Source organism: Rhodanobacter sp. C05 (genome assembly GCF_002001165.1).
Taxonomy (GTDB): domain Bacteria; phylum Pseudomonadota; class Gammaproteobacteria; order Xanthomonadales; family Rhodanobacteraceae; genus Rhodanobacter.
The window spans coordinates 57,672-173,014 of record NZ_MUNQ01000020.1 but is presented as its reverse complement, the minus strand read 5'-3'; the positions used below and the strand labels follow the sequence as shown (position 1 = coordinate 173,014).

Annotated in this window: 96 protein-coding genes and 1 tRNA gene (2 of these 97 cut by a window edge); 53 read left to right on the top strand and 44 right to left on the bottom strand. The window is 61.8% G+C overall.

Going from position 1 to position 115,343, the window contains the following annotated elements; translation table 11 throughout:
- On the bottom strand, positions 1–625 hold the 5' portion of the coding sequence (locus tag B0E51_RS16705) for a ferredoxin--NADP reductase (protein WP_077446017.1). It extends 152 nt beyond the left edge of the window; 625 of the gene's 777 nt are visible here — the first part of the coding sequence; it begins with the start codon at positions 623–625; its stop codon lies beyond the left edge, outside the window.
- Positions 626–857: 232 nt separating this feature from the next.
- Here B0E51_RS16705 and B0E51_RS16700 point away from each other — a divergent pair, with 232 nt between their 5' ends.
- The 5 genes from B0E51_RS16700 (at position 858) to B0E51_RS16680 (ending at position 5,050) form a co-directional block, all read left to right on the top strand.
- Positions 858–1,547, top strand: coding sequence for a TMEM175 family protein (locus tag B0E51_RS16700; protein ID WP_077446016.1), 690 nt, complete (start codon positions 858–860; stop codon positions 1,545–1,547).
- Positions 1,548–1,554: 7 nt separating this feature from the next.
- Complete coding sequence (dusA, locus tag B0E51_RS16695; protein WP_077446015.1) at positions 1,555–2,568, top strand: tRNA dihydrouridine(20/20a) synthase DusA; 1,014 nt, start codon at positions 1,555–1,557, stop codon at positions 2,566–2,568.
- Between the two features lie 82 nt (positions 2,569–2,650).
- The gene (locus B0E51_RS16690; RefSeq protein ID WP_077446014.1) at positions 2,651–2,971 is read left to right on the top strand and encodes a hypothetical protein; all 321 of its coding nucleotides are present in this window, start codon (positions 2,651–2,653) and stop codon (positions 2,969–2,971) included.
- Entirely contained in the window at positions 2,971–3,663 is a 693-nt protein-coding gene (locus B0E51_RS16685) for a response regulator transcription factor (RefSeq protein WP_077439428.1), read from the top strand. The genes B0E51_RS16690 and B0E51_RS16685 overlap by 1 nt, the downstream gene beginning before the upstream one ends.
- Positions 3,629–5,050 carry an ATP-binding protein gene (locus B0E51_RS16680; protein ID WP_077446013.1) on the top strand — a complete coding sequence of 474 codons (1,422 nt, stop codon included), beginning with the start codon at positions 3,629–3,631 and terminating at the stop codon, positions 5,048–5,050. Before B0E51_RS16685 ends, B0E51_RS16680 begins: the two co-directional genes overlap by 35 nt.
- Positions 5,051–5,067: 17 nt before the next feature.
- Here the strand turns inward: B0E51_RS16680 and B0E51_RS16675 are convergent, their stop codons facing one another.
- Positions 5,068–5,862 carry a M90 family metallopeptidase gene (locus B0E51_RS16675; protein ID WP_077446012.1) on the bottom strand — a complete coding sequence of 265 codons (795 nt, stop codon included), beginning with the start codon at positions 5,860–5,862 and terminating at the stop codon, positions 5,068–5,070.
- A gap of 11 nt (positions 5,863–5,873) precedes the next feature.
- Entirely contained in the window at positions 5,874–6,194 is a 321-nt protein-coding gene (locus tag B0E51_RS16670) for a hypothetical protein (RefSeq protein ID WP_077446011.1), read from the bottom strand.
- A gap of 214 nt (positions 6,195–6,408) precedes the next feature.
- On the opposite strand from B0E51_RS16670, the gene B0E51_RS16665 reads away from it, so the two are divergent.
- From B0E51_RS16665 to B0E51_RS16615, 11 genes are all read left to right on the top strand, one after another.
- Entirely contained in the window at positions 6,409–7,398 is a 990-nt protein-coding gene (locus B0E51_RS16665; protein ID WP_077446010.1) for a biotin--[acetyl-CoA-carboxylase] ligase, read from the top strand.
- A complete protein-coding gene (locus B0E51_RS16660) occupies positions 7,395–8,156 on the top strand; it encodes a type III pantothenate kinase (RefSeq protein WP_077446009.1) in 762 nt (253 codons plus the stop codon). Before B0E51_RS16665 ends, B0E51_RS16660 begins: the two co-directional genes overlap by 4 nt.
- A gap of 31 nt (positions 8,157–8,187) precedes the next feature.
- Positions 8,188–8,853 carry an SPOR domain-containing protein gene (locus tag B0E51_RS16655; RefSeq protein ID WP_077446084.1) on the top strand — a complete coding sequence of 222 codons (666 nt, stop codon included), beginning with the start codon at positions 8,188–8,190 and terminating at the stop codon, positions 8,851–8,853.
- A gap of 37 nt (positions 8,854–8,890) precedes the next feature.
- Positions 8,891–8,966, top strand: a tRNA-Thr gene (locus B0E51_RS16650).
- Positions 8,967–9,712: 746 nt separating this feature from the next.
- Entirely contained in the window at positions 9,713–9,964 is a 252-nt protein-coding gene (locus B0E51_RS16645) for a hypothetical protein (RefSeq protein WP_077446083.1), read from the top strand.
- Between the two features lie 287 nt (positions 9,965–10,251).
- Complete coding sequence (locus B0E51_RS16640) at positions 10,252–10,494, top strand: hypothetical protein (protein WP_077446082.1); 243 nt, start codon at positions 10,252–10,254, stop codon at positions 10,492–10,494.
- Positions 10,495–11,302: 808 nt separating this feature from the next.
- Positions 11,303–12,217 carry an arginase gene (rocF, locus tag B0E51_RS16635; RefSeq protein ID WP_077446081.1) on the top strand — a complete coding sequence of 305 codons (915 nt, stop codon included), beginning with the start codon at positions 11,303–11,305 and terminating at the stop codon, positions 12,215–12,217.
- A gap of 34 nt (positions 12,218–12,251) precedes the next feature.
- Complete coding sequence (locus B0E51_RS16630; protein ID WP_077446008.1) at positions 12,252–13,616, top strand: tryptophan--tRNA ligase; 1,365 nt, start codon at positions 12,252–12,254, stop codon at positions 13,614–13,616.
- A 35-nt stretch (positions 13,617–13,651) separates the two neighbouring features.
- Positions 13,652–13,975 (top strand): hypothetical protein, encoded by a 324-nt coding sequence (locus tag B0E51_RS16625; RefSeq protein ID WP_077446007.1) that lies wholly within the window; start codon positions 13,652–13,654, stop codon positions 13,973–13,975.
- Positions 13,976–14,083: 108 nt separating this feature from the next.
- On the top strand, positions 14,084–14,602 hold the full coding sequence (locus tag B0E51_RS16620; protein WP_077446006.1) for a M48 family metallopeptidase: 519 nt from the start codon (positions 14,084–14,086) through the stop codon (positions 14,600–14,602).
- Between the two features lie 2 nt (positions 14,603–14,604).
- On the top strand, positions 14,605–15,258 hold the full coding sequence (locus B0E51_RS16615) for a DUF6348 family protein (protein WP_077446005.1): 654 nt from the start codon (positions 14,605–14,607) through the stop codon (positions 15,256–15,258).
- A gap of 65 nt (positions 15,259–15,323) precedes the next feature.
- On the opposite strand, the gene B0E51_RS16610 is transcribed toward B0E51_RS16615, so the two are convergent.
- Complete coding sequence (locus tag B0E51_RS16610; RefSeq protein ID WP_077446004.1) at positions 15,324–16,712, bottom strand: dihydrolipoamide acetyltransferase family protein; 1,389 nt, start codon at positions 16,710–16,712, stop codon at positions 15,324–15,326.
- Between B0E51_RS16610 and B0E51_RS19825 the strand changes: the two genes are divergently transcribed.
- Positions 16,711–16,842: a hypothetical protein gene (locus B0E51_RS19825; RefSeq protein WP_256364110.1), complete on the top strand. Its 132-nt coding sequence runs from the start codon at positions 16,711–16,713 to the stop codon at positions 16,840–16,842. The two genes, B0E51_RS16610 and B0E51_RS19825, sit on opposite strands and share 2 nt — an antisense overlap.
- 25 nt (positions 16,843–16,867) lie before the next feature.
- On the opposite strand, the gene B0E51_RS16605 is transcribed toward B0E51_RS19825, so the two are convergent.
- Both B0E51_RS16605 and pdhA read right to left on the bottom strand, forming a co-directional pair.
- Positions 16,868–17,848, bottom strand: coding sequence for an alpha-ketoacid dehydrogenase subunit beta (locus tag B0E51_RS16605; RefSeq protein ID WP_077446003.1), 981 nt, complete (start codon positions 17,846–17,848; stop codon positions 16,868–16,870).
- A 3-nt stretch (positions 17,849–17,851) separates the two neighbouring features.
- Positions 17,852–18,937: a pyruvate dehydrogenase (acetyl-transferring) E1 component subunit alpha gene (gene pdhA, locus B0E51_RS16600; RefSeq protein ID WP_077446002.1), complete on the bottom strand. Its 1,086-nt coding sequence runs from the start codon at positions 18,935–18,937 to the stop codon at positions 17,852–17,854.
- A 206-nt stretch (positions 18,938–19,143) separates the two neighbouring features.
- On the opposite strand from pdhA, the gene B0E51_RS16595 reads away from it, so the two are divergent.
- Together B0E51_RS16595 and B0E51_RS16590 are read left to right on the top strand one after the other, a co-directional pair.
- Complete coding sequence (locus B0E51_RS16595) at positions 19,144–19,992, top strand: tryptophan 2,3-dioxygenase family protein (protein ID WP_077446001.1); 849 nt, start codon at positions 19,144–19,146, stop codon at positions 19,990–19,992.
- 112 nt (positions 19,993–20,104) lie between these two features.
- Entirely contained in the window at positions 20,105–21,604 is a 1,500-nt protein-coding gene (locus B0E51_RS16590) for a peptide MFS transporter (protein WP_077446000.1), read from the top strand.
- A gap of 59 nt (positions 21,605–21,663) precedes the next feature.
- Here the strand turns inward: B0E51_RS16590 and B0E51_RS16585 are convergent, their stop codons facing one another.
- Positions 21,664–22,134, bottom strand: coding sequence for a MarR family winged helix-turn-helix transcriptional regulator (locus B0E51_RS16585; RefSeq protein WP_077445999.1), 471 nt, complete (start codon positions 22,132–22,134; stop codon positions 21,664–21,666).
- Positions 22,135–22,272: 138 nt separating this feature from the next.
- Between B0E51_RS16585 and hppD the strand changes: the two genes are divergently transcribed.
- The 4 genes from hppD (at position 22,273) to tpx (ending at position 26,316) form a co-directional block, all read left to right on the top strand.
- Positions 22,273–23,367: a 4-hydroxyphenylpyruvate dioxygenase gene (gene hppD / locus B0E51_RS16580; protein ID WP_077445998.1), complete on the top strand. Its 1,095-nt coding sequence runs from the start codon at positions 22,273–22,275 to the stop codon at positions 23,365–23,367.
- A 12-nt stretch (positions 23,368–23,379) separates the two neighbouring features.
- Entirely contained in the window at positions 23,380–24,687 is a 1,308-nt protein-coding gene (hmgA, locus tag B0E51_RS16575; RefSeq protein ID WP_077445997.1) for a homogentisate 1,2-dioxygenase, read from the top strand.
- A 30-nt stretch (positions 24,688–24,717) separates the two neighbouring features.
- Entirely contained in the window at positions 24,718–25,704 is a 987-nt protein-coding gene (locus tag B0E51_RS16570; RefSeq protein ID WP_077445996.1) for a fumarylacetoacetate hydrolase family protein, read from the top strand.
- Between the two features lie 111 nt (positions 25,705–25,815).
- The gene (gene tpx, locus B0E51_RS16565) at positions 25,816–26,316 is read left to right on the top strand and encodes a thiol peroxidase (protein WP_077445995.1); all 501 of its coding nucleotides are present in this window, start codon (positions 25,816–25,818) and stop codon (positions 26,314–26,316) included.
- 162 nt (positions 26,317–26,478) lie between these two features.
- On the opposite strand, the gene gap is transcribed toward tpx, so the two are convergent.
- The gene (gene gap / locus B0E51_RS16560) at positions 26,479–27,483 is read right to left on the bottom strand and encodes a type I glyceraldehyde-3-phosphate dehydrogenase (protein ID WP_077446080.1); all 1,005 of its coding nucleotides are present in this window, start codon (positions 27,481–27,483) and stop codon (positions 26,479–26,481) included.
- A gap of 159 nt (positions 27,484–27,642) precedes the next feature.
- Here gap and B0E51_RS16555 point away from each other — a divergent pair, with 159 nt between their 5' ends.
- On the top strand, positions 27,643–28,458 hold the full coding sequence (locus tag B0E51_RS16555; RefSeq protein WP_077445994.1) for a S1/P1 nuclease: 816 nt from the start codon (positions 27,643–27,645) through the stop codon (positions 28,456–28,458).
- 27 nt (positions 28,459–28,485) lie between these two features.
- Here B0E51_RS16555 and B0E51_RS16550 read toward each other — a convergent pair whose 3' ends face one another.
- Positions 28,486–30,315 carry a prolyl oligopeptidase family serine peptidase gene (locus tag B0E51_RS16550; RefSeq protein WP_143525971.1) on the bottom strand — a complete coding sequence of 610 codons (1,830 nt, stop codon included), beginning with the start codon at positions 30,313–30,315 and terminating at the stop codon, positions 28,486–28,488.
- Positions 30,316–30,693: 378 nt separating this feature from the next.
- On the opposite strand from B0E51_RS16550, the gene pyk reads away from it, so the two are divergent.
- The 3 genes from pyk to B0E51_RS16535 all read left to right on the top strand — a co-directional run bounded on the left by pyk (position 30,694) and on the right by B0E51_RS16535 (position 33,849).
- Complete coding sequence (pyk, locus tag B0E51_RS16545; RefSeq protein WP_077445992.1) at positions 30,694–32,166, top strand: pyruvate kinase; 1,473 nt, start codon at positions 30,694–30,696, stop codon at positions 32,164–32,166.
- 92 nt (positions 32,167–32,258) lie between these two features.
- Positions 32,259–32,702, top strand: a complete 444-nt coding sequence (locus B0E51_RS16540; RefSeq protein ID WP_077445991.1) for an energy transducer TonB — start codon at positions 32,259–32,261, stop codon at positions 32,700–32,702.
- Between the two features lie 142 nt (positions 32,703–32,844).
- A complete protein-coding gene (locus tag B0E51_RS16535; protein ID WP_077445990.1) occupies positions 32,845–33,849 on the top strand; it encodes a class I fructose-bisphosphate aldolase in 1,005 nt (334 codons plus the stop codon).
- A gap of 98 nt (positions 33,850–33,947) precedes the next feature.
- Here B0E51_RS16535 and B0E51_RS16530 read toward each other — a convergent pair whose 3' ends face one another.
- Both B0E51_RS16530 and B0E51_RS16525 read right to left on the bottom strand, forming a co-directional pair.
- Entirely contained in the window at positions 33,948–34,550 is a 603-nt protein-coding gene (locus B0E51_RS16530; protein ID WP_077445989.1) for a porin family protein, read from the bottom strand.
- A 212-nt stretch (positions 34,551–34,762) separates the two neighbouring features.
- A complete protein-coding gene (locus B0E51_RS16525) occupies positions 34,763–35,422 on the bottom strand; it encodes an outer membrane beta-barrel protein (protein WP_077445988.1) in 660 nt (219 codons plus the stop codon).
- Between the two features lie 267 nt (positions 35,423–35,689).
- Between B0E51_RS16525 and tkt the strand changes: the two genes are divergently transcribed.
- Positions 35,690–37,699 (top strand): transketolase, encoded by a 2,010-nt coding sequence (gene tkt, locus B0E51_RS16520; RefSeq protein WP_077445987.1) that lies wholly within the window; start codon positions 35,690–35,692, stop codon positions 37,697–37,699.
- Positions 37,700–37,943: 244 nt separating this feature from the next.
- On the opposite strand, the gene B0E51_RS16515 is transcribed toward tkt, so the two are convergent.
- Both B0E51_RS16515 and B0E51_RS16510 read right to left on the bottom strand, forming a co-directional pair.
- Positions 37,944–38,582, bottom strand: a complete 639-nt coding sequence (locus B0E51_RS16515) for an HAD hydrolase-like protein (RefSeq protein ID WP_077445986.1) — start codon at positions 38,580–38,582, stop codon at positions 37,944–37,946.
- The gene (locus tag B0E51_RS16510; protein ID WP_077445985.1) at positions 38,582–39,763 is read right to left on the bottom strand and encodes a phosphoglycerate kinase; all 1,182 of its coding nucleotides are present in this window, start codon (positions 39,761–39,763) and stop codon (positions 38,582–38,584) included. Before B0E51_RS16510 ends, B0E51_RS16515 begins: the two co-directional genes overlap by 1 nt.
- A 173-nt stretch (positions 39,764–39,936) precedes the next feature.
- Between B0E51_RS16510 and maiA the strand changes: the two genes are divergently transcribed.
- Positions 39,937–40,599: a maleylacetoacetate isomerase gene (maiA, locus tag B0E51_RS16505; RefSeq protein ID WP_077445984.1), complete on the top strand. Its 663-nt coding sequence runs from the start codon at positions 39,937–39,939 to the stop codon at positions 40,597–40,599.
- A 63-nt stretch (positions 40,600–40,662) separates the two neighbouring features.
- Here maiA and B0E51_RS16500 read toward each other — a convergent pair whose 3' ends face one another.
- Positions 40,663–41,748 carry a PilT/PilU family type 4a pilus ATPase gene (locus B0E51_RS16500; RefSeq protein ID WP_139350396.1) on the bottom strand — a complete coding sequence of 362 codons (1,086 nt, stop codon included), beginning with the start codon at positions 41,746–41,748 and terminating at the stop codon, positions 40,663–40,665.
- 114 nt (positions 41,749–41,862) lie between these two features.
- On the opposite strand from B0E51_RS16500, the gene B0E51_RS16495 reads away from it, so the two are divergent.
- From B0E51_RS16495 to B0E51_RS16470, 6 genes are all read left to right on the top strand, one after another.
- Positions 41,863–42,450, top strand: coding sequence for a DUF4398 domain-containing protein (locus tag B0E51_RS16495; RefSeq protein ID WP_077446079.1), 588 nt, complete (start codon positions 41,863–41,865; stop codon positions 42,448–42,450).
- Positions 42,447–43,106: a hypothetical protein gene (locus B0E51_RS16490; protein ID WP_077445982.1), complete on the top strand. Its 660-nt coding sequence runs from the start codon at positions 42,447–42,449 to the stop codon at positions 43,104–43,106. The genes B0E51_RS16495 and B0E51_RS16490 overlap by 4 nt, the downstream gene beginning before the upstream one ends.
- A gap of 366 nt (positions 43,107–43,472) precedes the next feature.
- Positions 43,473–43,700, top strand: coding sequence for a YdcH family protein (locus tag B0E51_RS16485; protein WP_077445981.1), 228 nt, complete (start codon positions 43,473–43,475; stop codon positions 43,698–43,700).
- Positions 43,701–43,866: 166 nt separating this feature from the next.
- A complete protein-coding gene (locus B0E51_RS16480) occupies positions 43,867–45,237 on the top strand; it encodes a pyridoxal-phosphate dependent enzyme (RefSeq protein WP_077445980.1) in 1,371 nt (456 codons plus the stop codon).
- A 133-nt stretch (positions 45,238–45,370) separates the two neighbouring features.
- Positions 45,371–47,200, top strand: coding sequence for a glutamine--fructose-6-phosphate transaminase (isomerizing) (glmS, locus tag B0E51_RS16475; protein WP_077445979.1), 1,830 nt, complete (start codon positions 45,371–45,373; stop codon positions 47,198–47,200).
- A 511-nt stretch (positions 47,201–47,711) separates the two neighbouring features.
- Positions 47,712–49,091 (top strand): sigma-54-dependent Fis family transcriptional regulator, encoded by a 1,380-nt coding sequence (locus tag B0E51_RS16470; protein ID WP_077445978.1) that lies wholly within the window; start codon positions 47,712–47,714, stop codon positions 49,089–49,091.
- A gap of 8 nt (positions 49,092–49,099) precedes the next feature.
- Here the strand turns inward: B0E51_RS16470 and B0E51_RS16465 are convergent, their stop codons facing one another.
- The 27 genes from B0E51_RS16465 to rfbB all read right to left on the bottom strand — a co-directional run bounded on the left by B0E51_RS16465 (position 49,100) and on the right by rfbB (position 84,395).
- Positions 49,100–49,726 carry a hypothetical protein gene (locus tag B0E51_RS16465; protein WP_077445977.1) on the bottom strand — a complete coding sequence of 209 codons (627 nt, stop codon included), beginning with the start codon at positions 49,724–49,726 and terminating at the stop codon, positions 49,100–49,102.
- A gap of 2 nt (positions 49,727–49,728) precedes the next feature.
- Entirely contained in the window at positions 49,729–54,657 is a 4,929-nt protein-coding gene (locus B0E51_RS16460; RefSeq protein ID WP_168172665.1) for a DUF4157 domain-containing protein, read from the bottom strand.
- Between the two features lie 85 nt (positions 54,658–54,742).
- Positions 54,743–56,119, bottom strand: a complete 1,377-nt coding sequence (locus B0E51_RS16455) for a DUF4157 domain-containing protein (protein WP_217333117.1) — start codon at positions 56,117–56,119, stop codon at positions 54,743–54,745.
- A gap of 88 nt (positions 56,120–56,207) precedes the next feature.
- The gene (locus B0E51_RS16450; protein ID WP_077445974.1) at positions 56,208–57,113 is read right to left on the bottom strand and encodes a DUF6734 family protein; all 906 of its coding nucleotides are present in this window, start codon (positions 57,111–57,113) and stop codon (positions 56,208–56,210) included.
- A 3-nt stretch (positions 57,114–57,116) separates the two neighbouring features.
- On the bottom strand, positions 57,117–59,852 hold the full coding sequence (locus tag B0E51_RS16445; RefSeq protein ID WP_077445973.1) for a DUF6519 domain-containing protein: 2,736 nt from the start codon (positions 59,850–59,852) through the stop codon (positions 57,117–57,119).
- A gap of 67 nt (positions 59,853–59,919) precedes the next feature.
- The gene (locus tag B0E51_RS16440) at positions 59,920–62,214 is read right to left on the bottom strand and encodes a hypothetical protein (RefSeq protein ID WP_143525968.1); all 2,295 of its coding nucleotides are present in this window, start codon (positions 62,212–62,214) and stop codon (positions 59,920–59,922) included.
- Positions 62,211–65,000: a hypothetical protein gene (locus B0E51_RS16435; protein WP_143525967.1), complete on the bottom strand. Its 2,790-nt coding sequence runs from the start codon at positions 64,998–65,000 to the stop codon at positions 62,211–62,213. Before B0E51_RS16435 ends, B0E51_RS16440 begins: the two co-directional genes overlap by 4 nt.
- Entirely contained in the window at positions 64,997–67,456 is a 2,460-nt protein-coding gene (locus tag B0E51_RS16430; protein ID WP_077445970.1) for a baseplate J/gp47 family protein, read from the bottom strand. Before B0E51_RS16430 ends, B0E51_RS16435 begins: the two co-directional genes overlap by 4 nt.
- Positions 67,453–67,830, bottom strand: coding sequence for a GPW/gp25 family protein (locus tag B0E51_RS16425; RefSeq protein WP_077445969.1), 378 nt, complete (start codon positions 67,828–67,830; stop codon positions 67,453–67,455). Before B0E51_RS16425 ends, B0E51_RS16430 begins: the two co-directional genes overlap by 4 nt.
- A 7-nt stretch (positions 67,831–67,837) precedes the next feature.
- On the bottom strand, positions 67,838–68,155 hold the full coding sequence (locus B0E51_RS16420) for a hypothetical protein (protein ID WP_077445968.1): 318 nt from the start codon (positions 68,153–68,155) through the stop codon (positions 67,838–67,840).
- Complete coding sequence (locus B0E51_RS16415) at positions 68,155–68,661, bottom strand: phage baseplate assembly protein V (RefSeq protein WP_174570691.1); 507 nt, start codon at positions 68,659–68,661, stop codon at positions 68,155–68,157. Before B0E51_RS16415 ends, B0E51_RS16420 begins: the two co-directional genes overlap by 1 nt.
- 26 nt (positions 68,662–68,687) lie before the next feature.
- Positions 68,688–69,824 carry a hypothetical protein gene (locus tag B0E51_RS16410; protein WP_077445966.1) on the bottom strand — a complete coding sequence of 379 codons (1,137 nt, stop codon included), beginning with the start codon at positions 69,822–69,824 and terminating at the stop codon, positions 68,688–68,690.
- Positions 69,817–70,182 carry a hypothetical protein gene (locus tag B0E51_RS16405; protein WP_077445964.1) on the bottom strand — a complete coding sequence of 122 codons (366 nt, stop codon included), beginning with the start codon at positions 70,180–70,182 and terminating at the stop codon, positions 69,817–69,819. The genes B0E51_RS16410 and B0E51_RS16405 overlap by 8 nt, the downstream gene beginning before the upstream one ends.
- Positions 70,183–70,192: 10 nt before the next feature.
- Entirely contained in the window at positions 70,193–70,795 is a 603-nt protein-coding gene (locus B0E51_RS16400) for a hypothetical protein (RefSeq protein WP_077445962.1), read from the bottom strand.
- Positions 70,788–71,132 carry a hypothetical protein gene (locus B0E51_RS16395; RefSeq protein WP_077445960.1) on the bottom strand — a complete coding sequence of 115 codons (345 nt, stop codon included), beginning with the start codon at positions 71,130–71,132 and terminating at the stop codon, positions 70,788–70,790. Before B0E51_RS16395 ends, B0E51_RS16400 begins: the two co-directional genes overlap by 8 nt.
- Complete coding sequence (locus tag B0E51_RS16390) at positions 71,129–73,087, bottom strand: AAA family ATPase (protein ID WP_077445959.1); 1,959 nt, start codon at positions 73,085–73,087, stop codon at positions 71,129–71,131. The genes B0E51_RS16395 and B0E51_RS16390 overlap by 4 nt, the downstream gene beginning before the upstream one ends.
- Positions 73,084–74,334, bottom strand: coding sequence for a DUF4255 domain-containing protein (locus B0E51_RS16385; RefSeq protein ID WP_077445958.1), 1,251 nt, complete (start codon positions 74,332–74,334; stop codon positions 73,084–73,086). The genes B0E51_RS16390 and B0E51_RS16385 overlap by 4 nt, the downstream gene beginning before the upstream one ends.
- Positions 74,331–75,029 carry a hypothetical protein gene (locus B0E51_RS16380; RefSeq protein ID WP_077445957.1) on the bottom strand — a complete coding sequence of 233 codons (699 nt, stop codon included), beginning with the start codon at positions 75,027–75,029 and terminating at the stop codon, positions 74,331–74,333. The genes B0E51_RS16385 and B0E51_RS16380 overlap by 4 nt, the downstream gene beginning before the upstream one ends.
- The gene (locus B0E51_RS16375; RefSeq protein ID WP_077445956.1) at positions 75,026–75,781 is read right to left on the bottom strand and encodes a hypothetical protein; all 756 of its coding nucleotides are present in this window, start codon (positions 75,779–75,781) and stop codon (positions 75,026–75,028) included. The genes B0E51_RS16380 and B0E51_RS16375 overlap by 4 nt, the downstream gene beginning before the upstream one ends.
- A 7-nt stretch (positions 75,782–75,788) precedes the next feature.
- On the bottom strand, positions 75,789–76,316 hold the full coding sequence (locus B0E51_RS16370) for a phage tail protein (RefSeq protein ID WP_077445954.1): 528 nt from the start codon (positions 76,314–76,316) through the stop codon (positions 75,789–75,791).
- A gap of 42 nt (positions 76,317–76,358) precedes the next feature.
- The gene (locus B0E51_RS19795) at positions 76,359–78,656 is read right to left on the bottom strand and encodes a phage tail sheath C-terminal domain-containing protein (RefSeq protein WP_077445952.1); all 2,298 of its coding nucleotides are present in this window, start codon (positions 78,654–78,656) and stop codon (positions 76,359–76,361) included.
- A gap of 138 nt (positions 78,657–78,794) precedes the next feature.
- The gene (locus B0E51_RS16360) at positions 78,795–79,067 is read right to left on the bottom strand and encodes a hypothetical protein (RefSeq protein WP_143525966.1); all 273 of its coding nucleotides are present in this window, start codon (positions 79,065–79,067) and stop codon (positions 78,795–78,797) included.
- Between the two features lie 429 nt (positions 79,068–79,496).
- Positions 79,497–80,909: a mannose-1-phosphate guanylyltransferase/mannose-6-phosphate isomerase gene (locus B0E51_RS16355; protein WP_077445949.1), complete on the bottom strand. Its 1,413-nt coding sequence runs from the start codon at positions 80,907–80,909 to the stop codon at positions 79,497–79,499.
- An 18-nt stretch (positions 80,910–80,927) separates the two neighbouring features.
- The gene (gene rfbD, locus B0E51_RS16350; protein ID WP_077445948.1) at positions 80,928–81,863 is read right to left on the bottom strand and encodes a dTDP-4-dehydrorhamnose reductase; all 936 of its coding nucleotides are present in this window, start codon (positions 81,861–81,863) and stop codon (positions 80,928–80,930) included.
- Positions 81,860–82,417 carry a dTDP-4-dehydrorhamnose 3,5-epimerase gene (rfbC, locus tag B0E51_RS16345; RefSeq protein WP_077445946.1) on the bottom strand — a complete coding sequence of 186 codons (558 nt, stop codon included), beginning with the start codon at positions 82,415–82,417 and terminating at the stop codon, positions 81,860–81,862. Before rfbC ends, rfbD begins: the two co-directional genes overlap by 4 nt.
- Entirely contained in the window at positions 82,414–83,298 is an 885-nt protein-coding gene (rfbA, locus tag B0E51_RS16340) for a glucose-1-phosphate thymidylyltransferase RfbA (protein WP_077445944.1), read from the bottom strand. The genes rfbC and rfbA overlap by 4 nt, the downstream gene beginning before the upstream one ends.
- 26 nt (positions 83,299–83,324) lie before the next feature.
- Positions 83,325–84,395 carry a dTDP-glucose 4,6-dehydratase gene (gene rfbB / locus B0E51_RS16335; protein WP_077446077.1) on the bottom strand — a complete coding sequence of 357 codons (1,071 nt, stop codon included), beginning with the start codon at positions 84,393–84,395 and terminating at the stop codon, positions 83,325–83,327.
- A gap of 218 nt (positions 84,396–84,613) precedes the next feature.
- Here rfbB and B0E51_RS16330 point away from each other — a divergent pair, with 218 nt between their 5' ends.
- Genes B0E51_RS16330 through B0E51_RS16300 form a run of 7 tightly spaced genes read left to right on the top strand, consistent with a single transcriptional unit; the run spans position 84,614 to position 93,501 of the window.
- Positions 84,614–85,420 carry an ABC transporter permease gene (locus B0E51_RS16330; RefSeq protein WP_077445942.1) on the top strand — a complete coding sequence of 269 codons (807 nt, stop codon included), beginning with the start codon at positions 84,614–84,616 and terminating at the stop codon, positions 85,418–85,420.
- Entirely contained in the window at positions 85,410–86,783 is a 1,374-nt protein-coding gene (locus B0E51_RS16325; protein WP_077446076.1) for an ABC transporter ATP-binding protein, read from the top strand. Before B0E51_RS16330 ends, B0E51_RS16325 begins: the two co-directional genes overlap by 11 nt.
- Complete coding sequence (locus B0E51_RS16320) at positions 86,773–88,275, top strand: class I SAM-dependent methyltransferase (RefSeq protein ID WP_077445941.1); 1,503 nt, start codon at positions 86,773–86,775, stop codon at positions 88,273–88,275. The genes B0E51_RS16325 and B0E51_RS16320 overlap by 11 nt, the downstream gene beginning before the upstream one ends.
- A gap of 28 nt (positions 88,276–88,303) precedes the next feature.
- Positions 88,304–90,649, top strand: a complete 2,346-nt coding sequence (locus B0E51_RS16315; protein WP_168172664.1) for a glycosyltransferase family 2 protein — start codon at positions 88,304–88,306, stop codon at positions 90,647–90,649.
- Positions 90,646–91,383, top strand: a complete 738-nt coding sequence (locus tag B0E51_RS16310) for a hypothetical protein (RefSeq protein ID WP_077445940.1) — start codon at positions 90,646–90,648, stop codon at positions 91,381–91,383. The genes B0E51_RS16315 and B0E51_RS16310 overlap by 4 nt, the downstream gene beginning before the upstream one ends.
- Positions 91,380–92,474, top strand: coding sequence for a GSCFA domain-containing protein (locus B0E51_RS16305; protein ID WP_077445939.1), 1,095 nt, complete (start codon positions 91,380–91,382; stop codon positions 92,472–92,474). The genes B0E51_RS16310 and B0E51_RS16305 overlap by 4 nt, the downstream gene beginning before the upstream one ends.
- The gene (locus B0E51_RS16300) at positions 92,464–93,501 is read left to right on the top strand and encodes a phytanoyl-CoA dioxygenase family protein (RefSeq protein ID WP_143525964.1); all 1,038 of its coding nucleotides are present in this window, start codon (positions 92,464–92,466) and stop codon (positions 93,499–93,501) included. The genes B0E51_RS16305 and B0E51_RS16300 overlap by 11 nt, the downstream gene beginning before the upstream one ends.
- Before the next feature lie 43 nt (positions 93,502–93,544).
- Here the strand turns inward: B0E51_RS16300 and B0E51_RS16295 are convergent, their stop codons facing one another.
- Both B0E51_RS16295 and B0E51_RS16290 read right to left on the bottom strand, forming a co-directional pair.
- Entirely contained in the window at positions 93,545–94,435 is an 891-nt protein-coding gene (locus tag B0E51_RS16295; protein ID WP_077445936.1) for a class I SAM-dependent methyltransferase, read from the bottom strand.
- The gene (locus tag B0E51_RS16290) at positions 94,432–96,843 is read right to left on the bottom strand and encodes a CmcI family methyltransferase (RefSeq protein WP_077445934.1); all 2,412 of its coding nucleotides are present in this window, start codon (positions 96,841–96,843) and stop codon (positions 94,432–94,434) included. The genes B0E51_RS16295 and B0E51_RS16290 overlap by 4 nt, the downstream gene beginning before the upstream one ends.
- Positions 96,844–97,074: 231 nt before the next feature.
- Here B0E51_RS16290 and B0E51_RS16285 point away from each other — a divergent pair, with 231 nt between their 5' ends.
- The 11 genes from B0E51_RS16285 to B0E51_RS16235 all read left to right on the top strand — a co-directional run bounded on the left by B0E51_RS16285 (position 97,075) and on the right by B0E51_RS16235 (position 114,923).
- Positions 97,075–98,241 (top strand): PLP-dependent aspartate aminotransferase family protein, encoded by a 1,167-nt coding sequence (locus tag B0E51_RS16285; RefSeq protein WP_077445933.1) that lies wholly within the window; start codon positions 97,075–97,077, stop codon positions 98,239–98,241.
- Between the two features lie 40 nt (positions 98,242–98,281).
- Complete coding sequence (locus tag B0E51_RS16280) at positions 98,282–99,100, top strand: ABC transporter permease (RefSeq protein ID WP_077445932.1); 819 nt, start codon at positions 98,282–98,284, stop codon at positions 99,098–99,100.
- Entirely contained in the window at positions 99,090–100,445 is a 1,356-nt protein-coding gene (locus B0E51_RS16275) for an ABC transporter ATP-binding protein (RefSeq protein ID WP_168172663.1), read from the top strand. The genes B0E51_RS16280 and B0E51_RS16275 overlap by 11 nt, the downstream gene beginning before the upstream one ends.
- Before the next feature lie 58 nt (positions 100,446–100,503).
- Positions 100,504–103,701: a glycosyltransferase gene (locus B0E51_RS16270; protein WP_077445929.1), complete on the top strand. Its 3,198-nt coding sequence runs from the start codon at positions 100,504–100,506 to the stop codon at positions 103,699–103,701.
- A gap of 169 nt (positions 103,702–103,870) precedes the next feature.
- Entirely contained in the window at positions 103,871–106,255 is a 2,385-nt protein-coding gene (locus B0E51_RS16265) for a hypothetical protein (RefSeq protein WP_143525963.1), read from the top strand.
- Complete coding sequence (locus B0E51_RS16260) at positions 106,252–106,635, top strand: GtrA family protein (protein ID WP_077446074.1); 384 nt, start codon at positions 106,252–106,254, stop codon at positions 106,633–106,635. The genes B0E51_RS16265 and B0E51_RS16260 overlap by 4 nt, the downstream gene beginning before the upstream one ends.
- Before the next feature lie 2 nt (positions 106,636–106,637).
- Positions 106,638–107,624 (top strand): glycosyltransferase family 2 protein, encoded by a 987-nt coding sequence (locus B0E51_RS16255; RefSeq protein ID WP_077445926.1) that lies wholly within the window; start codon positions 106,638–106,640, stop codon positions 107,622–107,624.
- 58 nt (positions 107,625–107,682) lie between these two features.
- Entirely contained in the window at positions 107,683–108,819 is a 1,137-nt protein-coding gene (gene wecB / locus B0E51_RS16250; protein ID WP_077445925.1) for a UDP-N-acetylglucosamine 2-epimerase (non-hydrolyzing), read from the top strand.
- A gap of 76 nt (positions 108,820–108,895) precedes the next feature.
- Entirely contained in the window at positions 108,896–111,001 is a 2,106-nt protein-coding gene (locus B0E51_RS16245) for a glycosyltransferase (protein WP_077445924.1), read from the top strand.
- Between the two features lie 299 nt (positions 111,002–111,300).
- Positions 111,301–113,109: an LTA synthase family protein gene (locus B0E51_RS16240; protein ID WP_168172662.1), complete on the top strand. Its 1,809-nt coding sequence runs from the start codon at positions 111,301–111,303 to the stop codon at positions 113,107–113,109.
- Between the two features lie 113 nt (positions 113,110–113,222).
- Entirely contained in the window at positions 113,223–114,923 is a 1,701-nt protein-coding gene (locus B0E51_RS16235) for a methyltransferase domain-containing protein (protein WP_077445922.1), read from the top strand.
- Between the two features lie 165 nt (positions 114,924–115,088).
- Here B0E51_RS16235 and B0E51_RS16230 read toward each other — a convergent pair whose 3' ends face one another.
- Positions 115,089–115,343 carry the end of an FAD-binding protein gene (locus B0E51_RS16230; protein ID WP_077445921.1) on the bottom strand. The gene runs 693 nt beyond the window's last position, so 255 of the gene's 948 nt are visible here — the last part of the coding sequence; its start codon lies off the right edge, out of view — the gene reads right to left on this strand; the stop codon is at positions 115,089–115,091.

Here is a 115,343-nt window from a genome sequence, read left to right as displayed (position 1 = left end):
GCGGTGGCAGGCCGGTGACCTCGCTCATCACGCCATCGACAATCGCGTCGGTGATGCGGCCACGGTTGCGGAACGGTTCGCGCGTCACGGTGGGGTAGTAGATCAGTTTCTCGCGTACTAGTTCGCCGAGGTATTCATGCTGCGGCAACTCGTGTTCGAGATAGTCGGCGTAGGCGAGGTCGTTGATATGGCGTACGCCGTGCGCCAGCACGATCCTGTCGAAGCGCTCGTAGGTGTCCGGGTCGCGGATGATGCTCATGAACGGTGCCAGCCCGGTGCCGGTGCCGAGCAGATACAGATGTCGGCCGGGCTTCAGATCATTCAACACCAGCGTGCCGGTGGGCTTGCGCGTGACGATCAGCGGGTCGCCGGGCTTGAGATGCTGCAGGCGCGAGGTGAGCGGACCGTTGGCGACCTTGATCGAGAAAAATTCGAGGTGTTCTTCCCAGCTTGCGCTGGCGATCGAATACGCGCGCATCAGCGGCCGCCCGTTCGTCTCCAGCCCGATCATCACGAACTGCCCGCTGTCGAAACGGAAGCCGGGGTCGCGTGTGGTGCGGAAGCTGAAGAGCGTGTCGTTCCAGTGCTGCACATCGATCACGTGCTCGGTCGCGAATGCCACCATGGTTATCGTCTCAACGATTGCGGATCATGCGGATTAGGGCGGGTTCGTCATTCATCATGACGGCGAACCGCATGGTGACGAGGTACTGGTGCAGTGCGTCGCTGATGCCGCACGCTGCTCCTACTCGGGGCATTTTACGCGATCCATGATGCGCTCGTCCGTGCGCAGTGTCTTGAAGACCGCTGCAGCATTCTGAGGCATCATGCGGACAGCCGACTTAGGGGAGTGTGGTATGGAATCAGGCACGTCAATGCCGGTGAAGGGGCATCACGTCCATCAGCGTCATTTCGACCGGCTGGTGATGTTGTCCGACGGCGTGTTCGCCATTGCGATGACGCTGTCGGCCGTGGAGCTGAAGACTGAGGCGCAGCCCGGTGAGAGTCTGCTTCATGCATGGATCGGCCCGCTGCTGACCTATTTCGTCAGCTTCGCCATCATCAGCAGTGTGTGGGTCAGGCATCGACGCACGCTGGCACATTTGCGTTATGTCGATATGCCGATGACGCTGATCAGCCTGCTCTTGCTGAGTCTGGTGGCGCTGATGCCGGTCGTGATACGGGTGTTGCTCAGCGGTGCGATGGGCTCGGGCTCCATCGGCATGCTCGTCTATTCGATAGCGCTGATGGCCAACTATGCCTGCCTCGCCGCCGGCTGGGGTTATGCCGCTTTCATCGCACAGCTGGCGCCGGATGTTCCGCGATCACGTGCATGGGGATGGCTGCTGCAGGAATTGTTCGTGGCGATGGTGTTTGGCGCAGTGGCGCTTTATAGCGCGCAGCTGAAACTGGCGGCTGTGCTGGTCATGCTGGTGGGCGTGGGCTTGCGTATCGCGTCGGTGCGGCTGGAGCGCTCAGCCAAAGTGGGCTCAGCCAGCGCCGATGAAGCGAATGCTCCCCACGAGGGCGTCAATCCGGGACAATAGCGGCGAAATGACCGCCCCTGTTACCAGTCCCGCCATTGTCGGCACCGAATCCACGATCGCGCCTTGGCGTGTATGCGTGGCCCCGATGATGGACTGGACCGATCGTCACTGCCGCTACTTCCATCGCCTGCTGTCGCCACGGGCGCGGCTGTATACCGAGATGGTGACCAGCGCGGCGCTGGTGCGTGGCAGGCAGCTGCGCCTGCTCGAGCACAGCCAGCAGGAGCAACCGGTCGCCTTGCAGCTGGGCGGCAGCGATCCGCACGAGTTGGCGCAGGCGGCGCGCTTCGGTGCCGAGGCGGGTTATGACGAGATCAACCTCAACGTGGGTTGCCCATCCGATCGGGTGCAGTCGGGCCGTTTCGGCGCCTGCCTGATGCGTGAACCGGCATTGGTCGGTGACTGCATGAAGGCAATGCGCGATGCGGTCAGCGTGCCGGTGACGGTGAAATGTCGCATCGGCGTTGATGACCAGGACGACTACGCCGGGCTGCAGCACTTCACCGAGACGATGCTGGAAGCCAGCGTCGAAGTACTGGTGGTGCACGCGCGCAAGGCGTGGCTGCAGGGCTTGTCGCCGAAGGAGAATCGCGAGATTCCGCCGCTGGACTACGAGCGGGTCTACCGGCTCAAGCGCGAGTTCCCCGGGCTGGTCGTGGTGATCAATGGCGGAATCACCACGGTCGAGCAAGTGCAGGCGCACCTGGCCCAGCTGGATGGCGTGATGCTGGGTCGCGCCGCGTATCACGATCCCTACCTGCTGGCACAGGTCGAGGCTTCGCTATACGGCGAACCGCTGCCGTCGCGCGCGGGCGTGTTGCAGCACATGCAGCCATACATCGAGGCCGAGCTGGCACGCGGCACCGCGTTCAAGCACATCAGCCGGCATTTGCTGGGGTTGTACCAAGGCGAACCGGGCGCGCGGGCGTTCCGGCGTACCCTCAGCGAGGGCGCGCACCTGCCGGGCGCGGGCTGGGCTCTGCTCGAGCAGGCGCTGGCGCCGTGCTCGGTGGCGGCGTGACAGCTGGCGGCCGGCCGGTCAGTATTCAGCCCGGATTGCCTACGCTGAGCGCTACGGCCTTTGCCGGGCGGGATTTTCACGCATGACTACGCACAAAAACTTCATTCCCGTTCTGCTGATATGCCTGCTGGGTGCCGCTGCGACAGTGTCGGCGCAGTCGACGGAGCCGGGGATCACGCTGGATCAGGCGGTGCTCAGGGCGCAGCAGGAAACCGGAGGCAAGGTGTTGTCGGCCGAGCAGCATCGCGTGGGTCGTGGGGTAAAGTATTTCATCAAGGTGCTCACGCCGGATGGGCATGTGCAGAAGTTGGTGGTTTCCTCCGAGGCGAGCAAGAATTCAGTCCCGGCACAGTCAACCAAGAACCCGCCCGTCAAGAACGCGGGCAGCAAGGAGAAACACTGATGCGCATCCTGTTGGTGGAGGACGAGGCGCCGTTGCGCGAGACGCTGGCGGCACGCCTGAAGCGGGACGGTTTTGCGGTCGATGCAGCGCAGGATGGCGAGGAAGGTATCTACCTCGGCCGCGAAGTACCGTTCGATCTGGCGATCATTGACCTGGGCCTGCCCAAGATGTCCGGCATGGATCTGGTCAAGGCGCTGCGCGAGGCTGGCCAGCGCTATCCGATCCTGATCCTGACTGCGCGTGGCAGCTGGCAGGACAAGGTCGAGGGACTGAAGTACGGCGCCGACGACTATCTGGTGAAACCCTTCCACGTGGAGGAACTGCTGGCGCGCATCAACGCGCTGGTGCGTCGCGCCAGCGGCTGGTCGAAGCCGATCCTGGCCTGCGGCATGATCAAGCTGGACACGACTGCGCAGACGGTGACGGTGGAAGGCAAGCTGGTCGACCTGACCAGCTACGAATACAAAGTGCTGGAATATCTGATGCTGCACGCTGGCGAGCTGGTTTCCAAGGCCGACCTCACCGAGCACATTTACCAGCAGGATTTCGACCGCGACTCCAACGTGCTCGAAGTGTTCATCGGCCGGTTGCGGCGCAAGCTCGATCCGGAAGGTACCCTCAAACCCATCGAGACGGTACGTGGACGCGGATACCGCTTTGCCATCCCGCGCACTGACGGCGACGACGAATGAACCGGAATCGCCGCGCCGGCCGCTGTCACTGGCGGCCCGCGCGGCGATTGCCACCGGATTCGTGCTGGCCGGCTTTCTCGGTCTGGTCGGGCTGACCCTGTCGCAGGCGAACAAGGAGCGTGCGCTGACCGCCATGCACGACCGGTTGCAGAACTTTGCCATCGCCTATATCACCAATACCGACGTCAACCGCAATGGCAAGCTGTTGCCGCCGAACGACACGCTGCCCGATCCGAAATTCTCGCAACCCGGCTCCGGACTCTATGCGGTGGCCGTGGGTGATCGCGGATTCCATTGGGAGTCGTCCTCGGCGATTGGGCGTGATTTCAGCTTCCTGAAGCTGCTGGATCCGGGCGAGGACCAGTTCGTCGGTCCCATCGATACGCGCATGGGCCGCTTGTACTACTACAGCTATGGCGTGGCGCTGGATACCGAGGAGAGGAAATCGGTGCGGCTCACCTTGACGGTGGCGCAGACCGAGGCGCAGTTCGAGGGTGACAACGCGGTATTCCGGCGCACGCTGGTGGTCTGGCTGTCGATCCTCGGCGTGATGCTGATCGTGCTGCAGCTGCTGCTGCTGCGCTGGAGCCTGACCCCGCTGCGCAAAGTGGCCAGCGACATGAGCCGGGTCGAACACGGCGACAGCGAACAACTGGACAGCCAGTACCCGCTGGAGCTGACCGGGCTGACCGAGCGCATCAATGCTTTCATCACCAATGAGCGCGAGCAACGTACCCGTTACCGGCACACGCTGGCCGACCTCGCGCACAGCCTGAAGACTCCGCTGGCGGTGATCCGTTCGCAGCTTGAATCGGCCACTGGCGACGAATCGTCGCGGCGCAACGGTGTGCTGGTGCAGGTGCGGCGAATGGATGAGCTGGTCGCCTACCAGCTGTCGCGCGCCGCCACGTCCGGCCGGCAGACCTTTGCCAGTGCAGTGCTGATCGCCAGTCATGCCGAGGATCTGGTGCAGAGCCTGGAGAAGGTTCATGCCGCCAAGAATGTGCTCTGCGAGTTCGATATCGAGGATGGCGCGGTGTTCTACGGCGAGCAGGGTGATCTGCTGGAGCTGATGGGCAATCTGCTGGAGAACGCCTTCAAATGGGCGGGGCATCGCGTACTGCTGGAAGTGAAGATGCAGCAGCAGCCGGGTCGGCAACGGCCTGGCCTGCGTTTGAGTGTGGAAGACGATGGCCCAGGCATCGCCGAAGACAAGATCGAGAAAGTTCTGCAGCGTGGCGTGCGTGGTGACGAGCGTGTGCAGGGCCATGGCATCGGCCTGTCGATCGTGCAGGACATCGTGCATGCCTATCAGGGCGAGCTGGTAGTCGATCGCTCGCCGGAGTTCGGTGGCGCACGTTTCAGCGTAACCTTGGCGGCGAGCTGACGAGGCATCGGCCGAGTTCAGCGTGTGCGGCCGAATCCGGGTGGATCGCAACCCTCTGCCGGTGAACGACCGTAAAACGCCTCGAGCAATCCGGCGATTGCCGGCTCCGCCTGGCGCAGCAGCGCAGGTTGCGAGTAGTGCAGCTCGCTGACGACGGCGAAGTATTCACCGGCGCTTTCCGCCGCGTAGTGAGCGATCGGGCTGTCGTGATTCTGCGCAGAAGCCTGGCTGAGGCGGCCATAGGCCAGCTGAAACTGCTCGATCCAGCGCCGTCGTGGAATTTCCACCAGTGGTGGCACGCCATCGAGCGGGCCGTCGAGAATGTCCAGCTTGTGTGCCATCTCGTGCACGACCACGTTGTAGCCGTCCCACGGCTGTTCCAGATCCAACTGCACGTCAGCCAGCGACAGCACCAGCGGACCGCGTTCCCAGCCCTCGCCGGTCAGTGTCTTGTCGATTCCGGTAGCGGCATCGGTGCGATCATCGTGATGGCTGCGGCGCACCTTGAACTCACCGGGATAGATCAGCACTTCGTGCCAACCGCGCAGGCTGCCAGCCCCCTGCTGCAGCGCCGGCAGACAGGCTTGCATCGCAATCAGCAAGCGCCAGTAGTCGTCCAGCACGGTGCCAGCCAATGCATGGAATTGTTTGCGGGCGAGGAATAGCGTGGCGAGTCGACGCAGCTGAACCTGCCGTACGGGATCCAGTCGGCGCGCCAGTGGACACGCAGCCAATGCACGCCGCCATAGCGCATCGGCAATTGGAGCAGGTTCGAAACGTGCCCGCAGTGATTGCCACCAACGTCCGGGCATGGTGCCTGGTGCTACTGGATGGATCCGGGCAGCAGCGATTGCCAGCCTAGGTGCGGCTGGCGAGAGGGCGCTGGTGCCGAAGAGGCGCCGCTGGAGCGATCGCTGCTGTTGCCGGAGGTGCTGCCTGAACTTTCGCTGCCGGTAGCACGCGGGGTGTCGTGAGTCAGCCCCAGCGCATCGCCACCACTGCTGTTGCCATCCCGCGAACTGGCACTGTCGGCAGTCGCGTGCTGGGCATTGTCCTGCTCCTGGGTGTCCAGACTCGTTGCGGCGGCACTGCCGATGCCGGCAATGCACAGGGTGCAACCGATAAGCCAGTGTGTGACACGCATGGTGATCGAACTCCCTGACCCGCAAGCGAAGGCTTGGATCGTCTCAGAAACATCGTTGCGGTGCCAGTGCTCCGGCTGGGTCGTCATTCACGAGGCGACAGCACCGATGCCGCGCGCTAGGTCGGCCGGGCTAGAATCAGTGCATGCCGATCTTGCCCTATCCCGCCGTCAATCGCCGCTGGCCAGTTGTCGCTCCCGCAGGAGCGGCAGGCTGATGCAGCCAGCGCAATTGCTGGCCATGCTTGCCGCGGGTGAACCGATCTCCGGCACCAGTCTGGCCGATCAGGGGGGCGTGACCCGCGCAGCGATCTGGAAGCAGATTGAGGCTCTGCGCGCCCGTGGCGTACCGATCGAGGCGCGTGCAGCGGCTGGTTACCGGCTGCCGTGGCCGTTGCAGATGCTGGATGCGAAGCAGATCCGCACGGCCCTGCCAGCCGTACTGCTACGCAGACTGGGTGCACTTGAAGTGCACTGGGAGCTGGATTCGACGTCCAGCGAATTGCAGCGGCGGGGCGCTGTTGCGAAGGATCTCAGTATTCTTCTGGCCGAGACGCAGACCGCCGGACGTGGTCGGCGTGGACGCACGTGGCTGTCGCCGCCGGGCTTGAACCTCTATATGTCGTGCCTCAAACGCTTCGAATCGGGATTTGCCGCGTTGAGCGGCCTGTCCCTGGCGATCGGGGTGATCGTACTGCGCGCACTGGAATCGCTGGGTATCGCCGGAGCCGGTCTGAAATGGCCGAATGATCTGCTGGCCATCGAGGATGGTCGCCCTGGTGGCAAGCTGGGCGGCATCCTGGTTGAGTTGAGCGGTGAATACCAGGGACCGTGTGCTGCAATCATCGGAATCGGCCTCAACCTGCGGTTGACCCCGGCACTACAAGCACAGGCTGGGCAGCCGGCATGTGACCTGGCTATGCTGGCTGGCGGCACGCCACCGGACCGCAATCGCGTGGCTGCGGCGCTGATCGCTGGCTTGATAGAAGGTCTGAGCCAATTCGAACGCGATGGCTTTGCCGGTTTCGTCGCCGACTATGCACGCTACGATCTGCTGCGTGACCAGCCGCTGCAGTTGAGTGGTGCACTCGGCATGTTCGGTGGCATCGGGGCCGGCGTGGATGGGCGTGGTGCACTGCAGGTGCGTTTGGCGGATGGAAGCCTGTGTCCGATCGACAGCGGGGATGTCACGGTGCGCCGCGCATGAAGCTGCTGCTCGATCTGGGTAATACCCGACTGAAATGGGCGCTGCAGGCGCAGCCTGACGCCTGGTTGGCGCATGGTGCCGTTGATTGGCACGAAAACGTCGCCGCGGCTCTGCAACTGGCTTGGTCATCGTTGCCGCGCCCCGATCAGGTCGTCGGCGCTTCGGTGGTCGACAGCGTGCGCGAGTCGGCCGTGGCGGCCAGCGTGGCGACGCAGTTCGAGCGTGAGCCGTACTGGCTGCGGACACCGGCCAGCGCCTGTGGCGTGCGCAATGCCTATGCCGAGCCACAGCGCCTGGGTGTGGATCGTTTCCTGGCCATGGTGGCAGCGCATGCCGAAGGGGCTGCCCCATACGTCGTGGCAGGCGTCGGGACGGCGCTCACACTGGATGCGCTGGCTGCGGACGGCCAGCACCTGGGTGGCTTGATCGCCCCCGGGCCGCAGCTGATGCAGCAGTCCTTGCGGGATGCGACGGTGCGGGTACGCCCGGAACGCCCCGGCGAGATTCTGGAACTGGCCGACAACACGGCTGATGCAGTGACTTCCGGTTGCTGGCAGGCGGCGGCGGCTCTGATTGAACGTTTCGCCACACGTATGGCGCACCGACTGGGTGGCCCGGCAACACTGGTGCTGGGTGGTGGCGATGCGGCGGTCCTGCTGCCGCTGCTGTCGTTGCCGGTGCAGCTGAGTCACGATGGTGTGCTGCGCGGCCTGGCGTTGTGGGCCAATGCGCAGGTGCCGGCGCCGTCGCCCGGATAGAATGCTGGTTGCTGCCGGTGATGGGGGTTCGATGTTTCTGCGTCTGCTGTTTGTCCTCTTGAGTGCCCTCAATATTGCGGTAGGTGCCTGGCTGTTGCTGGGACAGCCATATGCCCGCGGCGGCAATCCGACCGACCCCGGAGTGACCGAATTGCGCCTGTTGTCGGAGCTGCCGGCAGCGGCCGATACGGCTGCAGCGCCTTCTTCCGGGCTTAGTGCGGCTGGCGCACAACAGGCCATCAGCTACAGCTGCCTTGCGCTGGGTCCGTTCTCCACGCCGCAGGATCTGCGCAATGCGCGACAGGCGTTGTCCGCCCAGGTCACCCGCATGCGTTCACGCCAGGAGCAGGCCAGCCAGACCAGCGGTTGGTGGGTGTACCTGCCAGCTGCCGCGAGCCGTGCGCAGGCACTGGAACAGGCTCGCCAGCTCGGTGCGCACAATCTCGATGACTATTTTGTGGTCAGTTCCGGCGATCAGCCCAACACGATTTCACTGGGCGTCTTCAAGGATCCGGCCAATGCGCGCAATCGTCGCGACCAGGTGATCGCCGCCGGTTTTCCGGCCCGCATGAGCGAACGCAGCGAAAGCGTGCCCGAATACTGGCTCGACCTGGTGGTACCTGACGGCAGCCACTTCGATTGGCGCAACCGTATCGGCGTCAGCGGGATTGGTTCGCACACCACAGGCTGTTTTTGAGCACTCAGGACAGAGCCTGCTAGAATCTCCGACCTTCGCCGGCATAGCTCAGTTGGTAGAGCAACTGATTTGTAATCAGTAGGTCGCGGGTTCGATTCCTGCTGCCGGCACCATGTCCCTCCCATCGCGTGTTGCCCTGCTCCGCGATCTGCTCTTATTTCACTGTGGGTCGATATTGCACGGGGATTGCAGGGCCGTGTGTCTGAGGCCGCGCCTGTTGTGCACTGACTCACACTGCAGTGTTGGGAGTGGCCAGGTGATACGGACAAAAAGACGTGGTGATTGGTGTGTCTGTCTTTGCGGCTCGCCAACTTGCACGGCAGGCTTCGAGGTTTCGGACAGGGCACGCACTTCAGGCAAAAAGTAAGCCCGCCGAAGCGGGCTTGATCCGTCTATAGGGCTGGGGGAATGGGACAGTGATCGCCTCACGGCGGCAGTGGTTAGCTACATAGGTGATACAGATCACATTTACCCACGTTACCAGGCGAAAATTTGTGATGTTCGTCACAAATTGATTTCGGCGCGCCATGGACTTCATTGCGGACAAGGCAGTTGGTGCGGAGCGATAGTGCGTGTCTTTGCGTTCGTCTTGAAGAATTATCAAGAACCGACATGAACTTACATGGATTTTCGATGGAGCGGCCTATCGCCAGGCTCGCAGCGGGGCGATGGCAGCGGTGCGAGGTCATGTCCCGCTGAAGCCTTGAGCGAGATTCATGGTCACTGAGCGCGGTACCTGCGTCGGATTGGTTGGAGGTGCCTTGGCTGAACGAAGAACCAGCGCTTAACACCATCGTCGCGACTCATGCACTTCGATGCCGGCACGCTTGATGAGCTAGTCAGATACGAGGACAGGATCATGGAAACGCTCTATGTAGTGCAGGGCTTTCACGAAGTGGATGGCGCCGTCTTGCCCGAGAAGCCTGTGCTGCACGGCATGGAGGAGTTCGCACGCCGCTGCGGCGAGCAGTTGGCCAGACAATGCGAAGGTGTGCTCGTGTATGCGCAGGGCGCAGACACGGATCGCGGCATGTATTCGGATCCGATCATTCTTGCGAAATATGGACGCGTGCCGGATCCCCGGCAGCTCAGCCTGTCCGGTTATCCCTGAGCGGGAGACGCAGCACTTTCACCATGGGATGCGTGTCGGCGCGCGATTCGTTCAGGTGCCTGGCAGGGATCGCTGACTCCAGTGCTGCTGGCTGATCTTCGGCATCTATTAAAATGGGTTGTGACACAACAAATAGCTGCTTCGACGGCACTCCCGGACGCCCGCTGTAGGACATCGCCGACATACGTCGCGCGTACTGGCGGCGAAGCTGGAACGATCCCGGAAACTCATGAACGTCTTGGGGAGGCGTTGCATATCTGGGCATTCCCTTGCTGGAGGGTGCAACGATGAGTGTCGTTTTGACCATCAAGGAAAGCAGCCATGGCTTGTGGGCCATCTGCAGTGGTTCGGCCGTGCTGTTTGACGGCCTGGGTTTTGCTCATGCCATTCGCCTGGCTCGTGGATTGGGGCGTGAGGAACATGCCAATTCAGGCCGCACGGTTTATGTCGAAATGGCTTGCACGGAGTTCACCATCGACCTTGTGCAGTACGCGGACGCGGATATGTCAGCGCCCGCTGTAGCGGCGTAGTCCTTGGACATGAATGGCTTGGTTCCAGCCTGAGTCCAGGTGGGCGAGTGAATTCTTCCGATTCGGCGTCCTCAATCTAGTCATCGAACTGGTAGCAATGGCCGCAGCGGGTATGCGGCATGCTCCGAGCGGGTCTGTTCCGGATCAGCGTAAATGGTGTGAATCAACCCCGCTCCTTTGGACTTGAGTCCAAAGGCCGTGCGAAGGCGACTCAACTGCGGAATTGTCGCGGTGTCGCTTGAGATAGTAAAAATGCGCGCGTGACGTAATTTTTTGCTAAAGTCAGTTCAGCCGTTGCACAGGGGCAGCGGGGGGACAAATCAAATGCAAACGCTTCTTGCGCATTCCGCCTTTTGGCGCGGAGTGTGGTTGTTTGCAGGGATGCTGATGGGGAAAATTGCTCGGGATGCAAGGGCTGAGAATGTTGCCACTTGCCGTGAGCTTGTGTCCTGGAGTTCTGCTGCGCGCTCGCGCCGTGAAGATGAGTTGGCACGAAGTCGTCAGCTTGAATCGAGTTGAGGCGTGCTGTGCTTGCTTCCGCTCGTGGTGTCCGACAGGGCATCGAGGTCGAGCGATAACATGAGTGTCCTGCGCATGGTTCTTGATGACGCAGGTGCGCTTGATGGCATCGTGGCTCCGGACACTGCCTGTTCCAGTAGAGAACGTACGGCGTGGACTAGCCCATTCCGGTAAACTCCGGCCAGCTCGCGCCGGCTCGTGTCGTGGGTCGTCGCCATCACAACGATGCCGGCTGTGCGCTATGGCGTCGGCCTGCGCCGGCTGGATGCCACAGGCAGGTACTCATCTCATGAACAAGCAGACCGTTTCACTGATCGGCGTGCCGACCGACATCGGCGCCGGACATCGTGGTGCCGCAATGGGGCCGGAAGCGCTGAGGGTGGCCAACCTGGCGGCCAGGCTGGAGCGTCGCGGACTGACCGTGATCGATCGCGGCAATTTGCAGGGGCCGCTCAATCCATGGCAACCGCCCACGCATGGCTACCGTCATCTGGACGAGGTGGTGGCCTGGAATACGGCCGTCTATACGGCTGTTCATCAAGAGCTCCAGGCAGGGCGTTTGCCGATCATGCTGGGCGGCGATCACTGCCTGGCGATCGGTTCGATCTCGGCCGTGGCGCGCCATTGCCACGACGCAGGCAAGCAGCTTCGCGTGCTGTGGCTGGATGCGCATACCGACTTCAATACTGCGCAGGCCACTCCGTCGGGCAATATCCACGGCATGCCGGTGGCCTGTCTGTGCGGCAATGGGCCGGCCGAACTCACCGGGCTCAGTGGTAGTACGCCGGCCACCACGCCTGATGTTTTCCGCTATATCGGCATCCGCTCGGTGGACGAAGGCGAAAAGCAGCTGGTGCGCGAGGCGTGCATAAGCGTGTTCGACATGCGCCGTATCGACGAGATCGGCATGAAGGGCGTAATGGAAGAGGCGCTCGCCGGTGTCGACGGAAATACTCATCTGCACGTGAGCTTCGATGTGGATTTCCTCGATCCAAGCATCGCACCGGGCGTCGGCACCACGGTGCGTGGCGGTCCGGATTACCGCGAGGCGCAGCTGTGCATGGAGATGATCGCCGACACCGGTTGCATGGCGTCGCTGGACATCGTCGAGCTGAATCCGGCGTATGACAAGCGCAACCAGACCGCCAAACTGGCGGTGGACCTGGTCGAATCGCTGTTTGGCAAATCCACGCTGCTGCGCTGATTGCGCCGGCCCGAAGACATTCCAAGCGAACCCTATGCAAACTCGAGTCCTCACCGGCATCACCACTACCGGTACACCGCATCTGGGCAATTACGTGGGTGCGATCCGCCCGGCCGTTGAAGCCAGCCGGCGCGCTGACGTCGATGCGTTCTATTTCATGGCCGACTATCACGCCCTGATCAAGAGCGACGATGCAGCGCGAATCGAACGTTCACGGCTGGAGATCGCCGCGACCTGGCTGGCCGCCGGCCTCGATCCGCAGCGCGTCACGTTCTACCGGCAGTCGGACATTCCGGAAATTCCTGAGCTGACCTGGTTTCTCACCTGCGTCGCCGCTAAGGGTATGTTGAACCGTGCACACGCCTACAAGGCGGCGGTGGATCGGAATACGGAGACGGGCGAGGATGCCGATGCCGGTATCACCGCCGGCTTGTACATGTATCCGGTGCTGATGGCAGCCGACATCCTCGCGTTCGACGCGCACAAAGTGCCGGTGGGGCGCGACCAGATCCAGCATATCGAGATGGCGCGCGATCTCGGCCAGCGCTTCAACCATATCCATGGCCACGAGTTCTTCGTGTTGCCCGAAGCGCTGATCGAGGAGCAGGTGGCTACGCTGCCTGGCCTGGACGGCCGCAAGATGTCCAAGAGTTACGACAACACGATTCCGTTGTTCGCTGGTGGCAAGAAGCAGTTGCGCGAGGCGATCATGCGCATCGTCACCGACTCGCGCCTGCCGGGTGAGCCGAAGGATCCGGACAACTCGGCGCTGTTCACCATCTTCCGCGCATTTGCCAGTGAGACCGAGACGGCGGTATTCCGCCAGACCCTGCTGGACGGCCTCGGCTGGGGTGATGCGAAGCAGGTGTTGTACGAACGCATCGAGACTGATGTGGCGCCGATGCGTGAGCGCTACGAGGCGTTCATGGCCGATCCGGCGGCGATCGAGACGATCCTGCAGCAGGGCGCCCAGAAGGCGCGTGCGATTGCCACGCCGAAGATCGCTGCGTTGCGCGATGCGCTGGGGCTGCGTTCGGCCAACACATCGGCGGCCATCACGGCCTCGCCTAAGACGGTCGCGAAGCAGGACAAAATGCCGCGCTTCGCCAGTTTCCGCGATGCGGATGGTAACTTCCGTTTTCGCCTGTTCTCTGCGGAAGGCGAGGAGCTGTTGCTGTCGATCTCGTTCGCCGATCCGAAGGCGGCCGGCGCGCTGCAGAAGCACCTCAAGACGCTGGGTGCGGCCGGTACCGTGCTGCAGATCAAGCCGCAGGGCGTGACCCTTGAGCTGGATGGCAAGCAGGTCGCCAGCACACCCGATTACCGCGATGAGCAGTCTCGTGACGAAGCCCTGCTGCGGCTGCGCGAAGCGCTGGATCAGCTCGCTGCGCAGGATTGATGCGCGGCGATTCAAGCCGAGGGAGTGATTGATCGATGCGTTACCTGGCCATCCTGCTGCTGGCACCGTGGTTGCTGATCCTGTGCTGGGCTTACTGGGCCTATCCGAAGAGCCTGCCACGGACCTCGGCCCGGCGTGTTTTCGATTTTGTGATGTTGCTGCTGGCAGCAATCACGGCAGTGCAGGGTGCGCTGCTTGGTTTCGACATGGTTGAGCTGCCACCGGTCGACCAGTTTGGTCGTGCGAGCGGAGGTATCTGGCAACAGGTATTGCCTGCGCTGTATGGCTATGGTGCGTTTGCCGTGGTGCTGGTGCTGGCGATGCTGCTGCGTCACGCCTGCTGGGGACGGCGTCGCTGATTCTGGCTGTCGGCTGGTGTCAGTCTCTTCGAACGCGACACCCTGTGAACGCGGTTTTACAGATGCCACCATCACGAGTGAACTCGATGGGGTGCGAGAATATCGTCCATGATGCCGCTCAAATATCTCCAGGCGTACCCAGCTGCCTTGCAGGACAAGGTGCGGCAGCTGATCGCGCAGCAGCGCCTGGGCGAGCATCTGGCCAAACACTATCCGGATCGGCACCCGGTGCAGAGCGACAAGGCGCTCTACGCCTACACCATGGATCTGAAACAGCAGCACCTGAAAAACGCACCGGGTATCGACAAGGTGCTGTACGACAGCAAGCTCGACGTGGTGCGAAACGCACTCGGGCTGCATACCGCGATCTCGCGCGTACAGGGCAGCAAGCTCAAGGCGAAGAAGGAAATCCGCGTGGCCGCCTTGTTCAAGGCGGCCGCACCGGAATTCCTGCAGATGATCGTGGTACACGAGCTGGCGCACCTGAAAGAGCAGGATCACAACAAGGCGTTCTACCAGCTGTGCACCTACATGCTGCCGGACTACCATCAGCGGGAGTTCGATCTGCGCGTGTATCTGACCTGGCGTGAACTGCCGTCGCCGGCCAATGCAGACAATCGAGAATGACGATGGATAGTGCGGCGCTACAGAAATATCTGCTGCGGTTGTTCGAACGGAATGATGTCGAACTGGAAGCGGACGAAGATGGCTGGCTGGTCACCGACGATGATTTTCCTGCGATCCGTGCCGAGTGGCATGAGGGTAGCCCTGGCGAACCGGGTCGCCTCGATGTCGACGTGGTGTTGAGCGAGGAACGGCGCATCGAGGAGAGCTTCGCCGGGATCGGCAGTGGTGACGCCGGTTGCCGTGATGCCTTGCATGCATTCGAACAGAATGCGTTTCACCTGCTGCTGGCCGCCTGCTGGTACGTCACCGACGACCGCAAGATGCAGATCACCGCGTGGGACATCGGTGTGCGTACGTGGGATGTGTTCGTCGGCCCGTTCAACGTGCGTGGAACGACCGCAGATGCCGTGACCATTCCGGTCGACGCGCTGGCGGCGATCGAAGTCGCACTGAAGCGCGAAGCACTGACACCCGAGTTGCACTGGGTGCGGCTGGTACACAGCCATGTCGCAGAGGACGATTCACGCAGCGAGGCCTCGCTCGACAACGAGCCGTGGACGGCGGGAACCCTGGCGCTGACGGCTGTCGCGTGGCCGCGTGGTGGACATGACTACACCGCGCGTTGCTTCATGTTGCTGGACGTGCGCGACTACTGATGGATGACCGCTGAAACAGACAGGGCGCCCGAAAGCGCACTGTCGGTTTCACGTGTGCAGCAAGGTCAGTTCGGCAGCGCCAGATCGTCCAGCATCGCCTTGAGGAAGCGCGCAGCCTCACCGCCGGTGGCGGCGCGGTGATCGAAGGTCAGCGACAGCGGCATGCGGCGATGCACTTCGATGCCGCCGATCACGGCGACTACGTCGTGGCTGAGCTTGCCGGCGCCGACGATGGCGACAGTTGGCGGTACCACCACTGGCGTGGCATAGCGGCCGGCGAACATGCCGAAGTTCGACAGGCTGATGGTGTAGCCGGACAACTCCGAGGCCGGGATCGAGCGATCCTCGACTTGGGTGCGCAGGCGCTTGATCGCGGCGCGAATGCCGGCACCGTCGAGCACGTCGGCGTTGCGCAGCGCCGGTACGAACAGGCCGTCGTCGGTATCCACCGCGATGCCGATGTCGACATGCGGATGCAGGGTGCGGGTGAGGTTCTTGCCATCGAACCACGCGTTCAAGCCAGGCACCGTCTTGCACGCGAACACGATCGCGCGGATCAGGCGGGCGGTGATGTCCTGCTTGCCGATCCAGGCGTGCAGGTCGGCGTCGTCGACCAGAGTGGTTGGCACGACCTGGGCGTGGGCGTCAGCCATCACGCGGGCCATGTTGCGGCGTACACCCTTCAACTGCTCCGGTTGGCCGCTGGCCTGCTGCGACGGCGGCGCGGTACGCACCGGCTTGCCTGCGAGTGACACCGGTGTGCGTGCGGCTTCAGGCTGCGGCAGTTCGGGCGCCAGGTGGCGGCCGGCCGAGGCAGGTACGCCACGTGCCGGCGCAGTGCCGAGTGCGGCCGAACCGTTGGCGGCGGCGTCCTTGACGTCCTTCATGGTCACGACGCCGTCGGCACCGCTCGGGCGCACGCGGGTCAGGTCGACCTTGAGCTTCTTCGCCAGTGCACGCACGGCGGGCACGGCCTTCACACCGCCGATGCTGGCGGCCTGTTCGACGTGCACGTGATTGCCACTGACCATCGCGCCGACCACGGTGCCTTCGTCTTCGCGATCGGCCTTCTTGCCATCGCTTTCGATCTCGCCACCGTCATCGGAGGCGACCACCTTGTGGCTGTCGTCGGCGGCCGTGCTGCCGACGCTCTTCTTCGGGCCGTGATGATGGCCGGTCGATTCGGCCTCGGCACGCTGCTTGGCGTTCGGGTCGGGCTCGAACTCGGCCAGTGCGGAACCAGTCTCGATGATGTCGCCGGCGGCACCGTGCAGCTTGGTGACCTTGCCGGTGTATGGCGAGGGCACGTCGACGACCGCCTTGGCGGTCTCCATCGAGCACAGCGGCGCGTCGAGCTTGATGCTGTCGCCCACCTTCACGTGCCACTCGACGATCGTCGCGTCGGGCAGGCCTTCGCCGAGGTCGGGCAGGTAGAACGTCTTGATATCAGCCATGAGCAGATTTCCGTTGTCTGGTGTGACCGGCCTTGCCGGTGCTGATTTTTCTGGCGTCATTCCCGCGAAAGCGGGAATCCATTTATGTGTGGCGAAAGATCAAGTTGGGTTCCCGCTTTCGCGGGAATGACGCCGTGCAATGTTGGAGTTCCAGGTCAGCTTGCCGCCAGAGTACGCTTCGCCGCGTCGACGACGCGCTCCACGCTCGGCATGTATTTCATTTCCAGGCGGAACAGCGGGATGTGCGTGTCGAAACCGGTGACGCGCTCGACCGGCGCGAGCAGGTCGTACATGCACTCCTCGGCCAGGCGGGCCGCGATCTCCGCGCCGAAGCCGGCGGTCTTCGGTGCTTCGTGCACGATCACGCAGCGGCCCGTTTTTTGTACGGATTCAGCGATCGTGTCGAAGTCCAGCGGGGTCAGCGTGGCGACGTCGATCACCTCGGCGCTGATGCCTTGCGCAGCCAGTTCATCGGCCGCCTCCAGCGCTTCCTTCACCTGCGCGCCCCAGGTCACCAGGGTCACATCGGTACCGTCACGCAGCACGAAGCACACGTCCAGCGGCAATGCCTCGCCATCGTCCGGCACCTCTTCCTTGTACTGGCGATAGATGCGCTTTGGCTCGAAGAACATCACCGGATCCGGATCGCGGATCGCCGCCAGCAGCAGGCCGTAGGCGCGCGCCGGCGAGGACGGCATCACCACGCGCAGGCCAGGGATATTGGTGAACAGGTGCTCGTTCGCTTCCGAGTGATGCTCCGGTGCGCGGATGCCGCCGCCCCACGGCGCGCGGAACACCGCCGGTACGGTGAGACGACCGCGGGTGCGGTTGCGCATGCGGGCGGCGTGGCAGGCGATCTGCTCCATCATCGGATAGATGAAGCCTTCGAACTGTGCCTCGGCGACCGGCTTCATGCCCTGCACCGCGAGACCAACCGTCACACCGGCAATCGTGGTTTCGTCCAGCGGCGTGTCGAGCACACGCAGCTCGCCGAATTTTTCCTGCAGGCCCTGGGTGGCGCGGAATACGCCGCCGTTGAGGCCGACGTCCTCGCCCAGCACCATGACGCTGTCGTCGTGGGCCATCTCATAGGCGAGTGCCTGGGTAACTGCTTCGATGAGAGTGATTTGTGCCATGACTCAATGACCCTTGGTTTCAAGCGAGAGGACGTAATCGCGCTGCTTGGCGAGATCGGCGGGGACTTCGGCGAAGATGTAGTCGAACATCGCCGAGACCGGCTGAGTCTTGGTCTCGAGGTAGGCGTTCACTTCGTTGTCCATCCACTCGTCGCACTCGGCCTTCCAGGCTTCTTCTTTCGCGTCGTCCCACACGCCCTTGGCCACCAGCCAGTTGCGCAGGCGCTTCATCGGCTCCTTTTCCCAGCCGTCCTTCACTTCCTGCTCGCCGCGGTAGCGACGCGCGTCGTCGGCGGTGGTGTGGTCGCCGAGGCGATAGGTCACCGCCTCGATCACGCTGCCGCCCTTGCCGCTGCGGGCGCGCTCCAGCGCATCTTCCATCGCCTTGCGCACCGCGATGATGTCGTTGCCGTCCACCTGGATCGAGAACAGGCCCGCAGCGATGCCTTTCTGCGCCAGCGTGGGTGCACCGGACTGGATCTTGCGCGGTACCGAGATCGCCCACTGGTTGTTGACGATCACTGCCACTAGCGGCAGGTTCTGTGCGCCGGCGATGTTGATCGCGCCGTAGAAGTCGCCCTTGGACGAACCGCCGTCGCCAATCGTGCACACGGCCACGCGCTTCTCGCCGCGGATCTTGAACGCCAGTGCGGAACCTGCCGCATGCAGGCACTGCGTGGCGATCGGCACCGACCAGGCGAAGTCATGTCGTGCCGGTTCCTTCTGGTAGTCGTTGCCGCGCTCGTCGCCGCCCCAGTACATGTAGACCTCGCGCGGCTGTACGCCGCGGTACAGCTGGGCGCCGTATTCGCGATAGCTCGGTGCGTACACGTCTTCGGGCCGCATCGCGCTGCCGATGCCGACATGCGCCGCCTCATGGCCGAGGCAGCTGGCATAGGTGCCCAGCTTGCCGGTGCGCTGCAGGGCGATCGACTTGGCGTCGAACACGCGGGTCGACAACATCAACTTGTACAGCTCGACCATGTGGCCGAGGTCCTTGGCGAACTCGGGCAGATCGTCACGGACCTGTTTGCCCTCGGCATCGAGGTATTGCAGGTATTCGATTTCAAACTTGGCGGCGATGGTCACGACTCGCTCCGGGGTGAGGAAGAGAGGGGTAAGCAGGGAACACGGCATTTTACCGAGGGTCGGTGAAGGCCGTATGTCCGGATAAGACCGCGCTTGATAACAGGCCGGCATGTTGCACTGCAAGGTACGGTGCAGCATGCGCGGGCGTACGGGATGACTTGCGACAACCGCTAAAATGACCAACTTTTGCAGGATGACGAAGCCGAATGAGCGACAACCAGCGTGATATCGAGGCAGGCATCCAGACGGATCTGAATGGGCAGATGACCTACGGCGGTTACCTGCATCTGGATACGCTGCTGTCGGCGCAACAGCCATTGAGTCAGCCGCCGCATCACGACGAGTTGCTGTTCATCGTGCAGCACCAGGTGGCCGAACTGTGGATGAAGCTGTTGATCCACGAGCTGAAGGCGGCGGTAGTGCACCTGCAGGTGGATGACATCGACGCCTGTCTGAAGATCCTTGCGCGGGTGAAACAGGTGCAGCGCCAGCTGTTCGAGCAATGGGCCGTGCTGGAGACACTGACACCCTCGGAGTATCTGGAATTCCGTGGTGTGCTGGGGCCGTCGTCGGGCTTCCAGTCGCTGCAATATCGGCAGATCGAGTTCCTGCTCGGCAACAAGAACACCGGCATGCTCAAGGTGTTCGCGCACGATCCGGCCGCACAGGCCGCGTTGCGCAAAGTGCTGGAAGCCCCCAGCCTGTACGACGAATTCCTGAGCTATCTGAGTCGTCGCGGCCATGCGGTGCCGGCAACCCTGCTGCAACGCGACTGGACTCAGCCTTACCAGAGCAATGAAGCGTTGCTGCCGACATTCAAGCGCATCTACGAGGGCCGCGCGGACTTTTGGCCGGAATACCACATGTGCGAACAGCTGGTGGATGTGGAGGAGAGTTTCCAGCTGTGGCGTTTCCGTCACATGAAAACGGTGGAGCGGATCATCGGCCATCGCCGTGGCACCGGCGGTTCGTCCGGTGTGAGTTTTCTGAAAAAGGCGCTCGACCTGGAGTTCTTCCCCGAGCTGCTGGATGTGCGCACGGTATTGGGCAGCTGATCCATGCTGCGCGGCATTTGACGTCGCGCGCAGCCAGCGGTTACACCTTTCGATGACTTCACGACTTCAGTCCGCACACGAGATGCCGGCCTGAAGCTACCCAGGGGAACCCATGAACCAGGCCATCGAGACGAGTGCCGCGCCGGACTATCCGCAGCTGCTCGGCCATCCGCGTCCACTGTGGATGCTGTTCATGACCGAGTTCTGGGAGCGCTTCGCGTTTTACAGCGTGAGTTGGGCGCTGGCGCTGTACATCGTGGCGCACTTCTACGACGGCGACGCATCCGGCCAGGCCTGGGCCAGCAGCATCTTCGGCTCGTATACCGCGCTGATCTATGCATCCAGCATTTTTGGCGGCTATGTGGCCGACAAGGTGATTGGCTACCAGCGTTCGATCCTGCTCGGTGCACTGGTGATGGCGATGGGATTGTTCGTCGTCATGCTGCCGAGTCGCGAAATTTTTCTGGTTGGCCTCGCGATGGTGATCGTCGGCAATGGCCTGTTCAAGCCGAACATCTCCTCGATGGTCGGGCAGCTCTACAGTCGCGATGACCCGCGGCGCGATCGTGGCTTCACCTTGTTCTACATGGGCATCAATGGCGGTGCGCTGCTGGCGCCGCTGCTGACCGGCTGGATGGCCGGCTACTTCACCGACACGCCGATGCAGCAGAACTACCGGATCGTGTTCGGTGCGGCCGGTGTCGGCATGCTGCTCAGCCTGTTCTGGTTCTGGGTCGGACGGCGTGGCCTGCAGGGCGTGGGTCGTCCCGCCCCGGAGGCCGCCGGCCGGATGCGCGTGGTGTGGGTATTGCTGGGCATGGTGGTTGCAGTGCCCTTGGTGTATCTGCTGCTGGCGTTCGTCACCAAGGGTCTGTCATGGGTGCTGGGCGTGCTGTTCGCCGCGGTCGCGGTGATGCTGCTGGTCGAGGCGGTCAGGCACGGTCGCGTGCAGGTGGATCGCGTGGTGGCGATGCTGATCATCTTCGCCTTCAACATCCTGTTCTGGATGTTCTACTTCCAGCTCGGCACCTCATTCAATTTCCTGGCGGAGAACCTGGTCGACCGGCAGATGTTCGGAGGCTGGGTATTCCCGGTGGGCTGGTTCCAGTCGGTGAGCCCGCTGGCGATCATCGTGCTGGCACCGCTGGTGACGATTGCCTGGACCCTGCTTGCTTCGCGCCATCGCGAGCCGTCGATCCCGCGCAAGTTCGGCTTGGGTCTGGTCTTCAACGGGCTCGGCTTTGCGGTGCTGATGTATGCCTTGTCGCGCCTGCTCGACAGCCATGGGCTGATTCCTTTCTGGCCGTTGGTGCTGTGCTATGTGCTGCAGACGGTGGGCGAGTTGTGCCTGTCACCGATCGGCCTGTCGATGGTGACCAAGCTGGCGCCGCCGCGGCTGGTCGGTCTGGCGATGGGTGGCTGGTTCCTGTCGCTGGCGGTGGGCGGCAACCTGTCGGGTCTGCTCGCCGGCCATATCAGTGGCGACAACGGCATGACTGCCGCTTCGGCATTGAGCGGCTTCACTTTCAGCTTCTGGCTGCTGGCAGGCGCCGGCGTGTTGCTGTTGCTGATCTCGCCGCTGATCAACAAGTTGATGCATGGCGTGCGCTGATCCGCGCGAATGACGCCGCATGAGAGGGCGGTCTGCAAGACGCCCCTTTTGTCGAGGTCTCAGCGTACGGTGAGTTGTAGCTTGTCGAGGATGCGTTCCAGCCACGCCTGCTCTTCGGCATCGAGCTTCGCCAGCACCTCGCGTTCGCGAGCACGTGCCATTGGCGCGACTTCATCGTGCATGGTCCAGCCCGTTTCGGTGAGGCTCAATACCGAACGCCGCTTGTCATCGTCATGGATGCTGCGATGGACTCGTCCGGCCTCGACAAGGCGTGCCAGCGCGCGGCTTACCGCCACCTTGTCCATGGCAGTGCGCTCGGCCACCTCGCGCGCGGACAAGCCGTCGAAGCGCGCCAGCACCGCCATCACCCGCCATTCGGTCACCGAGATGTCGTAGCGGCGCTGGTAGTCGTCGGCGATCGCCTGGCTGATCGTGTTGGACAGGATCGACAGCCGGTACGGCAGGAAATGCTCCAGCTGCAACGGGGCGTGCTCGGCAGTGGCGGGGGCAGGGCGGCGCTTGGCGGGCATTGCGGCGGTGTTCCTTGCAAATGGTTTCACATGTAACTATAACGTGTCTGTATGCGAATCCCTCGCAAGAGCCCGCACATCCTTGTGCGGACTTCCCAATGACACCAGCTTAGCTATAACCCGTAGCAGGAGAGCGCCATGAACGCCCAGCCGAATCTTGGCATGCAGGTCACCACCTTCGACAACCCGATGGGCATCGACGGTTTCGAGTTCGTCGAGTTCGCTGCGCCCGCGGAGCGCGCCGGCGAGTTGCATGACCTGTTCAAGCGCATGGGCTTCACTGCCGTGCTGAAGCACAGGGCGCGGCCGATCACTGTGTACCGGCAGAACGGCGTGAACTTCCTGCTCAATGAAGATCCGGATTCGTTCGCTGCCGATTTCGCCAAGGCGCACGGTCCCAGCGCCTGTGGTTTCGCGATTCGTTTCAAGAAGCCATCCGACGAGGTGCTTGCGACCGTCCTCGGCAATGGCGGTGAGGCGGTGACCGACAAGGCCGACAGCAAGGCGGTCGACGCGCCAGTGGTCAAGGGCATCGGCGACTGCATGCTGTACCTGATCGATCGCTACGGCAGCGCCGGCAGCATCTATGACGCCGATTACGCACCGATCGAAGGCGTGGATCAGAACCCGCAGGGTTTCGGTCTCACCTTCATCGACCATCTGACCCACAATCTCTACTTCGGCAACATGCAGAAGTGGTCGGACTACTACGAGAAGCTGTTCAACTTCCGCGAGATCCGCTACTTCGACATCAAGGGCGTCAAGACCGGTCTGGTGTCGAAGGCGATGACCGCGCCGGACGGCGTCGTGCGCATTCCGCTCAATGAGTCGAACGACCCGAAGAGCCAGATCAACGAGTACCTTGACGCGTATCACGGCGAAGGTATTCAGCACATCGCCTGCTTCACCGATGATATCTATACCACCGTGGAGAAGATGCGCGCGGCGGGTGTGGACTTCCTCGATACGCCGGATGCCTACTTCGAGGTGATCGACGAGCGCGTGCCGAACCATGGCGAAGACGTGCCGCGGCTGGCGAAGAACAAGATCCTGATCGATGCTGACCTGGAGACCAAGCAGCGCAAGCTGCTGCAGATCTTCACCCAGAACGCGATCGGGCCGATCTTCTTCGAGATCATCCAGCGCAAGGGCAACGAAGGTTTCGGCGAAGGCAACTTCCAGGCGCTGTTCGAGTCGATCGAGCGCGACCAGATGAAGCGCGGTTTCCTCTAAGGACCTGTCCTCATGGCGACGATCGTCAGCAACGGTTACCAATCCGGCTTCGGCAACGAGTTGGCCAGCGAAGCGATCGCGGGCGTGTTGCCGCAGGGGCAGAACTCGCCGCAGCGCGTAGCGCATGGACTGTATGCGGAGCAATTGTCCGGCACCGCATTCACCGCGCCGCGGCACAGTAATCGGCGCAGCTGGCTGTACCGGATTCGTCCGGCGGCAGTACATCAGCCGTTCCAGTCGCTGGTCCATGCGACCTTCCACAATCGTTTCGACGAAGCGCCGGCCACGCCGAACCAGCTGCGCTGGAATCCGCCGCCGATGCCATCCCAGCCGACGGATTTCGTCGATGGTCTGGTTACGCTGGCCGGCAACGGCAGTGCCAACGAGCATGCCGGCGTGGGCATCCACGTCTATACGGCGAACCGCTCGATGCAGGGTCGCTTTTTCTACGACGCCGATGGCGAGCTGTTGATCGTGCCGCAGCAAGGTGCCTTGCGACTGGCCACCGAGCTGGGCGTGCTGGATGTCGAACCGCAGGAGATCGCGGTGATTCCGCGCGGTATGCGCTTCCGCGTGGAACTGGTGGATAACGAAGCACGTGGCTATATCTGCGAGAACTTCGGTGCACTGCTGCGCCTGCCTGATCTGGGGCCGATCGGCTCGAACTGCCTGGCCAACGCGCGCGATTTCCTGACACCACATGCGGCGTACGAAGACGTCGAAGGCGCGTTCGAGCTGGTCGCGAAGTTCCAGGGCACGCTGTGGTCGGCGAAGATCGGTCACTCACCGCTGGACGTGGTCGCCTGGCACGGCAACTACGCGCCGTACAAATACGACCTGCGCCGCTTCAACACGATCGGCTCGATAAGTTTCGATCATCCCGATCCGTCGATCTTCACCGTACTGACTTCGCCCAGCGAGCAGGAAGGCACGGCGAACGTGGACCTGGCGATCTTCCCGCCGCGCTGGCTGGTGGCACAGCACACCTTCCGTCCGCCCTGGTTCCACCGCAACGTGGCCAGCGAGTTCATGGGCCTGATCACGGGTGTATACGACGCCAAGGCCGAAGGCTTCCTGCCCGGTGGTGCCTCGCTGCACAACTGCATGAGCGGGCATGGCCCGGATGCGGCCACGTTCGAGAGGGCCTCGGTGGCCGACCTGTCGAAGCCGGACGTGATCGGCGGCACCATGGCCTTCATGTTCGAGACGCGCAAGGTGATCCGGCCCACGCAGCAGGCATTGTCTTCACCGCAGCTGCAGGACAATTATCATGAGTGCTGGCAGGGCATCCGCAAGCATTTCGATCCGTCGCAGGCGTAAGCCGCCGCACTATTCTGTCTGGGGAATTGCATGAAGCTGGGAAGTCTGAAGGAAGGCGGCCGCGACGGTACGCTGATCGTGGTCAGCCGAGATCTGACGAAGGCCGTGAAGGCCAGCGGGATCGCGCCGACCTTGCAGGCCGCGCTGGACGACTGGTCCAACAGTGCGCCGCGGCTGAACGCGTTGTCGGATGAATTGAACGAGGGCAACGCCAGCGGCGCGTTTGCGCTGGACATGACGGCACTCGCCTCGCCGCTGCCGCGCGCCTACGAGTTCGTCGATGGCTCGGCCTATCTGCCGCATGTCGAGCGCGTGCGCCGCGCGCGTGGCGCCGAGGTACCGAAGTCGTTCTATACCGATCCGCTGATGTACCAGGCGACCAGCGCAGGCTTTCTCGGCCCGCGCGACCCGGTGGTGGTGCCGAGCGAGGAGTACGGCATCGACCTGGAAGCCGAAGTGATCGTGGTCACCGACGACGTGCCGATGGCTGTGACGCCGGCACAGGCTTCGGACCACATCCAGCTGGTCGGCCTGGTCAACGACGTCAGCCTGCGCGGATTGATCCCGAACGAACTGGCCAAGGGCTTCGGCTTCCTGCAGTCCAAGCCACGCTCGGCGCTGTCGCCGGTGCTGGTGACGCCGGACGAACTGGGCGAGGCGTGGCAGGGCGACAAGCTGCACCTGCCGATGCGCACCTGGCTGAACGACGCGTGGTTCGGCGAGGCAGAGTGCGGCGTCGACATGCAGTTCAGCTTTGCCGAGCTGGTGGCGCATGTGGCGAAGACGCGGCCGCTGACTGCCGGCACCATCGTCGGCTCAGGCACCATCGCGAACGAGGACACCGGCAAGGGAGCGTCGTGCCTGGCCGAGCAGCGCACGGTGGAAACCTTGCGCGATGGCAAGCCAAGCACACCGTTCCTGAAGTTCGGTGACAGCCTTCGCATCGACATCACCGATGCGGGTGGCCACAGCATTTTCGGAGCGATCGAGCAGCGTATCGCACCACTGCGGTCCTGACCTGTTCGTGCCTCCCTTGGGCGCAGTATCCTGAACGGCCACACGGCGGCGCACCGGGTTCATGCCATGCGTCGCGGTGTTCCTCCCAACCCCATTCGCAAAGGAACTCCCATGTCCCAGGTCACGCTCAAGGGCAATCCCATTACTGTTGATGGCGCATTCCCCGCCGTCGGCAACAAGGCCCCGGATTTCAAGCTGGTTGGCAAGGATCTCGCCGATGTTTCGCTGGCCCACTTCGCGGGCAAGCGCAAGGTGCTGAACATTTTCCCCAGTGTCGACACGCCGACTTGCGCGATGTCGGTACGCCATTTCAACGAGTCGGCCAGTCAGCTCGAGAACACCGTGGTGCTCTGCATCTCGGCCGACCTGCCGTTTGCACAGGCGCGTTTTTGCGGTGCCGAAGGACTGGCCCAGGTGACCAACCTGTCGTTGATGCGTGGGCACCGGTTCCTCAACGATTACGGTGTGGCGATTGCCACTGGTCCGCTGGCCGGTCTTGCCGCACGCGCAGTGGTGGTGCTGGACGAGCACGACAAGGTGCTCCACACCGAGCTGGTGGGCGAGATCGCCGACGAGCCGAACTACGACGCCGCGCTGGCGGCATTGAAGTAAATTCCGCAGACCGGGTGCTATGCGCCCCGTCTTGCTGCGGGACGAATTGTCCGGCGAGTGAAACGGACAGCGCACGAGCGTTTTCAACGCTGCGCTGCTGCTGAAGCACAACCAACAAAAAAGCCCGGGCAAGCCCGGGCTTTTCCTTCCTGTTGAGATGGCTTATTTGGCCGCGACGACCCGCACCATTTCCAGGCACTTGTTCGAGTAGCCCCACTCGTTGTCGTACCAGCTCACCAGCTTGACGAAGGTGTCGTCGAGCGCGATGCCTGCTTCGGCGTCGAAGATCGAGGTGCGTGCATCACCGCGGAAATCGGTGGCGACGACCTTGTCGGTGGTGTAACCGAGGATGCCCTTCAGGGCGCCTTCGCTCTGCGACTTCATCTCGGCGCAGATTTCCGCATAGGTGGCTGGCTTTTCCAGCTCGACGGTGAGGTCGACCACCGATACATCTGACGTCGGCACGCGGAACGACATGCCGGTGAGCTTCTTGTTGAGCTCGGGAATCACCACGCCGACGGCCTTGGCGGCGCCGGTGGACGAGGGAATGATGTTCTCGAGGATGCCGCGACCGCCGCGCCAGTCCTTGTTGCTCGGGCCGTCGACCGTTTTCTGCGTCGCGGTGGCGGCGTGCACGGTGGTCATCAGGCCGCGCTTGATGCCCCACTTGTCATGCAGCACTTTCGCCAGCGGTGCGAGGCAGTTGGTGGTGCAGCTGGCGTTGGAGACGATCGCCTCGCCGTTGTACTTCTTGTCGTTGACGCCGAACACGAACATCGGCGTGTCGTCCTTGGACGGTGCCGACAGGATCACTTTCTTCGCGCCCGCGTCCAGATGCTTCTGTGCTGTCGCCTTGTCCAGGAACAGCCCAGTGGATTCGATCACCACGTCGGCGCCCACGTCGTTCCACTTCAGCGCGGCCGGATCGCGTTCCTGGGTCAGCCGGATGGTCTTGCCGTTGACCACCAGCTGGCCACCTTCCACTTTGATGTCGCCCTTGAAACGGCCATGCACCGAGTCGTAGCTGAGCATGTAGGCAAGATAATCCGGCTCGAGCAGATCGTTGATCGCCACGATCTCGATGTCGTTGCCGAAGTTCTGCACGGCAGCGCGCAGCACGTTGCGGCCAATGCGGCCGAAGCCGTTGATGCCGACCTTGATGGTCATGGGGTTCTCCAATTGCGATGGGCCAATGGCGATGAAAGATGGGCAGCCGCGGCCGCGCACCGGCATTTCAGGCCCGAAATATTACAATGAATGCGTGAGTGCCGCTCGGAAGGGCACAACGCTATGGCAGACTAGCCAGGTCTTTCACGGACCGACGCCATGCCTACATCACGCCGCATCCTTGTCGCTTTGCTGGTTTCACTCGCGGTAGCTCCATGGGCTCGGGCCTGGGGACCGGTTGGTCACAGCGTGGTCGCCGAGCTGGCGCAGCGGCATCTCAGTCCGGCGGCCGAGGCTGAAGTCGAGCGATTGCTGGCCCCCGAGCGCACCACGTCGCTGGCCGACATCGCTAACTGGCCTGATCAAATCCAGGACGATCCGGCGCGCGCGGCCCTGTGGAAGCAGACCCGCAGCCAGCACTACATCAATTTCCATGACGGTGATTGTGATTACGTACCGCCGCGTGACTGCCGCGACGGTCGTTGCGTGGTGGCGGCCCTGCAGTATTACGTCGGCGTTTTGGGTGACCGCAGCCAGCCGGATGCCGCACGTCGCGAGGCGTTGAAGTTCGTGGTGCATTTCGTGGGCGACATCCACCAGCCGCTGCATGCCGGCTATCGCGACGACAAGGGCGGCAACACCTATCAGGTGCAGTTCGACGGCAAGGGCAGCAACCTGCACAAGGTATGGGACTCGGGCATGCTGAGTACCCGCCACCTCGACTGGCAGGCCTATGCGCAGCAGCTGGATTCACCGGTGCCGGTGGCGTTGCCGCAGCCGATCGCACCGCTGGACAATCCCTATGCCCAATGGGCGGAGGAATCCTGCCGAATCACCGCTGAAGCCAGCTTCTATCCCTCCGATCATGCTATCAGCCAGGCGTACGTGAGGGCCGAATTGCCAGTAGCCGAACAGCGATTGCGTGCGGCCGGTCGGCGCTTGGCCGAGGTGCTGAATCTCACGCTGACCCAGTGAGCTGCCAGTCGCCAGCTTGCGGATGGTTTAAGGGCCTTGTCGATCGGCTGCACCTGTTTCCTTGCCCGAAGTGACGCTGCGATCACCTATGTTGCGATCGAGGAAGTCCAGCATTTTTTCGTAGGCTTCCTGCCGGTGCGCTTCGAGAAAGAAGCCGTGACCCTCCATCGGCTTGGTCAATGATTCGTACGGCTTGTGCCGGTCGTCCAGTGCCTTGGTGAATTCGCGGAAGTTCTTGAACGGGACGCGCGGGTCTGCCTCGCCATGCACCAGCAGGATGTTTGCCTTGATCCGGTCAACTCCACCCAGGGGCGAACGGCGCAGCAAATCGTCACGATCATCGCCCAGCACGCGATGCAGGTAGGCATCCCCCATGTCGGTTTCCTGGGTATCGCTTTTGTCCATCTGCACGCGCAGGTCGTATACGCCGGCATAGCCGATCGCGCAGGTGTAAAGCCCCGGCTCGCGCACGGCGCCTTCCATTGCAGCATAGCCGCCGTAGCTGCCACCATAAATGCAGATGCGCCCTGGTCTGGTGTAACCCTGCTGGATCGCCCATTGGGTGGCGTCGGTGAGGTCGTCCTGCATGCTCAGACCCCACTGTTGATAGCCGCGCTGCTGGAACTTCTGGCCGTACCCGCCGGACCCACGGTAGTTGAGCTGCAGTACGGCATAGCCGTGACTGGCAAACATCTGCACTTCGGCGTTGTAACCCCATTCGTCGGCAATGCCGTGCGGGCCGCCATGTGGCAGCACGACAAGTGGATAGGGCTTGCTGCCGGTGGGAATGGTGAGGAAGCCATGCAGGGCGAGCCCGTCGCGTGCAGCGAGTGTGATCGGTTGCATTGGCTGCATCTGTTGCGGATTGATCCAGTGCTCGGCACCGACCACATATTGGGCGTTGTGGGTATCTATGGCGAACAGATAAAAATCGCCTGGATTGCGATCGCTCGCCACATGCACGATGGCGCGCTTGCCATCACGAGTGAAACTGGAGAAGTAGGCGAGTTGGTCGGGGAAGTTGACGGCCAGCCCCTTGCTCAGCAACGCTTCGCGACTGTCTTCGTCAAGATAATGCAGCGTCGGTTTGCCGTCCCGGCTGATGATTGCGTAGTAGTCCTGCTGGTCGGCAGTGGGGAGCAGTTCGCCTGGATCGGCAAACACACCCTGGAAGACCTTCGTGCGTTGCTGGCTTGCCATATCCAGCAACTCGATGGCGTCGGGCTTGTCGCCCTGGGAAACCCGTACATAGAGCTTGCTGTTGTCCCGGTTGAAGCCAATCGGCGAGATTTCCACGCCCGACTTGGCTGCATCGTTGACAAGATTCCATGGCGCATCGTTGGTCTGGCGTAGCCACAGTTTGATGCCGGTGAACTTGTTGTCAGCATAAGCTGCACGAACCTGTCCCGCGTGATCTGAAACCAGTCCGCTGTTGTTCGCCGGCGCGGTACCCACTGATTTCGTGCGGCCATTTTGCACGTCGAGTTTTTCAATCTCGGTCAGGCTGCCGCTGCGACTGCGCGTGAAGTCGCTGACTGCAATCAGGATCTGGTTGTCACTGATCGGCTGTTCCCCGATCGGTGTTGCTGCCGCATAGCGCCGTTCGGTGGTGGCAATCAGTGTTCCAGTAGAGTTGCTGGAGCGGAAGCCGAACAAATCAACCTGATGTGTACCGTCCGGATTGATTGCAAACAGTTCGCCGGTGAGTGTGGGGGTGTCAAGGCCACCGTTCTTGATCGCAAGCGCGGCGATCAGGCGGTTATCGTTGAACCAGAAATAGTTGGCGATAAGTACGCCGTGACCTGAAGGAATCAGGTGCAATACTTTCGCCGTGTGAGCATCAAGAATCGCCAGCACGTTCTCGTGAGGTTTGTCTGGCTGTGGTACCAGTGCGGCCAGATATGTGCCATCCGGCGAGATCGTTATGTTTGAGAAATCAGGCCGGCGGACAAATCGGCGACTCCAAGCTGACCGTTGTTAGCCGGCGCAGCGGGCGCTCCGTTTGCAATGACTGGCGTTGTGCAAATGCTGCAGAAAAAAACCAGCCCCACGACGGCGAGCAGCTGTGCTCGAAGTAGACGTGCCATCCATAGCTCCCTGTGATTTTGCGGTTATAGGTCCAAGATTGATTATGGCCGTATGCAAAAGCAGACGTAAATAAGGAACAGAAACGCTGCCAGGATCGGGAAGGTCAAATGTGATGATTTTAGGTCATCAGTCCGTTAGGCTCGTGGCATGAACAATGATATCCAGATGCGCCGCACCAAGATCGTTGCCACGCTCGGCCCGGCCACCGATGTTCCCGGCATGCTCGAGAAGTTGATCGCCGAAGGCGTCAACGTGGTTCGCCTCAACCTTTCGCATGGCCTGCCGGATGATCACCGCGCGCGCGCCAATGCGGTGCGCGCAGCCTCGGCGGCGGCGGGTCGCGAAGTCGGCATACTGGCCGACCTGCAGGGGCCGAAGATCCGGATCGAGACGTTTGCGAACGGGCCGGTGGAACTGGTCGACGGCGCGCCGTTCGTGCTGGACTGTCGCCCGGATGCTCCGGCCGGCGATGTCACACGGGTCGGTGTCAGCTACTACGAATTGCCACACGACGTGCATGCCGGCGACGTGCTGCTGCTGGACGATGGACTGGTCGCGCTGACTGTGCAGGAGGTGGTCGGAGCCGAGGTGCGTTGCCAGGTGCTGATCGGTGGCAAGCTGTCCAATCGCAAGGGCCTCAATCGGCAGGGCGGCGGCCTTTCGGTGACGGCGTTGTCGGACAAGGACAAGGCCGACATCAAGCTGGCTGCCGAAATCGGTGCAGACTTCCTGGCGGTATCGTTCGTGCGTTCGGCCGAGGACATGCATCAGGCGCGGCGCCTGCTGCTCGAGGCCGGCGGCAACGCGGCACTCGTAGCGAAGATCGAGCGTGCCGACGCAATCCCGGTACTGGGCGAGATCATCGACGCCTCCGATGTGGTGATGGTGGCGCGTGGTGACCTCGGTGTGGAGATTGGTGATGCCGAGTTGCCTGGTCTGCAGAAGAAGATCATCCGTGAAGCGGTGGCACAAAACCGTGCAGTGATCACCGCCACCCAGATGCTGCAGTCGATGGTGCGCTCGCCGATCCCGACGCGCGCCGAGGTGCTCGACGTCGCCAATGCGGTGATCGATGGCACCGATGCGGTGATGTTGTCCGAAGAGACGGCTGCCGGCGCGCATCCGGACAAGGCGGTGGCGGCGATGCGCCGGATCTGCCTCGGTGCCGAACGCCAGTTCGAGCCGAAGGAGGATCTGGCTTCCGCTGGCCACCGCCTGGATCGCACCGATCAGGCGATCGCGCTGGCGGCAATGCTGCTGGCCGGTCAGCTGGGCGTGCGCGCGATCGTTGCACTGACCGAATCCGGTGCTACTGCGCAATGGTTGTCGCGATACCGCACGGCGGTGCCGATCTACGCTCTGTCGCCGCTGGCGGGAGCACGTCGGCGCATGCTGATGCTGCGTGATGTGCAACCCGTCGAGTTTGCCCATGTGGGTCAGAATTCAGCGGCCACCGCACGCGCCGCGGTACAGCAGTTGTTCGCGCAAGGTCGCCTGAGCGAAGGCGACCGCGTGGTGCTCACCCATGGCGACCATATGGGGCAGGGTGGCGGCACCAATACCCTGAAGCTGCTCTCGGTCGGTGCCGACGGCATGGTCGAGAGCCTGCGCGACCTGTAGTTCACTAACGGTAACCAACCCTGACGCGAGCGCCACGCAGGATGGTTAAACTGCTTGCATCAGGGTTTCCCCGCCCTGCACAGGAGGTCACCATGAAAACGACATTTCGCCCGCTCCGCCAGGGTCTTTTGCTGGCTCTGACGCTGGGTTTCGTGGCGCCGGTACTGGCGCAGCAGGTGCGCAAGGTCGATCAGCAGGATCTCTACCGCTACTGGATCCAGCTCAATCCCAAGGTTCAGATGGATGCGCCGAACAGCGGACTGAATCTGGACAAGCCCGGCTGCGTCGCGGTGACCTATACGGTCGGCTCCGACGGCGTGCCGATGAACGTACAGGTGGTCAAGCTGGTACCCAAGAGTGATCTGGGTCCGGCGGCGCGCAGTGCCATATCCAATTTCCGTTACGGTCCGTCGCTGAGCAACCATATTGCCGAGCCGGTCGCCACCTATTACGTGGTGCTGTTCAACGCGCCCGAGGACAAGGCGCAACACCAGCAGCTGGAGGATACGTGCAAGCTGCCAGGCTACGACTCCTGAATTGACGACGGCACCGGCGTGTGCACATACATCCGCTGTCGCCGATCTGGCCTATAATCGACGTTTTGAACCATGCCGCTTCATCATCGAGGCGGCTTCAACCTTGTGCAGGCGCGTGCCGCCCTCGCACCACGGAGTCGTCATGAGTATTGAAGATCTCGAAAGCATCGCCCTGGCGATGGTCGCGCCCGGCAAGGGCATCATCGCCATCGACGAGTCGACCAACACCATCAAGAAGCGTTTCGAGGCCGTCGGCATCGAGAATACCGAGGAAAATCGTCGCGCCTACCGTGAGCTGCTGCTGACCACGCCGGGCCTGAACGAGCACATCTCCGGCGCGATCCTGTACGACGAGACGATCCGCCAGTCGACCAAGGACGGCGTGCCATTCACCCAGCTGATGAAGAAGCTTGGCATCATCCCGGGCATCAAGGTCGACAAGGGCCCGCAGCCGCTGGCCGGTTTCCCCGGTGACGTGGTCACCGAAGGCCTGGATGGCCTGCGCGAGCGCCTGCAGGAATACGCCAAGCTCGGTGCGCAGTTCGCCAAGTGGCGCGCGGTGATCAACATCTCCGAAGACAATCCCAGCTCCACCGCGATCGAGGCGAACTGCCACGTGCTGGCCCGCTACGCCGCGCTGTGCCAGGAAGCGGGCATCGTGCCGATGGTCGAGCCCGAAGTGATCATGGACGGAGACCACAGCATCGAAGTCAGCTACGAGGTGCATGAGGCCGTGTTGCGCAGCCTGTTCAATGCGCTGTACGAGCAGAACGTGATGCTGGAAGGCACCATCCTGAAGGTCAGCATGGTCATCCCGGGCAAGGACTCGGACGAGCAGGTCGACGTCGAGGAAGTCGCTGAAGCCACCGTGCGTGTGCTCAAGACCACCGTGCCGGCCTCGCTGCCGGGTATCGTGTTCCTTTCCGGCGGCCAGACCGACTTGCAGTCCACCGCACATCTGAACGCGATGAACCAGATCGGTCCGCACCCGTGGCCGCTGTCGTTCTCCTACGGTCGCGCCATGCAGCAGGCCGCGTTGAAGCTGTGGGCAAAGGACATGAAGGCGAACTACGTCGAAGCGCAGAAGACCGTGCACACCCGCGCCCGTGACAATGGCCTGGCTGCACTGGGTCAGTGGAAGGGCTGATCGAACAGAAGCGCATCCTGCGCACGATGCGGATGCACTGAAGCAAAAAAACGGGCGCCTCGCGGCGCCCGTTTTCGTTGCAGACCTTGGTCAATCGATCAGAAGCGATATTCCGCGCTGGCCGAGACCATGTCGGTGCTCAGGTCGACGTTATGCTTTTTCGCGTCGAAGTAGTCGTAGTTCAGACCGACGCTGAGGTTGCTGGTGATGTTGTAACCCACGCCGGCGCCACCGTACCAGCTGGTGTTGTCCAGGCCTTCGCGGACCGGATTGGAGTCATTGCTCAAACCGTGGCCGGTCCAGCTGTAAAGGCCGGCGCGACCGCTGAGGTACCAGTTCGGGCTCAGATTCAGATGGGCGTTGGCACCGGCGGTCCAGCCATGCAGCTGGGACTTGCCCGGGGCGATCACCGACTGGCTGTTGAAGACGTTCTTGGCGCGGATGTTGCCCAAGTCGTTGTAGCCCACTTCACCACCCAGGGAGAAGTTCGGCGCCAGTGACCAGCGGTAGCCGCCATTGAGCGCGTAGCCAGTGTCATGGCCGTTGTCGTACGGGCCCTGATTGATGGCGGTGCGCCCGACATTGCCGTTGATGAACCAGCCACCGTTGTCGGCGGGCGCGTTCTGCGCAAACAGGGCGGGAACGGCCAGCAGACCAGCGGTGGTGAGGGCGAGGGCAAGCAGGGTCTTTTTCATTTTCATGGGAGATTCTCCAGTTGTCATGGCAGTCGGCCCAAGGGGGAGTGGCCGCTGCTGCAAATGCGCTGCCCAAGTCAGGCGGCGACACCTGAATGCTTAGATAGGGCATTGCCTGAAAGATTCAATACTGATGAGTTCAGTATTAAGCCGTGGTTAATGCGACACGAAAGGATGGTGCGAAAGCGATCTTCCGCACCATCCGGGCCGCAGGCAGGTCAGAAGCGATATTCGGCCGTCAAGGAGGCGGTATCGGTGGTCAGGTCGATGCCATTCTTGCTGGCGTGGTAGTAGTCGTACGCCAGGCCTAGGCCGAAGTGGTCGTTGAAGTCGTAGCCCAGGCCGGCGCCGCCGTAGTAGTCGACCTTGTTCAGGTCGTGGCGGTTGATGTCCTGATCGCTGTAGCCGTCACCCTTCCAGCCGTACACACCTGCACGGCCACTGATGTACAGGCCCTGCCAGACATTGATGCGGCCGTTCACGCCGGCGGTCCATCCACGCAAGGCTTGGCGCTCCGTGGTCTGGTTGACGTCGTTGCTGTTGAAGACGTTCTTCAGCTTGAAATTGCCCAGGTCGTTGTAGCCGACCTCGACGCCAAGACCCGCATCCGGACCCACTTTCCAGCGATAACCGCCATTGAGGTCATACGCAGTCGGATGATCGTTGTAGGGGCCCTGGTTGATGTGGCTCTGGCCGGCGCTGGCATTGACGAACCAGTTGCCGCTGCCGACAGGCTGGCCGGGCTGGTAGTTGCCGGTGGCCGTCGGGGCACTGTTGGCCGTGTCCGATGCGGGTGCGGCCGGTGCGTCCTGCGCAAAGGCGGGCAGAGCAAGCAGACCGGTAGAGGCGAGTGCAAGGGCAAGTAGGGTCTTTTTCATGGGGATTCTCCTTCTTATTGACAGCGGACCGTCAGGCACTTGGGGACGTGCGCAAACGGTGGCGTGTGGAAACCACGCGCCGGCCATTGAACCCATTCCAGCCTGAAGCCAAGCGGTATTCGCGCCAGAGAAATTAAGGATGAGTTAATTCGAGGGGCACTATTCGCGCGGATTGAAAAGCTGTGTGCAGGTGAAGTGATCAAGGCGACAGCACCTGGCCGGATCGGCGACAATCAGCGTTTTGCCAAGCCTTCCGGAGACTGATCGATGACTACCCGCCGCGAACTCGCCAACGCCGTGCGCGCCCTTGCCATGGACGCCGTGGAAGCGGCCAATTCCGGCCATCCGGGCATGCCGATGGGCATGGCGGATATCGCCGAGGTGCTGTGGAACGATTTCCTGCAGTTCAACCCCGCCAACCCGAAATGGGCCAATCGCGACCGTTTCGTGCTTTCCAACGGCCACGGTTCGATGCTGCAGTACGCCTTGCTGCACCTGACCGGCTTCGACCTTCCGATCGACCAGCTCAAGCGCTTCCGCCAGCTGCACTCGAAAACCGCCGGTCATCCGGAAGCCAGTGAAACACCCGGAGTGGAAACCACCACCGGTCCGTTGGGTCAGGGTTTGGCCAATGCGGTCGGTTTCGCGCTGGCCGAGAAGGTGCTGGCGGCGCACTTCAACCGCCCCGGGCATGACGTGGTCGATCACCACACATATGTATTCCTCGGAGATGGCTGCCTGATGGAAGGCATCTCGCACGAGGTCGCCTCGCTGGCCGGTACCTGGCAGCTGGGCAAGCTGGTCGCGGTCTACGATGACAACGGCATCTCGATCGACGGTGAAGTGCATGGCTGGTTCACCGACGACACCCCGGCGCGCTTCGAGTCCTATGGTTGGAACGTGATCCGCGGCGTGGACGGCCACGACGCCGATGCCGTGAAGAAGGCGATTGCCGCCGCGACCGCTCAGAGCGACAAGCCCACCCTGATCTGCGCCAAGACCATCATCGGTTTCGGCGCGCCGAACAAGCAGGGCAAGGAAGAGAGCCACGGTGCAGCGCTGGGCAAGAACGAGATCGCCGCGGCCCGCGCACAACTTGGCTGGAACTACGCCCCGTTCGAAATCCCGGCCGAGATCTACGCCGGTTGGGATGCCAAGGCTGCCGGCAGCAAGCGCGAGCAGGCATGGAACGACGCGTTTGCAAGGTACGCCGTCGCACATCCGGAGCTTGCCGCGGAGTTCAAGCGTCGTCTCGCTGGCGAGCTGCCGGCCGACTGGGCGGCGAAGTCAGCAGCGTATGTCGCCAAGCTGCAGCTCGAAGGTCCGGAAGTGGCCTCGCGCAAGGCCTCGCAGATGACGCTGGATGCATTCGGTCCGTTGTTGCCGGAACTGATCGGCGGCTCGGCCGATCTGGCTGGCTCCAACCTCACCAAATGGAAAGGCAGCCTCGATGCCGCCACCGGCAACAGCAGCGACGGCAAGGGCAACTACGTCTACTACGGCGTGCGCGAGTTCGGCATGACCGCGATCGCTAATGGCCTTGCATTGCACGGTGGTTTCATCCCGTACGACGCCACCTTCCTCGTGTTCTCCGACTACGCGCGCAACGCGGTACGCATGAGCGCGTTGATCCCGGCGCATGCGATCCACGTCTATACGCATGACTCGATCGGCCTGGGCGAGGACGGCCCGACCCATCAGCCGGTCGAGCACATGGCCAGCTTGCGCTATATCCCGAACAACCAGCTGTGGCGTCCGTGCGATGCGGTGGAATCGGCGGCGTCATGGAAGGCGGCGATCGAGCGCAAGGGCGCGCCGGCCTGCCTGGTCTTCTCGCGGCAGAATCTCAAGCATCAGCAGCGGAGCGAGCAGCAGGTCGCCGACATCATGCGCGGCGGTTACGTGCTGTCCGATCCGTTGGACACGAAGTTCCAGGCGATCCTGATCGCCACCGGTTCGGAAGTGGAACTGGCGATGGGGGCTTCGCGTGCATTGGCCCAGCAAGGCATCGCGGCCCGCGTGGTATCGATGCCGTGCACCGAGGTGTTCGACGCGCAGCCGCTGGAATACCGCGAAGGCGTGTTGCCGGGTTGGTGCCGTGCGCGCGTGGCAGTGGAAGCGGCGACGGCCGACTTCTGGTGCAAGTACGTGGGCTTGGACGGCGAAGTCGTCGGCATGACCACCTTCGGCGCGTCGGCACCGGCGCCGCAGTTGTTCGAGCACTTCGGCTTCACGGTGGCGCATGTGGTTGATGCGGTGAAGCGCGTCATCAAGTAAGGGCGCCTCGATAACCCTACTCAGAGCTCGTCATCCCAGCGAAAGCCGGGATCCAGCGACTTCAAACTCTTGAAACGCAGCGGTACTGGATTGACCAGCTTCGCTGCTGCGGAGCTTTTCAGCTTTCACTGGAATGACGTTTCGCAGCAGAGTTTTCAAGATTCCCGTAAGTCGCCGCAAGTCAGCGTTGACTGATATAAAAAAGCCGCGGTCCACCGCGGCTTTTTGTTGGTCTGGAAAACAGTCAGGCTGTCAGCAAGCTACCCAGCTCGTCTGGACTGGCCGCGATTGCGCTGGCACCGGCTTGTTCCAGTTCCGCGCGGCTGCCGAAACCCCACAACACGCCGATGCCTCGCACATGGTTGGCCACCGCGCCCTCGATATCGAAACGGCGATCACCGATCATCACGGTGCCCTCCGGTCTGGCGCCGAAGTCGGTCAGTGCGGCGGCGATCATCGAGGCCTTCTCGCTGTGCGCACTATTCGGATCAGGACCATACAGGCGCAGGAAAGCATCTCCGAAAGGCAGGTGCGCAATGATTGGTGCGGCATGTCGCTGCGGCTTGCTGGTGACCACGGCAAGCTGGTGCCCGGCACCGAGCAGTCGCTCGATCAGCGACTCGATGCCGGGATAGATGTCGTGCTCGCGCCATCCATCAGTGTGGAAACGCTCGTGGTAATGCTCCACCGCAGCCTCGATCCGTGTCGCGTCGTGATCCAGCAATGGCGCGAAGCTGTGCCGTAGCGGCGGACCGATCCATCCGCGCAGCTCTTCCTGCGGTGGCGCCGGCACGTCCAGCTTCGCCAGCGCGTGCTTCACGCAGGCGATGATGCCGTGTTCGGAATCGATCAGCGTACCGTCAAGGTCAAACAGGCACAGCATTACTTGACCGCACGCGCCTTGAGTGCGGTCACCGCCGGCAGCTCCTTGCCTTCGAGGAATTCGAGGAAGGCGCCTCCCCCGGTGGAGATGTACGAGACATCGTCTGCAATCCCATATTTGTCGACCGCGGCCAGCGTGTCGCCGCCGCCGGCGATCGAGAATGCACTTGATGCAGCGATCGCACGCGCGAGTGTTTCCGTGCCCTTGCCGAACGCGTCGAACTCGAACACGCCGACTGGACCGTTCCACACCACCGTGCCGGCCTTGGCGATCAGTTCGGCATAGCGCTTCGCGGTCTCCGGCCCGATGTCGAGGATCATCTCATTGTCGTTGACCTGGTCAACCGGCTTCACGGTGGCCGGTGCCTGGGCGGAGAACGCCGGCGCCACCACCACGTCGACCGGCATCGGCACTTCGGCGCCACGGCGCTTCGCGTCGGCGAGTACCTTCTTCGCCGCATCGATCAGGTCCGGTTCGTACAGCGAGTTGCCGATGGAGTGGCCCATCGCCGCGATGAACGTGTTGGCGATACCACCGCCGACGATCAGCTGGTCGACCTTGCCGATCAGGTTGTCGAGCAGGGTCAGCTTGGTCGAGACCTTAGAGCCGGCGACGATCGCCAGCAACGGATGCGCCGGGTGTTGGAGTGCCTTGCCCAGCGCGTCAAGCTCGGCCGACAGCAGCGGGCCGGCGGCGGCGATCGGTGCGAACCTGATCACGCCGTGGGTGGAGGCCTGGGCGCGGTGCGCGGTACCGAAAGCATCCATCACGAAGATGTCGCACAACGCGGCATACTTCTTCGCCAGTGTCTCGTCGTCCTTGCCCTCGCCGACGTTCATGCGGCAATTTTCCAGCATCACCACCTCGCCTGCGGCCACGTCGACACCATCGAGGTAGTCGGCCACCAGGCGTACCGGCGTACCAAGCTTGCTGCCCAGCCACTGCGCCACCGGTGCCAGCGAGGATGCGGCGTCGAACTGGCCTTCCTTCGGGCGTCCCAGGTGCGACAGCACCAGCACCTTGGCGCCGGCATCGCGGGCGGCACGGATCGTAGGCAGCGCCGCGTCGAGGCGCTGGGTCGAGGTGATCTGGCCATGGTCGTCGATCGGCACATTCAAATCCTCGCGGATCAGGACGCGCTGATCGCGCAAATCGAGGTCACTCATGCGGATGACTGACACGGCAAAACTCCAGTAGATGGTTGAAAATCGCCACGAACAGGCGGTAACCGCTTATTGTCCGGCGGCCCACGCGCCGATGCAAACGTCGACCGGCGGAAAGAATGCGTTGCCACCGGTGATCTGTCGGGCCCAGACTGTGGTTAAACTGCGACTTTCGAGCAGGGGGACGACTCATGGCTACCGGGTTGGTGCTCTACGGCTACTGGCGCTCCAGTGCTGCCTATCGCGTGCGGATTGCGCTGAATCTGAAAGGGCTGAGTTACGAAACGCGGCCGGTGCACCTGCTGCGCGATGGGGGCGAGCAGCATTCGCCGGACTATCGCGCGCTCAACCCGCAGCAACTGGTCCCGTGCCTGCTTGACGGCGACCGGGTGATCACCCAGTCGCTGGCCATCATGGAATATCTCGATGAGATGCACCCCGAACTGGAAACGGCGCTGCTGCCCGTCGATGCGCGAGGCCGGGCGCAGGTCCGCGCATTGGCCATGACGGTGACCTGCGACATCCATCCGCTTGGCAATCTGCGGGTATTGAATCGACTCGAGTCACAGTTCGGTGCCAGCGAGGAGCAGCGTGCCGAATGGTCGAGGCACTGGATTGCCACCGGCTTCAAGGCGATGGAGGCGATGCTGGTCGACAGCGCTGCGACCGGTCGTTACTGTCATGGCGAAACACCCAGCATGGCCGATGCCTGCCTGGTGCCGCAGTTCTACAATGCGCTGCGCTGGAAATTGCCGCTGGACGATTACCCGACGTTGCAGCGGATCTATCACGCGTGCAACGAACTGGAAGCGTTCAAGCATGCCGCGCCCGAGGCGCAGCCAGACGCGTCTTGAGAGCCAGGAGTGAGGAAAGAGCGAGGCAGGCTGCGCTCACTCCCACTCCTGTTCACTCGTTCCTCAAAAGCCCATGCCGTAGGGGTCGTTGCCAGCCAGCTCCTGGTTGTCGGTGCCGCCTTCGGCAAGCCGGATCTTCAGCGCCAGACCGTCGCGCGAATCGGACTTGTTGAGCGCTTCCTCCAGCTCCACGCGACCGTCCTTGTACAGCCGGTACAGCGACTGGTCGAACGTCTGCATGCCTTCCTGCAGGCTGCGGTCCATCGCTTCCTTGATCTCGTGGGTCTGGCCACGGCGGATCATGTCGCGGATCAGTGGCGTATTCAGGAGCACCTCGGCTGCGGGAATGCGCCGGCCGTCCTTGCCGATCACCAGACGCTGGCTGATCACCGCGCGCAGGTTCAGGGCCAGGTTCATCAGCACGTTCTTGTGCGCCGATTCCGGGAAGAAGTTGAGGATACGCTCCAGCGTCTGGTCGGCATTGTTGGAGTGCAGCGTGGCGAGGCACAGGTGACCGGTTTCGGAGAATGCGATCGCCGCCTCCATCGTGTCGGTGTCGCGGATCTCGCCGATCATGATTACGTCAGGCGCTTCGCGCATCGCGTTCTTCAGCGCCTCGTGGTAGCTGTGCGTGTCCAGCCCCACTTCGCGCTGGTTGACGATCGATTTCTTGTGCCGGTGCAGATATTCGATCGGATCCTCGATGGTGAGGATGTGGCCAGACGAATGGGTATTGCGCTGGTCGATCATCGCCGCGAGCGTGGTGGATTTGCCGGAGCCGGTGGCGCCGACCACCAGGATCAGCCCGCGCGGCTCCATGATCAGGTCGCGGAAGATGCTCGGCAGTTGCAGCTGGTCGATGCTGGGGATCTCGCTCTTGATCGCGCGGATCACCATGCCCACTTCGCCACGCTGCTTGAACACGTTGATGCGGAAGCGACCGGCTTCCTTCACCGCCAGGGCCATGTTCAGTTCGAGAGTGCGCTCGAACTGCGGCACCTGACCCTCGTCCATCAGCGAATAAGCGATCTTCTTGACCATGCCGCCAGGCAGGCCGGTATTGCCCAGCGGATACAGCTTGCCCTCGACCTTGATGTTCACCGGGGCGCCCGTGGTCAGGAACATGTCCGACGCACCCTTGTCTACCATAAGCTTGAGGAAGTAACCGATATCCACAAAAGTCCCCTGTTTCTGAAATGCGCGTTGCAATGATGGATTATGCCCGCCCACAATACGTCGCGACACACTATGAGGAATGTGACGGTGCACATCTTTTCCCTGCCGGCCAGGTTTCCTGGCCGCATCTTTACGGCTGCCGCTGCCCTGGCGTTCACTCTGGCGCTGGCTGGCTGTGCCAGCGTGCCTCCTCCGGATGACTCGATGAATCTGGCGCAGAGCCAGCTGCAGGCGGCGCGCGATGCAGGTGCAGCCGATTATGCGCCGGTCGATCTGGGCTTTGCGCAGGACAAGTTCCAACAGGCCCAGGCAGCCATGGCGGAGCGCAAATATGACGAGGCGGCCAGTCTGGCCGAGGAGTCCCGGGCGGACGCCGACCTTGCGCGCGCCAAGGCGAGGCTGGGCGCCGCACGTGCACAGATCCAGGGCAGGGTTCAAGAAATCGATCGCCTGCGCGCCGAAGGCACGCAGGCCGAGGCCGCCGCCGAGGCTGCGGAGCAGCAGGCGGCCGCTCCGGCTGCCGCGTCTTCGTCCAGTCCGGCACCGACCGAAGACATGCCGGCGCCGTCTTCGTCGGTATTGTCCGCGCCACCTCCGGGCAGCGGTTTCCAGACCGTACCCGACAACACCCCGCAGCCAGCCTCAGGCTCCAGCACCCAGGGAGGCCAGCCATGAAGCGCTTCACCGCAACTTTCGTCGCCATTTCGCTGGCGTTGGCATCTGTCGGCGCGGCACACGCTCGACAGGACGACATCGACATCAGTCGCCTGACCAGCAGCCTCGACCAGCTTGCCAACGATCCGAGCTTGGGCAGCTATGCCCAGGCCGAGCAGGCGCGTGCGCGCGATGCGATCAGCCGTTTGGCTCAGGCCGGCCGGCACGATCGGGCACATGCGCTGTATCTGGCGGAACGACGGGTCGACCTGGCCAAGACAGCTGCCCAGCTGCAGGATGCCCAGATCAAGTTGACCCAGCTCGACCGCGAGCACGATCAGATCATGCTCGACAACAGCCGGCGCGAGACTGAAATCGCACGTCGCGAACTTGAGCGCCAGCGTCTGCAATCCCAGCTGGCGCAGGAAGAGGCTGCGCGAGCACAGGAGCAGGGGCAGGCATACTCGCAGGCCGCCGATCAGGCGCGTGCCGAAGCGGATCAGGCGAAAAAGCTGGCCGCAGCACAGGCCAAGGTGGCCAAGGCCGCTCGCCATGAGGCTGCACTGGCTGCCGAGGCCGCCAAGGCGATGCGTTCGCAGATGCAGGATGGCAGCGCCACGGACGTACCTGCGAGCAGCTCCAAAAAGCACCCGAAGAGGCCTGACAGCCAGCCCTGACGTCGGGTCGGATGCCTTTCAGTCGTGCTGGTCACCCGGTCATGGGTGATCAGCGCAGGACCTGTCGCTGGTTTGGCTATGACACTGTAAAATGCTGTTTTTAAAGGTTTTTCACCTTTTTCATCCGATTGTGCGTGACGTCTCCAACAGACTTGCACCACCGGGATCGGGGGAGTAGGGTCAAAGCCCCATGAGGCATTCCTGCCGCATGGGTCACTGACCTGAACCATGCACTCATTCCACGTTTACTTCTCCTCCCGCCAACCGGTATTCCGGCGCGGGTCGTGGTTGCGTGCATGCGTTCAATTGTCTGCGGATGCTCCAAGCAATGGGGCGCCGCACACCCACTCGTGAGGAGGTCGGATCATGTTTGAAAACCAGCAGCGTGAGGATGTCGAGGCATTGATGAAAGCCGATGCCGAGTTCCGTCGGCTCTACCAGCATCATCGGCAGCTCGACAGCAAGGTGCACGACGCCGACATCGGCGTACTTCCGATTGATGATGTCACCCTGGCCGGCATGAAGAAGGAGAAGCTGCTCGCCAAGGCACGACTCGAACGCATGTGGGCGGATCGGGCGCACCAGATCCACTGAACCTGCGGTTTGACCTGACACGCGGCTCCGGGCCCTTCCTTCGATATCGGAAAGGGTGCCGGGGCCGCAGCGTTTTCGGCGACCCGCCAGGCGGCTCGGTTATCATGGTGATCTTGCCGGATCGGTGCGTTTGCGCGTGACCGGCGTTCCCAGCAACGGAGTCTCCATGACGGTCCACCAGAGTGTCCTCGAACTGATCGGACGTACCCCGATGGTGCGCGCGCAGCGCCTGGATACCGGGCCGTGCGAACTGTTCCTCAAGCTCGAGAGCGCCAATCCAGGTGGTTCAATCAAGGACCGCATCGGTCTGTCGATGATCGAGGGTGCCGAGAAGGCTGGTCGGATCAAGCCGGGCGACACCCTGGTCGAAGGCACCGCCGGCAATACCGGCCTGGGTCTGGCACTGGTCGCCCAGCAGAAAGGCTATCGCCTGGTGCTGGTGGTGCCGGACAAGATGAGCCGCGAGAAGATCTTCAATCTCAAGGCGATGGGTGCCGAAGTCGTGCTGACCCGCTCGGACGTGGCCAAGGGCCATCCCGAGTACTACCAGGACATGGCTGAGCGCATCGCGCGGGAAACACCCGGCGCCTACTTCATCAACCAGTTCGGCAATCCGGACAATCCGCTCGCACATATCCAGACCACGGGCCCGGAAATCCTCGAGCAGATGGATGGCAAGGTCGACGCGGTCGTGGTCGGCTGCGGCTCCTCCGGTACCTTGAGCGGACTGTCCAGATATTTTGCCGAGCATTCGCCGCAGACCGAACTCGTGCTGGCCGACCCGGTCGGTTCGATCCTCACCCAGTACATCAACGAAGGCACGCTTTCGACCAAGTCGGCCAGCTGGATGGTCGAGGGCATCGGCGAGGATTTCCTGCCCCCGATCAGCGACTTCACCCGGGTGAAAAAGGCCTATGCGATCTCCGACAAGGAGAGTTTTCTCACCGCACGCGAACTGCTGGCCAAGGAGGGAGTGCTGGGTGGTTCATCCACCGGCACGTTGCTGGCGGCTGCATTGAAGTACTGCCGTGAGCAGACCACGGCCAAACGGGTGGTGACCCTGGTTTGCGACACCGGCAACAAGTACCTGTCGAAGATGTACAACGACTACTGGATGCTCGACAACGGTTTCCTCGAACGCGAACGGCATGGCGACCTGCGCGATTTGCTGCTGCGTCCGTTCGCCCAGCGCGATACCGTGGTGATCGGACCGCATGAATTGCTGATCACCGCCTATACCCGCATGAAGCTGTACGACGTATCGCAACTGCCGGTGATGGATGGCCACAAGCTGGTGGGCATCGTCGACGAATCGGATGTGCTGATGCACGTGCATGCCGACGAGACGCGTTTCCGCGATCCGGTGTCCACGGCGATGATCACCAACCTGCAGATGCTGGACGTGCGTTCGCCGATCGAATCGCTGCTGCCGGTGTTCGAGCGCGGCCACGTGGCGATCGTGGTGGATGGTGAACAGTTCCTCGGTCTGATCACCCGCATCGATCTGTTGAACTATCTGCGCCGCAAGGTGAACTAAGCGAAGTCATCCGGTGATGGCTCCGGCATGCCCGGTGCGTGGTCATGAAAGCTTGCGGTAATGCAGCGTGGCCAGAATGACCGCTTCGTGACGGTGCCGGAGGCTTCGTCGCTTCTCAAAGGAAACCCTGTCGATGTGTGGAATTGTTGCTGCCACTGCCCAGCGTGACGTCGCTCCGCTGCTGATTGCCGGTCTGAAGGCGCTGGAATACCGCGGTTACGATTCGTCGGGCGTGGCCGTGCTCGGTCAGGGCGAGATCAGGCGCGTGCGTGCCAAGGGCAAGGTACGCGAGATGGAGTTGCTGTATCACGCCGATCCGATCCCCGGCGGCACCGGTATTGCACATACCCGCTGGGCCACGCATGGCGTACCGAGCGAGGCCAACGCGCATCCGCATGTGGCCGGCCGCGTCGCGATCGTGCACAACGGCATCATCGAGAACTATGCCAGCCTGCGAGCGGAATTGCAGGCTGAGGGTCACGTGTTCACTTCCGAGACCGACACCGAAGTGATGGCGGCCTTGATCGATCGGTGCATCGACCGAGGCATGACCCTGCGCGAGGCAGTCCTGAGCACCGTGCGCGAACTGGAAGGTGCCTACGCGATCGCCGTGGTCAGCCGCGACGAGCCGGGCCGTGTCGTGGGTGCACGTCGCGGTGCACCGCTGCTGGTCGGCGTCGGCATTGGCGAGAATTTTCTTGGCTCGGACGCACAGGCGCTGATCCAGGTCACCAACAAGATGATCTATCTCGACGAAGGCGATGTGGTCGAGATCAGCCGCAACAGCGTAGAGGTCTTCGGTCTTGACGGGCGTCCGGTCGAGCGCGGAGTGCACGAGAGCGAACTGTCCACCGATGCGGTTGAGCGCGGCGAATACCGCCACTACATGCAGAAGGAAATCTTCGAGCAGCCGCGTGCCGTGGCCGACACGCTGGAAGCGCGCATCGGTCCGCATGGCGTGTTGCCGAACATCTTCGGCATCGACAGCGATGCCTTGCTGCAGCGCACGCGCGGCCTGCACATCATCGCCTGCGGAACCAGCTACCACGCCGGCATGGTGGCCAAGTACTGGATCGAGGAATACGCGCGGCTGCCGGTCAGCGTGGAAGTGGCCAGCGAATACCGTTACCGCGAAGCGGTGGTGCCGGCGGATACCTTGTTCGTCGCGATCTCGCAGTCCGGCGAAACTGCCGATACGCTGGCGGCGCTGCGCGAGTCGCGTCGTCGCGGCTATCTCGGCACGCTGGTGATCTGCAATGTGCCCGAATCCTCATTGGTGCGCGAAGCCGATCTGAAGCTGATGACGCGCGCCGGTCCCGAGATCGGCGTGGCCTCGACCAAGGCGTTTACCACCCAACTCGCCGGCCTGGCTCTGCTGGCGCTTGATCTGGCGCGCCGCAATGGGCTCGATCTGCAGCGTTACGAGGCGCTGTGCGCCGAGTTGCAGCACCTGCCACGCGCAATCGAGGACGCCTTGAAGCTGGAGCCGGCGATCATCGAGCTGTCGGCTGAATTCATCCATCACCAGCACGCGTTGTTCCTGGGCCGCGGCGCGCAGTATCCGGTCGCGCTTGAAGGTTCGCTCAAGCTCAAGGAAATCTCCTATATCCACGCCGAGGCGTATCCGGCTGGCGAACTCAAGCACGGTCCGCTGGCGCTGGTCGACGAGGACATGCCGGTGGTTGCGGTGGCGCCGAACGGTCCATTGCTGGACAAGCTCAAGTCCAACCTGCAGGAAGTGCGTGCCCGTGGCGGCCGTCTGATCGTGTTCGCCGACGGCTCGGCGGGCATGGACGACATGGCTCATCATGGCGCGATGCTGCGGGTGGAATCCGGTGGCAGTTTCATCGCACCGGCCGTGTTCACCGTGCCGCTGCAGTTGCTGGCTTATCACGTGGCGGTACTGCGTGGCACCGACGTCGATCAGCCGCGCAACCTGGCGAAATCGGTTACGGTGGAATAGTTTTCAACAGGGGTGCGCTTTAGCTACACCGTTGTAGTGACACCCCTTCGGCTTTGGCAGCCCAATTATTCTGATGGGCATCTGGAGCTAGCGAACCTGGTCCTGCGGCTGCGGAACCAGTCCGGCTTTTGTTGAGTTCCATCAAAAACTGAGCCACTTCCGGAGTGAACCCCTCCGGCTGGACCGGCAGGGCCACCGAAGCTAAGCCGCCTGCTGAGCTAGATGGGATTCAAAACTCCGCGAATCATGCAAATTCCTGTATCTGGCGTATAGTCGGCGGACCTGACGCGAGTGGTACGCGTCCTTGGCTGTCGATTCGACAGCCTTCCAGTGGATAGCGCGTAACAACCTAACGACAGGATGTTGAGACGGTGCACCGCACGGTGTGTTCGAGCTCAGGCTGGACACAGTTGCAGATTTTTCGCGGCTAGCCGATACCCGCGGATCTATTCCGCACAGTAGGATCAGTCAACGCGTCGCCCGGGATGGGGGATCGTGGAGGCCTATATCCATGGATATGCTGAGTTGCGGCGTGGTTGCCGCTGGTCAATCGGGATTGCAGGGGCGTAGCGCATACGACGCGTTGCTGGGGCAACCCGATTTACGTTTGAGCTTGCTCGACCAACTAGGTCACGAAATAACCATCGATTGCGATTTGCTGGTGTTGCCCGTGCAGCCGGAAACGCTGGTTGCGGCCACGACCCAGATCGAGCACCTGCTGCGCAACTCGCCAGCATGCAGCGTAATTGTGGTGTGCACCGATCTGCAACCGGCGCAGATTGCTGCGCTGCTTGGTGCGGGCGCTTATGACTTTGTTTCCGAGCCCTATCTGCGAAACGAACTTTGCACCCGCGTACGCAGGGCGGCGGGTTTATTGCCGCAACCGCGACTGGACGATTCCGCAGCCATCAGTATTGCCCGTGCGCATGACCTGATCGGCTCCAGTCCATGCTTTCTAAAGCAGTTGTCGGCGTTGCCGATTACCGCCAGTTGCGACGTTAGCGTGCTGATTCTGGGCGAGACCGGAACCGGCAAAGAAGTCTTCGCACGCACCATTCATTACCTTTCCCCGCGCGCATCGCGACCGCTGGTGGCGGTCAACTGCGGTGCGATTCCCACCGAGCTGATGGAAAGCGAATTGTTCGGCTGCGTTCGCGGTGCGTATACATCGGCAAACGCCGCACGCAGTGGTTTGGTGCGTGAGGCCGAAGGAGGCACCCTTTTCCTCGATGAGATCGATTCGCTACCGCTCAGTGCACAGACCAAATTGTTGCGGTTTCTGCAAGAGAAAGAATATCGACCGGTCGGCGGCGGCATTTGTCGCGCGGATATTCGGGTGATGGCGGCGAGCAATCACGATCTCGCCGCACTGGTGGAAAGCGGCGCATTCCGGCGCGACCTGTATTTTCGATTGAACGTATTGAATTTGCTGCTGCCGCCGTTACGCGACCGGCGCGAAGATATTCCGCAGCTCGCACGCTACTTCACCGAGGAGTGTTGCCGGCAACAGCATCGCGCAACGGTAAGCCTTACCACGCCGGCCGTACACAAGTTATTGGCGCATTGCTGGCCCGGCAACGTGCGCGAACTGCACAATGTGATCGAACGCGCGGTGTTGTTTTGCAAGGGATCCTTTATTGGGGCGGATGACCTGCCGCTTCCGGTGACGGTGTCGCTGGAGGAGGGCAGTGAGTCCTTTCGCGACGCCAAGGCGCGCATGGTCGAAGCATTCGAGCGCAGTTATATCGAGCACCTGCTGACCGTCAATGCCGGCAATATCACCCGGGCCGCATCGGCTGCGCGCAAAAACCGCCGCGCGTTTTTTGCGTTGATGCGTAAGCATGCGATTGTGCCGGAGCGTTTTCGCGGCGCTGGCCTACCGGTCGGATAGCCACTCGCTTATTCAGTTGTTTCCCCATCAAGTGGAAAAATGCGGTTGTGTTGCGCGTCGTAGATGTTGGCTAGTTGATCGCCTATGAAGTGGGCGAGGTAGCCGACCGGCAATGCAAGCACGCTCAGCCATGCGGGTTTGATGTCGGTAAGCAGGCCGGCGAGCATGGGTTTACCTGGTGTCGCTATCATGCCCTCCGGTGCATTCTCAACGCCGATATACCAGCCGCTATCCGGTCCTGACACCGCGGAACGATGCAGATAGCTTTCCGTCGCAGGGACCGCATCGGGCTGTACCAACAGCCATTGATCGCCACGCGTGCGTTCGCTGGGTAGGTTACCGAGCAAAGCATGCAAAGCGGCTTGTTGCTGCATGACCCGTAAGGTGTCATCCACCTCCGGCTTCCATTGCATAGGATCGCTTCCGTAATCGGGTTCGCATACCACCCAGTGATCGGGGTGCGCTTCGATCTGTAGCACAGACCAACCGAAGTCGATATGCGAACCCGGTTTGAGTGCAGGTCCTGCACGGTGCAGTGTGGTCAATTTATCCAGCAATGCACGGGCGGCAGCATCGCGTTCCGGTACGCAACGGGCGAGTAAGCGATGACCATCGAGTTCGATCTGCTGCGACACGGTTATTTGCCTTTGAGCCGCTTAGCGATTTCATCTTGCAGGGATTTCCGGGCGTTGCTTTCAAGTTCTTCGAGCTGAGCAAGTTTGGCAGGGCTGACCTTCGAAGCCACTTTTCTGTCGCTGGCAATCCAGTCGCCAATGGATTTGGCCTGCTTGGTAGAGTTGCGGCCCCTTTCCAGGAATGCCAGGTTTTCCTTCAAATCGAGAATGGCCTGCTGATCTTCGCGGGATAGTTTGCCAAACCCTTCCATGCGGAATATTTCATCGACCGGAACGACATGGTCGGGCGAAAGGCTGCTCAAAGGCAACGACTCGCCGGTTACATAATCGATGTAATTGCCGCCCGTTCCTTTCGCGTCTGCGGGCAGGCTTTCCAGCCATGTTCGGTAACGCTCTGCACCGCCGGCGGACTTAAACGGGGTGCCACTGCGCAGACCTTCGCGTATTTCGACCGTCAGCCCTTGCGCAGTCTCGATATGCGTAGCGAGTTCTTTGCGTGCCTGGGCAAGGTCCTGCTCGGCTTTCGCCAATTCGCGCCCTTCGGGCGTACCGATACCAGGCCGCATCTGTTTGTTCTTGGCCCATATATCGCGCACTTTGGCTTCAGCCGCGTCGACGTCGGCAGACAAACCTTGCTGGGTAGTGGCAACCTTTTGCGTGTCCTTGAGATCGGCTTCTGCGGCGGCGGAACGTGCCTCTGCCTTGTCCGCATCGGCCAGAACTTTTTCGTGTTCGCCCAGAATGCCCTGCAAATCTTTTGCATCGGCTTCCGCGCGCTCAATCTCTTGTTCGATTTGTCGTAGTTTCTTTTCCGCCGCTTCGATTGCTGCCGCATCGCCCTTCTTGGTAGCGTTGGTAAGTTGGCCCTTCGCCGAACCCAAGCGGGATTTGGCGGCCTCGGCACGTTTGGTCGCCTCATCCAGTTCGCTGGCGTACTTGGTACGATCGCCGGTCGATAAATCTGGGTGCGTATCAGCCTCCAAGCGCGCCGTAGCGGCTTCGTCGGCACGTTCCTGCGCGTGGGCGGTCGCCGATTCGACGCGTTGCTCGGCTTTTTCGAGTTCTGCTGTACGCAGTTCGGGTGTCTTGATGCATACCCGTGCAGCGGAGTGGCGACAGAACTGGCATTCGCCGTCCGGTAGCGGCTCTTCCATCCACTCGTGTTCGCCCACTTCCGCGCGACGGTTGGGCGGCGTTCCCTCGACCATGCCCGGATTCTCGGCGAGCATTTCGGTTTCGCCATGCAACTGCTCCGGGGTCAGCTTGTCGCTTTCGATATGACCGGTTTCGGCAGGCGATTTCGCGTCCTTCGCGGCGCCTTCCTGCGCGGTAGGCTCGTGCTCCTTCGCCACCTTGCCTTCATCGGCCAGCGCGTTTTTCTCAAGCGTTTTCGCCCCATCTTCGGTCGCCAGCTTCGCCGTTTCGCGTTGGCCTAGTTCGACGCCTTCCTTGCCGATGGCACCGACCGCCTTCGTTTCCGCCTTGGCCGCTTTGCCGCCGAATTTGCCGAACATCTCCTCGCCAAATGCGAGCAGTTTTTCACCGAGGCTGCCGACCGCTTTGGACACCGCTTTGAACGCGCCGCCAGCGGCGTCTTTGATCACCGAGCCGAGGCTCTTCAATCCGTCGAGCAGATACTTGCCCAGCGTCTTGAGCAGTTTGAATGCTTCACCCAGCGCTTCCATCGGCCAGTTGATGAACTTCGCGATGCCCACAATGATTCCGTCTGCTTCCGTCCAGGTACCGGCAGTGAGCGCATCAAGCACGACCTGGAATACCAGCGAGCCGCTGACCCAACCGATCTTGTCGCCGAGCTTCTCTTCCGCTTCGTCGCCCTTGAAGAAGCCGAGCAGTTCACTGGCCAGCCAGCTGCCACCTTCGGCGATTTTCTGTTTCGCCGATTCCCAGGTTTCGGAAAGACGGGTAACCATTTCATCGAAAGTAATCTTGCTGCCGTTGAAGTACTCCTGCACCGCGCCCCAGAAATTGCCTTTGATCGTCGCGACTTCCGGAGCGACCGATTGCGCGGCTTCGCTTGCCGCCGCTTTAAGTGTTGCCAGGTCGCCTGCGTCAAGCGACGTAGTGGCTTCATGCGTACCTGTATCGGCAACGCTCGCGCTGCCTGGCGTAGCGGTTGCGCTGGCGGCGTTGTTTGCCGGCGCCGGCGTGTGCGCCGCCTGTTGATTCGCTCCGCTCGCCGCAGCCGGCGCAGCGTTCGCATGCGCCGGGGCGGGGGTAACTACTGGCGCGGCGGGTGCAGCAGCAGGCTTGGCAACCGCCGTGGCCGGTGCAGCGGCCGCGGCATTGGCCGGTGCGGGTGGCGCGGCGCTATTGGCTGCCGGAGCAGCAGTTTCGGGCTTGTCGCCGAACCCCGCCAGACTCAGCAGATAATCCGTCGCCTTGTCGAGGCCTTCCATCACCGTATAGATCGCACTGATCGGATCGCTGATACCTTCCCATACGCCCTGCGCAAAACCTTTGACGAACGCAATCAGGAATGCGGGATCGGAACCACTCAGTATCTTGGCGACCTTGTTGGAGACTTTTTCCTTGGTCGCATCATCCGCCTTGCGCAAGGTCTGCAGGAACGACATCACGCCCGGCTTCAACAGTGCCCAGAGCGGACCCATGGTGGGGAGGGCGGGGATTTTCCCCAGTGCCTTGATCGCGATATCCAGTACAAAGTCGAGGATCGGCACCTTGATGCATTTCGGCAACGCGCCCCAAGCCCAGCCGGCGAGCAACACCGGAATGGTCACCGGCGCCCCAATCGCAATGATGATGCTGGAAATAACGCCCTTGTACGGCTGGACAAACTTGTCGACTTTTCCCGCGAACGCTTCGATGCTCGTTTCGGCTTTTTCCGCACCTTGTTCGATATCGGTCACCACGGTCTGCAAACCGTTACGCGCTTCATCGAACAAGCTGTGGGCAAAGCTGATCAACGGCAGGCCGCTGATCTTGCTGGCGGTATCGAGTACCGCTTCGCTGAGCGAGGAAATCTTGTCCTTGATCCAGTCCAGCCCGCTCTTGATAACTGCCTTGAAACCGCTGACATTGCCGCTGATGCTTTCGAGCATGCCGCGGATTTCTGCCGGCGCTTCGCGAATCTTCTCGGGATTGAGACCGTTCTCCCAGATCCACTTCACCACCTTCACGACTTTCGGGCCGTACTTGATGATCGCGTAAATCTGGCCCATCGGTGTCAGCAGCGCGATCACCGTGGCAACCTTCTTCAGTGGTGCGATCACCGGCTCGATAGCGGCCTTGATCGTCGTCCACACTTTGTTCGCTTCTTCCTTGATCTTGGCCCATACGCCGTCCTCGCTGCTGCCATCGAAGCCAAGCAGTTTGGACAACCATGTCCATGCGTCACCCAACGCCTGCTTGGCCGAGTTAAACCAGCCGGAAACCGTGCTGGCGACTTTCTTCAGCGCCGACCACGCGCCGGACAGGTATTGCTGCAAACCGTCGAACAAGGGTTCGCCAACCACCTTCAGCACTTTGCTGACGAAATCGGACACTTTGCCCAGTGCACCGGTGACGGCATCGATCACCGGGTTATCGATGATCTTGCCGACAAAGGTGGACATCGTATGCATCATGCTTTTGAACTTGGTGCAGGCTTCTGCATCGCCCTGGGCGACACCTTTGACGAAGTCCTTGGTTTCGCCAAGCCACGACGAGATGCCCTTGCCCAGTTCGCTGATACTGAAGCCGCCCAGCGCTTCGGGCATATGCGCATCCAAGGCTTCGGATACTTTGCGCTTGGCGTAATTGATCGGCCCTTCATCGATGATGTCGGCCAGCCCCGGCGAGACGGTGCGAATGACTTTCAGCGCCTGATCGGCGGTGAAATCCGCGACTTCCTTGATGCCACTGGCTGCCGCCGATTCGGCTTTGTCGATGGTCGTGCTGCCCCAATCGACCACTTTGTCCCAGGTGTCTTTGCGATACAGGGCAGCGGTGCCATGACCACGCACGGTAAAGCGACGTCCTTCCATGGCGGCGCGTGCGGCTGCATCGGCTTCCAGTTCCGCCGCATCGTGTGGGCTGCTTATACTCAACGCCTGCTTGCGCGATGGAGCAGGGGCGAAGCCGATCCGGTTTTGCACTACGTGCGCCAGCTCGTGCGCCAGCAGTTCGCGGCCGGCCGAGGTATGCGGTTGGTAACGTCCCGGCGCGAAATAAATCGACTGGCCCAAGGTGTAAGCCTGCGCCGCAACGGCGGTGCTGGCCTTCTGTGCCAGCGTACCGACATGGATACGCACCTGACCGAGATCGGTGCCGTAGGCATGTTCCATCTTCTTACGCACGGCGGGGTCCAGCGTTTCACCATAGCTGTGCTGCAAAGCTTCGCGCACCCAATGGATGGGTTTCGGCGCAGCCCTTGAGTGGATGGGCGGTTGGGTCCGCGACGGTCTTGATAACGCAGCTTCGTTATAAGTCGCCGCATTGCCTTTGCGATGGACTTCCAGTTCTTCGTGTTCTTCATCCACGCACGCATCGCATTTGCGCTGAACGGCCAGCTCTTCCTCCTCCATCTCGCAGGACGCGCATTTGCGTTGCAGGGTTAGCGGGTGGAATGCGGCGACGTCTTCGTTCAGCAACGCAGGCATTGCCGGTATCGATAAGGAGGCCTTGCGTTGCACATGCAAATCGTCATCGTCATCCGCCGCACAACTGGCGCACTTGCGCAGCAGTACCAGCGGCGATTCATCGTGCGTCGTTTCCTTCTGCTCGGCCGGTGCGTTTTCCGCCATGCTGGAAAGCGGGGCGGCGTGTGCGGGACGCAGCAGTTGGACGGGAAGCGAAACCGGCGGCAGTGACGGAATCGATGCGTACCCGACCGGCGATGTCACCGTTTCGATCAGCGGCGGCCGTTGCGGACTAAACACATCCGAGCGCGCCGTCACGTGCGTCGCGCCCACCGGCGCATGCCGTGCCGGTGATTGCGCACTCTTCGCGGTGGTAACGGTTTGCGCACCCATGTGGCTGCTTAGCCGGAAGAGGAGGTCATTGAGGTTGCTGCCCCTTTTCGCGCAACGCCGCTTCGGTCGCCTTCTCGACCGCGTCCAAAACCTGCGGATCGGTCTCGCCGGCAGCCTGGGCTAAGGCGCGTGCAGCCTTGGCCGAGCCCGCAGCGACACCGTCGCGTGCCCATTGCTTGATCTTGTCGCGGGTTGCTTTGGATTGCTTTTTCGCCACCCAGTCGACGAACGGATCGATCACTTTCTCGCCGAGAACATCGAGCGCCGATTTCGGCCCACTACCTTTGGGCACTGGCGGTATCGGCTTATACCAATCAGGGTTGGAATCGTCATGCCGGTAGGGCACACCGGTGTGTTCTTTTTCGGCAGGGACATGCCATAGATCGATCGGTTTCGCCGGCGCTTTGCTGTCGTCGTCATGTTCTTTCGTCGTTGTCTTCGGTTCCAGCTTGGGCACCGTACTAATGGTGGGTGCGGCTTTCGGCTCGAAGCGCACCTCAACCCGACGGTTTTGCGCATTGGGCGTTTCGTCTTTCGTCTTGACCGCCTGCGGTGCGCTTTCACCTGCACTCGACGTGCTGACGATGTTCGCCGGCACGCCCAGTTTCTCCAGTTCTTCCGCGGCCGCGGTCGCGCGCGCTTCACCGAGTACGAGATTGTTGGCTTCGGTGCCGACAGTATCGGTATGGCCGATCACCTTCACTTCGGACTGCGGGTACTGTTTCAATAACTGCGTGATATGGGCGGCAGTTTTTTTCAACTCGGTCACATGCGCCGGTTTGAGTGTCGATTTACCGGTGTCGAAATCATTCAGCGTGGCCGAACCCACCGATGCGGCAAGGAATGGGCTGGCGCTATCAAGTAGACGATCGGTCAGCGACCGAGCGGATTCTTTTTTCTTGTCTGCGTCGGGTAGCGGCTGGCATTGCACGGTTGCCGCTGCACTGGCCTTCGGCGTGGCGGTCTTGCCTTGCATCAAAGCGTCGGCGGCATGATCGGCTTCATGCTCGCTGGCATCGCCATGTTGGCTGATGCCTTTCGCTGCGCCGCCTTGCGGTTGCGCGACGTGTGCCAGTTCGTGTGCCAGCAAATGTTTGCCGCTGCTCGATTCGGGCTGATATTGCCCTGCACCGAAAACGATGTCCTTGCCCACGGTAAACGCCTGCGCCTGGATCGCATCCGCTGCTTGCGCCGCATGCTCGCCGGTATGGATACGCACATCGCTTAGATCGGTATGCAGCTGCGCACCGAATTGCGCGCTTAGACTGCGATCCAGCGGGCGCCCGCTGCTGTACGTTACGGCGTTGAGCGACTCGCCCGGAGCCAGCGCAGGAATACGGGTTGCCGACGGCGGCGTTTTGGTTGCCGTCGCGGGCGAAGCTTGCACCTGCGGCGTCGGCAACTGTTTCGATGGCGCAGCGATGCCAGCATTGCTCCGTTGCGATGGCGCACGCGTTAGGTTGCCCGGCTTGTCGCGTCCCGGTCCCATCTCAGGCACTCATCCGCCGACCGAGTTTTACGCAATGCTTGAAGAAGTCGCGATCTTCGCTTTGCATACGCCGTTCCAGCCGATCGGTTACCCGCGCGTCGCCTTTGCTGGTGCCGAGCAAATGGGTGTAGCCAGCCTGCGCCGTTTTTGCTGGGTCAAACGCATCGCCCCAGCTCGGAAAAAGGTATTTGACGTACACGCCGCGATACGGCGATTCGGGGTGATGGCGGTGATAATCCAGGCAAGTGGATAACAGCAGTTGTTCCACCATCATGTTGTAACCGTCTTTGTTCGGCAGCTCTTGCCACGCCGGTGCATTGACCGGATCCCGCACCATCTTCAATCCAACTTCGGCAAAATGGCGTAGAAAATCCACGCGCTGACCGCCGACGATGCCGCAGTTTTCTTCGCGATAGGCAGGCTCGCCGAGTGAGCGTGACCATTCCCATTCCACCGGCACTGGCAAGCCATGTTTGGCGAATGCCGCTTCCACTCCGGAAGGGCTGCACCATACATCGAGTGGCGGATGAAACTCCGGCGACTGCGCAAACACCGGCGCATTGGCGACGCTTGGCGGGAGCGACTTCCACATGAACACGTCGGTATCGAGGTGGATGAAGGGGCGATCCTGCATGCTGTACGCATAGAGTTTGCCCAGTGCCCACCAGCCGTGCTCTTCATGACGCAAGGCATCGAGCTCGGTGCTTACGTCACCGAACTCCAGGCCCAGTTGATCTACCAGCAGACGCTTGCCTGCCGTATCGGTGATCAACACCGTTTCGGGATAGTGCTTACGCGCCAAACGCAAGGACAAGCCCCAGGCAAGGAGGTGATGCTGTGGCTCACGCCACGTCCGTCCCTGGCGGGCCAGAAACGGTTTGCTCCAGAACGACCAGACGGCGCGCATGAGTCAGCCCCGCTTACGCTTGGTGGTGGTCGCGGATGTTTTCTTGGTGGGCGCTGGGGCGGGTGCCGCGGTGGGTTCACGAGTTGCGTTCGCCTTGACCTGCGTCGGCGCTTTCGAAGTAGGAGCAGGCGTTGCGCTTTTCGGAGTGGTGGCTTTTTCGCCACGCACAGCCACCGTGAACGATGCCGTCTTCGAGGTGGCTTCACCCAGGCTCGAAGGCATCGACGCGGTCAGCACAAACTTCATTTTTTCGCTGGTCGGCGGTCCATTGAAGGTCACCGCTACCGTCACCTGCGCATCGCCGGCGGCAACGTTGACCTGCGACGGCATGCTGGCGACATCTGCATCGCCGGACATCGACAACTGAATCGTGGTGGCTTCGACCGCTGCATAATTCAGGGCGATGGTGGCGTTCTGGACAATCGGCTTGGCAGCGGAGGTCGGAACGGTGCTGAGAATGGAGCCGGCGGAATTGAGAATCACCTCGCTGTACGTAAAAGCGACGCCTTCCACTTCCAGCGCCGGATACAGATAGAACCAGCTTTCGAAGTCGCTCGCGCGCTGATCGTTGCCGGTTGGGAAATTCAGATCGATCCGCTGGCGATTTTCACCCGCACTGCTGACTGAATTGCCAAATGCCTGACCGTCCAGATAAAGCTGCTTGCCCGACTCCGACGCGTACATCCCATGCCCTGCCAGTTTCACCCGCACGCGCACCGGCGTGCCGCGATTGGCCCAGGGAATCAATGCCGCGTTGATCGCCTCAAGCTGCAAGCGCTGACGGAGCGATACGTCGGTCGACGGCAACGACCAGGCAATAGTGTCGTCTTGATACGTCAACGTCGAGTCGAGGATAAACGGCGTGCGAACCACGGTTGGTGTCTGCAACGACAGGCCGCCCCATTGACCGACCGTCGCATCAGCGGCGCCTGCCTGTGTGCCAGTATTCACCTTCTTTTCGAATACCTTATTCGACTCGCCCGTGAGCGTCGCCGTGGTCGCATAGTTGGCGGTGTTCAATTCCATCGGCGTTTCCAACGTCACGATGAAGGTCGCCGGCGACAAGGGGCTGGTCGGTACATTGTCGAACGTGGCGACCAGACCATTCTTCAGCAGCGCATCGAAGGTCATCACATCGTCGTTCAACCAGTTGATGTCGGTGATATGCAACGCGTTCGCGTTGACGAAACCGCCGAGGTCGGCAAGGGTGGGGAAAATCCGCCGACAGTCGTCGATTTCAAACGGTCCGTTCCCGCTTCTTGCGATATCAGGGTCGAAATGGATGCATGCCAGCGGCGCGCGATAAATATGTGCGTAGAACGGCGGCTGGAACGGATTGCCGTTGCTGCCGCACGGTGGCCAGTCGATTTGCCCGGTGGCGCTGCGCGCAGGAATGGTCCACGCATCGCCAGCGACGTAATCGCCACTGCCGAAACAGACCTGGATGCCATTTTCGAGATCGATCCAGCTACTCGAAATGGGAATGCCCGTGGCCGTAGCAGGGGTGCCGCTCTGGTCCCAGCGGCGCATGCGCGCGTTGCGCGTGGTATCGACCGGTGAAACGGTGGTGGACATGGTCAAGGTCAGCGACGGACGATCGATATGCTGGATCTGATACAACTGACCGGACTGGTTCGCGGTGACACCGAACAGACCGGTATCGTCGCTGATCTCCACCCACTGATTTTCCTGAAAGCCCAGATTGGCATCGGGACCAAGACTGTTTACCGTCACCTTGTTGCCGGAAACGGAAAGTACCGCGGCAACCACCGAAGCGTTTTCGCGCGACCATTTCAAAGTGGCCGTCGCCAGCGTGCCGGATTGATGTATCTCGACCCGGTAAAGCTGATTTTCCTGCCCGGTGTATCCCGCGGCGGGAATCGGCTGGCAGCCGCAACCGCCGCCGTTTTCGGCGACCTGCGCGCTTAACGTGCCGCTATGTGGAGCGGGTTTCTCCCTGTACATCGCATCGCAGCTGCACTGGCTTTTGCTGCGCCCCGCGCTGGCCTGATTTTCGAATGCGGCGATGTCGCTCATGCTCAGCGAAGGGTCGGCGCGCAACGCCTTGTCGATCGCGGCAAATTCCTGATCGAACGTGCTCTCGTTGGTGGCGCTGGTCGTGGTCCCCGTATGCACTGCGTTGGCACGAAAGGTTTGGGTCGAAGCAGCGTTTTCGGCTTTGAACGTTTTGTTTGAAATATGCGGCGGATCGGTTGCTGCGGATGCCGCAGTGCCCGGCGTCGCCACCACGCGCCACACCGTCTGCAAGCGCACGGTGGTATCGGCCTGACCGAGCGCGGGCTCGCCCAGGCAGCTATCGTCCAGCGCGGTCACCATGCGCTGCCACACTTCAAGATATACGCGCAGGCAGCCCGTGCTTTGCGAACGCTGCATCTCGGTAAGCACGTCGCTGATGTCGGTAACGTCGCTACCCTGGATCAGGAATGGCTGATCGTCGTAGTCCAGCGCGGTGGGGTTTTCGCACAGCAGGCCATGCACGTAATAACGGCCAGCACCGATGCTGATGCTGTCGTTGGAAACACTGATCGCAAAACCGGCATGGTTCGTCGGGGCACCGTAGTCGCCGATCACGTCGATGGTCTCGACGGTGCGACGATGCCCGTCGATCAGGCGCTGCTCGTTGTGGTCCGCATCGTAGGCAATGCGCCCCTGTTGATCGAGCACATCCGTGTAATGCTTGTTCGGCTCGAAGCGGATCCGGCTGAAATCACCTTTCATGGCCTGCACCTTTGTCTTTTCGTGTTACGTGAGTCATGCGATCAATGTTTTGCGATTGAATCGGGGTTTAGAGCAGGTCGACGCCGATGCCGGGGACGCCAGTCAGCTCGTCCACTTCATCACCGCAGCAACTAGCTATCGGTCCGCTGTAGCCGTAATAGGAGAAGGGCGCCGGATTCGAACGCAGCAACGGCTGTGACGGATGCAAAAAAATGCCGCTTTCAAGCATCACCGGCAGATATTCCGGCGTGCGGATCTGCACATTGGCGACCGCCTCGGTTTCCTGAATCTGGTAATACACACCCATCTGCGAGCCGTTATCGGCGCCATGCCATACCGCCATCGGTACGTCGCCGCTAAGCAACGCATAGGAAGGGTGGCCGTAACGCAGGGTGATGAAGGTCGGTTCGAAGATCGAGGCGCTGTCGGCATTGGGCGGCAGGCACTCGTAGCAGCGCGGCGTGATCGACACGCGTGGGAGCGAGCAAAAGCGGATGCAGCCCACTTGCACACGACTGCACCACAAGGCAGCCGGCCACGGATCGTGACGGCCCAGTCGTGCAAAGAAGATGGTGTTGGAGGCCAGCTGCATCGTGCGCGTGCGTACCTTGCCGATGATCGTGCTGTCCTCGATATGCAAATCGGCACCGGCCGAATAGCCGTCGTTGCCGACATAGGCAACGCAGCAGGGCGAATTGGCATCAACGATGCTGTTGCATACGCGCACGCTGCCCGCAGCGCTGGCGGCAATCGGACCGGCAATGCAACGCGTCATGCATAGCGTCGCGTCGTTGTCGATGACAATGCTTGGCTCGCATGGCGACAAGCCCGGATTGGCGGCGCCAAGCCCGGGCACCAGCGTGCAATCGGATACCTGCACCGCGACCGTCGCCCCATCGAGCGCAAGCTGACCTTCGATCAGCAAGCCGTTGATGATCAATTGGCCGGCAGGCGCTACTTCACCCTCGGGCATCGGCGGTGGCGGTGAACCGGTGATCTCGATATTGCCGAGCAAGGTCACATACGCGTTATCCCAGATGATGTCGTGCCCACCGCTGGTCGGCAATGCAACACCCGCAGCAATCGCCAATGTGCTGCCCGATGCAAGCGCAATGGCGTTGGCACCGGTCAGATCGATCGCATAGCGTTCAAAGCCCGGCAGCACGATGACGCCAGTGCCGCCGCCGGGTTGCAGATTCCATTGCGCGACCGCGGTGGCGAGATCGGGGAATTCGGGTGTGCCGACCATCGCAAAGAAATTTGCCAGCGCGGGACTCTCGGTCGGTACTTCTTCGCCAAGACTGCCGGTGCGATCGTACGGTCCACCGCCAATCGCCGCAGGAAAGCCGTAGTAGTACGTCACGCGCAGCGATTGCGGCGGAGTCAGATCGGGTGCGAATTGAATGCGACCGAGTTCCGGATCGATCGCCACCATCCCCGCAGGCACGTTGCACCAGTTGCCACCAGGATTGTCGGCCAGATTCGCGCAACATATCTGCGTGACATCGATGGCGACACCGTCGGCATGCAGCATCATGCTGGAACCGTAGAAATCGGCGACATGCCGCGTGAATTCGCCTCGGCGTATCGGTTGTGGCACATCCATGCGCGTATTGATGCGACTGAACGGCGTGGTTTCCGGTACCAGCGGTGTAAATAGCGGCGTATCCAAACCAATCGCATTGAAGCGGAAGCGTCGTGCGTCCACGGCAAACGCGGGTGACTGGGTCAGCTGCCAGGCTTTCCAGCGCCACAGATGCACGGCGATATCCGGCACATTGAAACGCCCGGGGCCATGCAACGCGATATCCAGCGGCGCCGGGTCCGGATCGCTGACCGTGCAAATGCGCGGTGCGATACGCCGGACATCCAGCATGCGATTGCTCTTGTCGAACGCGGTATCGCCTAAATTATCCAGGATGTCGTTACGCCGCACATCGATGCAGGCCGCATGATGCGGGCGTGGCAGGCGCATGCTTTGGGTTGTGATCAGTCGCTTGAATTCTTCCACCACCACGACTGCACGACCGGATACATCGGTATCCATTTGCTGCAAGGCAATCGGCGTGCCTTTGCGGCGGCGATAGCCGATGGTGTTGGCCACTTCGGCACGGCTGTCCAGCCCCAGCGCCGTTTGATAAATCGAGTTGTAGCCGATCAGGTCGCCGATATAGGGAATGACCCACGGCATGCAGGTCTCGACAAACTGATCGTCGTAAAGCTGTTCGATATTGTCTTCGACAATGCCGGCTTGCGTCGCCACCACTTCGTACAGCGCCTGCAACGGACCACCATTGGCGGCATCGCGCGTACGATAAACCGCGGGTAGCAGGGCAAACAGATCGGCCGCGTCCAGGCTCATGTCCATGCTCCGATAGCGTTCTGGCAAGCCGGGTCCAGCAACAGCATTTGTGCGCCCTGTGGCGGCAGCGCACCCGCCGCGCACAGCTGCGCGGGCACGGTGCTGCTGGGGCTTCCGCTAAGGAACAGGGCCGTCAATTGCAGCGCAATCACCCCGGGTGTTTGCTGCACGATCTCGACAATGTCGCTGGCCGCCACATTCTGCGCGAGCTGGCATTGCGCGAAGGCGAAGGCTGCCACGAGGTTTTGCCATGCCTGGGCCAGCACCAGAGTGGGGTCGTAATTGTCGTCGTCGATCTTTATGTTTGCGCCAACCTGGAACAACACCGGGTCATACGACGCGACGTAGAGCGGAACGTATTTGTTGCCGTATTTGTGCAGCGAATCGATCAGATTGAGAATCACCGTATCGGTAGGTTCGAAGGTGGCGCCGTTCGCCCCCGCCACCGTAAGAAACACACCGCGGGTGCCGTTGAAGAAGGTCCATGACGCGGTCGCTTTGGCGATGCCGCCGAAGTTCAGCGCATAATTCTGGTAATCCTCCAGCGACACCACGCGACCGATCGTCAACGTCGGCAACGGCGCACTGGCACGTGCATCATCGGCGGTAGCGGGATCGGCACCGCCGGCTGCGGCGCCGGGGTTGGTCACCGTGCGCAGGCCCTGTGGTCGATCCAGCGGTTGCGACAACTGTCCCGCCGCTACCATGCCGGCACTACCGATACCTTTGCGGTAGACCGCGCGGATATTCATCTGACCGGTCGGCGTACGCGCACCGTTGGCGCCATCGCCAAACTGCACCACGGTGAAACCGGTTTGATTGACACGCGTGACAAACACGCGGTCCGTCGGCCCCGAACTCAGCAGGTTGGGTACCTCGTGCCATTGAATATTGTTGACCCACACCTGCAAGGTGGATTGCGTGCCATTGGCGCCGGTCGAGGAGGCATAGGTCAACGGCGATTGCTTCAAGGTAAACGTGAGCGCCGCATTGGTCGCGTCGCCGGAGCCCAGCAATTCCTGCACGGTTTCGCCATTGCTCGCGTTTACCGCGTTGGCATTGACGTTTACCGTGGTGGCGTCATACAGGCGCGTTAACGCGTTTCCAAGCGCCAGCGTGGTGATATCGCCATCGACCGTAGTGGTGCTGACGTCGTTCGCTTCGCTGGTGGCCGGATCGTTTTTGTCCGACGGAACCAGCAGGACATAGTTGTCGTTGAGCCGGAGCGTGCCGCTTGCACCGCTGACGGTAATAACGCTCCACAACGACACGCCACTGGTGCTGCCCGCTGTTGGCGGATAGGCATCGATCAGGAATACCTGGTTGTCCGAAACGGTCAAGCTGGCGGAGGATTGTGCCGGTGCAAAGCTGGCAGCGGCACCGGGCAACACTTGCACTCGCGCACGCCTGCCGGAAATGCCGATCGGCTGACCCACGGCAATCTGTTGACCGCCGCCGATCGCAAGCGAACTGCCGCCGACCGGCGCGACCATGCCGCTTTGCGTCGGATACGTACCGCTCCATGCGATGACCGGCAGATCGGCCAGCTTCAGCGGCGTGGTTTGTATGTAAACGGTGACATTGCGCGTGTCTTTTTCGAAATCGACCAGGGCGGCATTGAGCGCCGATGCGGAGGTGCCGCCGCCCGGCAGCTGGCCCAATTGGAAAGTAAGCCGACTCGTTTTGGTGGTCAAGGTGTAGCGATTGGGATTGGATTCGGAGGCGGAAGTCACACGCAAGATGGCGTCGCCAACCTTGCTGCTGGTCAACAGCGCCCACTGCGTGGTGCCTGCCGCCGCCAATAAGCCGGTATACGCGGCATCGAGATTCAAGCTGTCGCTGTTGGCCGTATAGCTGTCGTAGTTCCAGTCATCGCTGGGCGAGGACGGATGACCGGCGATATAAGTCAGCGTCGAGGACGGAAACGTGCCGGGTGCCGGTGCTTGTACGCCGTACAGCGCCGCCTTCTTGCGGAACACATACAGGCAAAGTTGAGCGGCCGTCGTACCCGCCGGAAAACTGGCCGAGAGCGTGCCATCCCATACCAGTTGCGTGATGCCGTTGGTCGAATCCGGATTGACTGCGACGACGGTGTGCTTTTCGGCGGGACCGGCGTTGTTGGCGACGCCGTTGGTCGCTTTTACGAACAGCAGAACATCGCCGACATTGATGCTGTTGGCGGTACCTTGAATCCAGGTACTGCTGTCTTTGCCGGCCGACACCCAGGCCTGCGAGGTTTGCGCGGGCAAGGCGTTGTAACCGATCAGCGCGGTGATCGCCGTCGACGTCTCGAACACCTGTGGCGTCTGATTGGGACCGGGCACGCTTTGCACGCGCGTGCCGGCGGGGATCACCACGTTGTCCGGCGATCCGGGTGCATCCGACAAGGTAAAGGCAAGCACGTCCGTGGCCGAGACGCCGGGCGACGGCACGTAGCCGATCAGCCGCGACAGTTCGAACACCGAGCGCCGATCGATGGCCGTGCGCAGATACGCTTCGTTGGCAAAGCGCTCCTGATAGAAGGTCAGGATATCCAGCACGCCTGCCCAGCTGTCGAGCAATCCAATCGTGAAGTCGCCGGAGTCACGCGTACGCAGCAAGGTCATCGGCGTGTAGGTCGATTGCGACAGACACGCCAGCATGCTGGCATCGAAGGTGGCGTAGCGCCCGACCCGGTAAGCAATGGCCGGCAGTGCGGGACGATTGCCGATAAATTCCGGCGTCTCCATCGTCACGCCGGTGCAACAGCCGCACAATTGCTCGGTGGTGGTGGGACATATGCTCATTTGCCGCCGTCCAGTTGCAGCGAGAACACGCCGCGGTCCAGGTGGTTGGGATCGTTATCGCACGCGGCGATTTCCAGTCGACTGAGCGAGATATAACCCTGCCCGGTGCCGTCGACCCACGGTTGGTCCAGCCGACCGAAGGTGCCGAGCGTGGCGGAGACCACGCCATCGACCGACTGGGCCGCCGCGATCAGCGGGCTGGCATACACCGTTTCGCCGAAGATGAAGTTTTCGGCATTGAGCAGGCCACTTTGACCGGTGCAGGTGTCGCCGGTGATAAACAGCTTCATCAGCGCGGCAAACACATCGCCACGGAAATGATTCGGCGCCACACAAATCTGCAGCACGATGTTCAATCCGACGACGACGGCCTGTTCAACCGCCAGATCGATGCCGAGCATGCGCAGCATGTTCAATTGACGCTCGGTGTTGCGGATCAGTTGCCGGGTGAAGGCGGCTTCCGGTTCGATCGAGACAAACGCGGTGTACCAGCTGCCGGTCCAGCGGAAAGTGCCGCGCGCTTGTTCGATGCCGTCGAACTGCGAGGTCATCGTGCCGTAATCGTCTTCCGTCACGCAGCGCTCCTGCGTCTGGAACGAAAACGGCGCGTACTGACGGATATGCTCCATGCTTTCCGGATCGGTCCCGCCGGCCGCACCCAACGGATTGCGCACGGTACGGATTTGCGCCGGGTTGCCGATCAAGTGGGCGACAGTGTCGTGACCGAGATTGCCCACGCTGCCATTGCCGATGCGGTAATTGGCGGTGAAGATCAAACCCGGATCCGGTGCGGCGCCATACTGCCCATCGCCAAAGCGCAGGAATACCGAGCCGTCGTATTCGATCTCGGGAATGAATCCATAATTGTTGGCGGCAAAGCCAAGCAGATCTTCGGTGACGCTCCAGTTTTGGCCGTCGTCGCTCTGCACGGTGATTTGCGCCGTGGCGGTGATTGCCGGCGCGGTCGCAAAAGCGCTGGCCGGTGCCGTCGGGTCGTAGGCATGCGCAAACGTCAGCGGCGAATTGGCCAGTTCCGGATAGAAGCGCGCGTGCGGCAGCAGCACGGCGGCCTCCGCCACCGTCTGCGTACCGCAATCGCAACTCGCTTCCGGCTGCGGCTGCGGCGGTAGCGCAGGCACGGTGCCAATCGCTTCGGTCGACACCGGCCAGCCATGGTCGGCCGGCACGATATTGCCACGCGCGCAACTTACGTCAGGTACCTGTACCGGGCCCGCGTCGGTTTGATAGGTCGACGAAATGCACAGCGGGAAGGGCAGGGCGTCGTCGGCCGACCAGGTGACCTGGGTAATGGCATCGTTATTGAGCGGATCGACCAACGGCACACCGTTGTCGTCGGTCAGCCGCACGCCAGTCAGCCGTACCGCCCAACGATGGCCGGGATCGGCGTCGGCCGGGTTGCCGGTGAGCGGTCCAACGGTTTCCTCGAAGATCAACACCGTGCCGACGCTCAGTGACGACAGGTTGCCGACCAGGGTTGCCTGGGTGGCGCCGGTCGGAAGACAGCAATCGGAGTCGCTCCAGGTATAGAAATGAATTTCGTTTTGTTCGTCGTTGAGCGTCGTATCGCACAGGCTGACAAAGATCGGCTGCGTCGTCGCCTGCAAGGCATGCACGCGCGGCAGGTCCAGTACGTTGACCACCGTCGGCATGCCCGGCATACGCACATAAAACGGCGTGCCTTGCGGTACGTCGAGGGTGGGGGCCAGTGTTTCCAGATAGACCCAGGCGCGCGCGTTGCAGCCTTCGTTGATGGTGTAGTCGACCAGACGGGCATGACGGCGCAGCGAAATACGGCTGCGCGCGGTACCGATATACGCTTCCGTGTTGACCGCATCCTGCTGATAGCTGAGATGATCGGCGGCGTAAGCCAACGATTCCAGCATCGCCACCCCCAGGTCGGCGGCGTGGGTTTCGCTCCAGCCTGGTACCAGTACCGACATGCGGTCGCGCATCACCTGCAGAAAGCCCGCGTAATCCTTGGCCAGGTAATTGATATCCGGCGGCGTGGCCGATGGCGGCGGGCAGCAGTTGTCCGCTTGGCAGTCCACCGGCGACGGACAGCCGGCCTTGAACGAGAACGTGACGCCGGAAAGTTGCGGATCGATGCCGGTCGGTGGATCGATGCCACCTGCCTTGCCAATCAGCGAGAAGGTATACGGCGAAAAGTCGCCAGTCGTATCGAGCGTAACAACCACGGTCAACGGATCCTCGTCCGTCGGCGCGGCAACGCCGGTCACTTGCAGTGGGGTGTCGCCGCTGACCACGATGTTATCCACGCCCAGGTTCAAACCGCGCGCGTCTTTCAAGAAAGCAACCGCCAGCTGATTGCCACAGCCGGGGTGATTACCCAGTACCTCGAGGAAATCGATGCCGTTAAGCAGCGCGCTGCGCAGTATTTGATCGCGGCGATTTTTTTGCGAGCAGAAGTAAATCATGAACCTGCTCCCGCACCGCTGGCGCCGTAAACAAACTGCTGGGTCTGTTGCTGCTGGGTTTGCAACACGACGTAAACCACGGTGATCTGCAAGGTCGAATCGTTGGCAGCCACAGTGACCGACTGCAATCGGATCAAGTCCGACAACCACATCTGCAGACTCGCCTGAATCACATTCTGTTGCGCGGCCGCCAACACATCGCTGTTCGGTGCAAAGACCAGTTGCGCGGTACCACTGCCGAAGGTAGGGCGATTGACGCGTTCGCCCGGCGAGGTAAAAAGGATCTGCTCGATCATGTCCGCGATGTGCTGCAGCGGATCGGTCTGCGCGCTGTGCCCGGTCGGGTCGAAGTTGTACGGGAAGGCAATATTCATGGCCGCCTCACATCGCACTGACGCGGACTTGAGTGACCACCGGCAACAGCGGCAGACCACTCGGTATGGCGACCGACACACCGCTTTGCACCAGCAGCGGTTGCCCGAACGAAGTAACCCGCATGGTGCCGACCATCCAGGTTGCGGTGACGCAAGGCGGCATCAACGCGGCCGCTGCCGGGCATCCGGCGACCGACCACGGCGCGGCCAAGGTGCAACTGGGCATGCCCATCAAGGTGACCGATGGATTTGGCACGGTCGGCATCGCCGGCGCACCGTGCCCGCACATCACCACGGCGCCTTGCTGGATCAGCATGCCTGGCATCAGATCACCTCCAACGCGCCTTCGTTGATGGTGACGGCAGGGCCGGCCATCACGATGGTGGCGCCTTGACCGTTGCTGATGGTGATGCCGATTTCGTTGATCGAGATCAGCGCACCGGTCATCGATTTGAGCAGGATGCCGCCAGTCGGTCCGGGCGCATCGCTGATCATCACGGTATTCTGCAACATGGTTTGCAGCACCATATTCTGCAAACCGGGCGGCGCTGCCAGGGCGAGTGCCGGCACTTCGGCGGCAGACCCCCAGAAGCAACCGACCCAGATCGGATAATCCGCATTGCCCTGTTCGAATTCGATCCACACGCCCGAGCCGATCGCTGGCGTGACAAACATGCCCGACTGAATTCCGCCGAACGGCATGCACGGCATGGCCCAAGTCGACGGCAACACATTGGAAACATCGGGCACCATCACCATCAGGCGACCCATTTGCATGGGATCGATGTTGTCCAGCACGGTGCCGCGAAATTTGCCGTAATGCTTGGTCACGATGCATCCCCATCAAGGCGTGCATATCAAAAGGGAAACGATGGAACGACCGGCGTATTCGCCACCAGCGCATTGCGCTTGAGCACGAAACTCTGTTTGTATTCGCCGGGTTTGAGCCGATGCGTGGTGCTGTCGACGAAATACATGCCGTCGAATGCAACGCCGGCGCCGCGCATGCCGACCAGACTGCGTGCGCGCAGAATCTGGCCATAACGCAATACATCCAGCGTGCCTTCGCCGGTGACGACGTCCGCTGCCTGCACCGCGCGCGCCATGCCTTGCATGATCGCCTGGCCGATCGGCAGCTTCGCGGTGTCGTTCAACTGTTCCACTTTTTGTGGAATCGGCACCGCGAGACCGAGTGGTGGACTGAACGGCGTGACCGGTGGAATCGGAATCGGAAAGACCAGCTTGGTGGTCTGGTCCTGGCTGAAGACAATCGGCAGTACCGACGTCTGCGGCGTGTATTTGAAGTTCAGCGATTCGACATTGGTCCACGCATCCAGATTGACGTTGAGGCATTGCTGCGGCATGCCGATGCGAATCTGCGGACCCCAATACGCCTGACTCATGCCGGGCAATGGACCCGGCACCATGTAGAACACGTAGCCGACGTCTTTGGCCAATTGCTGGATATAGGAAAGGTCGGTGCTCTTCTGCGATGGCGTCGAAATGATCGGCACTTCGATGTCGGGAATCAGCATCGGAATCACTTCGGGTACCACGCCGAACGCTGCGTATTTGGCGAGGATGGTAAGTACGCGCAGATCCGGCCCCATGCCCGGATAGGGCAGCCCGGAGAAATCGATCAGATCCATCAGCGCGGACAAGTCCTGGCCGGTGACCACCAATTTGGATGAGCCGCTCATCGCGTCCGGTACCACTTCGTGGTGCAGTGCGATACCGTCGACCACGATTTGCGGCAGACCACCGAAGTTCGCCATCAGCACCACCCGCAGCAACGGAATCGGCGCCGACGCGGCGAGCAGGAAGAACATTTCCAGAATCTGATTGTCGGCTAGGGTAAACGTAAGCTGGAAACCGCTGCGACCGGTGGCCGACTCGGTGACTTCGGCCGAGACCAGCGCATCGATCAACGGCTTTGGCACCGGCAACGCCACGCCCGGACCGGCTAGCAGCGTCAGATACAGCGGACTAGCCATAACGCGCACCCGGCGGTATGCCGGACGACAACGGAATCAGAATGCTACGTCCGACCTGTGCGGTCAGCGCATCCGGATCGCTGCAGCTGTTGGCGTCGCAGATCATCCAGTACAACAGCGGATCGCCCAGAAACTTCGCGGCCAGATTGTCGAGTCGATCGCCTTCGACGACCACATAACTTTGCAGCGCCTGATAAATCCCCGCTTGCGGAATGATCCGCCGCGCCAGATACATCACCTGCGTGCCATTGGGCAGTGTGTAAGGCAGCGTCGGATCGCCGTAATAACGGCTGGACGTAAGCGTCGGTGCGCCAGTTCCGGCGGCAGAGGTAACAAGAGCGGCAAGTGCTGAATCCATCGTTATGCCCTCATGCCTGTTGCGCCATGGATTCTTTGGTGGTCTGGTAAACCAGATACAGCGCACCGGCCGGGGTCAGGAAGCCGACATCGTTGACGCTCAGTACGCGCATGCCCAGCGATACCTTGGCGCGAATCGGATTGAGCTTCGGGTCGAACGCCTGCTCGGTAATTTCCATATCGGTAATGCGTACCGGGGTGATCCGCTGATTGCTCCAGGCGAACACGGTCAGCGCCGTTTCCATCGGGAGGATTTCAATCGTGCCGATCAGCGACAGCACTTCGTTGGCAATCAAGGTGCCGCTGGACGGATACACCAGCAGTTCCAGTAACGACAATTGCGGCTGGATGCCGAGCGCCACGGTGGTGGGATCGCCATTGGCAAGCTGATCGGTGGCGTCGATCTCGATCTCGCATTTGATCGTTTCGATCGGCGGCCCTTTCAGGCGCAGGATTTCCGTACGGTCGGGCTCGTCGCCGACGGTCTGCGGTTTCAGCGAGCGCGTGATCGAATCGGGGTTGTACTGCAGATTGATCGTGCCCTGCGGCACACCCAGGGTCGAATCGAGCAGCAGAATGGCACCTTTGCGCAACAGGGGCGACACGTTAGACATGGTTTTGCTCCGCGTCGCGTTGATCGAGCCGATCGAACAACTGGCGCACCAGCTTTTTGGCGGCATCTTCGGGTGACATGCCCGGGCGCGCTTGCAGCGCTGGCAGTTGCGCCAGGTGGCGATTGGAAAGTGACGACCACTCGCCATGCTCGGCGGCGTGTTGCCGCAGCGCGGATTGCAGCGCTTGCATGAACCGTCGCTGCTGCGATGGGTTGTAACCGTGCAGGCTCAGCTTGCCGATGTTGATATGCACATGCGTCGTGGCGACGACGGCTCCCGCTGGCACCGATGCGGTGAACATCGGTACAGCGTTCGGCACTTTCTGTGCCGCGCTCATATCCACCCCCGCGTTTCCGCCGAGGTCAGAGGCTTCTCCATCTTGGAATACTCGATCTGCGAGGCCGCCAGAATGTGCCGTACATCGATCGAGGTACCGTGCTCGGCGGCAAGAAACGCCGCATGCGTAGCGATATTGCGGATCATGCCGCCGGATACGTTCAGTTGCGAAAGCTGCTCGAAGTCCAGTCCGTCCAGCGGCGCCAGTTGCGGAAAAATGCTTTGCCAGATGCGTGCGCGCGATGGTGCGTCGGGGAAGGGGAATTGCACGATGAAGCGGATGCGCCGCACGAAGGCTGCATCCATCGCGTGGCGCATGTTGGTGGTAAGAATCGCCACGCCGCGATAACTGTCCATCCGCTGCAGCAGATAGGCGATTTCCAGATTCGCATAGCGATCGTGGCTATCGCGGACTTCGCTGCGCTTGCCGAACAGCGCGTCGCATTCATCGAACAGCAGAACCGAGCCGCTTTCTTCGGCCGCATCGAACACACGGCGCAGGTTTTTTTCCGTTTCGCCGATGTATTTGCTGACCATCGAGGCGAGATCGATCTGATACAGATCCAGATTCAGCTCGCGCGCGAGAATCTCCGCGGCCATCGTCTTGCCGGTACCGCTGGTGCCGGAGAACAGCGCACTCAGGCCATGACCGCGGCTATAACGCTCGGCAAACCCCCATTGCTGATTGACCACCGCACGTTGGCGCATATGGATTGCAATCTGCTGCAGGGTTTCCGTTTGCGCCGGTGGCAGCACCAGTTCGGACCAGGTTGCGCGCGGCTCGATCCGTCGTGCCAGTTTTTCCAGCGAACGACGACCGTGTTGCCGGCAAATGCGCCAGGTAATGGCGTTGACATCCGATTCGTCCGATACCGGTGTTTCCAGTGCGGTCGTGGCGGCCGACTGAATCGATGCTTCGTCGAAGTGGAAATACTCAACGATGCGATCGAGCGTGCCATTCAATTGTTTCGACGCATCGCCAAGCTGACCGATCCAGGCGCGCTTGCGCTCGTCGGCCGATAGTTCCGGCACATCCAGACGCAGACCGGGTAACTGCTCGGCGGACGATCCGCCGGCCGCGTCGATGGCGACCGGTGCCTGCAACAGTTCCATCCAGCTGGCGAGATTTTGCATGCTGTCGCTGTCGCCGGTGCGAATCAGCAGGGCGGCATGTTGCAATGCCGACTCGCGCGTCCAGCGACGCGCCAGTTGTTGCCGTTGATCGGGTGCAGCAGATAAATCCATCGCATCGAGCTGGTACGGCCGAAAACCACCGCGACGGCACAGCTCAAGAAAGCCCGCTTCGCGCGAGGCGCTGCGCGCTCCGCAAAACAACACAGCGCGACCACGCTCGGCTTGTCCAAGCCAATGCCGCAGCCCTTCTTCCAGCATCGCGTTCCAGCGTGGGTTAAGGCTGCGCAGCGGCGAGGTAGTACTGGCCAGCGGCCGCATCAGCGATTCCAGTGATGCATCGATCGTCGGTACGCCCAGCAGGTAATGCAATACGCGCTCGTCGATATGCAATGGCGCATGCAACAGCGATGTGTTGTTCCCCTGCGGCAGCTCCAGCAAATTCCAGTAGCGCAAGGGATGAGCGCGACTGGTCGCACTCCAATGCGGCTGTTCCAGCACCGCAAGCGCCAATCCGAAGGTTGGCCAGGTTGCCTGGGAGTTGCCGTGTACGGCGGCGCATGCGCCAGGAAAGCGCGCTTCAATGGCGGCACCCAGGCATAAGACCAGCACATCACATTCGAACCGGCTCAAGCCAAATAGCGATTGCACACGGTCCAATGGCTGTTCGTTGCCATTGGTAACGCTGGTCGTGGCGCTGACCGGCGAAATCGGCATCGGTGCCGCTGCAGCCGGTTGCGGGGCCGCCGCAAGCAAACGCTGATACACGCGCTCCAGTGCATCGCTCAGCGATTCGCGCACGACATCGCATGTCGCCGCATTCATGGTGTCACCTGCAACTGCGGCGTGTAAGTCGTCGTGCCGCCACTGGTGGTAGCCGTCAACGTACTTTGCGCGCCGTCGATCTCGATCCGCAGCGGATAGGTGTACGGTGCTGCGATGGTCGCTGGCACCGGGAAGGTCAAGGTGCTCGATGAGGTTGGGCCGCTTTGCGGCCGTTGGTCGATCGGTATGGCGGTATCGCCGATAAACAACGTGGCCTGCTGCATGCTGCCGACGGCGGGCGATACGGTAACGGTGACCGTGCTGCCTGCGGCAACCGGGTTCGGCGATACGTTGGTAATCATCGGCACCAGCTGGAACGGCATCGCCGTTGAGCTGAAGCCGGCGTGTGGCGTGGGCGAGGTGCTGTAGACAACCAGCCGTTGCACGCGCAGCGTACGCGTGCCTGCCTGCAGGTTGCTCGGCAATATCACCCTCAAGCTGTTGCCAAGCAGCGTCGTCGGCGCAATCCCCTGCGCATTGTCGAACGAGACCACCGTCGTATTCGGTGTGTCACCCAGAAAATAACTGCCTTGCACCGTCAATGTGGCGCCGGCTGCAATCGGATTGGGTGCGATCGAGGTGATGATGGGCGCCTGCGACGGCAATACCATCACCGAGCGTTTGCGCACCGGCAGGTTGGCGGTATAGGTGTTGGTATCCTGAATAACCGCGACGGATACCTGGTACGACGTGGTCGGTCGGTAATTGGTCTGGAAGGCCGCCCACAGCCGATAGATTTCTTCAGTGGTGAGCGTCTCCGGCACGATCCGGATATTCTCGATCTGCTCGGCCAGCATGCTGCCGTTGATCAACGTGTTTTCGTGATTGGGTGACGCCAGCAGTTCATCCAGCGCTTTCTGAATAATCGCGCGCGGTACCACCGGGTTGTCGTGCATGACCTTCATTGCCCAGGCCAGCAGAATCTCCGGATCGAACTGCGTGCTGCCATAAGCGGTAACCAGGTAGTGCAGATTCAGCGCCAGCGGCGGATTGCTGATCGCCTGGCCCTGCGCATTGCGGGCGGGAAAGCCTGCATTGCGCAGGGCCGGATTCAGATTTGCGTAGTACATGAAGATGTTGATGCGCGGCTGCTCGTGCGCGCCGACGGGCACCAGGTCGGGCGGACTGGCGGTAATCGCATCCGGACCGCCGCCGAGAATGCTGCTCGGTCCACTGCTGGTCAGTGCGTCGGCAAGCAGAGAGCGCAACACCGCGCTGACGCCGCCGACGGCGAGATAGTTGCTCATCGTCCGTCGCCTCCGCCGCGACGCAAAAAGGCGTCGAGGCTCACCCCTGGACGAAATGCCGGCTTGCGCGGCGCCACGGGTGCCGGGCTTGCGGCATTGCGTACTTCGACATGACCGATGGAGATGGTGATCGATTGCGTTTGTTCGACCGGCATCGTCGGCGTCGACGTGGTCGGTTGCGTGGCCGAAGCTGTTGGCCTCAACGCCGGCTTGGGCGATGGACGTGGTGGCTCGGTTGCGGGGGACATGACCTGCGTGGTCATTGCATGCCGAGTGCGCTCGGCGCTTTCGCGCCGATCCGGTTCGGATGACAGCGGAAGCGGCGAATGGATGGCAGCTGCTTTGGTGCGCGTCACGGTATCGGCGAGATCGCCCGCGAAAAGCACAGGTGCGTCGGGGTCGAGATGGCGCGTAAGCGGCACGATATCGGCGACCGGAAAGGAATCCACCTGGGTGGCGACACGGTTTGTCGGTGGCTCCGACGTGATCGTCGGAGACCACAACGGCGCCGCAGGCAAGGCCGTTTCCCGCTGCAGGACTGGTGGCGTCAGTTCGACATGCAGTTCCTGCGGCGTCAGACCGGACGTGCTCGGCTTGCCCGCATAACGCGATGCGAGCACCGGCTCGATGCGCAGCGGATTGGGTTGCGCCGTGCCGCGTGCGTTCTGCACTAACCGTTGCAGCAGGTCGCTCATGCGCTCAGCAACTCCAGGTAGGCGTCGCGGCGTGGCGCGCTCATATTCGCGATGGCCGCTTCGCTCCAGCCGTAATGCAGCGCGATGGTGTGGATGTCGGCCAGCAGCCGATGCGCGGCATGCCGCGTCTTCAGCCAGAGGAAATGCGCGAGATCGAGCTCCCAGCGTTCGCTATGCGCGCAGTCGGGGCAACGCAGATTGCAACGCAACTCGCTGTTGGCATGCAGGTGTTCGAAGTGTTCGCGTACGGACGGACGTGTTGCATACGCTGTCGCGGATGGGGCATCGCACCCGACATCCATATCCAGCTCCAGGCACCGCGCGAGCAAAGCGATTTCGGCTTGCTCAGCACTGCTGGCATGCAGCGTCGCCAACAGATCGGCGGTGCTGACCTGCCGCAACCGCAGCGGCGTACCATCTTCCGACCATTCGAAAGCGGGCGACTGCGCACTATTGATGCCTTCCAGCGCCACGGTGATCGACAGGCTGAATTCCATCGCCGCACCGCATGCCGTGCAGGTCGCATAGCCATCCAGCATGTTGCCGTAGCTGAGCCGGTGCAGTTGCAATAGCAGGCGATTGCGTTCGGCCAACGACAGCTGCAGCAATTGCTCCGCATCTACCTCCGGCAGCGCCACGGCAAGCAGGCTTATCGCACGCAACAGCGCGTGTTCGCCTTCCGCCCGATCGCATGCAGCCAGCAACCGTTCGCCGGTAAGCGGATGCATGCGCGGGGCAGCGTGGGCGCTCATCGGTCGATCACGCCGCGGTCGAGTTGTAGCTGACTTCGGTCGGCTCGGTCACCGAGATGTCGCGCTCCCAACCTTCGTTTTCCAGCTTGATATGCTGAATCGCTACCGCGTTGGCATTGGCATCCAGATCGGGCAGCGCCTGATATTCCGATACCCATGCGCGATAAATCTTGTAGCTGATCGCCAGCTGGCCCGCTTCGTTATAGAAGTCGAGAATCACGTCCTTGCGAAAATCCGCCAGCGAGATCTCGCTGCCGAGAGTGGCGCCGACTTGCCACACTTTGGCGGCCCACGCTTCGAAATCGGTGTCGTGGGTAACGCCGCGTTCCAGCGTGATCGCTTCGAATTCGGTACGGCCGGGCGCTTTGCGGCTCGTGCTGGGATCGCCCCCGTCGCGAAATTTCACCACTTCCGTGGTGCGCTTCAACGACGATACTTTGCTGATACCGGCTACGTAACGGCCGTCCCATTTCAGGCGAAAGTTGAACGCCTGATACGGATTGAGACGTTCGGGGTTGACAGAAAATTCGGCCATGAGTTGTCTCCGCCGCTAAGGGCATGGATGCGGGAGCGCGTTTCAGGATTGTTGTGCCGTGATCTGTTCGATCTGGATCACCACAAATTCGGCCGGCTTCAGCGGCGCAAAACCGACCAGAATGTTGACCACCCCGTTATCGATATCGGCCTGTGTGGTGGTCTCGCTATCGCATTTGACGAAGTAGGCCTGCGTCGGCGTGCTGCCCTGGAAGGCGCCTTGCAGAAACAACGTCTGCATGAACGAGCCGATGTTCAGGCGGATCGCTGCCCACAACGGTTCGTCATTCGGTTCGAACACGACCCACTTGGTGCCGCGATAAAGGCTTTCTTCGATATACAGCGCGGTGCGGCGCACCGGCACGTATTTCCATTGGTTGGCCATCGCATCGGCGCCGACCAGCGTGCGCGCACCCCACAACACCGAGCCATAGACCGGGAAATTGCGGAAGCAATTCAGACCCAATGGATTCAGCACGCCGTTTTCCGGATCGCTGAGCTTGTAGATCATGCTCTGCACGCCGTTGAGCACCGCAGCGGTACCAGCCGGCGCCTTCCACACCCCGCGCGTGTTGTCGGTAGTTGCATAAACACCGGCGACGACACCGCATGGTGCAAAGGTGCGCAGCTGATAGGCATTCGCCGGATCGGGCAGACGCAGGCGTGGAAAGAACGCGGCACCATTGGGATCGACCACGCCAAGTCCGCTGCTGATCCAGTCGACAGCGCCGACAACCGTGGTGACATCCGGCGGCGAGTCGATCAGCAGAAAGGCGCGGCGCTGATCGCATAGCGCGACCGCGGCGCTATAGATCGCGTTGGTATTGATATTGGGGTCGAGCGCACTCGGATCGCCCGGCATCGCACGCGTGGCGTCTGGAATGCATAGCAAGTTGAACAGATCGACTTTCTGCAGTGCGTAGATACCGCTGAACGCCGCTTGATCGCCAATGATGTCGGCGGTGGCCGGTAACGCCACGACGCCGGCCACGGCGCCGTCGGCGCCAAGCGGCGAGGCCGTCTCCGAAGCCCAGGTGTTGCCGGTGCCCATGGCGTAGTGCGCGACATTGGCGGTCGCACCTGCGGCGGTGCTCAGTTTCAACGTGGCTGCGCAGGTATTCAAACCCGACGCAGCGGACGGGTCGCCGATGCTGATCACCGCATCGGGATTGCCGGGCACCAACGCGTTGATGCGCAGCGCTTGCGCGGCGGTCGTGCCCGGCAATTGGGTGGCGGTCACGACGACCGTTGCGCCTGGCAATTGTACCGCGAGCACCGTGTTGATCGCCTGCTGGATCAGCGTCGCAATACCGCCAAGAGTCATCGGCAGCTGCGTGCCTGCGCCAAAGACCTTGGCTGTGATCGGCAAGCCGGCGGGTACGGTCGCCGGCGACGTAGTGGTCAGCGACACACCCAGATCGGCGGTGCCACTCACTGTTGCATTGGCCACATTGATGGCCGAACCCGCAGCGGTGGTGCCGCTGTAGCTCTGGGTCAACGTCATGGTGGTGCCATTGGTAATCGACTGGATGCGATACGGCGTCTTGCTCGCATCGCCGGCAAACGTGATCCACTGGCCGAACTTCAGGTCCGTATTGAACGACGTGCCCGTGCCGATCACTTCCGCGCTGCCATTGGTGATCGCCGCGGTGCCCGTAATGGTGGTGGTGCCGCACAGCACACTGGCAATGTCATATGGCGTGATCGCGGCGCCGACCAAACCGGTCTGCGCGATGCTGGTCATCGCCTGGATCGCGGTCAGTTGCGCTGCCGTGGGTTGATTCATCTGCACCAGTGCCGAGCCGTTGTCCGGGTCGTTCACCACGGTCTGCACCCAATTGCCCTTGGTGTTGTTGAAGGTGATCGACGGGTAATACTCGGTGGTGCCGCCTGCCAGATCGGTCACCGTCAGATTGAACACGGTGGCGTCGACGCCGGTACCGCTACCACCAGGGGTCAGGCCGATGTAGTCGATATCCAGCAACAGATTGCCGTTCTCGGCGGTGCCGCTGCTCAGCGCCTGAAAGGTGAAGTTGGTCTGAAACTGCACTTGCGCGGCCTTCGCGCCCAGCGATGTCGCCGGCGTTCGCACGATATAGGCCTGACCGCCACCGTTCTGGAAAAATTGCTGCACGGCGTAACTGAGTTCGCTGTTGGCGACGACACCGCCATACAAACGCTCGAAGTCACCGAAGCTGAAAATTTCCTGCGCGCGGTTATCGATGCCGGTCTTGGTGTAACCCACGAAGGCGGCGATCGAAGTCGGCACGCCGGAAATGGGATGCGAGGCACTTTGCAGTTCCTGCACATATACGCCGGGGTAGGAATAGGACGTCGCCATAGTGGTTACCTTGCTGACGGTGGATTGGAAGGGGCGAATCGCGGAGCCGGATGAGCCCTCCAAGAGCGGGCTCTCTGAAAGCCGGCCTCTGCGAGCTGGCGCGACAAGGCGGTGCGGATAGGCAAGCAGGTCATGCGGTCAGGTGTTCTTCGTTGCGTGCAGTGCCACAAAGCGATCCAGCTGCGCATCGGATTCGGCATCGGTCGAGCCACGTCGATAGCGCACGCGGCCATCGACTGCGCTGATCGATTCGAGTACGCCAGCCGCCTGCAGCGCGAGCAACGCGCGCTCCACCGCCTTCACCGACGCGGGCGTAAGACCCAGCCACCATTGCGCAATGCCCTCCTTGGTATCTCCTGCAAGCGGATTGGCACGTACATAACCGGCGAGGCGTCGCACTAGCTCGGGCACCGACTCGTCCGGATCACCTGCTGGCCGCTCAGCGCCATTCATGGGGAAGCAGATGGCAAGGACGATGCCAGCAGCATCGTCCTTGCAGGTGCTTGTTTTGATTGGGCAGGCGCGCGGCGCGTGACGCCGTATATGGATATTTTTGTCCTGCACGCACGCGGGATGAAGGCAACGTCCGGCTGATTCCATGGCTGCCGCGAGGCTGGACAGATTTGTCCGACCTGGATGCCAAAGTGGCTCGCTTTACGGGCTTTATTACCGAGGGAAACACCCCGGCTCTGCCGGGGACTCTCGAAGTTTGACAACTCCGGGGGTTACGCTCTGCGCGGAGTTGCTTTGGGTTCTTGATCTTCGCCGATTGCGAATAGGCCCCCTTGAGGGGCCAGCAATCGTAAGGCCCCCGGCTTTGCCGGGGGATACTTATTAGACTCAGGTGCGCCCGTAGACGTCGTCGAAACGCACGATGTCGTCTTCGCCCAGATAGCTGCCGGATTGCACCTCGATCAGTTCCAGCGCGACCTTGCCGGGATTGCGCAGGCGGTGCTTGCTGCCGAGCGGGATATAGGTGCTCTGGTTCTCGCCGAGCAGGAACACCTTGTCGTCGCAGGTCACCTCGGCGGTGCCGGAGACCACGATCCAGTGTTCGGCGCGGTGATGGTGTTTCTGCAGGCTCAGGCTGGCGCCGGGCTTGACCTGGATGCGCTTGACCTGAAAGCGCTCGCCCGCCTCCAGCGAGTCGTAGCTGCCCCACGGCCGATGCACCACGCGATGCAATGAGTGCTCGCTGCGACCGGCAGCCTTCAATTGCTCGACGATTTTCTTCACATCCTGCGCGGCATCGCGGTGAGCTACCAGGGTGGCGTCCGGGGTGGTTACCACGATGAGGTCATCGACACCGACCGTGGCAAGCAGATGGCGGTCGTGCGAACGCAGCAGTGAATTGCGCGTATTCACCGCCATCGTGTCGCCTTCGCGCAGGTTGCCCTTGGCATCCTTGTCGCCGGTCAGCCACAGCGCCGACCACGAGCCGATGTCGCTCCACGCGCAGCTGACCGGGATCACAGCGGCGCGGCGGGTCTTTTCCATCACGGCGTAGTCGATCGAATTATCCGGGACCTGTGCAAACGCCTCGTGGTCGATCCGCACGAAATCGAGGTCGGCGGATGTCTTGGCATGCGCCGCGTGCACGGCGGCAAGCATCTCGGGTGCGTGCGCGGCCAGTTCCTCCAGATAACGCGCGGCCTTGAACAGGAACATGCCGGAGTTCCAGTCATAGCTGCCATTCGCCAGATAGGACTCGGCGGTGGCGAGGTCGGGCTTCTCGACGAATTGTTCAACCCGGTAACCGTTGCCATGGATCGCTTCGGCACGGCGGATATAACCGAAACCGGTTTCCGGGCGATCCGGGCGAATGCCGAACGTCACCAGCCAATCCTGTTCGGCCAGCGGCAGTGCCTGCCGCACTCCCTCGACAAATGCGGTGGTGTCGCCGATCAGGTGATCGGCCGGCAGCACCAGCAGCATGGCATCGGCATCACGCTGCAGTGCTTGCAATGCGCCGAGTGCAATCGCCGGTGCGGTATTGCGTGCCAGCGGCTCCAGCACGATGGTGGCGCCTACAACGCCCGCTTCCAGCAGCTGGTCGGCGGCGAGAAAACGGTGATCCTCGCTGGCGACCACGATCGGTGCGGCCACGCCAGGCAGTTGCCGGGTGCGTGCAATGGTCTGCTGGAACAGCGTGCCCTTGCCGGCCAGTTCAAGGAACTGCTTGGGGAGATTCCGGCGCGATACCGGCCACAACCGGGTGCCACTGCCGCCGCTGAGGATGAGGGGAATCAACATGGGCGCCGTATCCTTAGTTCAATGGCTGGATGGAGCGAGCTGACGCAGGACTTCGCGCAAGCCATGCGGCCAGTCCGGCAGGTGAAAACCGAAGTGCTGCTGGAAGCCGCTATTGTCCAGCAACGACCACGCCGGGCGCACGGCGGGCGTGGGGTAATCGGTACTGCCAATCTGGACGAGTCGCGGCGGACGTGCGAGTACGCCGATGGTGGCAGCCTGTTCGAAGATCGCGCTGGCGAAGCCATGCCAGGTAGTGGCACCACTGGCCACCAGGTGGTGGATACCGTTGAGCTTCCGGCGCTGTGCAAGGTCTGACTGCTGCCAGCAATCAAGCGCTGCAAGGCTTGCGTCGACGATCAAGCCGGTGTCGGTGGGCGCACCATGCTGATCGGCAACCACGCGCAGCTCATCGCGCTCGGCACCGAGCCGCAACATGGTGCGCAGAAAATTCTGCCCGTGTGCCGCATACACCCAAGCCGTGCGAAACGTCAGATGATCGGCACCGCTGTCGCGCAGCGCCTGTTCACCGGCCAGTTTGCTGCGGCCGTAGGCGCCCAGCGGGCCGGTCGGTGCATCGACCGCGTAGGACTGCTGTTGTCTGCCGTCGAACACGTAGTCGGTGGAGTAATGGATCACCAGCGCACCGTTCACGGCGGCCCAGTCGCCGATCACACCGACCGCTTCGCCGTTGACACGCGTAGCCAGTGCCTCTTCCTGTTCGGCGCGATCGACTGCCGTATAGGCGGCGGCATTGACGATCACCGCAGGCTGCACGCGATTGAGCAGGGCAGGCAGGGATTCGGGTATCGACAGGTCGGCGATCTCACCGTGGCCGCCTTGCGCCAGCGTGCCGTCGCGGCTGGCCGTGACCAGATGGCCGCGTGCGGCCAGACCGCCATGATCGAGAAACGTGCGGCCAAGCTGGCCGTTGGCACCCAGCAGCAGGATCTTCACGGCAGGAAAACCGGCAAACGCTCGGGCGCGACGTCCTCCAAGAGGGGAGCCTTGCCGTCCTTGTCGGACAGCAGGGGCATGCTCAGCGGCCAGTCGATGCCCAGCGCGGCATCGTTCCAGCGGATGCTGGCGTCTGCCTTGGCGTCATATAGCGCGGTGCACTGATAGGTGAACGTGGCGAACTCCGACAGCACGCAGAAGCCATGCGCGAAACCTTCCGGTATCCAGAAGTGGCGATGGTTGTCGGCGGTCAGCATCACGCCGACCGATTGTCCGAACGTAGGCGAGCCGCGGCGTATATCCACTGCCACGTCATACACCTCGCCTTCAAGAACGCTGACCAGTTTGCCCTGCGGGTTCGGCCACTGGTAATGCAGCCCGCGCAGCACGCCTCTGGCCGAGCGTGAGACGTTGCTCTGGATGAAGTCGGCCAGGATGCCGGCATCCTGCCACTTGCCCTTGTTGTAGCTTTCGTAGAAGAAGCCGCGGGCATCACCGAATACCTGCGGTTCGAGGATCAGTGCACCGGGCAATGCAGTCTCGATCACTTTCATCGCGCGTGGCCCTGTCTGGTCAACTGATGCAGATACTGGCCGTAGCCGGTCTTGGCCAGCGGTGCTGCCAGCGCCAGCAGTTGTTCGGTATCGATCCAGCCGTTGAGATAGGCGATCTCTTCCGGGCAGCACACCTTGAGGCCCTGGCGGTTCTCGATGGTTTGGATGTAGTTGCCCGCTTCCATCAGCGACTCGTGGGTGCCGGTGTCCAGCCAGGCGAAGCCGCGACCGAGCCGCTCCAGCTGCAGTGAGCCATCATCGAGGTAGCAGCGGTTGAGATCGGTGATCTCCAGTTCGCCACGGGGCGACGGCTGCAGTGCCGCTGCGTAGTCGCAGACGCGGCCGTCGTAGAAGTACAGGCCGGTGACTGCGTAGCTGGATTTCGGTTGTGCAGGCTTTTCCTCCAGTCCGATCACCCGGCCGGAGGCGTCGAACTCGGCCACGCCGTAGCGCTCCGGGTCCCTCACCCAGTAGCCGAACACGGTGGCGCCGTGCTCGCGCGCGGCGGCACGTTTGAGCTGCTCGGTCAGGCCGTGGCCGTAGAAGATGTTGTCGCCCAGCATCAGGCAGCTTGGCTGGCCGTCGACGAAGTCGCGACCGATGGTGAAGGCCTGCGCCAGTCCGTCCGGCGAGGGCTGCACGGCGTAGCGGATGTCGATGCCCCATTGCGAGCCGTCGCCGAGCAGGCGCTGGAACATGTCCTGTTCGTGCGGCGTGTTGATCACCAGCACTTCGCGGATGCCGGCCAGCATCAGGGTGGCCAGCGGGTAGTAGATCATCGGCTTGTCGTACACCGGCAGCAGTTGCTTGCTGACCGCACGGGTGATCGGATGCAGCCGGGTGCCGGAGCCACCGGCGAGGATGATGCCTTTCGTGGTCATGCGCGAATCCTTGATGGTCTCGGCGATCAGGCGCCGAGGCGCTCCATACGATAGCTGCCGTCGAGCACACGCTGCACCCACGGCTGGTTGGCGAGGTACCAGTCCACCGTCTGCGCGATGCCGGTCTCGAAGGTCTGCGATGGCTGCCAGCCCAGCTCGTCCTGCAGCTTGCTGGAATCGATCGCGTAACGGCGGTCGTGGCCGGGGCGGTCCTTGACGTAGGTGATCAGTGATTCGCGCGGGCGGCCATCGGCCAGCGGCTTGCGTGCGTCAAGCAGGGCGCAGATGGTTTTCACCACGGCGATGTTTTCGCGCTCGGCATTGCCGCCGACGTTATAGGTTTCACCCACGCGACCGGCTTCCAGCACACGACGGATCGCGCTGCAGTGGTCGCCGACGTACAGCCAGTCGCGGATGTTGCGGCCGTCGCCGTAGACAGGCAGCGACTCACCGGCCAGCGCCTTCTGGATCACCAGCGGAATGAGCTTTTCCGGAAACTGGTAAGGACCGTAATTGTTCGAGCAGTTCGTGGTCAGCGTTGGCAGGCCATAGGTGTGCTGGAACGCGCGCACCAGATGATCGGAAGCGGCCTTGGAGGCGGAATACGGCGAATTCGGTGCGTAGGCGGTCTGCTCGGTGAACTTGCCCTCGGTACCCAGCGAGCCGTACACCTCGTCGGTCGACACATGCAGGAAGCGGAACGCCTCGTGCGCGGCGCCTTCAAGGTTGCGCCAGTAATCGCGGGCGCACTCGAGCAGTGCGAGTGTGCCGACTACATTGGTCTGCACGAATTCAGCGGGGCCATCGATCGAACGGTCCACGTGCGATTCGGCGGCGAAGTTCACGACGGCATCCGGTCGGTATTCGGCCAGCAGCTGTGCCACCAGCGTACGGTCGCCGATATCGCCCTGTATGAACACGTGGCGATCGTTGCCCTGCAATGATGCGAGGGTGTCCGGGTTGCCGGCGTAGGTGAGCTTGTCCAGATTGATGATGCGCAGGCCATCCGCGACGGCCTGCAGCACGAAATTGGCGCCAATGAAGCCGGCTCCGCCGGTGACCAGCAGTGAGGTGATGTGACGTGACGGGCTGTTCATCAGTCCTTCTTTAGTGTCGAATGGCGAACATTCGGGCGCGAATGGTTCATGAATGGCCTTGGCAATCAGGCCGTGGAACCGATGCACACGTGCGGCGGATCAACTGGTAGTTTGCCACGATTGGCAGTATGGAATTGAGGAGTGGTGCGGGTGGCAGGTGGAAAATGGTCAGTGGCGCTTCAGCGTCGAGCAGTATCCAGGCAGGGCGCGGCATGAGGATGAAAGTGGCGAGAATGTCTCTGCTGGGGCGTGTCTGGGCCAGGCGGGATGTTTTCTGGGAACTCACCAAGCGCGATGTTGCCGGTCGCTACAGCGGTTCCTTTCTGGGCCTGTTGTGGTCGTTCTTCAATCCATTGCTGATGCTGGCGGTGTACACCCTGGCTTTTCGCGTATTCCTCGGCATGCGCTGGCCGAACATGGAATCAGGCGCCGATTTTTCGCTGATGATCTTCTGCGGCATGATCGTGCATTCCCTTCTGGCCGAATGCATCATGCGTGCTCCGGGCGTCATCGTCTCGCAGAGCAATCTGGTCAAGCGGGTAGTGTTTCCGTTGGCGATCCTGCCTTGTGTCATGGTGGCCTCGACACTGTTCAATGCACTTCTTAGTTTGCTGGTGCTGCTGATCTTCGTGCTGATCTCGCAGCATGCATTGCACGCAACGGTGCTCTATCTGCCCTTGCTGTATGCGCCTTATGTGCTGCTGCTGTGCGGAGTGAGTTGGCTGATGGCCTCGTTAGGTGTGTTTGTCCGTGATGTCACCCAGATCGCTGGCGTGATTTCGTCCATCCTGATGTTTCTGAGCCCGGTGTTCTATCCCGCATCAAACCTGCATGAACCGTATCGCAGCTGGATTGCCTTCAATCCGCTGACTTTGATGATCGAACAGACACGGCAGCTGGTGCTGTTTGGCCAGTCGCCGGACTGGCACGCATTGGGTATCTACAGTGTGGTCGCGGTGGCCGTACTGCTGTTTGGCTATGCCTGGTTCCAGCGTACGCGGGATGGATTTGCCGATGTCCTCTAACGATGTCCAGCCGGTGCCGGAGTCGTCCGGTGATGCGGTGATCGAGGTGCGTGCGCTGGGCAAGTGCTACCAGCTCTACGACAAGCCGGTGCATCGCATGCTGCAGAGTCTGGTCGGCGGGCACCAGCGTTTCTATCGGGAGTTCTGGGCGCTGCGCGAGGTCGGTTTCGAAGTGCGGCGAGGCGAAACCTTGGGCATCGTCGGCCGCAATGGTGCCGGCAAGTCGACCCTGCTGCAGCTCATCGCCGGCACGCTCAAGCCCAGCGAGGGCAGCGTCGCCGTACGTGGTCGCGTGGCTGCGCTGCTGGAGCTGGGCAGCGGGTTCAATCCGGAATTCACCGGCCGCCAGAACGTGTATCTCAATGCGTCCATCCTCGGGCTGACCCGCAGCGAGGTGGACGCGCGCATCGACACGATTCTGGCCTATGCGGACATCGGCGACTTTGTCGATCAACCGGTGCGCAACTACTCGACTGGCATGGTGATGCGCCTGGCATTTGCCGTCGTGGTTCACGTCGATGCCGACATCCTGATCATCGACGAGGCGCTGGCGGTCGGCGATGCCTTCTTCATGCAGAAGTGCATGCGTTATCTGCGCGAATTCCGCAAGCGCGGCAGCATGCTGTTCGTCAGCCATGACGGCAGCGCGATAACCAGCCTGTGCGACCGCGCGGTATGGCTCGAGCATGGCCGCGTGCAGCGCATCGGCGATGCCCGCATGGTGATGGAGGCCTATATGGAGGCCTCGCTGGCCGAGCAGCAGGGCGGCTTCCAGTCGCGGCAGCTTCGCGCGTCGCAGTCATCCCGCGCGCTGCAGGAGCGCCAGGTGGATCAACGGCAGGAGTTGTTCGACCGCTCTATCCTGCGTACCGACGTGCGCGTTTTCCCGTTCCGCCCTGATGCGGCCGGTTTCGGCGAGTTCAAGGTACGGATCGTCCATGCGGCCCTGTGCAACGAACACGGACAAGCCGTGGCGACGGTGGTGGCCGGCGAACGTGTGATGCTGCGCATCGAGCTGGTTGCCGACGCGGACACCGACAACGTGATCACCGGATTCTATGTTAAGGACCGCCTCGGGCAGCTGCTGTTCGGTGACAACACCGGCTTCAGCCATGAAGGTGACTTCACGGTCGCTGCGGGTCAGCATTTCCACGCCAGCTTCAGCTTCGTGATGCCGCGGCTGATTTCCGGCGAGTATTTCATCGCGGTGGGTGCTGCCGAAGGCACGCAAGAGCAGCACGTGGTGCAGCACTGGATGCATGAGGCGTTGCGTTTCACCGCGACCGGAGGTTCCATGGTGGCGGGGCTGATCGGCATACCGATGCTGGACATTCGGCTGGAGCGGATGACGAATGAGTGCTGACTTCATGCTGGAGAACCACCCGCTGATCCTGATGCGGCCGCGGATCGTGCCGCCGTATGGCTGGGTTGGCCACATCCCGTTCGCCTATCTCGTGGTGGATCTGTTGCGGCCGGCCCGGCTGGTCGAGCTGGGTACGCATTCGGGCAATTCATACCTGGCGTTTTGCCAGGCGGTGCAGGCGTTACAGCTGGACTGCCATTGCACGGCAGTGGATACTTGGCAGGGCGATGTGCATGCCCTGCATTACGGCGAGCAGGTGTACCGGGCGTTGCGCGCACGGCACGATCCGCTCTACGAAAGCTTCTCCCGCCTGTTACGCTGCCCGTTCGACGAGGCGGTTGCGCAATTCGAGAACGGCAGTATCGACTTGCTGCACATCGATGGCCTGCATACCTACGAAGCGGTGCGCCACGATTTCGAGACCTGGCTGCCGAAGCTCAGCGACCGCGCGGTGGTGCTGTTGCATGACACAGCCGTGCGCGAACGCGGGTTTGGCGTGGCGCAGTTCCTGGAAGAACTGTCGGTGCAATACCCATGCTTCGATTTTCGGCATAGCCATGGCTTGGGTGTTGTCGCGGTGGGTACGGCGGTGCCGGCGCCGTTTGCCGCTTTCATGCAACATGCGCTAGGTTCCGCGGAGGCGATTCGCGCTTTTTTCGAGGCACTGGCAGGCACCCTGGTGGACGCCGATGACCGTCCGGTGCCGGCCAGCATGACCGAGCCGCAACCGGTGATCAGCCACCTTTACTATCGCAGCCACGACGAAGTATTCGACGACAGCCGCATGTTGTCGCAGGGTATCGATGCCGTCGATGGTGTGCTGGATCTGCAGTTCGTGCTGCCGGCTGGCATTCGTCCCGACTACCTGCGGCTTGATCCGGCCGATCTGCCAGGCATTTATGGAATGAGCCGGGTTACGCTGCGATTCGGTGACGATGCACAAGTGCAGGAGTTGCCGCGTCTGTCCGATCGGCTCGGGCATGTCAACGGTGAGTTGCTGCCGGCCATCGGCACGTCATCGCTTCGTCTGGCCAGCTTTGATGACGACCCCAATGTCGAATTCGAGATTGGAAGCGCTCTTGGAGCAGGGCTATGCAACACCGCGCTGAAGGTGACCATACGGGTGGATTACGAGACCATCATTGGTGCTCCGCTGCTGCGGTACATGCTTGAACAGCAGGCGACGTCTCTGGCCGACATGCGCCAGCTCTCGCGCGAACGGGTGGATGTGCAGAACCTGGCGCGTGAGTTTCAGCAACAGCGAGTCATGCAGCTGAACTTGGCAGATGAGTCTCAGCAACAGCGAGTCATGCAGCAGAATTTGGCGGGTGAGTTCCAGCAACAGCAACTCATGCAGCAGAAACTGGCGACGGAGCTGGATGGCATCCGAGCCTCGCTGCACGGCAGCCTGCAACAGCTGCAGCAAAGCGTCGACACGTTGACGAGACGCAATTTCTGGTCGCTGCTGAAGCGGCTTATCAAGCGGGACTAGTGGGCAAGGTCACTGGAACATGCAGTCCGTGTATCGATCACTCTGGAACTACCTGCGCTCGCACTGGCGCGGCAGTGCGCTGACGTTGCAGCCGCTGGATCAGCTCATGCCGGTGGTCGACGAGCCAGGGACATGGTGCGCCAGCGGCAACGACCCGAAATTTGAATGCGTGGGTACCGGGTTTCCGCTGAAAGCCGGCTGGTATCGCTTTTCCATCGAGTTGCAGGATTCCGATGGCGACCGACTGGAGCCGGTGCTGTATTTCGACTACGGGCATGGCATGCATGAGTCGTGGTCGCTGCATCTGGGTTTCATTCGGCCAGGCACGAGACACCACGCCGGCGTAGTGCTCCTCTTGCATGACGTGCAGCGGTTGCGCCTTGATCCGGCAAGCATGCCGTGCACGTTTCATGCGCAGCACCTAACGATCAGGCGACTGGGGCGCATTGGCGCCAGCTGGCGCATGTGGCGGGCAGTGACGCGAGAGGCCGCTGCGACTGGTGTCGATACTCATGCATTCAAGCTGGATGCATGGCGAAAGCTGCGAGAACCCGGTGGGCGGCATGCTTTTGCGACATGGCTGCATGGACTGTATGTACGGCGCAACTCCAAGGCACCCACTTACGAGCGCTGGCTGAATCTCTACGATCATTCTGTTGCGCCGATATCAACCCATGGCGACAGGCTGATATCGATACTGCTGCCTACTTTCAATACGCCGGAAGTCTGGTTGCGGCATTGCCTGGACAGCGTACTGGCGCAGTCTTATTCGCACTGGGAATTGTGCATAGCTGACGACGCATCCACCGAGCCGCAGGTGCGGCTCGTGCTGGAGGAATATGCGAGTCGCGACGCTCGTGTCCGGGTCGTCTGGCGGGAACGCAACGGCCATATCTCTGCCGCATCGAACAGTGCGCTGGCCATGGCGCGGGGCGATTTCGTGGCGTTGCTGGATCACGATGACGAATTGCATCCGGCCGCACTGGCCACGATCGCCGACTCACTGCAGCGCCACCCACAGTGGCAGTTCGTCTATTCGGACGAGGACAAGATCGATGTCGATGGCAGACGCTACGATCCCTATTTCAAGCCGAACTGGAATCCCGATCTGCTGCATGGACAGAACTGTGTAAGCCATTTGGGCGTCTATTCGCGTGCGCTGGTCAATGCGGCAGGCGGATTCCGTGAAGGTCTGGAGGGTAGCCAGGACTGGGATCTGGCCTTGCGCTGCAGTGAGCGGCTGACAGCGGATCAGATTGGCCATGTCCCGGTGGTGCTCTACCACTGGCGCGCGATCGCCGGGTCGACCGCGCAGGGCGTGGACCAGAAAGGTTATGCCCATGATGCAGGCCGGCGCGCGCTGCACGAGCATTTTGTACGGCAGGGCGAGACCGCCGAAGTGATGGAGATCGAGGGACTGTGGGGCGTGTTCCGGATACGTCACCCGCTGCCTGATCGCTTGCCGCAGGTCAGCATCATCATCCCCACGCGCGACCGTATCGATCTGCTGCGGCAATGTGTGGATTCGATTTTGGAGCGGACAACATACCCGCACTACGAGATTGTCGTGGTGGACAACCAGTCGGTCGAACCGGAATCGATGGCCTATCTGGCCGAGCTGGCGGCCCATCCCAGGATGCGCGTGCAGCGGCATGACCAGCCGTTCAATTATTCGAGCATCAACAACGATGCCGTTGGGGTCTGTCGCGGCGAACTGATCTGCCTGCTCAACAACGATATCGAGGTGATCACGCCGGACTGGCTGGAGGAACTGGCGAGCCATGCGATGCGCCCGCATGTGGGTGCCGTCGGCGCCATGCTGTACTACCCCGATAACACCATCCAGCACGCCGGCGTGGTCACCGGCGTGCACGGCGTGGCGGCACATCCCTACAGCGGCATGCCGCGGGGTTACTCCGGCCAGATGGCGCGGGCTAGACTGACGCAGACGATGAGCGCGGTCACGGCGGCCTGCCTGATGGTGCGCCGGACCACCTACCAGCAGGCCGGTGGCCTGGACGCTTCGCTGCAGGTGGCTTTCAACGACATCGATTTCTGCCTGCGGCTGCGGCAACTCGGCTATACCAATGTGTGGACGCCGTTTGCCGAGCTTTATCACCACGAGTCTGCGTCGCGCGGACACGAGGACACCCCGGAGAAGCGGGCGCGCTTCTCGCGTGAGGTGGAATTCATGAAGAAGCGCTGGGGCAGCCTGCTGGATCACGACCCGGCCTACAACCCCAATCTCACGCTCGCCGGCGAACCGTTCGCGCTCGCTTTCCCACCGCGCGAATGGCCACAATTCCCGATCGAGGCACCGGCCGTGACGGCAGGCAGTGCGACTGTGCACGAAGTCCGGACTTCACACGCATGAAGCTGGGCTGGCTGGATCGCCGGGTCGGCAAACCGGATCCGCTGCTGTGCATCGGCCACAGCCACGTGGCATGCGTGGCCCGTGCCGCCGAGACGGCGGGCATTCCGCTAACCGCGTTGAATTTCTGGGAGATGCCTGGCGCGATACTGCGCGATGGCGATGTGCCGCGGCTGACGCCGTCACTGGAGCAGCAACTGCGCGAGCATCGCGGGCCGGTGTTCTCGATGGTCGGCGGTGCGGCGCACGGCGTGCTCGGCATGCTGGTGCACCCGCGACGTTTCGATTTCGTGCTGCCGACCCAACCGGAGTTGCCGCTGGATCCTGCCGCCGAACTGCTGCCGGCGCTGGTGGTGCGTCGCGTGCTGGAATCGATGATGGCCGAATATCTGGCGTTGATGCTGCAGATACGCCGGCTCTGCAGCGGCCCGATGTTCCATATCGAGTCGCCACCGCCGTATGCGGATGCCGTGCGCATGCACGCGGACGTACCCTGGGGCATGTATCCCGGCATGTGCCAGGAGATCTCGCCGGCACCTTTCCGCTACAAGCTTTGGCGCCTGCATTCTCAGATTGTCGGCGAATGGTGCGATGGCGCCGCCGTCGCCTTTGTGACCAGCCCGCCCGCAAGCATCGACGAAGCCGGGTTCATGCGCGAGCCGTACTATGGCGATGGTGCCCATGCAAATGCAGCCTATGGCGAGCTGGTGCTGGAGCAGATGAGGCGTCTGGCATGAACCATCCCTACAACGGCATCGACGAGCGGCAGCGCTGGAGCCGGGCCATGGCCGGCCGTGCCAGCGCCGAGATCGACCCGGTGACGCCGCCGCCGTTCCGGATTGCGCCGCATACGCGAGTGGTGACTGCGGGCAGCTGTTTCGCCCAGCACGTCGCGCGTCATCTGCGCGAACACGGTCTGGCCTGCTTCGAAACCGAGCCGGCGCATCCACTGCTCGGTGCCGATCTCGCCGAGACCTTCGGCTACGGCGTCTACGCGGCGCGTTACGGCAATATCTACACCTCGCGCCAGCTGCTGCAGTTGTGGCGGCGTGCGACCGGCGTCTTCGTGCCGCTGGACGACGTATGGGGGGACGGTGCGGACTGGTTCGATCCGTTCCGGCCCACCATCCAGCCCGGCGGCTTCGCTTCCCTGCGCGAATACCACGAGGATCGTCGCCAGCATTTCGCCGCGGTACGCCGTGCCTTCAGCGAGATGGACGTGTTCGTGTTCACGCTGGGACTGACCGAATGCTGGGCATCGCGCGAGGACGGTGCCGTGTATCCGCTGTGTCCGGGCGTGGCAGCGGGGCACTTCGATGCCGCCCGGCATGTGCTGCTCGATCTCGCGGTGGACGAGGTGGTTGCCGATCTGCGTGCCTTCATCGAAGAGGTACGTGCGGTCAATCCATCCATGCGGATGATCCTGACTGTTTCGCCGGTGGCCTTGGCGGCGACTGCCAAGCCGCAGCACGTCCTGTTGGCGTCCACTCATGCCAAGGCCGTGTTGCGGGTCGTTGCCGAACAGCTGATGCGGCTGCCGGGTGTCTACTACTTTCCGGCCTACGAGATCATCAACGCTGCCGGTCGCGAGTATCTGGCCGAGGACCGCCGCTCGATCCTGGAGTCCGGCGTGCACCAGGTGATGTCGCTGTTTTTCCGGCACGTGCTGGACGGCAGTGCCGTGTCGCCGGCTGCCGTGGCCGGCAGCGACGATTTCCTGCGACTGGGTCAGGCCGTGATGGACACGTTGTGCGACGAGGCGCGACTGGATCCGTCGGCGGTCGAAGTAGCGCAGGCACAACCTCACGTGGAAGGACATGATGGGTAGCCCTGAACTGGCGAATGAAAGTCTGCGTCGCGCGCAGGAACTGATGCAACAGCGTCACTTCGATGAGGCGATCGCGGAATTGACGCAATGCCGACGACACCAGGCCGACGAGTGCATCGAGCGGTTGCTGGCGCTGTGCCGCTATCAGGCCTATCTGGAGCAACCACCTGCCGCTGTGATCACCGATCCCTGGTCGACACCGCCCGCGGATCCGTTCGCTGGTGTCACTGGGGTCCCGGAGATCCCCGCTGAAAGATTGGACGCGCGCACGCTTGCCGCCGGCATCCGGCACCACGGGGCGCTGCTGGTCAGGGGGCTGCTGCAAGCTCCCGAAGCTGAGCGGCTGGCCGGTGGCGTCAGGCAGGCGCTGGATGCCTGCACAGCCTGGCATGCAGGTGGCAAGGGTGCTTTCGAAGGCACCTGGTATTCACGTCTGCCGTTGCGGGACGACTGCGAACTGGCGCAGGCACGTCCCTGGGTGGAAGACGGTGGTGGTGTCTGGCTGGCCGACTCGCCGCGCATGCTCTACGAGTTGACCGAACTGTTCGGTACCAGCGGGATAGCCCGGATGGTTGCCGAATATTTCGGCGAACAGCCGATGCTGTCGGTCGGCAAGTCGACCCTGCGTTGCGTGCCAGGGACGATCCGCCATGCCGACTGGCACCAGGACGGCGCCTTCATGGGCGCCGACATCCGCAGCGTGAATGTCTGGCTGGCGCTTTCCCATTGCGGGGAAGATGCGTCCGGGCTGGAGTTCCTGCCGCGCCGGCTGTCGCAGGTACTGCCCACCGGTACGCACGGCGCCTATTTCGACTGGTCGGTGGGTCAGGGCATGGTCGCGGAGACGGCGGCGGGGATGGCTACGGCCAGTCCCGTTTTCGCACCCGGCGATGCCCTGTTGTTCGACCATTTCTTCCTGCACCGCACCGGCGTTCCCGCCGCGATAGCGAAGGATCGCTACGCGATCGAGTCGTGGTTCTTCGCGCCGTCCGCCTATCCGGAAGGGCAGGTGCCGCTGAAGCTGTAGGCGTCGCCGGTCGGCGCCATGCGATGCACGTGGCGCATGCCAGTCAGCCGCCGTTCGCCGGCGTGCGCTGCACATGCTCGAGCTCGGCGATGCGCTGTCGCTGCGCTTCGATGATCTCGCGGGCGCGCTGCAGTGCCTCGGTGCGCCGGGTCAGGCCGATCTCGGTCTGGCTCAGCATGCCGCGCAGTTCCATGCCGTCCGCTTCCAGCGCCTCGCAGGCCGCAAGCAGGCTGTCGGCGCCGAAGAAGCTGTCGATCAGCGCCTGCAGCGCAGGCGTCATTCGGGCCGTGGGCACCAGGATGCCCAGCCCGTTGAAGAAGGGCAGCTTGCGGAAGGTGAACTCGATGCCGGCACTGGCGATGTAGTCCTCGATCGCGGTGAGCACACCGTTGCGTGGGCCACCTTCGTGCATCGCGTTGGCCAGCCAGCCGTTCACGCCCTTCTCGTCCAGTTCGGACTGGCCTTGCAGCATCCCCTTGTAGCTGTACGAGTGCTTCTGCCAACCGTCCAGGTCGTCCGGGTTGTAGTACATGTCGCGGCGAGCATAGGGCCACGCCACGTCATGCGACAGCACGATCGGCGGTGCCTGGCCGGCCTTCTCCGCGCGTGCCTGCAGCAGGTTGAGTTCGTGGAACACGGTGGCCCAGTTGTGGTCGCCGTCGAGCAGCACCAGGTCGGGTGCTTCCAGTTGCGGAATCGCGGCCAGGCTCTTCAGCGGCAGGAAGCGGTATTCGGCGGGGCCGAATTGCGCCAGTTCGTGCATCAGGCTGGGCAGCGGCGCCGGGTCGATGATGTCGGCATGGGCACCGTGGGCGCGGCAATAAGCCAGGATGTGGCGGGTGTTCCAGCCGAATTCGGCGCCGATCTCCATGATCCGCTGCGGCTGCACGAGTTCGAACAATGGGCTGATGTAGCGGGGCCAGAAGCGGTTCATTGCGGATTCTCCAGAAGCGCCGGCTGATCCGGAGCGAAGTTGTCTAGTGTGTCGTCGTAGCTGGCTGCGGTGGTGCCTCCGCCCACTTTGCGCAGGTAACCGTAGGGGCTGGTGCTGATCAGCTGGCGGGTCAGGCTGCGGTCGACGACGAAAGGCGAGTCGCCGGCGGTGAACTCGCGGATAGCCTTGAAATGCTGGCGGCTCGAATAGCCCAGCCAAGGTTGTCCGTACACGCTGCCGAGGCAGACCAGGTAGGAGCGGTGCGAAACGAGCTTGCCCCAGGCCTGCAGCGTCGCCAGCGAGACATCCTCCATGCAGCCGACGTCGAGCAGCACCAGCACCATGTCGGCGATGGTGGTCCAGTCGCGCGCAGCCGCGACGGCCGCCGGATCATCCGGCACAGCATGCAGCGGCGTGACCCGGGCCGAGTGTGGCGCAGCGGCTTCAGCGCGTGCCAGATGCAGGACGCGTGCACCGTCGACGCCGACGGCCTGCAGCGTGCTGTCGATGAAGCCGACCAGCCCGCGCTCGGTTCCCGCAGCGATGATCGCGTCGGGCCGGATCTGGTGGATGATTTCCTGGAGGCTGACCAGATCGGCCGGCGCCACGCCGGTGGGCAGGCCCAGCCAGCGTACATCGCGGTGCAGGCCACATTCGGCGTAGACCGACATCAGGTAGGACTGCGCGCCATCGTCGAACTGCGCGGACAAGCGGCCGGGCCGTACCTGTCCCGTGATGCTCAGGTGCATCGGCATCAGCGTGCGCTGGCGCGTGCCGGTGGCGAACTCCGAGGGCATCCGGCCGCGGAAGCTCAGATGGTTGCGCTCCACTCGCGCGAAACTCTCGCCGCGCAAGCTGCGGTAGGCATTTGCGTACGAGCGCACGCGCACATCCTTCTCGATGTCGTCGACGTTGGTGGTGGTGCCGCCATGGAACTGGTGGAAGCTGGCCTCGCCCACCAGCGCCACCAGCGGGCCGGTTGCGGTGGCACTGGCGCGGCGCCACAGATCCAGATTGGCAAACCCGCCGCCGGCCTGGTCGAAGCCTTCGTCGAAACCACCGATGCGATCGTAGAGCGCCGTCGGCAACATCAGGCAGTTGGTCTCGGTGATGCCGTCGAACCACGGTTCGGAGTTGTCGCTCATCGGGGAGCCGATGCGGAACAGGTCGTAGCCGTTGACTGGCCAGCGGATACGCTCGAACAACAGATCCTCTTGTTCGCGCGTGTAGCCGACCAGGGTCAGCCAGCGCTGGTCGCCGCCGACAAACCACTGGCGCAGGGTGACCACCGAGTCGGGATGTTCCTGCCAGGCCAGCGTCGCCTCGCGGAACACACCGGGCGAAAGCACGTGCGCACCATCGATCATCACTGCCAGATACCTGCCGCGGGCCATCAGCGCGGCCTCGTTGAGCGCTGCGCAAGGCGAGGCCAGCTGGCGGCTGGGGCGGATCAGGCGGAACTGCGGGCCGAAACTGGCGATCCACTCCGCGTCGAGCGGCGGATTGGAGCCGTTGTCGATGCACAGTACTTCGTAGTCGAGGTCACCATGGCCCTGCTGGTAGCTGCTGCCGAGCGAAGCCAGTGTGCGTGCCGCCTCGCGCTGCATGTTGTAGAAATTCACGACCACCGTCAGCGTGATGCTGCTGTCGGTACCGCGCTGCAGCGGCGCCGGCGCCGCTGCCGTTCCGGGCGTGCGGTTCGCCGCTGCGGAGGGCAGGAGGACATGGAACGGGATGCGCAGCATGGTTCCATGGTCGTCGGTGATGCGCAGTTCCAGCTCGTGCGATTCGTCGTCGCGAAGTCCATCGGGCAGCGCGACATCGAAGCCGCAGCAGCCATCGCCTTGATGCAACTCGGAGAGATCGGCGCGCCACTGGTTGGCGTCGAAGCGCAGCCATTCGCGCTCGCCCTCGTGCAACGACAGGGTCGGCGAAACCTGTTGGTCGTCCAGCCGGCGCACCCAGCCGTGCATGCGTTCCGGGCCGCATTGATCGAGCGAGCCCTGCAGGCGTGCACTGCCTATCGGCAGTGGCAGCACATCGGTGCCGCTTGCGTCGGGAATGGTTGGGTCGAGGGCGGACATGACATGGGGACTGCCGACCGTGTACCGGTTGCCATCGATGCCAACAGCGGTGACGACAAGTGCGGCTCCGGGAGGTGGGAGCGGGTCGAGTCCGATGGCAAAGGCACAATGTCCGTCGCCCTTGCCGGCCCTGGCCAGATCGGCACGGAACATCGTTGCCATGCCGTGGCCGAGCATGACGCCACCGGCATGCACCTCGATGCGCAAGTGCGGCTGCGTTTCGTCATGACTGCAGGCCCATCCCCGCAACACATGGCCGTTCAGGCCGTCCACCACGCCTTCAAGCCTGCTTGAGGGCGCGGAGTCATTCAGGGAATCGCTCATTTACTTGAAATCTCGCTGGGGTCCGAGCCGGTCTGCCGGAATGCCGCGGGCTGCGGGCATGCTGCTAAAGATCGCGTTTCCGGACACGATGCGCAATACGGGCGGGTATGGCCAGGCGTGATGTCGTTCGCTAGATGAACGGATGCCGGGGCGTCGGTTCAGGTGAAGCGAGTGCGCCGGGTAAGATACGCACTTTGCTTCAACCACTCCGGATCGGGATGCCCTTACCCCATGAAAAACCGCAGCAAGCCTGAAGTATTCGGCCTCGGCACCCGCGCCATCCATGCCGGGCAGCATCCGGATCCCAGCACCGGCGCGATCATGACGCCGATCTACGCGACTTCGACCTATGTGCAGGAGAGTCCGGGCAAGCACAAGGGCTACGAGTACTCGCGCACGCAGAATCCGACCCGCATGGCTTATGAGCGCTGCGTGGCCGATCTGGAAGGTGGCGTAGCCGGTTTTGCGTTCGCTTCTGGCCTGGCCGCGGCGGCGACGGTGCTGGACATGCTCGATTCGGGCAGCCATGTGATCGCGATGGACGACCTTTACGGTGGCAGCTACCGACTGTTCGAGCGCGTGCGCCGACGTTCGGCCGGGCTGGACTTCAGCTTCATCGACCTCAATGACAGCAGCGCATTGAAGGCGGCCTTGAAGCCCAATACACGGATGATCTGGGCCGAGACGCCGACCAATCCGATGCTGAAACTGGTCGATCTGGCCAAGATCGCCGCCTTTGCGAAGAAGCATGGCCTGATCCTGGTGGTGGACAACACGTTCTGCTCGCCGATGCTGCAGCGACCGCTGGAATATGGCGCGGACCTGGTACTGCATTCGGCCACCAAGTATCTCAATGGCCACTCGGACATGGTGGGTGGCATCGTGGTTGCCGGCAGCAAGGCCATGGCCGAGCAGATGGGCTTCCTGCAGAACTCGGTGGGCGCGGTGGCCGGCCCGTTCGATGCGTTCCTCGCCATGCGCGGCCTGAAGACGTTGCATCTGCGCATGAAGGCGCATTGCGAAAGCGCACTGGTCCTGGCGAAATGGCTGGAAAAGCATCCGGCGGTCGAGCGGGTGATCTACCCGGGCCTGAAGAGCCATCCGCAGCACGCGCTGGCCAAGCGTCAGATGCACGGCTTCGGCGGCATCATCACGATCGAGGTGAAGGGTGGCCTGAAGAAGGCACGCCGCATGCTGGAGCGTTGCGAGTTGTTTGCGCTGGCCGAATCGCTGGGTGGCGTCGAAAGCCTGATCGAGCACCCGGCGATCATGACCCATGCCTCGGTGCCGGCGGCCAACCGCAAGCGGCTGGGCATCAGCGACGGGCTGATCCGGCTGTCGGTCGGAGTGGAAGACGTGCAGGATCTGCAAGACGAGCTGAGCCGGGCGCTGGCGTGATGCGGTGGCTACTGCTGGTATCGGGTTACAGGTACGTTTGATGTCGAGGCATGCCATCTCTCCGGCCGCGCTCGTGCGCAGTACTTGGAAGCATCGCGAGCTGATCCTGCAGCTGACGCGGAAGGACGTCATCGGGCGTTACAAAGGCTCGCTGTTCGGGCTGGCCTGGTCGTACATCAGCCCGCTGTTCATGCTCGGAATCTATACCCTGTTCTTCACGGAGATCTTCCACGCCCGCTGGGGTACGACGGATACCGGCAAGGGCCAGTACGCCACGGCGCTGTTTGCCGGCCTGATCGTGCATGCGATGTTCGGCGAATGCATCACGCGTGGCAGTCAGCTGGTGACGGACAACGCAAACTACGTCACCAAGGTGATCTTCCCGCTTGAAATCCTGCCGTGGGTTTCCAGTCTCACGTCGATGTATCACGCGTTGGCAAGCCTCGTAATCCTTGCTGCGTTCTCGCTGATATTCAACGGGCATATCGCGGTGACCTTCCTGCTGTTTCCGGTGGTGTTCCTGCCGCTGATACTGATTGCCACCGCGGCGGGATGGCTGCTCGCGTCGCTTGGCGTCTACGTGCGTGACGTGGGGCAGATGACCAGCCTGATCGTTATTGCCCTGCTTTATACGGCGCCGGTGTTTTTCCCCATGGATCATCTGTCGCCGAAGATGCAGGCGGTCATGCACTTCAATCCGCTGACGTTCCTGATCGTGCAGGCGCGCGAGGTGCTGCTGTGGGGGCACCTGCCGGACTGGTCGGGACTTGCACTCTATACGGCAGGTGCGTTGCTGGCCTGCTGGCTGACCTATGCCTGGTTCCAGCGTACCCGTGCAGGATTCATCGATGTCCTCTGAAATCATCCGGGCAGGCCGTACAGGTCCACTGATCCGGGCCAAGGGCATCGGCAAGCGCTATCTGGGCTATGCCAAGCCGCATCACCGCCTGCTGCAGATGCTGGGTCGGAGAACCTACGCCAAGGAATTCTGGGCGCTGCGTGATTTCGATCTGGAAGTGTGGCCGGGCGAGACGATCGGCATCATCGGCAAGAACGGCTCGGGCAAGTCCACCTTGCTGCAGATGATCTGCGGACTGATCGAACCGACCACCGGCGAGATCGAGGTCAACGCACGGGTGGCCGGCCTGCTCGAGCTTGGTGCGGGCTTCAATCCGGAATTCACCGGACTGGAAAACGTCTACCTGAAAGCCGGCCTGCTCGGCATGGGCCGCACCCAGGTCGATGCCAAGCTCGATTCGATCCTCGCCTTCGCAGAGATCGGCGACTTCGTGAATCAGCCGGTCAAGACCTACTCCAGCGGCATGTTCGTGCGGCTGGCGTTTGCCGTGGCGGTGGCGGTCGAACCCGATGTGCTGGTGGTGGATGAGGCGCTCGCAGTGGGCGACGCGTATTTCCAGCGCAAATGCCATCGGCGCATTCAAGAGTTGCAGGAGGCTGGCAGCACGCTGCTGCTGGTCACTCATTCCACCGATGCGGTGGAACGCATGTGCAGCCGTGGCGTGGTGATCAATGCCGGCAACAAGATATACGACGGGCCGGTGCGCGGCGCCATCTCCGACTATCTGCAGCTGATTTTCGGGTCGCACGTGGCGGAACCCGTAGGCCAGGCAGCTGCCATCAAGGTGCTGGGCGAAACGGCAGACGAGGCGGTTGCCACGCTGCTCGCCTCGGGCGGTGCGGACGTGTTGTCCCAGCGCAGCGGCTACAACCGTGACGAAATCCGTGTGGGCAATGGCAAGGCGCTGGTGGCAGACCTGCATGTCGTGGGGCAGTCGGGTGTGCCGATGTTGTTTCCGGGCCAGCCGGCGGAAATTCTGGTCAAGTACGTGTTCAAGCTGCCGTTGGGCCGGGTGATCTTCGGCATGCAGATCCGTACGCCGGAAGGCGAGCTGGTGTACAGCACCAACACGTTCATGGAAAGCGGCGAAGCATTCCATTACGAGGAAGGCAGCGTTGTGGTGGTGCGCTGGAAATTCAATGCGCACCTCATTCCCAAACAGTATCTGCTGATGTTCGGCATCTCGCAGTTCGACGAGCTCGGACAGGACACTGTCGCCATCGACCGGCGCGCGGACGTCATGGTGCTCGCCATATTGGGTGATACCGGGGCAGCCCAGGGTATTGCCAATCTGCAGGCAAAGTTCGACGTTGAAACCGTGGCCAGTGTGGGGAGTGTCGGTTAACCGCACCATCCATTCGTCACTGCGCCACGGACACGATTCTGCCCGAAGGGACTTCACTTTGCGTACCACACTGAATATCCAGGATCCGCTGTTCGTCTCGGCACCCAATGACGGTGGATTGTTGTATGCGCATCGCGATCTGCTGATGCCCCTGTTGCATGAGGACATTACGGGACTGTCGCCGACCGCCGATGGTCTGCTGTGGTGCGTGCAGACGGCGGGCAGCCCCCTGCTGCACGAAGTCCGGCAAGGGCAGCTCGAGACGATCCCGGTCGCGACGAACCCGCTGGATCTGCATGATGTGCTGGTCGATGCGACGGGCATCTATGCGGTGTTCACCGAGACCAATCAGGTCGCGCGCCTCGATGATGCCTTCCGCGTGCAGGAAAGCTGGAGCTTTGGTGAAGAGCCGGATTGTGTTCACGTCAATTGCATTGCCATGCATAACGGGCGTCTTGTCGCATCGATGTTCGGGGCATTCACCATTCATCGAGGTTACAAAGGCGAGACCCGGCAGGCTGGCAAGGTAGTCGATGTACGGACTGGCGCTATGTTGATCGAGGGACTGTCGCAGCCGCACTCGCTGGTTGTGGTGGGTGAGCAGCTGTGGCTGTGCAGTTCCGAGGACTGCATGCTGCACATTTACGACAGGGACTTCCGGCTCGAACAGCGAATCGCGCTGCCGGGATATACGCGAGGGCTTGCCGTCGGCAAAGACACCGTCTACGTCGGCATCAGCCGGAGCAGAAATCTCGCAGCCGGCGAGGTTGGACGGTTTGACTCGGCCGTTGTCGCGCTGCTGGATCGCCAATCGCTGGAAGTCATCGGCTACCAGCCGATTCCATGGAACGAAATCTATGACATCCGCATCGGGTCATCGGCGGATCTGGTTACCCATGTGATGGCATCCACGTGGACGTACGAACGTGGTATGGCCAAGGCCGAACTGGCGCGGACCAGAGAGCTTGCCGCAGCAGCGGATGTCTCCAGCAAGGCTGAACTGGCGCGCTTGCAGCAGCAGGCGGGTGACGAAATCAGGCGGATGCAACAGCAGGTGTCATTGACTCATGATGCCATGCGGGTGACCACGCAGCATGCCGAAAGCCTGCAGGCGCAGCTGATCGCGGCGCGCGGTGAAATCGTCAAGCGTGATGCACGCATCCATGTACTGGAGTTGGCCCGGAACGAGCTGGAACTGATCAAGTCCAGCCGTTCGTGGCGCTGGACCCGGTTGCTGCGATTCGTGACACGCACGATCCAGCATCGTGGACTCAGCGTGGAAGACCGGCGCCGGCTGCTGCGCAGGCCACCGGTTCCCGCAGCATCGGGAGCAGCACAGGTTGGAATGGTGGCTCCCCCCTTGGCGAATATCCGGCTGGCACCACCTTCCGGCATGCTGCGCGACTTCTTCGTATGGGCCGTGATCGATTGGCACTTCCGCATCCAGCGCCCGCAGCACCTTGCGCGTGAACTGGGCGCAGCGGGTCACCGCGTGTTTTACATGTCGAACCATTTCATCGATCACCCAGAGCCCGGCTTCAGCGTCGAGCCGCTGGACAACACGGGGCGGTTATTCCAGATCCACCTGCATGTGCAGGACAGTCCGGCGATCTATCACGCCTCTCCCGATGCTGCAGCGCAGGCGCAGTTGCGCGGGGGAATCGGCATGCTGCTGGCATGGACGCGCAGTCGCGCCTGTGCTTCGTTGATCCAGCATCCCTATTGGCTGGAAACGGCGCAGATATTGCCGAGCCAGCGGATTGTCTACGACTGCATGGATCACCACGGCGGCTTCGCCGACAATTCGGAAGAGGTGCTGGCGCGCGAGCACGAACTGATGCGCGATGCCGACCTGCTGGTGGTGACTTCCGACTGGTTGCATGCAGAAGCAGGCAAATACAACACGCACCGGATGATGATACGCAACGCCTGCCAGTATGAGCATTTCGCGACACCCCCTGCACGCGTGTTCAAGGACACGCACGGCCGCAAGGTGATCGGCTACTACGGTGCGATTGCCGAATGGTTCGATCTGGATCTGCTGGAGAAGGTTGCCCATCGCTTCAGCGATTGCCTGGTGTTGCTGGTCGGTGCCGATACCTGTGCAGCACGGCAGCGTCTGCACGCGCTGGACAATGTGGAATTTGCCGGCGAGGTACCGTATGCCGACCTGCCTTACTACCTCGAAGGTTTTGATGTCTGCCTGCTGCCGTTCCAGGTCATTCCGCTGACCTTGGCGACCAATCCGGTCAAGGTCTACGAATACCTGAGTGCAGGCAAGGAGGTGGTGTCGATTGCGTTGCCGGAGATCCGTCAGTTCGGCGATCTCGTGCGCACCGGCATCGACCATGCGACATTCCTTGCCGCCGTGGATGAGGCGCTGCAGGCCCCACCCGATGCCGATCAGGTTGCACGCCGTCGCCAGTTTGCCGCCGAACAGACCTGGGCGCACCGGGTGCAGGACTTGGTGCGGGGCATCGAGGAGTTGTCCGAACCGCGTGTCAGCGTGGTGGTGGTGACCTACAACAACCTGGATCTCACCAAGGCATGCCTGCACAGCCTCGAGCAATACAGCGACTATGCCAATCTTGAAGTGATCGTGATCGACAATGCTTCGGCCGACGACACTCCAGACTATCTCCGATTGTGGGCGCAGGAGGGCCGTGATCGCCATATCGTGCTGAATGCAGACAACCGGGGTTTTGCCGCGGCGAACAATCAGGGCTTGGCGCTGGCGAGCGGCGACTACCTCGTGATGCTCAACAACGACACTTATGTCACGCCGGGCTGGATCGCCACCCTGGTCGGGCATCTGCGCCACTCCGAAAAGCTCGGCATGCTCGGCCCGGTAACCAACAACATCGGCAACGAGGCGCGCATCGAGATCCGCTACGACAACATGGACGACATGCTGCAGGCTGCCGGTGACTACACCAGCCGGCATGCGGGACAGCTGACCCAGCTCCGTACGGCCGCCTTCTTCTGCGTGATGTTGCGCCGTGAGGTGTATGAGAAAGTGGGCGGCCTGGACGAGGCCTTCGGCATCGGTTTCTTCGAGGACGACGACTATTGTCGACGGGTGGAGCAGGCTGGCTGGACGATTGCGTGTGCTGACGATGTGTTCGTGCACCACAATCTGTCGGCGTCGTTCAACAAGCTCAAGCAGGAAACGCGACAGGCGCTGTTCGAGCAGAACAAGGCCATTTACGAGGCGAAATGGGGGGCATGGACTCCGCACAAGTATCGCGATGCGTGAATTCGGCAACGCATGCCAGATGACTGGCCGGGCTGCGAACGCCCGAGCCAGGGCCACCGATGCTGGCCCGATGTCCTGGCCATTTGATCTACCTGGGAGTGCATGAGTGTTGACACGTGTTCGCATGGCCCCATGGGTTCTGTTCGCTGCGGGCTTCCTGCTGGTCGCCATGGGTTTCATCGGCAACGCCATGTGGAGGCAGATCCCCTGGAGCCCGGTGGCGTTGCTGGCGGGACTCTCGCTCGTATCGCTAATTCTGGCGTACGGGCTCGGTCGCCTGTTTCATTGTCAGGCGGCGACCTCTGCGGCGGCAGTCTGGCTGGGGGCACTGGTTTATTTTGCCGGGATCTCGCCGTTTGCGTCGGTGCTGCTGATCGCCGTGGCCGCGCTGGCAATCGGAAGTGTGCTGGTGCCGAAAGGCTGGGATGCACGCGTGCCGCTGTCGGTTCTGGCTGGATTGGCATTGCTCTGCGGCATCGCTGGCTGGTTGTTGCCATTCCCGATTCACAGTCGTGCGGTATACACCCTGGCTCTGCTGGCCATCATCATCTTGCGCTGGCGGGCGGTATTGGACATGGTTGCGCCGCTGTCGCGTTCCTGGACGGACGCTGTGGCCAGCTCGCCTTGGGCGGCCCTGCTCGCGGTCTTGGTATTGGGTATGATCTCGACCTGCGCCTGGGTGCCGACGATTCACTACGACGATCTGGCCTACCACCTCGGCTTGCCGTATCAGCTCGAGACGCTGGGTTATTACCGGATGGATGCCGGGTCGCGGGTATGGGCGGTTTCGGCCTGGGCTGGCGACGTGCTGCAAGGCATGGCCCAGGTGGTCGCGGGGGGTGAATCGCGAGGTCCGGTCGACGTACTGTGGTTGATTCTCATCGTGGCAATGATGTGGAAGCTCTGCGAGGCACTGCAGCTCAGTCCGCGCATGCGTTGGTTGGCGGTCGCCATCTGCGCCAGCATGCCCATGACGGCCGGCACACTCACGGGGATGCAGACGGAAGGAGCCACCACGGCAGCAGCGGTTGGCATGGCTCTTCTGATCCAGCGGACCGTGACTCCCAGTCGCAGAGAGCTGCTGCTGGTGGCGTTGCTGGTGGGCTTGTTGCTCGGGTTGAAGGTGAGCAATCTGATGGTGGCCGGGGCACTAGGCTTGTGGCTGCTCTGGCAATGGCGCACGAAGCTGCCTTGGCGAACCCTGCCGTCGGCCGTCGTACTTGTGATTTTCGTCGGCGGATCCAGCTATTTCTATGCATATCTGCTGACCGGGAATCCGGTGCTGCCGATATTCAACGGATTCTTTCATTCACCGTATTACGCACTCTCGAATTTTCACGACACAACTTGGGATACGGGTTTTCACTGGAGCATTCCGTGGGATCTGACTTTCCACACATCCCGGTTCGTCGAGGGATGGGATGGCGCCGGTGGATTCACCTTGCTTGCACTGCTCGGTGGGCTGCTGCTCGCCATGACGCGGCGCAATGTGCGGCCGCTGGCGCTGATGGCGAGCCTGGCGTTCCTGTTGCCGCTGACTCAGATTCAATATCTTCGATACGCCCATCCGGCGATGGTGCTGCTGGTACCGGCGATGCTCGGTGGTCTGCCTGCCGCAGATCAATACAGGCGCCAGGCGCGTGTTCTTGCCTTGATGCTGGTGACGTTGGTGCTGGGGAACCTGCTCTTTGTCGCCAACGGCGACTGGCAGTTGCGGCAGGGAGTCCTGCGGAACGTGCTGGTGCAAGGGCGCGCGTCGACGACCGACACGTATGCCCCGATCCGTCGTCTGGCGGCATTTATCCGTGATCGCTACGGTGCACAGGCACGCACGCTGATCATCGATGGCCATAACCCTTTTGCTGCCGAGCTGGCAGGGAACGCTTTTGTCATCAATTGGTATGACCAGGAGCTCTCGGCTTTGGCTGCCGGCGCGGACAGTGATTCCAGTGGAGAACGCTGGTCTGGACTGTTCAAGCACGCGGGAGCAAACCTGCTTGTGGTTAACAAGGCCGGGCATACGCAGGCGCTCGATGAAGCCATCGGCAACGCACAAGGCGCCCGTGTCTACGAACTGGGCGACCTGGAACTTTGGGCGCTGCATTCGGGCGCGGCAGGCATTGAAGTGCCTGCTCCGGCGCATGCCGTTGTCGTGAAATTCGATAGCTCGTCGACACCACCAGGCGCGACCGTGGTCAGTGCGGATCTCGAGCTCCGATGCAAGGCAGCAAATGTCCCCATTGTCATCAGCTGGAACGTCACGGAAGCGGATGGACAACGCTGGCAGCGGTCTGAATGGGCCAGATGCCTGCAGACCGGAAAAGCGGAAGCATCACTGGAAGTGCCGTTGTTGTCGAAGGTCACCGGTTTCACCGTGAATGCCACTCCTTCACAGCCGATTGATCTTCAGTTGCAGTTGACTGCAGCAACGGCGGCGTTTCGCCCGGATCTTGCAGCTGATCGCGATCTGGCTCTGCGCTTGCGTGGTGATCCGGTTGGCACGATGAAGATGTGGAACAGGGCAAGGCTGGCAGCACGGAAGGCGAGACCATGAGCATCTTGCGACAGGGAACCAGTTTTCTGTTCATCGGCGGCTGCCTGGTACTGGTCGATTGGGGTGTTTTCGTACTCTTGAGTGCATCAGGAGTGGATACACCGATCGCGAATGTGGCCGGCCGGGTTGTCGGCGCATTGCTTGGCTTTGTGGCGAACGGTCACATCACCTTCGGTTCGGCCGGTTCGGCCCGTCTGGGCATGCATCGCTTCGGCCGTTTCGTGTTGCTCTGGCTGGTGATGACCTTGTTGAGTACATATCTGGTGAGCGAAGCGGCGACACATCTCAGCTTGCATATGGCATGGCTAGGCAAGCCGATGGTCGAAGCAGCGCTAGCTGTTGTGAGTTTCGTCATCTCCCGTCACTGGGTTTATCGTTGATCATGAATACGACATCGAATCCGCGCATCGCGGTGGTTATTCCGTGTTTTCGGGTGAGTGCCCAGATTCTGGGAGTCATCGAACGGATCGGTCCCGAGGTGGGCTGGATCCTTGTCGTCGATGACGCATGCCCTGAACACACGGGCGATGTTGTCGAGCAGCGTTGCTGTGATCCGCGGGTAACGGTTCTGCGCCACCCGCAGAATCTCGGTGTGGGCGGTGCCGTGATGACCGGTTACCTCGCTGCGCAAAGCTTGCCGGCTGAAGCCGTGGTGAAGCTTGATGGTGACGGGCAGATGGATCCTGCCCTGATTTCGAGGCTGGCCAATCCGTTGCTGCAAGGCCGAGCTGATTACGTCAAGGGCAATCGGTTTTATCGCGTGGCCGACGTGTCGGGCATGCCTACGGTGCGCCTGTTGGGCAATGGCGTGCTCTCATTTCTGACCAAGCTTTCATCCGGCTACTGGCAGCTTTTTGATCCCACCAACGGATTCACGGCGATTCATCGCTCCTTGCTGACCGAATTGAATTTCGAGCGCATCGCCAAGCGGTATTTCTTCGAATCGGACCTGCTTTATCATCTGAACCAGTTGCGCGCAGTAGTGGCCGAAATGCCAATGAGTGCCTCCTATGCCGACGAGCCGTCGAGTCTGCGGCCAATGCGGATGGTCGTGCCTTTCCTTCGCGGGAACATCCGGAATTTCTGTCGCAGATTGATATACAGCTATTTCCTGCGGGGGTTTTCCGCGGCCTCGATGGAACTTCTCATCGGTTTCCCGCTCCTTCTGTTTGGCCTTGTGTTCGGTGCCTGGCACTGGTGGGGTTCGGTAGTCAGGCACGCACCTGCAACAGCGGGTACAGTCATGCTGGCCGCGCTGCCGATCATCCTCGGAACCCAGTTTCTGCTGTCTTGGCTGAACTTCGATGTTGCCGCGGAACCCCGGTATCCGGTGCATCCCGCGCTCGATGATCGCCTCCGCGGAAAGTAGCAGTCTGGCATTGGTCACGAGAACGAAAGCAGTCAGCCCAGCAAGGCCCCGGATCTTCATGAGTCAGCCAAAACATATTCTCTGCATTGTCGGCACCCGTCCCGAGGGCATCAAGATGGCGCCGCTGATCAAGGCATTGAAGCGCGAGTCCTGGGCGCGTGTAACTGTTTTGGCTACGGCTCAACATCGCGGGCTGCTAGACCAGGTGCTGTCTCTGTTCGATATCAGGCCCGATGTGGATCTGGACATCATGCGCGCCAACCAGGCATTGCCCGAGTTGACTGCGCGGCTGATCACGGCGCTGGATGAAAAGTTTGTCGAGCTGTCACCGGATGTGGTGCTGGCGCAGGGCGATACCACCACGGTGATGACGGCGGCGCTGGTCGCGTTCTATCGCCGTATTCCGTTCGGGCATGTCGAAGCGGGCCTGCGCACGCATGATCTGGACAACCCGTTCCCGGAGGAGATGAACCGACTGGTCGCGGGCCACCTGGCCAGATGGCATTTCGTGCCGACCGAACGCTCGCGCCAGAACCTGTTGCGAGAAGGTATCGCCGATGCGGCAATTCATGTCACCGGCAACACGGTGATTGATGCCTTGCTCGAGGTGGCGGCCACCGACTGGCCGCTGGATATTCCGCTGGATCCGGATCGTCGGCTGATACTGGTAACGGCGCATCGGCGCGAGAATTTCGGTGAGCCGTTTCGTGCAGTGTGCCGGGCCATCCGTACGCTGGTCGATCGCCATCCCGATGTCGAAGTGCTCTATCCGGTGCACCCCAATCCCAACATCAGTGCCGTAGCGCATGAGCTGCTGGATGGGCATCCGCGTATCCGCTTGTGCAGTCCGCTGGACTACGCGCCGTTCGTGGAGGCGCAGAAACGCGCTTGCCTGATCCTTACCGATTCCGGTGGCGTGCAGGAGGAAGCACCGGCGCTCGGCAAGCCCGTGCTGGTGATGCGTTCGGAAACGGAGCGGCCGGAAGCGGTGGATGAGGGTGTCGTGCGTCTGGTCGGCACTGACGAGGAGCGCATTGTCGAGGAAGCTTCGCGTCTGCTGGACGATCCCAGGGCCTATCGCCAGATGGCGCGTGGTATCTCGCCCTATGGCGACGGCAAGGCTTCGCAACGCATCGTTGATGTCTTGCGTGCGGCGCTCTGTCAGGATGCATCATCCGTGATGGGTGAGTCGTGAGTCCGTGGTACCTGTGCGGGTGAACTTGCCTACGCGACAAGGTCGGTGGCGACGTGCATGGTCACGTGCCCGGCGCATGCTGAATTTCTCCGTGGACACCGCGCGGCTTGTCGCCTCCCGGTTGCGAGCCCGACAGCACGACCAGGTCGCTGTTGCGTCGGCAAGGATGCCTGCGTACGGCGTAGAGGCCGCAGGATCGTTTGGGGCCGGACGTCAGGCCGATGCAACGCACCCGGCGTTCCGTTTCGAGGATGTTCCACAGGTCAGTATCGTGGTACCCGTCTACAACCATCTGGAACAAACCAGGCATTGTCTGCATGCGCTGGCGCAAGTCGGTACTTCATATACGTTCGAGGTGATTGTCGTCGACGATGGTTCGACCGATGGTTCTGCAGAATGGTTGGCGGACTGTCCGCAAGTGCGGATTCAGCGCATGGCGGAGAACGGCGGATTCGTCAGCGCCTGCAATGCCGGTGCTCGCATTGCGCGTGGTCGGTATCTGGTGTTTCTGAACAACGACACTGAAGTAACGACGGGCTGGCTCGATGCCTTGATTGGCACTTTTGAGCAGTACCCTGGTTGCGGGTTGGTGGGCGCCAAGCTGATCTATCCGGATGGCAGCTTGCAGGAGGCCGGAGGCATCGTGTTCGCCGATGGCAACGCCTGCAACTACGGTCGTGGCGGCAGCCCGCAGGATCCCCGCTACAATTTCGTGCGTGAGGTGGACTATTGCTCTGGCGCGTGCATTGCGCTGCCGACTGAGCTGTTCCGCACAGTCGGGGGGTTCGACCTTCGCTATGCACCGGCCTACTACGAAGATACCGATCTAGCCTTCTCGGTGCGTGCAGCGGGTTATTCGGTGATCTATCAGCCGCGCGCCGAAGTAGTGCATTTCGAGGGCAAGACAGCCGGTACGGATACTTCCACTGGGATCAAAAAGTTTCAGCGGATCAATCGTGAAAAATTTGTAGTCAAGCAGCACCATGCATTGGTGAACCAACCTCTGTCACAGGATTTCGCGCTGTCGCCGGCGCGCTGTGCCACTCATCGCCGCGGTCAGCGCGTGCTGGTGGTCGACGCGGATTATCCGCGCGTGAACCATGATTCTGGCTCGCTGCGCATGTTCAACATGTTGGTGTTGCTGCGGGAACTTGGTTGTCATGTGCAGTTCTGGGCGACAGCTGCAGCGGACCGCGATGACGATGCACGCATGCTCGAACAGCATGGCATCGAGCTCATCGTGGCGCCCTCGCGTGCGCAAGCCCTGAGCTGGTGGTATGCCTACGGAACCAGCCTCGATCTGATCGTGCTGTCTCGTTTGCCAGTAGCACTGAGTGCCTTGCGGCTGACACGCCGGTACGCGGCACAGGCTGCAGTGATTTTCGATACTGTCGATCTGCATTTTCTGCGAATCGCGCGCGGTGCCGCCATGCACGGCAACAGCGCCGAAGCCGCCTGGGCCGAGGAGCTTCGCCGGAGCGAACTTGAGCTTATACGCCAGGCTGATCTGACCCTTGTGGTAAGCGAGTATGAGCGCACTCTGTTACGCGAGCTGGTTCCAGCGGCCGAAGTGCAGGTTCTTTCCAATGTCCATCCAGTGCATGGTCGGCAGTCACCTTTTGCCGCACGGGAAGGCATGCTGTTCCTGGGCAATTTCGAACATGAACCGAATGTTGATGCGGTTCGCTGGCTGGTCGAGGAGATCATGCCGCGACTACGGGCACGGTTGGCTGGAGTGAGCCTGCACATTGTCGGCTACGCGGGAACCGAGGCGTTGGCCGGTTTTGCCAGCGGGGATGTGCTTGTCCATGGGTTTGTCGCCGATCTTGAGCCGGTGCTGCGCAGCGTGAAACTGGCTCTGGCGCCATTGCGCTACGGCGCCGGTGTAAAGGGCAAGATCAATATGGCGATGAGCCATGGTGTGCCGGTGGTGACTACATCGATCGGTGCGGAAGGCATGGCCCTGGCCAATCGGCGGGATGCGATGATTGCCGACGACAGCGATGCGTTCGTGGATGCCATTGCCGAGCTGTACATCAACGAGCAGCTTTGGCTGACGCTCTCGGACCATGGCCTTGAAAACGTCCGCCTGCATTTTTCGGTGGAAGCGGCGCGCGTGACACTGGAGCGCATTCTGGCCGCGAAGTCGGTGCTGCATGCACTGCCCATGACGCACTGCTGAGCGGGTTACCGCCTGCGCTTTCGCTCTGCCTGTTGCGGAAATCAGGGCAATCTGCAACTTGACCGCATCGTCGCGATGTCATACCAATGCAACCTTGACGCAACCGTGTTGTCACAGCGGGGTTGCGCCGTTTCCGAGCCGTGCATGCTCGATGGGCCAATGGGTGTTGATGGCGCTCCGCTTCATGAGATGCGTGGGTGGCTACCGTCAAAAAGCGAACCCTTTGCCCTGCGACCGGGGGAGGGTAGTACACCGAAGGGGCTGAGCAGATGATATCGGGGCAACAGATCAGCAGCGCCATGCGCGCCATATTCAGCGGCAGCAGCGCATGGGCGACCTGTGCGCGTCTTTTGATCATAGCCCTGCTCAGCATCGTGATGGTGGTGCGGCTGGATTCGTCCTTGACCATGGCGCTTCAGCCTGGGCTGGTCTGGCGCAATGCATTGCCCATCGCGCTGTTCATTCTGTTGATATATGGCCTGTGCGGCCGTCTTCTGCTTTCCCTCGGGTTGGGGAGCGGAATCACTTGGCTGGTGTTCAACGTGAACGCAGTCAAGGAATTGAACATGAATGCGCCTTTGCTGCCAGGCGATCTGGTGCTGGTGCATCAGGTCCTGCACAACATGGGCTTTTTTGCGCATTACACGGGATATCGCCTCGTTCTGCTATCGCTGGCAGCACTATTGTTTGCCATGCTCATGGGCACCATCTGGTGGGCCGAAAAGCGCTGGCAACGCCCGCGAGCAACCAGTCGTGCGGTGTGGATACTGTTGTCGTCAGCGGCGCTTTTCACCATGTATCAAGGTGATGGCTTTTGGCCGAAAGTCTACGGCGATGAAGCGCTTGCCGGATTCCAGCAGTGGGATCCCATTCTGAGCGTGCAGCAGACCGGCTTCATGGCCGGGATGGTACGGACGTCGCAGGAATCGCGAATCAGCATCCCGCAAGCCGACAAGCAACTCGTTGCTCACTTCGCACAGAGCCATGCAGGCGATCTGGATATGCGCAGGATGCGGAAACTCCCCCTGGAGCTTCCCGATATCGTAGTTGTGCAGAGCGAGGCTTTCTTCGATCCTGGCCCGTTGAAGAATATCGACTATGGCCAATACGTGCCTAATTTCGAACGCCTGGCAGCTACCGGGATCAGCGGCAGTCTGACGACTCCCACCTATGGCGGCGGCACGATCCGTACAGAATTCGAAACGCTTACAGGCTATCCGATGCAGGCATTTCCTTCGATCCAGTATCCGTATTACGGACTGGCCAGTGGGTGGATGCCAACAGTGCCGCGCAGGCTGGAAGCGTTCGGCTACTCGACGACACTGTTTCATCCATTTCGCGCCGGCTTCTGGAATCGCGCGGAAGTCATGCCTGAACTCGGGTTCCAGCGGACTTATTACGAGAAGAATTTTTCGGGCGCAGCGCACGCAGGTGAATTCGTGTCGGACCACGCGCTCTTCGATTTCGTACTTGCGCATTTTGACGAAGGCAACAGCGGTGCGCAGTATGCGATGGTGATCACCATGGAGAATCACGGGCCCTGGGATTACGACGCTGGTTCGCTAACCGAAGTACTGAATGGCCACCCGTTGCCATCCGGTCTGTCGGCGGCGGGCACGAAGGAGATGACGTATTACCTCTCCCATCTGGTCAATGGTGATGCGGCTCTGGGTGATTTTGCGCAACGTCTGCTTGCGCGTCCCCGATGGACGATCCTGCTGTTCTATGGCGATCATCTGCCAGCACTCGACGCAGCCTTCAAAGACCTGGGCTTCGATGACGGGAGGTCCGAAGGCGAAGAGCATACCCGCTACATGTTGCTCAGCAATCGGCCACTCGACCCGCAGAACCCGCGCCAGCTAGACCTCAGTTCCTACCAGTTGCCGGAGTTGCTGTTCGATACGGTGGGGTTACCCGAAGACGGTTATCTTGCGCTTGCATCCACCATCCGGCAGGACTGGGAACGGGATCATTTTCAGCACACCGAGCAATATCGGCAGCTGCAATTCAACGCTGCTTTATTGGAAGTAAGCTGCGGCCACAAGCTCAGCGCGACGGGCAAGTGCAAGCGGCAAGTGTTTTCTTCAGTCACTGCAGCCGGCAAGTGAGCGCAGCGGGCGACAGAATTTGCGCCTGAAGCCTGACATACGATCTTGAATCAACCCTGTATTCACTGGCGAGACTGTAAGGTTCCTTCACGAGATCGCAATGGAGCGGGTGGATGGTTACTTCGTTTGTGCTGGACGAGGATGGTACGAACCCTCTGGCCGAGTCCGCCGAGCCCAGGGTGTTCGCAGGAAAGCGACAGCTCAATACGCTTGCCGAAGGCATCAGTCGAAGCGGCCCTTGGCGATTCATGCGCCGAGCATTCGGGTTTCTGCGGCGAGTCATCCATGGCCCGCAGGGAGGCCCCAAGCCATCCTTGGATTTTGAGGCACCGGTAACGGATCGCTGGACAGAGTTCCAGCATATGCCCCAGCGCGAACGAGGTCTCGTCATGCGGGCTGGCGAACACTTCCAATTGCCGGTGGTCATTGCGCCGCATGAGCCGATTCTGTGGATACGCTGTGCCCGTGCCGTTCCACAAATCAGCGACGACGGGCTCGACGTGGAAATATGGTGCGGGCGTGATGGCAAGGAAATGCAGCTGCTGATGACTCAGCGACTGGACAATTCGCAGACAGGAGCCAGTCTGCGTGAGCTGACCATCGATCTGCCAGTGACGGTGGGGAGCCTGTTGCGAATCGAGATCCGGTGCGGTGCTGGCCCACAAGGCCGGGGTGACGACGACTTGTTGGGGCTGCTGGGCCTGGTGGTCTGCTCGCGTAACGAGTTTGATCTGTTGCGCGCACGTACGCATCATGCCTGGCGCCTGAAAAATGAGATAGCACATTTCAATCAGGTGTATTCCAACGATTTCTATCGCGACCGCCATAAGGATCGTCGGGTCAGTACCGTGGGAAGCAGTCCGCCGCGTGCGCTGCCGCCCCGCCCCGCAGATCATGCAGCCAAAACGGCGATGCGCGAAGCCCTGGCCGCACGTCTGCGTGAAGTGCAGCCAACTACGGGTGAAAACGCTTTTGCTTATGCCAACCGGATGCTCGCCATGGCGATTCCCGTACAGCCGCCGGACTTCCCCGGGCGCATGCGGGCCATGTCGGCGCGGAAGGCAGGTCGGCCACTGCGGATGCTCGCACTTTGCGCGGGTGAGGCAGCCATCGAAGGGGGTATTCTGGCAGCAGCCAATGTGCCGGTAGAGCTGTGCATCGTCGACGTCAATGCAAGCCTGCTCGACCAGGCGGTGATGCATATGCCTGCCGTGGTGACGGTGGATAGGGTACTGGGTGACGCCAACGACATTGGTCCGCAATTGGGACAGTTCGATGTCGTGAACATTACCTCGGGCCTGCACCATCTCGTCGAACTGGAACGCGTGCTGGCAGCTATCGCCGAGATACTGCTACCCGGTGGCGAATTCTGGTTGATTGGCGAACAGGTCGGACGCAACGGCAACCGGTTATGGCCCGAGGCTCTGGAGATCGCGAACAGCATTTTCTCCACATGGCCGGAAGACAAGCGCAATAACCACAATACGGGCAAGGTGGATGAGAGCGTCCCGGATGTCGACTTCTCCGCGGGATGCTTCGAGGGTATCCGCAGCCAGGACATCATCGACCAGCTTGACCGGCACTTCCTGCCGGTAAGCTGTTACTTGCGCAATGCATTCCTGTGGCGATTGGCAGACGTAGCCTATGCCGCCAACTTCAATCTTGACGATCAGGCCGACCGGGAGCTGCTCATGCAGGCAGCAGTGGAAGAAGCCATGCATTGGGCGCAGGGAGGGCGCAGCACGGAAATGCACGCTGTCTATCAAAGCAAATGGGCAGGACTGGCGGGACTTTTCAAGGAAAGCCACACATGAAGCGGATTGCGGTGATGACATGCCATGGGACGATGCAAGGCGGATCACTTGAAGTTCAAGCAGTCAGGCGCTGCGAATACCGATTGGGATGTCCTGCGAATTGAACCCCAACAAGAGTGGCCGCATTGACCACTCCTGTTGCCGTCAGCATGTGCAGAGGTTTGTTCAGCCCAGTGCCTGCTCCAGCTCCGGGATCAGCTTGAAAAGGTCGCCGACCAGACCGATGTCGGCAATCTCGAAGATCGGCGCCTCGCCGTCCTTGTTGATCGCCACGATGGTGCCGGCGTCCTTGATGCCGGTGAGGTGCTGGATCGCGCCGGAAATGCCGATCGCCATGTACAGCTCAGGGGCGATGATCTTGCCGGTCTGGCCGACTTGCATCTCGCTCGGCACATAACCGGCGTCGACCGCAGCTCGCGA

Coding starts and splice junctions, on each gene's coding strand:
- B0E51_RS16670 (WP_077446011.1), bottom strand. CDS start 6,194: ATGCGTGTCACACACTGGCTTATCGGTTGCACCCTGTGCATTGCCGGC.
- rfbA (WP_077445944.1), bottom strand. CDS start 83,298: ATGACCACGAAAGGCATCATCCTCGCCGGTGGCTCCGGCACCCGGCTG.
- B0E51_RS16660 (WP_077446009.1), top strand. CDS start 7,395: ATGAAGCTGCTGCTCGATCTGGGTAATACCCGACTGAAATGGGCGCTG.
- B0E51_RS16400 (WP_077445962.1), bottom strand. CDS start 70,795: ATGTCTAACGTGTCGCCCCTGTTGCGCAAAGGTGCCATTCTGCTGCTC.
- B0E51_RS16370 (WP_077445954.1), bottom strand. CDS start 76,316: ATGGCCGAATTTTCTGTCAACCCCGAACGTCTCAATCCGTATCAGGCG.
- B0E51_RS16555 (WP_077445994.1), top strand. CDS start 27,643: ATGCCTACATCACGCCGCATCCTTGTCGCTTTGCTGGTTTCACTCGCG.
- B0E51_RS16535 (WP_077445990.1), top strand. CDS start 32,845: ATGAGTATTGAAGATCTCGAAAGCATCGCCCTGGCGATGGTCGCGCCC.
- B0E51_RS16540 (WP_077445991.1), top strand. CDS start 32,259: ATGAAAACGACATTTCGCCCGCTCCGCCAGGGTCTTTTGCTGGCTCTG.
- hppD (WP_077445998.1), top strand. CDS start 22,273: ATGAACGCCCAGCCGAATCTTGGCATGCAGGTCACCACCTTCGACAAC.
- B0E51_RS16605 (WP_077446003.1), bottom strand. CDS start 17,848: ATGGCACAAATCACTCTCATCGAAGCAGTTACCCAGGCACTCGCCTAT.
- rfbC (WP_077445946.1), bottom strand. CDS start 82,417: ATGAAAGTGATCGAGACTGCATTGCCCGGTGCACTGATCCTCGAACCG.
- B0E51_RS16585 (WP_077445999.1), bottom strand. CDS start 22,134: ATGCCCGCCAAGCGCCGCCCTGCCCCCGCCACTGCCGAGCACGCCCCG.
- B0E51_RS16530 (WP_077445989.1), bottom strand. CDS start 34,550: ATGAAAATGAAAAAGACCCTGCTTGCCCTCGCCCTCACCACCGCTGGT.
- B0E51_RS16375 (WP_077445956.1), bottom strand. CDS start 75,781: ATGAGCGCCCACGCTGCCCCGCGCATGCATCCGCTTACCGGCGAACGG.
- B0E51_RS16595 (WP_077446001.1), top strand. CDS start 19,144: ATGAGCGACAACCAGCGTGATATCGAGGCAGGCATCCAGACGGATCTG.
- B0E51_RS16640 (WP_077446082.1), top strand. CDS start 10,252: ATGAGTGTCGTTTTGACCATCAAGGAAAGCAGCCATGGCTTGTGGGCC.
- B0E51_RS16435 (WP_143525967.1), bottom strand. CDS start 65,000: ATGAGCATATGTCCCACCACCACCGAGCAATTGTGCGGCTGTTGCACC.
- B0E51_RS16295 (WP_077445936.1), bottom strand. CDS start 94,435: ATGAACCGCTTCTGGCCCCGCTACATCAGCCCATTGTTCGAACTCGTG.
- B0E51_RS16470 (WP_077445978.1), top strand. CDS start 47,712: ATGGATATGCTGAGTTGCGGCGTGGTTGCCGCTGGTCAATCGGGATTG.
- B0E51_RS16390 (WP_077445959.1), bottom strand. CDS start 73,087: ATGAATGCGGCGACATGCGATGTCGTGCGCGAATCGCTGAGCGATGCA.
- B0E51_RS16260 (WP_077446074.1), top strand. CDS start 106,252: ATGAGCATCTTGCGACAGGGAACCAGTTTTCTGTTCATCGGCGGCTGC.
- B0E51_RS16525 (WP_077445988.1), bottom strand. CDS start 35,422: ATGAAAAAGACCCTACTTGCCCTTGCACTCGCCTCTACCGGTCTGCTT.
- B0E51_RS16430 (WP_077445970.1), bottom strand. CDS start 67,456: ATGATTTACTTCTGCTCGCAAAAAAATCGCCGCGATCAAATACTGCGC.
- B0E51_RS16265 (WP_143525963.1), top strand. CDS start 103,871: ATGGGTTTCATCGGCAACGCCATGTGGAGGCAGATCCCCTGGAGCCCG.
- glmS (WP_077445979.1), top strand. CDS start 45,371: ATGTGTGGAATTGTTGCTGCCACTGCCCAGCGTGACGTCGCTCCGCTG.
- B0E51_RS16610 (WP_077446004.1), bottom strand. CDS start 16,712: ATGGCTGATATCAAGACGTTCTACCTGCCCGACCTCGGCGAAGGCCTG.
- pyk (WP_077445992.1), top strand. CDS start 30,694: ATGAACAATGATATCCAGATGCGCCGCACCAAGATCGTTGCCACGCTC.
- rocF (WP_077446081.1), top strand. CDS start 11,303: ATGAACAAGCAGACCGTTTCACTGATCGGCGTGCCGACCGACATCGGC.
- B0E51_RS16290 (WP_077445934.1), bottom strand. CDS start 96,843: ATGAGCGATTCCCTGAATGACTCCGCGCCCTCAAGCAGGCTTGAAGGC.
- B0E51_RS16380 (WP_077445957.1), bottom strand. CDS start 75,029: ATGAGCGACCTGCTGCAACGGTTAGTGCAGAACGCACGCGGCACGGCG.
- B0E51_RS16405 (WP_077445964.1), bottom strand. CDS start 70,182: ATGGATTCAGCACTTGCCGCTCTTGTTACCTCTGCCGCCGGAACTGGC.
- B0E51_RS16625 (WP_077446007.1), top strand. CDS start 13,652: ATGCGTTACCTGGCCATCCTGCTGCTGGCACCGTGGTTGCTGATCCTG.
- maiA (WP_077445984.1), top strand. CDS start 39,937: ATGGCTACCGGGTTGGTGCTCTACGGCTACTGGCGCTCCAGTGCTGCC.
- B0E51_RS16305 (WP_077445939.1), top strand. CDS start 91,380: ATGAACCATCCCTACAACGGCATCGACGAGCGGCAGCGCTGGAGCCGG.
- B0E51_RS16480 (WP_077445980.1), top strand. CDS start 43,867: ATGACGGTCCACCAGAGTGTCCTCGAACTGATCGGACGTACCCCGATG.
- wecB (WP_077445925.1), top strand. CDS start 107,683: ATGAGTCAGCCAAAACATATTCTCTGCATTGTCGGCACCCGTCCCGAG.
- B0E51_RS16690 (WP_077446014.1), top strand. CDS start 2,651: ATGACTACGCACAAAAACTTCATTCCCGTTCTGCTGATATGCCTGCTG.
- B0E51_RS16275 (WP_168172663.1), top strand. CDS start 99,090: ATGTCCTCTGAAATCATCCGGGCAGGCCGTACAGGTCCACTGATCCGG.
- B0E51_RS16240 (WP_168172662.1), top strand. CDS start 111,301: ATGCGCGCCATATTCAGCGGCAGCAGCGCATGGGCGACCTGTGCGCGT.
- B0E51_RS16410 (WP_077445966.1), bottom strand. CDS start 69,824: ATGGCTAGTCCGCTGTATCTGACGCTGCTAGCCGGTCCGGGCGTGGCG.
- B0E51_RS16440 (WP_143525968.1), bottom strand. CDS start 62,214: ATGAGCCTGGACGCGGCCGATCTGTTTGCCCTGCTACCCGCGGTTTAT.
- B0E51_RS16330 (WP_077445942.1), top strand. CDS start 84,614: ATGAAAGTGGCGAGAATGTCTCTGCTGGGGCGTGTCTGGGCCAGGCGG.
- B0E51_RS16500 (WP_139350396.1), bottom strand. CDS start 41,748: ATGGTAGACAAGGGTGCGTCGGACATGTTCCTGACCACGGGCGCCCCG.
- rfbB (WP_077446077.1), bottom strand. CDS start 84,395: ATGAACAGCCCGTCACGTCACATCACCTCACTGCTGGTCACCGGCGGA.
- B0E51_RS19795 (WP_077445952.1), bottom strand. CDS start 78,656: ATGGCGACGTCCTATTCCTACCCCGGCGTATATGTGCAGGAACTGCAA.
- B0E51_RS16425 (WP_077445969.1), bottom strand. CDS start 67,830: ATGAATATTGCCTTCCCGTACAACTTCGACCCGACCGGGCACAGCGCG.
- B0E51_RS16310 (WP_077445940.1), top strand. CDS start 90,646: ATGAAGCTGGGCTGGCTGGATCGCCGGGTCGGCAAACCGGATCCGCTG.
- B0E51_RS16255 (WP_077445926.1), top strand. CDS start 106,638: ATGAATACGACATCGAATCCGCGCATCGCGGTGGTTATTCCGTGTTTT.
- B0E51_RS16320 (WP_077445941.1), top strand. CDS start 86,773: ATGAGTGCTGACTTCATGCTGGAGAACCACCCGCTGATCCTGATGCGG.
- B0E51_RS16445 (WP_077445973.1), bottom strand. CDS start 59,852: ATGAAAGGTGATTTCAGCCGGATCCGCTTCGAGCCGAACAAGCATTAC.
- B0E51_RS16620 (WP_077446006.1), top strand. CDS start 14,084: ATGATGCCGCTCAAATATCTCCAGGCGTACCCAGCTGCCTTGCAGGAC.
- B0E51_RS16675 (WP_077446012.1), bottom strand. CDS start 5,862: ATGCCCGGACGTTGGTGGCAATCACTGCGGGCACGTTTCGAACCTGCT.
- B0E51_RS16355 (WP_077445949.1), bottom strand. CDS start 80,909: ATGTTGATTCCCCTCATCCTCAGCGGCGGCAGTGGCACCCGGTTGTGG.
- tkt (WP_077445987.1), top strand. CDS start 35,690: ATGACTACCCGCCGCGAACTCGCCAACGCCGTGCGCGCCCTTGCCATG.
- hmgA (WP_077445997.1), top strand. CDS start 23,380: ATGGCGACGATCGTCAGCAACGGTTACCAATCCGGCTTCGGCAACGAG.
- B0E51_RS19825 (WP_256364110.1), top strand. CDS start 16,711: ATGAGCAGATTTCCGTTGTCTGGTGTGACCGGCCTTGCCGGTGCTGAT.
- B0E51_RS16420 (WP_077445968.1), bottom strand. CDS start 68,155: ATGCCAGGCATGCTGATCCAGCAAGGCGCCGTGGTGATGTGCGGGCAC.
- B0E51_RS16280 (WP_077445932.1), top strand. CDS start 98,282: ATGTCGAGGCATGCCATCTCTCCGGCCGCGCTCGTGCGCAGTACTTGG.
- B0E51_RS16685 (WP_077439428.1), top strand. CDS start 2,971: ATGCGCATCCTGTTGGTGGAGGACGAGGCGCCGTTGCGCGAGACGCTG.
- tpx (WP_077445995.1), top strand. CDS start 25,816: ATGTCCCAGGTCACGCTCAAGGGCAATCCCATTACTGTTGATGGCGCA.
- B0E51_RS16395 (WP_077445960.1), bottom strand. CDS start 71,132: ATGAGCGCGGCACAGAAAGTGCCGAACGCTGTACCGATGTTCACCGCA.
- B0E51_RS16235 (WP_077445922.1), top strand. CDS start 113,223: ATGGTTACTTCGTTTGTGCTGGACGAGGATGGTACGAACCCTCTGGCC.
- B0E51_RS16285 (WP_077445933.1), top strand. CDS start 97,075: ATGAAAAACCGCAGCAAGCCTGAAGTATTCGGCCTCGGCACCCGCGCC.
- B0E51_RS16630 (WP_077446008.1), top strand. CDS start 12,252: ATGCAAACTCGAGTCCTCACCGGCATCACCACTACCGGTACACCGCAT.
- B0E51_RS16490 (WP_077445982.1), top strand. CDS start 42,447: ATGAAGCGCTTCACCGCAACTTTCGTCGCCATTTCGCTGGCGTTGGCA.
- B0E51_RS16615 (WP_077446005.1), top strand. CDS start 14,605: ATGGATAGTGCGGCGCTACAGAAATATCTGCTGCGGTTGTTCGAACGG.
- B0E51_RS16665 (WP_077446010.1), top strand. CDS start 6,409: ATGCAGCCAGCGCAATTGCTGGCCATGCTTGCCGCGGGTGAACCGATC.
- dusA (WP_077446015.1), top strand. CDS start 1,555: ATGACCGCCCCTGTTACCAGTCCCGCCATTGTCGGCACCGAATCCACG.
- B0E51_RS16570 (WP_077445996.1), top strand. CDS start 24,718: ATGAAGCTGGGAAGTCTGAAGGAAGGCGGCCGCGACGGTACGCTGATC.
- B0E51_RS16655 (WP_077446084.1), top strand. CDS start 8,188: ATGTTTCTGCGTCTGCTGTTTGTCCTCTTGAGTGCCCTCAATATTGCG.
- B0E51_RS16515 (WP_077445986.1), bottom strand. CDS start 38,582: ATGCTGTGCCTGTTTGACCTTGACGGTACGCTGATCGATTCCGAACAC.
- B0E51_RS16325 (WP_077446076.1), top strand. CDS start 85,410: ATGTCCTCTAACGATGTCCAGCCGGTGCCGGAGTCGTCCGGTGATGCG.
- B0E51_RS16385 (WP_077445958.1), bottom strand. CDS start 74,334: ATGAGCAACTATCTCGCCGTCGGCGGCGTCAGCGCGGTGTTGCGCTCT.
- B0E51_RS16450 (WP_077445974.1), bottom strand. CDS start 57,113: ATGCGCGCCGTCTGGTCGTTCTGGAGCAAACCGTTTCTGGCCCGCCAG.
- B0E51_RS16300 (WP_143525964.1), top strand. CDS start 92,464: ATGATGGGTAGCCCTGAACTGGCGAATGAAAGTCTGCGTCGCGCGCAG.
- B0E51_RS16700 (WP_077446016.1), top strand. CDS start 858: ATGGAATCAGGCACGTCAATGCCGGTGAAGGGGCATCACGTCCATCAG.
- B0E51_RS16590 (WP_077446000.1), top strand. CDS start 20,105: ATGAACCAGGCCATCGAGACGAGTGCCGCGCCGGACTATCCGCAGCTG.
- B0E51_RS16245 (WP_077445924.1), top strand. CDS start 108,896: ATGCTGAATTTCTCCGTGGACACCGCGCGGCTTGTCGCCTCCCGGTTG.
- B0E51_RS16645 (WP_077446083.1), top strand. CDS start 9,713: ATGGAAACGCTCTATGTAGTGCAGGGCTTTCACGAAGTGGATGGCGCC.
- gap (WP_077446080.1), bottom strand. CDS start 27,483: ATGACCATCAAGGTCGGCATCAACGGCTTCGGCCGCATTGGCCGCAAC.
- B0E51_RS16485 (WP_077445981.1), top strand. CDS start 43,473: ATGTTTGAAAACCAGCAGCGTGAGGATGTCGAGGCATTGATGAAAGCC.